Below are 115,343 nucleotides of genomic sequence, written 5' to 3'. Positions count from 1 at the left end.
CTGAAAAATTAGTTGAACAAACTGGTGTTATTGGAGAAAAAATTGACATTAACGCATTTGAGAAAATCGAAGCGCCATTTGTAGGATCTTACATCCATGCAGGAAACAAAATTGCAACATTAGTTGGTTTATCGGCTAACGTAGAAGGTGCCGATGTTGCTGCTAAAGATGTTGCTATGCAAGCTGCAGCAATGAACCCAATTGCACTTAACGAAGAAGGTGTTGATGCTTCAGTTATCGAAAAAGAAATTGAAATTGCTAAAGATCAATTACGTGCTGAAGGTAAGCCAGAAGAAATGTTAGACAACATTGCTAAAGGTAAAATTAAGCGTTTCTTTAAAGATAACACTTTAGTTAACCAAGCGTTTATTAAAGATAGCAAACAAAGTGTTGCACAATACGTTAAAACTTATGGCGATGTAACTGTAACATCATTTAAAAGAGTTGCTTTAGGATAAACCTAAGTTTTAAAACAATATACTTTAAAAGCCTTGGTATGATACCAAGGCTTTTTTTATAATTTAAAACCACAAAACACCATAAAGAAAAAACAAAATTTTATGTAGTTTTGCTAAACTTTCTATCAGAGTCATGAAATATAACAGAATTTTATTAAAACTATCTGGCGAAGCCCTAATGGGAAATCGCCAATATGGTATAGATCCAGAACGTTTAGCCGAATATGCTAAAGACATAAAAACTATTACCGATAAAGGTGTAGAAGTTGCCATTGTTATTGGTGGTGGAAATATATTTAGAGGGGTTGCTGGAGCTAGTAACGGTATGGATCGCGTACAAGGCGACCATATGGGCATGTTAGCCACAGTAATAAACGGCTTAGCCTTACAAAGTGCTTTAGAAGACGCTGGAGTACCTACACGCTTACAATCTGCCGTTAAAATTAACGAAGTAGCAGAACCCTTTATTAGAAGAAAAGCCATGCGTCATCTAGAAAAAGGGCGTGTTGTTATTTTTGGTGGCGGCACAGGAAATCCTTATTTTACAACAGATTCTGCTGCGGTATTACGTGCCATAGAAATTGAAGCAGATGTAATTTTAAAAGGAACTCGTGTAGATGGTATTTATAATGCCGATCCAGAGAAAGACGAAAAAGCTGTAAAGTTTGATCATATTTCTTTTGATGATGTGTTACGAAAAGGCTTAAAAGTTATGGATACCACAGCTTTTACACTAAGTCAAGAAAACCAATTACCTATAATTGTTTTTGATATGAATAAAAAAGGAAACTTACTAAAGGTGGTTTCTGGTGAAAAAATAGGAACAAAAGTTAACTTGTAATTAAAATTTAAAATATTTTTGGTTTACTTTTTGAGGTAACTTTTTTATTAAACTAAACTTTTTTGATTATGAACGAAGATATTGATTTTATATTAAGCTCCACCAAGGATTCCATGGCTCACGCGCTACAACACCTTGAAAAGCAATTATTAAATATTCGTGCTGGAAAAGCTAGCCCAAGCATGTTAGGTAGTGTTATGGTAGATTATTATGGCTCTCAAACACCATTAAACCAAGTAGCCAATGTTAACACACCAGATGGTAGAACTATTTCGGTGCAACCATGGGAAAAAAACATGCTACAAGAAATAGAAAAAGGTATTATGCTTGCCAACTTAGGGTTTAATCCTATGAATAATGGCGACATGATTATTATAAACGTTCCGCCACTTACCGAAGAACGCAGAAAAGACTTAGCTAAGCAAGCTAAATCTGAAGCAGAAGATGCTAAAGTAAGTATAAGAAACGCCAGAAAAGATGCCAATAACGAATTAAAAAAGTTAGATATCTCTGAAGACCTTCTTAAAAATGCTGAAATTGATGTTCAAGAAATGACAGATAATTATGTTAAAAGAACAGACGAGATTTTAAGCGTTAAAGAAAAAGAAATTATGACTGTATAAAATAAAGGCAACGAATTATCGTTGCCTTTTTTCATATAAAAACTTCATGCCTAAACACTGTGCCATTAGCTTATTTTTCGTGCTATGTTTCTATTATGCACAGTCTCAAAATCCTAAAAACGACTCTGTAACTGTTGCTAACGACTCCATTAAAAAAGCAGCTTTTATAAAAAGTCTTACTAATGGATATTTCCCTACTAAATATTTTAATTTCGATTTAAAATATTTAATAAAATACAACCAATATGAAAGCTTTAGACCTGGTTTAGGAGGCGAAACCAACAAAGCGTTTTCTAAAAAATATAAAATAGCAGCCTACGGAGCCTATGGCTTTAAAGACAAAGAATTTAAATACGGAATAAGCGGTGGCGTAAGGATTATTCCAAACACAAATACCTGGATAAATGTTTCTTACACCGATGATCTTTTAGAAACAGGGAGTTCTAACTTTTTAACCGATAAAAGGTTTTTTCAAATATTTCAACCTAGATTGCTTAATATCGATTTGTTCCATAGGCATGTAACAAGAGCTCTATCTTTTAGTCATCAAATATCACCTAAGTTTTTATCAGAAATACAATTTGCTTTAAGTGATATAGATCCAACTTATAACTACCAATACTTTTACAAAAATAAATTATATAGCAACTTTAATTTATCGACTACCACACTATCGTTTCAATGGAGTCCTTTTAGTGTTTACGAGTCTATTAACGATGCCATAAAAGAAACCAAAAACGGTTTTCCAAAGTTCACTTTACAGTTTACCCAAAGTTATCGTAACCTTTTTAATGGTGATTTTAGTTTCTCTAAGGTCGATTTTAGAACTATCCACCAAATAAATTACAACGATAGAGCATCAAAATCTGAAATTGTTTTAAGATCAGGCCTAGCATTAGGCGACACTCCTTTAACACATTTATATCATGCCTATCCTAACAACATCAATAAAGAAACTATCTTACAACGGTTTTCGGTAGCGGGACTCTACAGTTTTGAAACCATGTATTTTAATGAGTTTTTCTCCGACCGTTATGCTACCTTACAAGTAAAACACTTTTTTAAACCCTTTGCTATATCACAACGCTTCAAACCACAACTAGTGCTTATTACAAGATTTGCTTTAGGTAGTATGAATCATATCTCTAGACACCGAAATGTTAACTTTAATACATTAGACAAAGGCTATACCGAATCGAGTATTGAAATTAACAAATTATTATTTGGTTTTGGTTTAAGCGGCTCATATAGGTATGGCGCTTACCATCTTCCTAAGCTAGAAGATAACATTGCCATTAAGTTTACATTTAACATTACTTTATAGTTAAATTAATCTTTGTAATCATTAGGTTTTTCCTACCTTTGCGGCTCTTTTATTAGAATATGTTTAAACTACTTACTAGAGGGTTTTGGGATGGTATAGCTAGAGTTATTTTACGTAATAAAATAGTTATACTTACATTGGTTTTATTGGCAACTATTTTCTTTAGTTACCAATGGAAAAACATGCGTTTTACCTATACCGAAGCTAATTTACTTCCAGACGATCATCCTATAAACTTAGTTTATAACGATTTTCTTGATAAATTTGGGGAAGAAGGAAACCTTATAGTTCTTGGTGTAAAAGATTCTTCGCTATTTACGGTTGACAATTTAAACGCTTGGAATAAGTTATCTGATAACTTAAAAAACTTCAACGAAGTTACTTCTGTTATATCTATAAAAGATTTACAAAAGCTTAAAAAGAATACCGAAAAGCAAGAATTTGAATTAAAACCTTTTATTGCCGATAAAATTGCTTCAACAGCAGAAATCGATACATTAAAACATCAGTTATTTTCTCAATATCCGTTTTACGACAACTTTTTATTTAACAGTAATACGCAAACTGTAAGAACGGCTATTTATATAAAAAAGGATATTGTAAATACGCCAGCCAGAAAGGCTTTTGTATTTGATCATCTACAACCAGAAATTGATGCATTTGAAGCTAATACTAGTTTAGATGTACGCGTGTCTGGTATGCCTTATGTAAGAACACTTAATGCCCAAAATATTATCGATGAAATTGGAAAGTTTATTGGCCTTGCTTTAGCCGTAACATCCTTAATATTCTTTTTCTTTTTCAGGTCGTTTAGAGCCACTTTTATTTCTATGCTTGTGGTTTGTATTGGGGTTATGTGGACCTTTGGTATTATTGGGTTATTAAACTATGAAATTACCGTTCTTACAGCTTTAATCCCACCATTAATTATTGTTATTGGTATTCCTAACTGTATTTTCTTAATTAATAAATATCAGCACGAAGTAAAATTACATGGTAATAAAGTAAAATCGCTTCAACGTGTTATTACTAAAATTGGTAATGCCACATTAATGACCAATGTTACTACAGCTTCTGGTTTTGCCACCTTTATTTTAACCGAAAGCCAGCTGTTAAAAGAGTTTGGTATTGTTGCGTCTTTAAGTATTCTAGCCATTTTTATGCTCTGTTTACTTATTATTCCTATTATTTATACATTTTTACCACATCCAAAGGATAGACATTTAGAACACTTAAACAAACGTTGGATTGGTGGTTTTGTGGATTGGATGGAACGCATGGTAAAACACAAACGTATTACCATTTACATTACATCGTTAATTTTACTTGTAGCCAGTATTATTGGTATTTATCAAATACGAATTTCTGGAAGTTTAATTGAAGACATGTCTAAAGAAGCCCAATTCTTTAAAGACATACGCTTTTTCGAAAAAGAGTTTAATGGCATTATGCCAGTAGAAATTTTAGTTGATACAAAACGTAAAAAAGGGGTTATGAAACTAAGCACCTTAAAACGTATGAATGAACTAGAAGACGTTATAAACGAAATTCCAGAGCTTTCAAGACCTGTGTCGATAGTAAGTTTGGTTAAATACTCCAAACAAGCCTATTACAACGACAACCCTAAATATTACCAATTACCAACCTCGCAAGAGCGTAGTTTTATTTTAAGCTATGTTAAAAATTCTTCTTCCAATGTAGAGTTGTTACAAAACTTTGTAGATAGTACCGGGCAATATGCACGTATTACAACCTTTATGAAAGATATTGGAACCGATAGAATGGAGCGTATTGAAGAAACCCTTCAAGAAAAAATACATAAAGTATTTCCTAAAGAACGTTACAAGGTTACCATTACAGGAAAAGCGCTAGTGTTTCAAAAAGGCACAAAATATCTCGTTAAAAACTTAGCCATTTCATTATCATTAGCCATTTTGCTCATTTCATTGTTTATGGCGTATATGTTCCGTTCCTTTAGAATGATTATTATTTCGCTTGTTCCAAACATTTTACCCCTCGTTATTACGGCTGGATTAATGGGGGTTGTTGGTGTACCTATAAAACCTTCAACCATTTTAGTGTTTAGTATTGCGTTTGGTATTTCGGTAGACGACACCATTCACTTTTTAGCTAAGTATAGACAGGAACTACAATCCAATCACTGGAAAATACGTAAATCGGTTTACGGCGCCTTAAAAGAAACCGGCGTAAGTATGTTTTATACCTCTATTGTGTTGTTCTTTGGATTTTCGGTATTTACCGTTTCCGACTTTGGCGGAACAGTTGCTTTAGGCGCTTTAGTATCGGCTACACTATTGTTTGCTATGCTATCTAATTTACTTTTATTACCATCGTTACTATTATCATTAGAAAGAAATATTGCCAATAAAGAAGTATTAAGAAAGCCTGCCATTAACATTATCCCAGATGATGAAGATGACGATGAAAACCTACAACAAAAAGACACTTTATAAAAAACATTGAAAGACTTATCTTTGAACTTATAAAATATAACTATGACATCTTATACCGTTGCAGAATTATTAACACAAGAACCAAAGCTTCAACCTATAGAAGTTAAAGGTTGGGTTAGAACCTTTAGAGCAAAACGTTTTATTGCCTTAAATGACGGATCTACCCTAAAAAACATTCAATGTGTTGTTGATTTTGAAAACACCGATGAAATTTTATTAAAACGCATTACTACAGGTGCGGCTGTTCATATAAAAGGAGAGTTAGTAGAAAGTCAAGGAAAAGGTCAAAACGTAGAAATTACCGTTACTGAAATTGACATTTTAGGCGATTCTGATCCAGAAACCTACCCTATTCAACCTAAAAAACACTCTTTCGAATTCTTAAGAGATAACGCCCATTTACGCACAAGAACAAATACCTTTAGTGCTATTATGCGTTTACGATCGTCGTTATCGTTTGCCATTCATAAATATTTTAACGAGAATGGTTTTTATTATATGCACACGCCAATTATTACAGGAAGCGATGCCGAAGGTGCCGGAGAAATGTTTAGAGTAACAAATTTAGATGATAAAAACCCACCATTAAACGACCAAGGCGATGTAGATTACAAAGAAGATTTCTTTGGCAGAGAAACAAACCTTACTGTTTCAGGACAATTAGAAGCCGAAACGTATGCCATGTCTTTAGGAAAAGTATATACGTTTGGCCCTACATTTAGAGCAGAAAACTCTAACACATCACGCCACTTAGCAGAATTTTGGATGATTGAACCCGAAGTTGCTTTTATGGACTTAGATGGTAACATGGACTTAGCAGAAGATTTTATGAAAGCTGTTTTAGGTCATGTTTTAGAAAATAACATGGACGATCTTGAGTTTTTAGAAAAGCGTTTACAAGACGAGGAGAAAACAAAACCTCAAGCCGAACGTAGTCCAATGTCCTTAATTGAAAAATTAAAATTTGTTGTAGATAACAATTTTAAACGCGTAAGCTATACCGAAGCTATCGATATTTTACGCAACTCCAAACCCAATAAAAAGAAAAAATTCAACTATATAATAGAAGAATGGGGAGCAGATTTACAAAGTGAGCACGAACGCTATTTAGTAGAAAAACACTTTAAATGCCCTGTAATTTTATTTGATTACCCAGCCGATATTAAAGCCTTTTATATGCGCTTAAACGACGATGGTAAAACCGTTCGTGCTATGGATATTTTATTCCCTGGTATTGGCGAGATTGTTGGTGGCGCCCAACGTGAAGAACGTTTAGAGGTTTTAAAAGAAAAAATGAGTGCTTTAGATATTGATGAAAAAGAACTTTGGTGGTATCTCGATTTACGTAAATACGGTACCGCTGTTCACTCTGGATTTGGCCTAGGTTTCGAGCGTTTAGTCATGTTTGCTACGGGTATGACCAATATTAGAGATGTTATCCCGTTTCCAAGAACACCTCAAAATGCCGAATTCTAACAAAAACACACATAAAAATTCAATAAAACAATCTATGTTTACATATAAAATATAGATTGTTTTTTTTTAAATTTATTGAAACCTTTTATTACACATGCTCAAACAACATTTACAGTTTAAATTATCGCAAAAATTGTCGCCGCAACAAATTCAGTTAATGAAACTGATACAGTTGCCAACACAAGCCTTTGAGCAACGTCTTAAACAAGAACTTGAGGAGAATCCAGCTCTAGAAAGTGGTAAAGAACAAACCAAGGAAGAATTTGATGATGTTTTTGAAGACACTCAAGACGATTTTTCAGATAATGAAGAAATCAATGCTGAAGATATTAATGTAGATGAGTATTTAAGCGACGATGAAATTCCTGATTATAGAACACGCTCCAAAAACTACAGTAGCGACGATGAAGAAAAAAATGTACCTTATGCCGCTGGCACATCGTTTACACAGCATTTAAAAAATCAGCTCAACACCTTTAGGCTAAATGACGAAGAGCGTGGTATTGCCGAGTTTTTAGTAGGCAGTGTTGATGAAAGTGGTTATGTAAGACGTACTTTAAGCGATATCGTAGATGATTTAGCTTTTACGCAGAATATTTACACTGATGAAACCACCGTGGAAAGCGTCTTAAAAAAAGTACATCAATTAGATCCTGCTGGAGTTGGCGCAAGAGACTTACAAGAGTGTTTAAGTATTCAATTACATCGAAAAGAGAAAACGAAAGCTATTGAATTAGCTATTAATATTATTGATAATGCTTTTGAGCAATTCACAAAAAAGCACTACAAAAAATTATTGCAAAAATTTGATATTGATGAAGAACAACTTAAAGATGCTATTCATGAGATTGAGCGTTTAAACCCTAAACCAGGTGGTTCATATTCTGGAAATAACAGAATTGTAGAACATGTTGTACCCGATTTTGCTATAAAAATTGTTGATGGCGAACTAGAACTTACCCTAAATGGTAGAAATGCACCAGAGCTTCATATTTCTAATGAATATAGCAACATGCTTAAAGGCTATAAAGCCTCAAAAGATAAAACTAAATCACAAAAAGATGCTGTGTTATTCATAAAGCAAAAGCTAGACGCCGCCAAATGGTTTATCGAAGCTATTAAACAACGTCAACAAACACTATTTGTAACCATGAGTGCTATTATGCACTACCAAAAGGACTATTTTCTCACAGGCGATGAACGTAATTTAAAACCTATGATTTTAAAAGACATTGCCGATGAAATTGATATGGATGTTTCTACCGTATCGCGTGTGGCTAATAGTAAGTATGTAGACACTCCTTATGGCACAAAATTAATTAAGGAGTTCTTTTCTGAGTCTATGAAAAACGATCAAGGTGAGGATGTCTCTACCAGAGAAATCAAGAAAATTTTAGAAACCGTTATTGAGAAAGAAAATAAAAGAAAACCTTACACTGACGAAGCCTTATCTAAAATATTAAAAGAAAAAGGCTACCCAATTGCTAGGCGAACAGTTGCTAAATATAGAGAGCAACTAGATATTCCTGTAGCGCGATTGCGAAAAAAAATATGACACATCATATCTTAAAAAGCATATCGTTTATATTTCATCCTATTATTATGCCAATGATAGGGGTGCTTTTTTATTTCTCCAAAACGAGGCGGTTTATCCCTGATGAGATTATTTATGCCAAATTAGTATCGATTTCTATTTTAACAATTTTGCTTCCTATCTTGCTTTATTTTCTACTTAAAACACTAAATAAAGCCGAAAGTATTTACTTAAAAAATGTGAAGGAACGTATTATTCCGTTGTGCTTAAACTGTATTATTGTTCTTCTTATTATAAACCGCGTTCTCCCTATTTCTGAAATTATTGAACTCTATTATTTTTTCCTTGGCATTTTAATATCGACTATTACCTGTTTGGTTTTAGCTATTTTTCAATTTAAAGCCAGTATTCATATGATGGGGTTGGCAGGCGTAACCATGTTTTTCTTTGCTTTAAGCCTATATTTTAGTATTAATATAAATGGCACACTTGCTTTATTAGCTGTTATTACGGGAGCTGTGGCAACATCAAGATTACATTTAAAAGCACACACTTACCCAGAATTATTGGTGGGGCTTTTTATTGGTTTTATGCCGCAGTTATTGTTAATTAATTACTGGTTATAGCATATAAAATATTAACCCAATTCTAATTTCGTTAATATCAATCGTATTGCCATTTACTCTGGCATTATTTTCAAACAATGGCGTTAAGGCATAATAAATATGAAAGTTCCAGGTATTATAACCAAAGCCTAACGTTGCACCATATTGAAATTTATTAAACCCATCTATATTATCTAAAGTAATTTTTCCTAAACTTCCTTTATATTTAGCGGCATTATAGAGTGAATAACCAAACTTAACACCACTATATATACGCCAAAATTTGTAACTATCGGCCGTGGAACTTCGCCATCTAAACTCGAAAGGAACCTCTACTAGATAATTAATCAATCTGTTTTTTGTGTAGGTAACATTATCTAGACTGTTTAGTTTTTCAAATGTATAAGTACCTGATTCGTCTTTATTAATAAGTAAATTATGGTTAAAACTGCTTCTGGCTAGACCGAAACCTAAACCAATGGCAAGGTTTCTTCGTTTATTAATAGGCATATCTTTTATAAAGCCTAAATGAAATCCACTTGAAAAACCTGTTTGGGAGATGTTGCTTGGCTTATTGGCCATCAGGTTATACGTTATACTAAAATAAAACTGATCTTCTTTATAACGCTTATCTAAGGCTTTTGTAGAATCTGTAGCAACATTGCTCTCTTGTGAAAAACCAACACAAGTAATAAAACAACATAAAAAGAAGAAGGAAATAGGTTTCATAGACATTATAAGCTACATATAAATAAAGGCGTGATGATTTCTCAAAACGCCTTTAATTTATAAAATTAAGATTATCAACTAATCCTTTAAACCAGCTAAAGCATCGCCTTTTCTGGTTGTATAATTTATTTTTAGAGCATTTACTTTACGTAACTCTTGTTTAATATCGGTAACAATACCCATATTAGCATCGCTATCTACTTTTAAAGATGTGGTAAGAAAAGGAACTAATTCCTCTCTTTTTGATGCGCGTTCTGCTTGAATAAAAGCAGCGATATCGTCAACATCGGCGAATTTATCATTTAACTGAATTCTTGCCTCTGTACCATATTTACTTTGATAGTTGCTACTAGGTTTACCAACATATATATACATAACCAAATCTTTTTTATCTAGTTTTTCAACTTGGTCTGCTGCGGGTAAACTGTTTTGCACCTTTAAAGTATTTTGTCTCATTACTGTTGCCACCATAAAGAAGAACAATAGCATGAATACAATATCTGGTAAGGATGCTGTAGAAATCGCAGGTAAATCACCTGATTTTTTCTTTTTAAATTTAGACATATCTCTGTGTTATCTAATTAGACTTTTTAGGCTCTGCCTCAGAGAATTTTTGAGGAATTAATAGTTTTATTTTCTCTAATTTCTCTTTTAATTTATCCTTCTCGCTAGAACTTGTTCGTGGGTCGTTATATCGCTTTTCGGCTTCCACAAAACTCATATCTTCGCCAGGAAAATCTCTTTTAAATTCTCTATTTCTTAACTGGTTGTATGCCGCGATAACTTCATTTTGCACAGCAATATAAGTATCGTACTTAGTTGCTCTATCACTTTGTAAGGAAACTACTGCTTTTTGGAAATTATCTGAAGATTTAGGGTTTTTATTCCCTTTACATCTCTTACAGGCATCTTCACCAGTACCGCCACCATTATCAAGAAATTTTACTGCTTCGGCTCTTAAATCTTTTATATTTAAAAGCTTTTCTTCTCCTCCAGTTTTAAGTAACAGTTCGTTATTTCTGTTTACGTTTATCTGGAAAATATTTTTCTCTTTAATGATAACATCTTCTTCTTGCTCTTCCATAGGAGGTAGTTTTCTGCTTAATCCAGAATCTGTTTCTATGGTTGTTGTTACCAAGAAGAAAATTAATAGTAAGAAAGCAATGTCAGCCATTGAGCCTGCATTCACTTCTGGTGCTGATCTTTTTGCCATAATTAATTGTTATCTGTTTATCATTTTTTTAACTCCTGAAAATAACATGGCTCCACCTGCTATTAATACTAGGAAATAGAACATGTATAGTCCTGCTCCTATAAGCTTCGAACCGTTTTCAGAAAGCATTTCACCGTCACTTAATGGGGTTTCTACACCATTGGCAAAAGCGAAATAACAAATAAGCGCTAACAGCACAAAAGCTCCTAGACCTATTAACGTGTTTTTTAATGTTGCCGTATTCGTGAATAGATTTTTTAACACGAAAATAACAACTAAGCCTATTACTAATAACATAACAATGTAAGCAATATAGGCTATAGGATCGATAATAGCTGTATCTCCTGCTAAGGCATCTGCTTTAATAGTATCGTCCCCTGTCGCGATAAGGCTAATTAGGGCAACAATACCAGCAATACCTAATAGGCCAGCTAATATTTTTAAAATCTTATGTAAACTCATAATTGTATTTAGTTAAAAAATTATTACTTCTTATTTCTAATCAATAAGTCCATTAAAGTAATTGAAGCATCTTCCATATCGTTAACGATACTGTCGATTTTAGCAATAATGTAGTTGTAGAAAATTTGAAGAATAATTGCAACGATAAGACCAAATACCGTTGTTAAAAGTGCTACCTTAATACCACCTGCTACAAGTGATGGTTGCATATCTCCAGCAGCTTGAATTTTATCGAAGGCTTTAATCATACCAATTACAGTACCCATGAAACCTAACATTGGTGCTAAGGCGATAAATAAAGAAATCCAAGAAACGTTTTTCTCTAATTGTCCCATTTGCACACCACCGTATGCTACAACAGCTTTTTCGGCTGCTTCGATACCTTCGTCTGTTCTATCTAATCCTTGGTAGAAAATAGAAGCAACAGGGCCTTTTGTGTTACGACAAACTTCTTTAGCGGCATCTACACCACCAGATTGTAATGCGTCTTCAACTTCTTGAGTTAATTTTTTTGTGTTTGTTGTAGAAAGATTTAAAAAGATAATTCTCTCAATAGCGATTGCTAGACCAAGAATTAAACATAATAAAACGATCCCCATAAAAACTGGACCACCTTCTATAAAACGTTTTTTAAGTTCTTGGTGAAATCCTAAGGTTTCTTCTTCTGCTGCATCGTCTTGGGCAGCATCTTCTTGAATGGTTGCTGCAACTGCGTTCGCAGAGGTTGCATAAGTAGTTGCGTTAGCTGTTCCTAATGCCATAAAACACATGATGGCAAGGATAGAAAATAATCTTTTCATTGTTCTTGTTCTTAATTTTATTAGTTAAAGTGTTTAAAGATATAAAAAAAATGTGATTATAGAATAAATTATCAGCAGAGAGGAAGGGATTCGAACCCTCGATACGCTTTTGGCGTATACACACTTTCCAGGCGTGCGCCTTCGACCACTCGGCCACCTCTCTGTTTATTTTGGTATTATTCTATAATACGACCAAGCAAATAACAAAAAAACTTTTGAAAGGTAAAAATTTTCACAGTTAATTTTATGTCATTTCCCCTCTTAAAGAGGTTTCGAATATGGTTTTGAACGTTTTAGAGGAAACTTTTTCTCCTAACATATACATTAATTTTGTTACAGCGGCCTCTGTTGTGATGTCTTTTCCTGAAATTACACCTAACGATTTTAGCTGAGAACTCGTTTCGTAGCTTCCCATGTTAACACTTCCACCCGAACATTGGGTTACATTTATAACTTGAATATCGTTTTTTAAGGCTGTTTTAATTACATCAACAAACCAATCTTCGGTTGTAGCATTGCCAGCACCATATGTTTCTAAAATAATGCCTTTTAATTTAGGATTGTGTACCATGCAATCTAAAACGGCTTTTGATATTCCTGGGAATAACTTAATTAATGCAATATTATTGTCAAACTGCTTGTGTACAACTAGTTTTTTTCGCGCATTGGGTTTAAATAAATCCTCATAATTAACGTTTAAATGCACGCCAGATTCTGCTAAATGTGGGTAATTTAACGACTCGAAGGCTTCAAAATGTTCGGCATTTATTTTTGTTGTTCTGTTTCCTCTGTATAATTTATATTCAAAATATAGCCCCACTTCTCTAATTACAGGTCTGTTTCGCTTTTGTAGCGAGGCCATTTGTATAGAAGTGATTAAATTTTCTTTGGCATCTGTTCTTAAATCCCCAATAGGTAATTGCGACCCGGTTAAAATAACGGGTTTTGCCAAGTTTTCTAACATAAAACTTAATGCTGAAGCCGTGTAACTCATCGTATCGCTGCCATGTAACACGACAAAACCATCATAAGCATCGTAGTGTTCTTCTATTATTTCGGCAATGTGCACCCAATAACTAGGATTCATGTTTGAGGAATCGATAGGCTCATCAAAAGATACTGTTGAAATATTGCAGCTTATTAATTTTAACTCAGGAATACGCTTCAACAAGTTATCAAAATTAAAGGCCTTTAAAGCTCCTGTATTAGGGTTTTTTACCATACCTATGGTTCCACCCGTATAAATTAATAGTATATTAGGTTGCTTATCCATAGATTATATTTTAAAAATCTCTTTTGAGTTTTGAGTGGTAATTTTTGCGATGTCTTCTTGTGAAACACCATATAATTCCGATAGCTTTTCCAAAACTTTTACCACATAAGCACTTTCGTTACGTTTCCCACGATAAGGTTTTGGTGCTAAATATGGGGAATCGGTTTCTAGAACGATATGCTTTAAATCTATTTGATTTATAAATTGATCTATTTTCCCATTTTTAAAGGTTACCACACCACCAACACCTAATTTCATATTATAGGATATAGCTTTTTTGGCTTGTTCTAAGGTTCCAGTAAAGCAATGGAAAATGCCGTAGAGTTTATCATCATTTTCTGTTTCTAAAACGTCAAAAATTTCATCGAAAGCTTCGCGACAATGAATAACAATGGGCAAGTTATAGTGTTTAGCTAATTGTATTTGATGTTTAAACGCCTCTTTTTGTATTTCTAAGGTAGAGGTGTCCCAGTATAAATCGATACCAATTTCGCCAACAGCACAAAACTCACGTTTGGCTAATTGTTTTTCAACATGTGCTAATTCTGTTTTGTAATTTTCTTTTACAGATGTTGGGTGTAACCCCATCATTAAATGTACGTATTCTTTAAAATTAGCTTCTAACTCGTACATAGCTTTTGTATAAGTTGAGTCTATGGCAGGAATAAAGAATCGTTTTACACCAAGATTTAAAGCACGTTCTATCATTTCTGCTCTATCTTCATTGAAAGCGTCACTATATAAATGGGTATGGGTATCGGTTATAATCATAAGCACAAAAATATAAAAGTCGTTAGCATTGTCGTATATTTTCGCTTACTATTTCATCATGCTAGGCACATAAAGCATTTTACCTTAATTTATTATATTACAACCGTTTTCTTAATATGAAGCGTTGTATTTTTACGGTTCTATAAATTTAATGAAGTATGAAAGAGAAATCTCCTGAAGAATTAAAAGACTTTTTACTAAAAAAAGGATACGTTAGAAAAAAATTACATCTTACCAAAACCAATCATTTTGAAATTAGAGCCTCTATAAACGGTGTAAAAGGATCGTTTATTTTAGATACAGGTGCTTCGAGCTCTTGTTTAGATTTTGAAAGTATTGACCGATTTAAACTTAAAGCAAAAGATTCTGAAGTTAGAGCTGCAGGTGCTGGCGCTAGTAATATGATGACACAAATCTCCAAGAAAAATAAAGTAAAAATTGGTAAATGGAAAAAAGAAAAAGTCGCTTTAATTTTATTTAGTCTTACCCATGTTAATACGGCTCTTGTTAATCATAATGCAGATCCTGTTGATGGGATAATTGGTGCCGATATTTTAAAAAAGGGAAAAGCAGTTATAGATTACGAAAAAAAATACTTGTATTTAAAGCTGTAATACTTTTCTTCTAAAAAAAGAAAAGTTATTATCTTTACAGAGATTAGATTAATAGCCTCATCATGAAAACGCCCTCAATTATAATAGCAGACGACCATCCTCTTATACTTAAAGGGCTAGAAGATTTCCTAAAAGAACGTCATTATAATGTTTTAGATAGCGCTAAAAATGGCAAACAAGCTTATCAACTTATAGAAGATTTGCAACCAGATATTGCCATTTTAGATATACAAATGCCTTATTTAACAGGCTTACAAATTGCCGAGAAGTGTAAAAACAATGAATTTAACACCAAAATAATTATAATCACTTTCGAAAAAGATGAATCTATCTATAACCAAGCCAAGTCTTTAGGCATTTATGGTTATGTCCTTAAAGAATTTGCTCTTACCGAAATAGAAAACTGTATTGCTTCTATTTTAGAAAACACCTCTTATTTTAGCCCAGAACTTCTCTCTCACTTAGAAAAAGAACAAGTTCCAGAAGAACTTAAATTATTAACCCCTACCGAAAAAGAGGTTTTAAAGCTCACCGCAAAAAACAAAACAGCCAAAGAGATTGGTGATATTTTATTTGTGTCTAATAGAACCATAGAAAAACATAAAAGCAACATCTCCAAAAAACTAAAATTAGAGTGCAAACATACTAGCCTAGCACTTTTTGCTAAAGAAATTGAGCCTTATTTAGAGTAAAAATACGTAGTTCTACGTATTGTTTGATATCCTTTTATTTCCGAATTTTACAATGCTATTAATTACAAGGGGAATAAAAGGCTCTATACACAGCATATTTTGTGATAGAGCTTTTTTTTATGAAATCTCTGCCAAAAAATACGTATTTCTACGTATTGTTTGATATCTATTAAAGTAAGATATTTGAAGTGCTATTAATCAAAACACCCTTTTAATTATTTTATTAGAAGGATCATAAAAACTCTACGTCAAAGGGGGCGTAGAGTTTTCTCAAAAAACCCAACAAAGCTATGCCAAGTGAATACGAAAACCTTTATGTCATGAACAACAATTTAAAACCTATTGGTAAGTATTTTATAATTGGTATTATAGTGCTCGCTATAGCAGTAATTTCATTAAATATACTCGTTAATTTTTTTTAGTTAGTTAGTTGTATAAAAAAGCGCGATGAAACAAATTTCATCGCGCTTTTTTGATTTTAGAAAGTTATTTTTCTTAAAGCTCTAAAGCTTTTTTAACATCACCATTCATTAATAATTCTACTGGATTTTCTAAGGCTTCTTTAATAGACACCAAGAACCCAACAGACTCTTTACCATCAATAATTCTATGATCGTAAGATAATGCTAAATACATCATTGGGTGAATTTCTACTTTACCATCAACAGCAATAGGGCGCTCGATAATATTGTGCATTCCTAAAATACCACTTTGTGGTGGATTAATAATTGGTGTAGATAACATACTACCAAATACGCCTCCGTTAGAAATAGTAAATGTTCCTCCTGTCATTTCATCGACAGTAATTTGCCCATCACGAGCGCGAAGTGCTAAACGTTTCACTTCTGCTTCAACACCTCTAAAGGTTAAGTTTTCTGCATTTCTAATAACAGGTACCATTAATCCTTTTGGGCCTGAAACAGCAATACTTATATCACAAAAATCGTAAGATATCATTTCCTTACCATCTATCATAGAGTTTACTGCTGGATATTCTTGTAACGCTCTTACAACAGCTTTTGTAAAGAAACTCATAAACCCAAGGCTTACACCATGTTTTTCTTTAAACGCTTCCTTGTATTGTTTACGAAGCTCGAAAATAGGTGTCATGTTCGCTTCGTTAAACGTTGTTAACATAGCGGTTTCGTTTTTAGCAGATACCAAACGTTCTGCTACTTTACGACGAAGCATAGATAATTTTGAACGCGATTCACCTCTGTTCCCTCCTGTTGGGGTTCCCATAGATGGTTTTGCATTAACAGCGTCGTCTTTTGTTACGCGGCCATCTTTACCTGTCCCTTTTACTTGTGAAGCTTCTATGCCTTTTTCGGCTAATATTTTTTTAGCTGCTGGACTTGCTGTTCCTGTTGCATAAGTTTTAGTTTCTGCAACTGGCTCTGCTTTCTTTTCTTCGGCCTTTGGTGCTTCTTGTTTTTTCTCTTCTTTTGCTGGTGTTTCACCACCTTCTGGCTTTTCGGCACTTGTATCTATTAAACATACAACTTCTCCTACAGCTACAGCATCGCCTTCTTCGGCTTTTAGTGTAATGGTTCCGCTAGCTTCTGCTGGGAGTTCTAGTGTTGCTTTGTCACTATCAACTTCGGCAATAGCTTGGTCTTTTTCTACGTAGTCACCATCTTCTACTAGCCATTCTGCTATTTCTACTTCGGTAATAGATTCACCTGGTGAAGGCACTTTCATTTCTAAAATCATTGTGATATAATTTTATGTTTGGATATTTTATCGTTGATTATTTTTTGTTTTATCGAACACATAGTCGATAACTTCTTGATGACGTTTTTTAGAACGCGTAGCGCTACCTGCGGCTGGCGCTCCGTATGGTCGTCTGGATGCTACTCTAAAGGTTTTCACCTCATCTATATGCATTAACATATGTGCGTAAGCTCCCATATTTCTTGGTTCTTCTTGCGCCCAAACAACATCATCTACATGTTCGTATTTTTTAAGTATGTCTTTAATTTGCTTTTCTGGAAGCGGGAACAGTTGTTCTATTCTTATTAAAGCCACATCGTCTCTTTCTAGTTTTTCACGTTCTTCTAATAAATCGTAATAGAATTTACCTGTTAAGAAAACTAACGTTTTTACTTTTTTAGGTTCAATCAGCGTATCATCAATTAACATTTGGAAACTTCCATTTGCAAATTCTTCAACTGTTGACACACATTTTGGATGACGTAATAAACTTTTTGGTGTAAATACAATTAATGGTTTTCTAAACTTGGCTCTTACTTGTCTGCGCAATAAGTGAAACATGTTGGCAGGTGTAGTACAATCGGCTACGTACATATTATCTTTAGCACATAATTGCAAGTAACGTTCCATACGAGCCGATGAGTGCTCTGCTCCTTGCCCTTCGTATCCATGAGGCAATAACATAACCAACCCGTTTTGCAGTTTCCATTTATCTTCAGCTGCAGAAATATACTGGTCCAACATAATTTGAGCGCCATTACTAAAGTCGCCAAATTGTGCTTCCCAAATGGTTAAAGTTTTTGGACTTGCCATGGCATAACCATAATCAAACCCCACAACACCATACTCAGATAATAAGGAGTTATAGATAAAGAATTTTCCTTGATCGTCGCTAATATTATTTAACAAGATAACCTCTTCTTCGCTATCTTCTACTTTTACTACTGCATGACGATGTGAGAATGTTCCTCGTTCTACATCTTGCCCAGAAATACGTACATCGTGTCCTTGCTCTAACAAACTACCGTACGCTAAATGTTCGGCCATAGCCCAATCTAGTTTGTTTTCGTCAAACATTGTTTTTCTAGATTGTACTAAACGCTGAATTTTTCTAATGAATTTTTTGTCTTCTGGTAATGAAGAAATAACATCTGTAATGCGTTTTAAACTTTCAGCCGGGTATGTTGTATCGACTGGTTTTAGCATTTTATCTTCTTCAACCGTGACATAATTCTCCCATTCGTTTTGCATGAATGGTGTGATAACGGTTTTATCTTGCTTTCGAGAATCTTCTAAACTTTCTTCTAGTTTAGCTTTGTAATTTTTTTCAAGTTGTTTTACGTAGGCTTCGTCTATAACACCTTGTTCAATCAACTTTGAAGCATAAATATCTCTTGGGTTTTTATGTTTAGAAATTGCTTTATATAAAAGAGGTTGTGTAAACTTAGGTTCGTCGCCTTCGTTATGACCATACTTTCTGTAACCTAATAAATCGATAAACACATCGCGCTTAAACTGCATTCTAAAATCTAACGCAAATAACATGGCATGTACTACAGCTTCGGCGTCATCTGCATTAACGTGCATAACTGGCGATAGTGTTACTTTACCTACATCGGTACAATACGTACTGGAACGTCCGTCTAAATAATTGGTAGTAAATCCAACTTGGTTATTAACTACTATATGAATAGTTCCGTTGGTTTTATAACCATCTAATTTAGCCATTTGCACCACTTCGTATGCTAAACCTTGTCCAGATATAGCAGCATCACCATGTACTACAATAGGTAATACTTGCGATGGGTTTTCTGGATATTTATCGTCTTGTTTAGCTCTAGTAATACCTTCTACTACTGCTCCAACGGTTTCTAAATGCGACGGGTTTGGTGCAATATTTAAATTAATTTTTTTGCCGCTATCGGTCTCACGATCGCTAGTCCAACCTAAATGGTATTTTACATCGCCATCAAATACTTTTTGTTCGTAATCTTTACCATCAAACTCACTAAAAATATCTTTGGCAGATTTACCAAATATGTTAGTTAATGTACTTAAACGACCACGATGCGCCATACCCATTACAAACTCTTTCACATCGTATTGTGAAGCTTTTTCAATAACCGCATCTAATGCTGGAATTAAAGATTCTCCTCCTTCAAGTGAAAATCGTTTTTGACCGACATATTTTGTGTGTAAGAAGTTTTCAAAAGAAACTGCTTCATTAAGCTTTTTTAGAATATGCTTTTTTTGGTCGTTTGAAAAATTAGGTTGATTATCGTTTACATTAAGTTTTTTCTGAATCCAATCTATTTCTTCTGGATCTCTAATATACATGTATTCAACCCCTATAGAGTCGCAATAAATGCTATCAAGGTGTTTAAGAATTTCTCTTAAAGTTTTTGCGCCAATACCAAGAATTTCTCCAGCGTTAAAGACGGTATCTAAATCAGATTGTGATAATCCAAAATTTTCTATAGCTAGTTTCGGGCTATATTTTCTACGCTCACGAACGGGGTTTGTTTTGGTAAACAAATGCCCTCTGGTGCGGTAACCGTCTATAAGTTTTACAACCTGAAATTCTTTTTTTAGTTCTTCAGATACTGGTTGACACACCAATTCTGGATCGATTTCAGAGTTTATGTTTTCTCCATATTCGCTACCAAAATCGAAACCTTGAAAAAAGGCTCTCCAACTAGGTTCAACTGAATCTGGGTTTTTTAAGTATTGATCGTAAAGTTCAGCAAAGAATACTGTATGTGCTGCGTTTAAAAAGGAATATTTATCCATTATATTTTAAAAATGCTTTCTAGCGTTTTGCAAATTTATACAAAAGTACAATTTTTACTAAAATACACCTGCGTTTTATTATATTTATAACATCTCTTATTCAACGATATAACTTATGAAAAATCTTTCAAAAAAATTCTATTTAAAAAATATCGCTTTAAGCCTGCTATTTTGTTTTAGTTTATTTAGTGCTAATGCTCAAGAACATTCTAGTAATTTCTGGCAACACGTTAGGTTTGGTGGTGGCATTGGATTAAGTTTTGGTGATGGCTTTTTTAGCGGGACCTTAGCTCCAAGTGCTATTTATCAATTTAACCATCAGTTTTCTCTTGGTATTGGACTTAATGGCACCTATAATTCGAGAAAAGATTATTATAAATCGACAATTTTAGGCGGGAGCGTTATTGGCCTATATCATCCAATACAAGAATTGCAAATTTCTACCGAGTTTGAAGAGTTAAACGTAAGTCGTAATTGGGAAAACAATCTAAATATTAAAGATGAAAATTATTGGTATCCAGCATTGTTTGTTGGTGCGGGTTACCGCACAAGAAATGTTACCGTTGGCATTCGTTATGATGTTTTGTATGATGAAGACAAAAGTATTTATGCCGATCCTTGGATGCCTTTTGTTAGAGTTTATTTTTAAGAATATTGTTGCCTAAACCATACTTTTTGCCATTCGCGTAACAAGATTAAGAGCGCAACGTCTTCCGATAATTTTAAGGTATCGTCGCCATTAAGTTGTTTAATTTTATGCTCAGGAACATCTATTATGTAGAGTAAGTTAAGATAGTCGGCAAATTTTTCTTGAATAAGCTTATATACAATTTCGTGAAGTTGTAATTTTAGAGTCTCAGGTAAGATAGTGTCTTCAAAATCTAAATCAATATTAGCGTATAAAAAGTCTTTATTTAGTTGCCTAATCAATTTTACGTATAATGCTTTTTGATTGGCTTCGGCAATTAATTCCTCAAAAGTTTTAGGCAGTAACATTATACATTTCTATTCATTAATTGTTCTCCAAATGCTTTTAGCATTTCTTTATTGTCGTTTGACATGTTTAACGTTGTCAAAACGTCAAAGGCTTTTTGGGTATAGCTTTTTATTTCAGTTTTAGTCGCTTCGGCTGAGCCACTCGACACAAAAAACTGTTTAACAGTTTCTATTTTGTCACGATTATCAGTAGGATCGATACTAAACAAATGTTGTAATTGCAATTTATCATCTTCCGAAGAAAACTCTAAGGCCTTTAAATACAAATATGTTTTTTTGTTTTCAATAATATCTCCTCCAACTTGTTTCCCAAAGGTTTTTGGGTCGCCAAAAGCGTCTAAATAATCATCTTGCAACTGGAAAGCAATTCCTAAATTTTTTCCAAACTCGTAAATCCCTTTTTGATTTTCTTCTGATGTTTGTGCTACAATAGCTCCCATTTGCATAGCAGCACCAACTAAAACAGCTGTTTTGTACTCAATCATTTTTAAGTATTCGGGAATGGTCACATCATCTCGTGTTTCAAAATCTATATCATATTGTTGTCCTTCGCAAACCTCTAAGGCTGTTTTACTAAACAGTTTTGCTAATGCTTGAAATGTGTGAGCTTCATAATTTTCAAATAGCTGATATGCTAAAATTAGCATAGCATCTCCAGATAAAATTCCAGTATTGACATCCCATTTTTCATGAACAGTTTCTTGTCCACGTCGCAATGGCGCATCGTCCATAATATCGTCATGTACTAATGAGAAATTATGAAACACCTCTATACTTAATGCAGCATGCATGGCTTGTTCACTACTCCCTTGAAAAACATCGGCAGCCATTAATGTTAACACAGGACGCAAACGCTTACCCCCTAATTTTAAAATGTAATTTATTGGATTGTAAAGGTTTTCTGGTTGGCGTTCTTTAGAGAAGGCTTCTAAATACCCCATAAACTGCTCTTGATAGTACTGTACTTTTTGCATGTGGCAAAAATCGGTATTTGTCTTCATTATAACAAGTAAAACTACAATATTAAATAATCGTTAAAACTTAGGAAACTTTTTTTGTTTTTAAAGTTTCCTGCCGTAGATTTGCCAAGAATTATGAAACAGAATATTTTAAAAACGGCCGTTGATTTATTCTTAAACTATGGGTTTAAGAGCGTGACTATGGATGATATTGCCAATGCTCAAGGCATCTCTAAAAAAACCATTTATCAATACTTTTCTAATAAAACGGTATTGGTAGAAGAAACTGTACAGTATTTATTTCAAACTATTTCAAGCGGTATTGAAGATATTCGAGACCAAGAAAAAAATCCTATTGATGAGATTTATGAAATAAAACGGTTTTTAATGCAAAATTTAAAAGATGAAAAATCGTCTCCGCAATTTCAATTAGAAAAATATTACCCAAAAATATTTCATGACATTAAAGACAAACAATATTGTGTCATGCAGGATTGTGTAAGCTGCAATTTAGAACGCGGTAAAAACATGGGGCTATTTAGAGACGATTTAAATGTCGGGTTTATTTCAAAAATTTACTTTAACTGCATGATGGCCTTAAAAGATAAAACACTATTTCCTTTGGAACATTTTTCAATGCAAATGCTTATGGAGAATTATTTAGAATATCATTTACGAGGTATTTGCACATCTAAAGGTATTGCCTATTTAAACAACTATTTAGAAATCAATCAAAACAATAATTAATGACTAAATACCTAATCATATTTTTAGGAATTCTCTTATCCACATCATCTATTGCACAAGAGAAAGACAGCTATACTTTTAGCTTACAAGAAGCTATTAGTTTTGCTCTAGAAAACAACCGTGCCGTAAAAAATGCTGAACGCGACATAGAAGTTGCCGAAAAACAAAAGTGGGAAACTACAGCAACAGGATTGCCACAATTAAATGCAGGGATAGACTATCAAAACTGGCTAAAACAGCAAGTGCAATTACTTCCCGCTTCTGCCTTTGACAATACCCAAAGCACTATTGATATTGTAGACACCTATTTTGATGGCGTCGTTAGAAACAACACCGAAGTTAATTCGCCAAGTGGATTTATCCCTTTACGATTTGGCACCAAACAAAATGTAAATGCTACCGCAACGCTTTCTCAATTGCTGTTTGATGGTTCTTATTTAGTGGGATTACAATCGGCCAAAGTGTATTTACAAATATCAAAAAACGCTAAAAATAAAACCGATTTAGAAGTTAGAAAAGCAGTTATAGATGCTTACGGGAATGTGCTTCTAGCAGAAGAAAGTATTGTCATAGCTAACCGTAACATAGATGTCGTTTCCGAAAGCTTAAATGAAACCATAAAAATCTACGAAAATGGCCTGGAAGAAGAAGAAAGCGTCGAGCAATTAAAAATAACGTTATCTGGCTTGGAAAGTTATTTAAGCAATGCCAAACGACTTAAAACACTAGCCTATCAAATGCTAAACATTACTTTAGGTGTTGACTTAAATTCTGAAACCACTTTAACCGATAACTTAGAAACTCTAACAGCAGAAAACATTAATCTTGAATTATTAGAAGCCGACGATGCCGTAGAAAACACAATCGATTATCAAATTGCTGAAAACGATATGATTTCAAAAGAGTTATTGGTAAAATTAGAGAAAAGCAAATACTTACCAACGCTTAACGCCTTTATTAATGGTGGCTACGCCGCTTTTGGTGATGAGTTTTCGTTTTTAGAGAGCGATCAAGATTGGTTTGGATCATCCCTTTTTGGCGTAAGCCTTAACATTCCTATTTTTAGTTCTGGTATGCGAAGTGCCTCTACACAACGTGCTAAAATAAACCTAGAAAAAGCCAAGGCCGATTTAACCGAAACCGAACAGCAACTCAAACTTCAAATAGCCAATGCTAAAAGTGAATATCAATTTGCTATTGAAGAATACGACAATAAAAAAGAAAACCTAAACCTTGCCGAACGTATAGAACGTAAAAACCAAACCAAATTTTTTGAAGGTGTTGGTTCTAGTTTCGAACTACGTCAAGCACAAACACAATTATATACAGCGCAACAAGAGTTTTTACAAGCAATGCTTAATGTTATAAACTCTAAAGCCGAGCTAGAAACTGTTTTAAATACAGTACAATTAAACTAACTAAGTAACACCTCATCATGAAAAAAATACTCACCCTTACAATTACTGTTTTAATTTTAGCCTCTTGTGGTGGCGAAAAGAAGAAAAACTCCATGGAAAACGTTCTTAACTCAAACAACCTTGAGTTATTACGAAAAAAACGTACAGAAGTTGTTGCCGAGCAACATGCCGCTACAGATAAACTAAAACAACTAGATAAAGCCATCGCTAAATTAGATACTGTTAAAAAAGCGCCATTAATTACCACATTTATAGCTAAAGAAGAAGTGTTTAATCACTATTTTGAAGTTCAAGGAAATGTTACCACTAAAGACCTATTGGTAATAACACCAGAATACAATGGCATTTTAACGCATGTTTATGTTAAAGAAGGACAAAAAGTAAACAAGGGACAAACCTTAGCTAAAATAGACGATGGTGGCTTAAGCCAGCAATTATCACAGCTTGAAATACAAGCCGAATTAGCAAGAACAACTTACGAACGTCAAAAGCGACTTTGGGATCAAAACATAGGTAGCGAAATCCAATTTTTACAAGCAAAATCTAATTACGAAGCGCAACAAAAAGCTGTCGATCAACTTAAAAAACAAGTAGCAAAAACTACGGTAAAAGCTCCATTTTCTGGAACTATTGACGACGTTATTACAGAAAAAGGAAGCGTCGTTGCTGCTGGACAAACACCTCTTATGCGTATTGTAAACTTAAGTAACATGTATATTGAAACCAATGTTCCAGAACGTTATGTAAAAGATATAACCGAAGGTAAGCATGTTAATGTAGAGTTCCCAGTACTAGGACAATCAGTAGAAACTAAAGTGCGCCAAGCTGGCGATTTTATTAATCCTGCCAACAGAACATTTAAAGTAGAAGTTGGCTTACCTAATAAAGACAAAACCATAAAACCAAACCTTACAGCTAAATTAAAAATTAACGATTACACAAACGAAAACGCCTTTCTCGTGCCTCAAAGTGTTATTTCGGAAAATGCTGAAGGTGAACAATACCTTTACATTGTTGAAAACAAAAACAATAAAAATGAAGGCGTTACCAAAAAAGTTATTATAAAAACAGGAAGAACTCAGGGCGACATCATTGAAGTGCTTTCAGGTGTAAAAACAGGAACCGAAATTATAAAAGAAGGCGCCAGAAGTGTAAAAGACAAACAACCTGTTAAGGTAATTAATTTTAAAACCGATTCAATTAATTAACCACTGATTAAAGATTTATTATGACCGATAGACAAAAAAAAGTGGATAAAGAGTTTAAATTGTCCTCATGGGCAATTAATAACAAAACAACCATATATGTCCTTATTTTAGTATTCTTTTACCTTGGTGTTTCGGCATTTTTCGACATGCCGCGCGAGAATTTCCCCGAAGTAAACGAAACCAAAATTTATGTAAGTACCGTTTACCCAGGCAACACAGCCGAGGACATTGAAAAACTTATTACAGACCCTCTTGAAGACGAATTAAAAACCGTTAGTAATGTTGTAGAAATCACCTCTACCTCTGCCGAAGACTACGCAATGGTTATTGTAGAGTTTGATGAAAACATTACGGTTGAACAAGCCAAGCAAAAAGTAAAAGATAAAATAGAATCGGAAACCTCGGGCGAAGATTGGCCTACCTTCAACGGCGCCAAAGTGGAGCCTGATGTGTTCGAGTTGAGCCTTTCAGAAGAAATGCCTATTCTTAACATTAATATCTCTGGTGATTATCCTGTAGATAAACTTAAAGAATATGGTGAATACCTTGAAGATGAAATTGAAGACCTTCTAGAAATTAAAGAAGTCTCCATTCGTGGTGCTCAAGAAAAAGAGGTAGAAGTTGCTGTTGATATTTATAAAATGACAGCTGCAAAAGTAACTTTTAGCGATATTATAAATGCCATAAATGGCGGCAACGTAACCATGTCGGCTGGAAATATTAAAGCCAGCGGACAACGTAGAACCATTCGTATTTTAGGTGAAATAGAATCACCTTCAGAACTTGAAAACTTTGTTGTAAAATCTGAAAACGACAATCCTATCTACTTAAAAGATGTTGCTACTGTGCGTTTTCAGGAAGAAGATAAAACCACCTATGCTAGAGAGTATGGTCATCCCGTTGTTATGCTAGACGTTAAAAAGCGTGCTGGTAAAAACATGGTCCATGCTGCAGAGCAAATTCATACTATTGTAAAAGAAGCAATAGACAACGAATTCCCTCAAGACTTAGATGTTACCATTACAAACGACCAATCTTCAGTAACTATTGGTCAAGTAGACGACTTAGTAAACAACATCATTTTTGGTGTTATCCTAGTTGTTACCGTACTAATGTTCTTCTTAGGATTTAAAAACGCCATTTTTGTAGGATTTGCTATTCCCATGTCCATGTTTATGTCGCTTATGATTTTAAATATGTTTGGCATTACCTTAAATACCATGGTACTGTTTGGTTTAATTATGGGGCTAGGTATGTTAGTTGATAACGGTATTGTAGTTGTTGAAAACGTTTATCGCTTAATGGATGAAGAAGGTATGAGCCGCATTCAAGCCGCCAAAAAAGGAATTGGTGAAATTGCCTTTCCTATTATTATTTCAACTGCAACAACTGTAGCAGCATTTATTCCATTAGGGCTATGGCCAGGTATCATGGGAGAGTTTATGATGATTTTACCACAAACCTTATCCATTGTATTAGGGTCTTCTTTATTTGTTGCTATTTTCTTCAACTCGGTATTAGTCTCTCAATTTATGAGTGTTGAAGACAAAGATATGCCTCTAAAACGTATCATTATTACAACAAGCGTCATGGCTATTTTGGGGCTTATTGTTTACTTTATTGCAGGCAAATATCGTGCCCTTGGATCGTTAATGGTATTTACGGCTATTATGCTTTGGGTATACCGTTTATTTTTACGCAAATGGGCCAATATATTTCAAACCAAATTCTTAGTAATATTAGAAAATTGGTATGAAAGACAATTACGATTTGCATTAACAGGCTGGCGTCCCTACGCTTTTAGTATTGGAACCTTTGTTTTACTTATTGTATCATTCATAGCGTTTGGCGCCTCACTACAATCTCAACGTACCAAAGTAGAGTTTTTCCCAGATAACAACCCTAATCAAATTATTGTTTATATAGAATATCCTGAAGGTACTGCCATTGAAAAAACCAATGCCATTACTAAAGAAATTGAAAAGATTGTTTTTGATGTCTTGGATGACGAGCAATATAAAGATGGTAACTATAACGTTATGGTAGAAAGTGCTGTATCGCAAGTTGGTGAAGGTGCTGGCAACCCACAGACCGATATGGGATCGGCTGCCGAAATGCCTCACAAAGCCAAAATTACAGCATCCATGCGCGAGTACAAATATCGTCGTGGAGAAGATAGTAAAGACCTATTAAAGAAAGTACAAAAAGCACTTGTGGGGATTTACCCTGGTGTTTTAATTTCAGTTGAAAAAGATGCCGCTGGACCACCTGCAGGCTCTCCAATTAATATTGAGCTTGAAGGCGATGATTACAACGAGCTTATCAACACAGCCGAAAATATGCGGGAGTTTATCAACAGCAAAAACATTGCTGGCATTGATGAACTTAAAATAGATGTTAATAAAGACAAACCTGTTATGCGCGTTGTTGTTGATCGTGAAAAGGCTGGAGAACTTGGCGTTAGTGCTTCTCAAGTTGGGCAACAATTACGTAATTCTATTTTCGGATCGAAAGCTGGTATTTACAAAAAAGGTGGCGATGATTATGATATTTATGTAAGATTTAACGAAGATAACCGCTATAACAAAAGTGCTTTATTTAATCAAAAAATCACTTTTAGAGATATGGCTAGCGGGCAAATAAAAGAGATTCCTGTTTCTGCCATTGCTCATGCCGAAAACACTTCTGGTTTTAGTGCCATTAAACATAAAGATACCAAACGTGTTGTTACCGTATACTCTGCATTAGCTCCTGGTCATACCGATGCTGGTGCTGTGGTAAATCAAATTCAAAATGAAATGTTGGGTTATACCAATATGCCTAAAAACATAAAAGTTGACTATACAGGACAAATTGAAGAGCAAAACAAACAAATGGCTTTTTTAATGGGGGCATTTTTTACAGGATTAGGATTAATTTTCTTCATTTTAATCTTCCAATTCAATTCCATTTCTAAACCAGCTATTATTATGTTAGCCATTTTCTTAAGTTTAATAGGCGTATTTGGCGGTATTGTAATTACAGGAAGTGCCTTTGTTATTATGATGACTATGGTAGGTATTATTTCGCTTGCTGGCGTTGTGGTAAACAATGGTGTTGTCCTTCTAGATTATGCGCAATTACTAATTGATCGTAAAAAAGTCAATTTAAACTTAGAGGATAACGATTACCTAAAAGAAAGCGACCTATTTGAAAGTATTGTCCAAGCAGGTAAAGCACGTTTACGCCCAGTATTATTAACAGCCATTACAACAATTCTAGGATTAGTACCATTAGCTATTGGATTAAATATTAATTTCTTTACATTATTTAAAGAATTTGATGCCCATGTTTATATGGGTGGAGATAACGTTGTCTTTTGGGGACCATTAGCATGGACAGTAATCTACGGCTTATTAATTGCCACCTTCTTAACCTTAATAATTGTTCCCGTATTATTCTTCTTAGTTACTAAATTTAAAATGTGGTTAAGACGAAAAACAACTTCAGTTGTTGAAGAATTAGATGAAAGTACTTCTCTAAGTTAGTTTAGAGTAGTTTGATTAATAGCGAAAAAGCCTTGGTAATTGCCAAGGCTTTTTTATTTGATAATCATTTAACTTCCTTAAATTTGCACATCATAAAATAAAACTATGTACAGAAGTCATACCTGTGGTGAATTAAGAGCATCACATATAAATACAGAAGTTACCCTATCTGGTTGGGTACAAAAAGTTCGTGATAAAGGATTTATGGTTTGGGTAGATTTACGCGACCGCTACGGCATTACTCAACTTATTTTTGATGAAGAGCGCACGCCAAAAACCATTATGGCGCAAGCACAAAAACTAGGTCGTGAATTTGTTATTCAAGTTACGGGAACCGTTATTGAACGTGCTTCTAAAAACCCTAATATTCCAACAGGCGATATTGAAATTTTAGTTAAAGAACTTACTATTTTAAACGAAGCCAAACTACCACCTTTTACTATTGAAGATGATACCGATGGTGGTGACGAATTACGTATGAAGTATCGTTATTTAGATATTCGTCGTAATCCTGTAAAAAACAGTTTAGTTTTTAGACATAAAGTAGCCCAAGAAGTAAGACGTTACTTATCTTCAGAAGATTTTATTGAAGTAGAAACGCCTTACCTTATCAAATCTACACCAGAAGGCGCTAGAGATTTTGTGGTACCAAGCCGTATGAACGAAGGCCAGTTTTATGCGCTTCCACAATCGCCACAAACTTTTAAACAACTGCTTATGGTTGGTGGCATGGATAAATACTTCCAAATAGTAAAATGTTTTAGAGATGAAGATTTACGTGCCGACAGACAACCAGAATTCACACAAATAGACTGTGAAATGGCATTTGTAGAGCAAGAAGACATTTTAAATACTTTTGAAGGCTTAACACGCCATTTACTTAAAGAAATTAATGGGGTTGACGTTGCTGAATTTCCAAGAATGACTTATGACGACGCTATGCGCAAGTATGGTAACGACAAACCAGATATTCGTTTTGGGATGGAGTTTGGCGAATTGAATGCTGTGGCTCAACACAAAGACTTCAACGTATTTAATTCAGCCGAATTGGTTGTTGGAATCGCTGTTCCTGGAGGAAACTCTTATTCAAGAAAAGAAATAGACAAACTCATTAATTGGGTAAAACGCCCTCAAGTTGGTGCTTTAGGTATGGTTTATTGCCGTTGTAACGACGATGGCAGCTTTAAATCGTCGGTAGATAAATTTTACGACCAAGATGATTTAGCTAAATGGGCCGAAGCTACAGGAGCCAAAGCTGGCGATTTAATTTGTGTGCTTTCTGGCGATAAAAATAAAGTGAGAGCGCAATTAAGTGCGTTACGCATGGAGCTAGCAGAGCGTTTAGGCTTACGTAAAGCCAATGAGTTTGCACCACTTTGGGTTGTTGATTTCCCATTATTAGAATGGGACGAAGATACCCAACGCTACCATGCCATGCACCATCCATTTACATCTCCTAAACCAGGACAATTAGAATTGCTAAACACAACCCCTGGCGATGTTAAAGCCAATGCTTATGATTTGGTATTAAACGGAAACGAAATTGGTGGTGGTTCCATTAGAATTTTTGATAAAGACACACAAGCCATCATGTTCGACCACTTAGGATTTACTCCTGAAGAAGCCAAAGCACAATTTGGTTTCTTAATGGATGCTTTTGAGTATGGCGCGCCACCACATGGTGGAATTGCTTTTGGCTTGGATAGGTTAGTCGCTATTTTAGGTGGCCAAGAAACTATACGTGATTTTATTGCCTTCCCAAAAAACAATGCCGGAAGAGACATCATGATAGACGCTCCTGCTCCAATTGATGATGAGCAACTCAACGAGCTTCATCTAAAAGTAGATATACAATCATAAAGTATTAAAATCCTGCTAAATGCAGGATTTTTTAGTAGATTTAATCTATGCCAAAGAACAATTCATACTTAAAACGGTTTTTAATCTGGAGGTATAAATATATCTCTCAAAAAAACTTTGTCTTTTTACTAAGTATTCTTGTAGGGCTTTTGGCTGGTTTGGTTTCTGTGACCCTAAAAAACATCACCTTTAGTATTGAAGCGCTTTTAGAAAAAGGTATTGTTTTCTCGCAAAACCAGTTGTATTTTATATTACCAGTTATTGGGCTATTATTGGTTTTCTTATTTGTAAAATATATTTCGAAACGTCCTATTGAACATGCCATTCCTTCTGTGTTATTTTCACTATCAAAAAAAGGCGGCATTCTAAATTATAAGAAAATTTATTATCCATTAATTACAGCTCCTTTAACCGTTGGTTTTGGTGGATCTGTTGGATTACTTGGCCCAGCAATTGTGTCTGGTGCTTCGTTAAGTTCCAATTTATCACGCCTCTTCCATATAGACAAAAAAACACGTACATTGTTGATTGCTTGTGCTTCGGCTGGAGCCATTGCTTCTATTTTTAAATCGCCTATTGCAGCAATCGTATTTGCTGTCGAAGTGTTTAGTTTAGACCTTACATTTGCATCGTTACTTCCTTTATTAATTGCATCAGTGTCATCAGTATTAACATCATATTTCTTTTTAGGTAATGAGGTATTATTCAACTTTAAAGTTACCGATACATTTGCGCTAAAAGACACGGTATTTTATTTAATTTTAGGTGTTGGCACAGCATTTGGCTCCATATATTTTTCAAAAATATATTTTGCTGTTCTCAAGTTTTTCAATCGGTTTAAAACATCCAAACAGCGTTTGATTTTTGGTGGTTTGGCCATAGGGATCATGTTATATTTTATTCCGCCGCTATATGGTGAAGGTTTTGGATTCATAAACAACTTGCTTGCTGGCGATCATCTATCGGCATTGGGAAAAACGCCTTTTGATGACTATATTGACAATATTTGGGTTGTTATTACGCTACTTTTTGGTATTACTGTTTTTAAAGCGATAGCCATGACCACAACTTTTGCTGCTGGCGGGACAGGTGGAATTATTATTCCTACTTTGGTTATGGGAAGTGCTTTGGGTAATGTGGTTGCCAAAATAATAAACAACATAGGGTTTGGGTTTCATGTTTCAGAAGCTAATTTCACGCTAGTTGGCATGGCTGGATTAATCGCAGGTGTATTGCACGCCCCCTTAACGGCTATTTTTCTTATTGCTGAAGTTACTGGCGGTTATGCGCTTTTTGTTCCGTTAATGATTACTGTATCCATGTCCTTTATTCTCACTAAAAATGCCATGGAATATACTATTTACACTAGAGAATTGGCCGAAAAGGGCGCATTATTAACGCACGATAAAGACAAAAGTGTCCTTACATTAATGAACATTGATAATGTTATTGAAACCAGTTTTATAAAACTATCACCGGAAATGACTTTAGGAGATATGTTGCATAAAGGTGTGGCAAAATCTAGCAGAAATCTGTTTCCCGTTATTAATTCTGAAGAACAGCTAGTAGGTATTATTCTTTTAGATGATATTAGAAACGTGATGTTTGACCAAACCTTATACAATTGCACTTCGGTAGAAACGTTTATGCACAACCCACCAGATTACATTATTTACGAAAAAGATAACATGCATCGCGTTATGAAGAAATTTCAAAACTCTGGTGCATGGAATTTACCCGTTATAAAAGAAGGAAAATATCTTGGTTTTGTATCGAAATCTAAACTATTAACAGCTTATCGCAGAGAATTAATTAACTTTACATCATAAATGAAAGTCATTAAAATTATAACCGGAATAGTATTTTTAGTTTCCTTAACTGGAATAGTTACTGGCTATATTGTTGATAACCCAAAATATATTGGCTTAGGTGTAGCAGGCTTATTCTTTGTAGTTTTCCCTTTATTCTCTTACTATCGTTGGAAAGACAAAGACATTAAAGACTATATGATTACCAAGGAAAACATTGATAAAATGCGTGAAAATCAAAAACGTCATAAATACTGATTTTCAGAAAATTAAAATAAAACGATTTCTTTACATTACGTATTAATTAAAAGCCTACCTTTGGGCTTTAATTATTTATATTTTTTTTATTATGACTGGAACAGTTAAATTTTTTAATGAATCGAAAGGTTACGGATTCATTACCAACGACGAAACAGGAAAGGACATCTTTGTTCACGTTTCTAACCTTAATGGCGTAGAGTTACGTGAAGGAGATAACGTAGAGTACTCTGAAGAAGAAGGAAGAAAAGGAATGGTTGCTGCCAACGTGGAAGTAATCTAATCTATATATCTTATTACAGTTTCAACGCTCAACATTTTGTTGGGCGTTTTTTTATGGCTTTAATTTAAATTACGTTTTTCTATAAAAAACTGTTTCATAAGTTGAGATGCTTCACTTTCCAAGACTCCGCCTTCTATTGTAGTTTTCGGATGTAATTTTGTATTTAAGTTTATACAACCACGCTGTTCATCTCTTGCACCATAAACAATTTTACTTATTTGACTCCAATACAAAGCTCCTGCACACATTTGGCAAGGTTCTAAGGTGACATATAATGTGCAATCTTTTAAATATTTTCCGCCTAAAAAATTGGCTGCAGCTGTTATAGCTTGCATTTCAGCATGGGCAGTAACATCATTAAGCATTTCTGTTAAATTATGAGCTCTTGCTATAATACGATCTTTAACAACAATAACTGCTCCTACAGGGATTTCACCTTTATCAAAAGCAACTTCTGCCTCCTGAAGAGCTTTTTTCATAAAATATTCATCGTTAAACGGATTTTCCATAAATGTAAAAATAAAAAAGGCAGCTGAAAACAGCTGCCTTTTGAAACAAATTTTAAAGAAATAATTACTTAATAATTACCTTATGATTCATACTAATATTATTTCCTTCAATATTCAACACATAAATTCCTGTTTGAACATTGTTAACATTTAAAGTCATAATATTATTAAGTTCCCCTGATTGAGAAAGCACTTTTCTACCATTAATATCGAAAAGTGTCACCTTAACATTACCAAAGCTTTTATTAACTTTTATGTTAATATTATTATCTGTTGGGTTTGGATAAATTTTAAAATTGCTTTGGTTAAACTCACCAACACTTAAGGTTGTACAATTAGCTAATGATGGATCATTTTCATCTGGCATGGTAAAATCTTCCACTTGATCTGTCATGATAGTAGGAAACCCTTGAGAAGCATTAACACCTAGCCCTCTATTAGCAAAAACTTCCCAAATTAAACATTGGTCTTCTCCTCCAGTTAAAGCCATATCTGCCGCTAGAATAGCATCTCTACCTTGAACAAATCCAGGGCTGCATGGTTGCAACTTAAGACCATCTATTACTATTTGCATAACTTTATTGTTACCTCCTGTTCCGTTGTATAAATCTGAATCAAAACCATATTTATCTATGTAAGCCCATGTTAAATCCCATAATACAGTTCCCCAAACAAAACCTACGTTATGGACTATTTCATTCCAACCTACTGGTTCTCCTCCTATTGTTCCAATAACTGTATCGTCGTTTGTAGCACCATAAGTATAGTTATTTACAGACATATTTGTTGTATACTGTACTGGACGAATACCTATTCCCGAGGCCGTTTGACCATCGGCATATGTAGCAATACCTCTTAAATCTTCAGCCACATCATCTGATGTCATAGTTACCATTAAAGCAAACCAATCTGACCATCCTTCACCCATTTGTTCATCATTAGTTAAACACCCTGAATTATTAGCGCCACCTGTCAACCTATTAGAAATTCCATGGCCATATTCATGAGCTACAATACCATTATCAAAGCTGCCATCTCTTTCATATATACTAGTATTAACTATTGTTGCATTAATTACATCCCCATTTTGCAAAGCTGCTATAATAGGTTCGCCATTTGCATTATTAATAAAAATAGAAGGTATGGTAAATGCTGGAGTAGATTCTCCTGCCATATTTACATACTCTGTATAATTCGGGTCGTTGTCTGGGTTATTATGATTTACCATTATTACCCCTACAGCTCCAGCATTTTGAGCAAATTGAATTTTTTCAACAAATGAACAATTCCCTCTTTTAATAACAGCAATTTTACCACTAACTTGACCCCAATTAACAAGGGCACTACAGGCTTCTGTTGGTGCTGTTGAGCCATCATTAACTAAAACTAAATCAGCAGTCACAGGAGTTGTAGAAGGTCCAGTTATATTATTTCCTGCTCCTTCAGCTGGATAGGCTGCCAAATAACTTCCTGCTAAAGCTCCTGTATTAATTGTTAATGGTTCTGGGTCATAAGACGCACTCCATAAGAACATTTGCATGTAAGGATTAGTCCCATCTGGTGGTGTCCCAAAATTAGCATTATTTAAAGCGCTTCCATCTTGCCCATCAGCCAAAACTTGGTCATTTTCGGCGCCTTCATTACTATAATTTTTCTGTTGAAAGTTACCACTAACCTCATCAAAACCATAGTGATACCAGATATCATGCATCATATTATTAATATAAAATAAGTTTGTTAGAGAAGCATCTTGATATCCTATTGGTTCTTGGTTTAAATTTAGTGGAAAATCAAAATTTAAAGCACTTGTTCCATCAGATGAATACCCAGTACCATCGTTACCATTAACATCTTCTCTTGCCAATACATTGTTGCCTCTAGTAATTGTAAAATCTGCACCTGGAAAACCATTTACATCATGCCACCCATATGGAGATGCTACTGGGTCTGCCGGCTCAGAAACTATTGATCTATCACCGTGATTTGGGCTTTCAACAGGTAACGCAAAAACATTGTATTGAGATCCATCAACCATAAAGCTTTCTTCATTAAATAACTTAAATGTTGATGTTTTGTTTTCTAAATCATTCGTAGTATAATGCCTATGAGATGTATGATCTTCACCAAATTTGCATTTTATCATCCAATTTGTTTTATCAAGAATCTCTCCCGACAAAGCATCTACTCTAACACTCCACCAATCTTGCCCATCTAAAGTGTGTATACTTAAGTCCCAAGATAGCTTTAAATTATTATCTTCACTTAAGAAAAAAACTAATTTAACAGGAATATCATTTTTAGAAATACCTCCTTTAGAAAACAAATATTTAAAACCTTCTTTTTCTAGATTTTCTAAACCTGTAACACGTCCTAAGTTTAATTTAGATGCCACTTGAAAAATGGCTTCTTCTGCTGATAATTGTGTCGATGTTGAATTAATTTTACTAGCAACATTGGCCACAAAATTATTCGCATAATAAAAAACACTATTGTCCTTAATTGCTAAACTAGACGTAGCGTTGAATATTTCTATCCCTTGATATCGCTGATTTAAATATAAGTGGGTAAGCTTGGTACTCTTAGAAAAAACTTCTTTATCGATAATAATATCATTAAAATCGTTTTCCAAAAGATTGAATTCATTTTTATTTTGCTTTAAATAGTCTTCAACTATTGTTTGATATTTTGAGTTTGACAACAAATTTTGGGAAAACATAGTTGCTGACATTAAAAACATACTCAAAAAAACAAAGCTATAGAAGTAATGCTTTTTCATTTTTTTATCTTTAAATTTAGATTATATAATTAGTTTAGACGCAAATATATACAGTAACTTACTTTTTCCTACTTAAAAAGCACTAAATTTTAAATCTAGCCTTTCAAATTTTGGTAATTTTGTAAACTTTAACCATTTTTTTTAAAAAAACTATATTCTGTATGAAGAAACCTTCTTTAAATCTTATTAACTCACCAAAAGATTTAAAAAAACTTTGCATAAGTGATTTAAAAACTATTTCCAAAGACTTAAGACAGTTTATTATTGATGTAGTTGCCACAAAAGAAGGTCATTTAGGAGCTAGCTTAGGGGTTGTTGAACTTACCATTGCCTTACATTATGTGTTTGATACTCCAAACGATTTATTAATTTGGGATGTAGGCCACCAAGCTTATGGCCATAAAATACTTACAGGAAGACGTGATATCTTCCATACAAACAGACAACTTAATGGCATAAGTGGCTTCCCAAAACGTTCAGAAAGTGAATACGATGCTTTTGGTGTTGGGCATTCTTCCACATCCATTTCCGCTGCTTTAGGAATGGCTATTGCATCCAAATTAAAAGGTGAAAACAAACACCACATTGCAGTAATTGGTGACGCTTCTATCGCTAGCGGCATGGCCTTTGAAGGTTTAAACCATGCTGGTGTAACCAAAGCCAACCTATTAGTTATTTTAAACGATAATGCTATTGGTATAGACCCAAGCGTTGGTGCTTTAAAACAATACCTAACCAATGTTAAAAAAGGTACTCAAAAGCAAGACAATATTTTTGAAGCTCTTAATTTTAATTATTCAGGTCCAATTGATGGACATGATCTTCCTTTATTAATTAGTGAGTTAAATAGATTAAAATCTGTTGAAGGCCCAAAGCTACTTCACGTTATAACTACTAAAGGAAAAGGATTAAAACAAGCTGAGGAAAATCAAGTTAAGTATCATGCGCCTGGTAAATTTGATTCCAAAACAGGCGACCTTTTACCCCAAAAAACTAACGGCAATGAACCACCAAAATTTCAAGATGTTTTTGGAAGAACCATTGTAGAACTAGCCAAGAAAAACGACAAAATTGTTGGTATTACACCAGCCATGCCTACAGGAAGTTCTTTAAAATATATGATGGACGTCTTTCCTGATCGCGCTTTTGATGTTGGTATAGCCGAACAGCATGCTGTAACACTTTCAGCTGGCATGGCAACACAAGGTTTTATGGTGTTTTGTAATATTTATTCAACATTTCTTCAACGAGCCTACGACCAAGTTATACACGATGTTGCCTTACAAAAACTGCCCGTAATCTTTTGTTTGGATCGCGCTGGTTTAGTTGGAAATGACGGCGCCACACATCATGGTGTTTTTGATTTGGCTTATTTAAGGTGCATTCCTAATCTTATTATTTTTGCCCCAAGAAATGAAATTGAACTTCGCAATATTCTTTACACAGCTCAATTAGGTTTAAATAAACCTATTGCTATTCGTTATCCAAGAGGTAGAGGACAGATTACTGATTGGCAACAACCTTTTAAAGAAACACCTATTGGTAAAGGAGTTAAATTAAAATCTGGAAGCGACATAGCTGTTTTAAGCCTAGGAAGTATAGCACAAAACGTGACTAAAGCTATTGATAAAATAAAAAACAACGAAAAAGTTTCTCATTACGACTTGCGCTTTTTGGCTCCTTTAGACGAAAATTTACTTCATGACATCTTTTTAAAGTATCAAACTATTATTACAATTGAAGATAGTACTGTAATTGGTGGTTTTGGTAGTGCCATTTCTGAGTTCTGCACAAAACACAAGTATAAAAACACCATTAAAACATTGGGAGTCCCAAACCAATTTATAGAACACGGAACAACAGAAGAATTACATCACATTTGCAAAATTGATTCTAAAAATATTAAAACACTTTTAGACACATTAATCTAAATCAATATTTGAATCTACATAAAACTAACTATTTGAGAACTGTTATTTTTATATTAGCCTCTTTAACAGCTAAAATAATTATACATTTTGTCCCATTAGCTTTAAATAGGTTTCTTTTATCTTACCATCAGACAGTTTTGAAATGTAATTACAAATAGACATTAGGTTATTATACAAATCGTCATGATTTAAATTGACGGTTTCTGGCAAAGACCTAAGAATTAATTTATCAAAATTTGTTAAATCACCTTCAACTTTGTTTTGCACGGTTTTAGTGTAAACATGTAATAGTTTATTTATCACTTCGTAACCTACTATTTCTTTATCTATAACTTCTTTAGATTGATAAATATTTTTAATACTAATAGCTATAATATCGTTTATTTGAGCTTCATAAGCACATTTATCCAATAGTGCATGCGGAAAGTTATTTTTTAAAATAGAGGTTTCATTATCTAAAAACACTTCAACAGCTTCATTAATTAGTGTATTAATTGCTAGAGCTCTTAAATAACTTAGACGATCTTGTGTGTTGGATAGATTCTGATATTTCTTAGTATTAATATTGGTTTTCACCAATTTGATTAAATACTCTAACGCGTACTCTTCTTGAATTAACCCTAAATTAATTCCATCTTCAAAATCGATAATAGTATAGCAAATATCATCGGCAGCTTCCACCAGGTATGCTAATGGATGACGTGAAAAGCTTACATTATCATCTTTCCCTGTACTAATTAAACCAAGCTCTTTGGCAACATCTAGAAACACCTCTTTTTCAGACTGAAAAAAACCGTATTTTTTATCGGCAATATGAGCCGTAGGTTTTTTAGGTAGGGACTCTTTAGGATATTTTATAAAAGCGCCTAAAGTGGCATAACTTAATCGCAAGCCACCTTCTCTTCCTTGGCGACTTTCGGTTAAAATTTTAAAGCCATTGGCATTACCTTCAAAATCACATAAATCTTGATACTCTTTATCGGTTAAAAAAGACTTAAAGTTTGTTCCTTTTCCGTTTTTAAAGAACTCACCAATAGCTTTTTCGCCAGAATGTCCAAACGGCGGATTACCTATATCATGGGCCAAGGCAGCGGCAGCTACAATAGCACCAAAATCATTAGCTTGGTACCCGTGAACCGTATTTAAATGCGGATATTTCTCAAGTAACTTGGCGCCTACTTTTCTACCTAGCGTTCTTGCTACAACACTTACTTCTAAACTATGTGTTAATCTGGTATGCACAAAATCAATCTTCGATAATGGAATAACCTGTGTTTTATCTTGAAGGCTCCTAAACTCTGAAGAGAAAATAACACGATCATAATCTACTTCAAACCCTAATCTGGTTTCATCCTGCTCTTTTCGTAATCTTTTATTAGTGTCTCCAAAACGTTTTAACGATAGTAATTGTTCCCAGTTCATCTTAATAGTTTAAAGCGTGCAAGATAACCATTTCAATGTTAAATTAATGTTTGCTATTACACCTATATTAAGCTAGGTGTTAACACTAATTAAACATTATCATCATATAGTTTTAATTCTCAATTAACCTAGACTTTACAATGTAGCTGTTTCTTTGCGCCAATAAATCAATGCAACTTAAATAATTTAAAAAAAGTAAAATGAGAAAATTAACTTTAGCCGTAATAACACTATTATCATTAGTTTTAACAGGCTGCTTTAAAGATGACGATACACCAATCGTTATTGAAGAGACTACAATTAACAACAATAATACTGGTGGTGGTAGCGAAGACACATGTCCTACTATAGTTAAAGCTGGTGGTATTGCTTTAAATGAAACTTGGACTAACGACAATATTTATGTATTAGATAGAAAAGTTGTTGTTATGGATGGCGTTACACTAACTATCGAGCCAGGAACTATTATTAAAGGACGTGCTGGTCAAGGATCATTATCTTCTGCATTAATTGTTGCTAGAGGTGGAAACATCCAGGCTGTAGGTACGCCAGAAGAACCAATCATATTTACATCAGAAAGTGATAACATTTCTTGCGGGGAAACTGCTGGTACTAACTTAGATGAAACTAACCAAGGTCTTTGGGGTGGTCTTTTAGTAATGGGCTATGCACCTTGTTCTTTATCAGGAGATGTTGAAGAAGTGCAAATTGAAGGAATTCCTGCTGATGATACGTTTGGTCTTTATGGTGGTACAGATCCAGAAGATGGTTCAGGTATAATTAAACACGTATCTATAAGACACGGTGGTACTTTAATTGGTGAAGGTAACGAAATTAACGGATTAACACTAGGTGGTGTTGGTAGAGGTACTGAAATAGACCACGTTGAAGTAGTTGGTAACGTTGATGATGGTATCGAGTTCTTTGGTGGTACTGTAGATGCTTCTAACTTATTAGTTTGGGGACAAGGTGATGACGCTCTTGATATTGACCAAGCTTATTCTGGAACTATTGATAACGCTGTTATTATCTTAGGTGGAAACTCTGACCATGCCCTAGAAATTGACGGCCCTGAAGGTTCTGCTGTAGGATCTTACACGCTTCAAAATGTTACTATGAAAGGTAACTTAGATACTGCAGGTGGAGAATATGCAGACTTTAGAAGTAACGCTATGGGTGCAAACAACAATATCTACGCATTTAACTTTAAAGAAAGTTCAGATGTTGAAATAGATAACGACGGTGTTGCTAATAACTATAACAATGGTGACTTAACATTATCTAACTGGGAAGTTGCATTACCAACAGGTGTTGCTAACGTATCAGATATTTTCAATAACACTTCATCAGTAAGCGCACCTAACTTTGGTACCGAAGCAACTGCTGTTACTCAAGGAAGCCAAACTACAGGAGCTGACACGTCTGTTTTCATTTGGACATACGCAAGCGAAACTGGAGCTTTAGACTTCTAAACAAAACAATATTTAAGCACTAAAGCTCACCTAAAACAATTAGGGCTTTAGTGCTTTTTTTAAATCTTTCTTAAAGATTAGGAATAGCTATAAAAACTTAAACTCATACAAGTTTTTATAGTAACATCTGAAAGTTAAGAAATAACAAAAAAGCACAGATGGAAAAAAACAAAATATTACTCACGCTATCTTTGTTGTTTGTAACTTTATTAGGTTATGCACAAACAGGTAAAGTAGCTGGTACTATAATTGATGGTGAATTTGTTGACCCTATGCCTTTTGCCAACGTCATTATAAAAAATACCACTAAAGGAACGACTTCAGATTTCGATGGGAAATATGAATTAGAGCTTGAGGCAGGTACTTACACTTTAATTTTCTCTTTTGTAGGTTACGAAACCAAAGAAATAAGTGACGTGGTTATTAAGGCAAATGATGTTACCGTATTAGATGTTACGTTAACGACAAATTCATTAGATGAAGTTGTTATTACAACAAGCGTTAAAAGAAATACCGAAAATGCCGTTTTAAACATGCAGCGTAAATCTGCTGTGGTTATGGATGGTCTTTCGGCACAAAGCATAAAGAAAACTGGAGCTAGCAATATAGCAAGTGCTGTAAAAAGTGTTCCTGGAGTTTCTGTACAAGGCGGAAAATACGTGTATGTAAGAGGTCTTGGAGATCGTTACACAAAATCTATTTTAAATGGTGTTGATATCCCTGGATTAGATCCAGACAGAAACACCATTCCTATGGATATTTTTCCTACTAATATTATAGACAACGTTATTGTCCTTAAATCGGCTAATGCCGATCAGCCTGCCGATTTTACTGGTGGTATTGTAGATGTTATTACTAAAGATTTCCCTACAAAAGCTGAATATAGTATCTCTGCTGGTTTTGGTTATAACCCAACCATGCACTTTAACGATAAGTTTTTAACTTACGATGGCAGTGATACAGACTTTTTTGGTTACGACGATGGTACTAGAAACCGTCCAATAAACAGATACCAACCAATTCCTGGTACGTTTGAAAATAAAGTTTTACTGACTAGTTTAACCAATAGATTTCAAGAACAACTTAAAGCAGATAAAGCAACAAGTGCTCCTAATTTTAGCTTAGGATTAACCGCAGGAAATCAATACGAGGTAGGTAAAAATGGCAACAAATTAGGCTATTTAGCTTCTGCTTCATATAAAAACAACACCACATTTTATGAAGATAGAATTGATGGTGCTGCCATAAAAGATGCAGACAAAAGTGTATACCAGCCTCGCTATTCTTTATACAGTAAAGGTAGCGAAGGGATAAACGAAGTATTAGTTAATACGCTTGTAGGCTTAACTTTTAAAACCGATTTATCAAAATATAGATTTACGGCACTTCATATTCAAAATGGCGAATCGTCAGCAGGATTCTTCGATCAAGATTTATCTCAAGATAACGCCGGTGGAGCTTACGAAGATGTTGTAAAAGACGCCTTACTTTACACCGAACGTTCTATTACAAACTTTAACTTAAGCGGTAGCCATAAATTAGGTGCTAATTCTGGTTGGGATTTCGATTGGACCTTATCACCATCTTTTTCTAAAGTAGAAGATAAAGACCATAGAATTACACCTCTTGTTGTAACGCAAGAAAATCAATATATAATTGATCCTAGTACAACGACAAACCCTACCAGACTTTGGAGAAACTTATTAGAAGAAAGTTGGGTATTTAAAGCAGATTTTGATAAAAAGTATGAACTATTTAACAGACCTGCTAAATTTCAAGTTGGTGGTAATTATGTCTATAAGTTTAGAGACTTTAGTATAGATGAGTTTTTCATGACTTCTACAAACAACATTGTACCTAACGGAGATACAAACCTACTGCTAATGGATGAAAACTTATGGACACCAGAAAGCGGTGAAGGCACACACCTAGTTGCCACAGGTAATAATCAAACATTTAAACCATCTAATGCTTACGAAAGTGAACAAATGGTGTATTCTACATACATCTCTAACGAGTTTAACGTAAGTGAAAGTTTAAAAGCCATTGTAGGACTTAGAACAGAATTATATCAATTATTCTATACAGGAGAAAATGCTCAAGGAGATGAAGTTTACAATAGACAAAGTACTATTGACAACTACGATTTGTTCCCTTCGGCCAACTTAATTTATGCCTTAAACGACAACTCTAACTTAAGAGGTTCATATTCTAGAACAACTGCTAGACCATCGTTTAAAGAAGCGTCTAGAGTACAGATTTTCGATCCTATTACCAACAGAACGTTTATTGGTAATGGTTTTGGTATTGAAGATGCCAACGGCGATATAATATTTGATGCTGTTAGACCTACATACATTAATAACTTTGATCTAAGATATGAATTGTTTAGAGACAAAGGACAAATGATTGCCTTTAGTGGATTCTACAAAGATTTTAAAGATCCTTTAGAAGTAACCTTCTTCCCAACATCTGCAGAACAATTAACAATCGCCAACCTTGGTAATGCTACCGTAGTTGGTGCAGAAGTTGAATTAAGACAAAATTTTGGTTTTTTAACCAACAACTTAGAAAAACTAAGATTAAATGTTAATGCCTCATACATCTACTCAGAATTAAGCATGTCTGATAGTGAATATGACAGAAGAGTTTTAGCAGCTAGAGATGGTGAAACCATTGATAGAAAAAGAGAATTACAAGGGCAATCGCCGTACTTAATTAATGCTGGCTTCGATTACGATAATGACGATATGGGCTTACAAGCTGGTTTGTTCTACAACGTACAAGGTGAATCTTTAGAAGTGGTTGGTACGGGACAAATTCCAGATGTTTACACCAAGCCTTTCCATAGTTTAAACTTTACGTTTAGCAAAAAACTTGGCGAAAACAAAAAGTCTTCTATCGACTTAAAAATAAATAATATTCTTGGTGATGAAAGAGAAAGTTTATACGACTCTTACAAAGCTAGTCAAGAATTAATTTACACACAAAGAAAGATTGGAACCGAGTTTTCTATTGGTTATAGTTACTCTTTCTAAGAATAGTTACTTGTTAATACAAAAAAAGCTCTCAAGAAATTGAGAGCTTTTTTTTATCTTATTAAAAAAAACTTGTTTTTAGTCTCTTATTGCTATAGTTGAGCTGTTTTTCCATTCGTTAACTGTAGCCATTCTAGAATCTACAAAGTCTACCTCTTTTAAGGTATCTTCTGTCCAGAAAAACCATTTACCAACTTTCGTTCCGTTTTCATATTTTCCTACAGCTAGTTTATTTCCTTGTAAATCAAAACTAGACCAAGTGCCATGTAACTCACCCGCTTTATTAAAAAAACCATGTTGCTTAACAACACCGTTATCGTAATAATAAGTTGCTTCTGTTAAATTACCTTTTTTTTCGTATTTTGGTTTAATGGTATCACTATTTTGGGCAAAGGCTAACCCAAAACATAACATTAAAACTATTGATAATATATTTTTCATGATAAATTAGGTTTTATTAATACTTACATAACAAATATACGTCTTTATTTTACATTAAAAAAACATTTACGTAACATTAAATTAACATTAGAATTATAAAGTACTGATTTATAGCTCTTTACAAATTAAATAATTTAAAAATTTAACATTGGGAGCTTAAGTTTTCCTTTATTTAATTAAAACAAATACAATTAATTACTAAGGAAATATAAATAGAACATAACATTAGCTTAACATAACATTATGCATAATGTAAGAAATTTGCTGATTGATAATTTTGACTGATTTCAATGGAAAACATTTACATTTATATGCTTATCGCCTTGGCCGTATTAGCCATTGCCGATTTAGTGGTTGGCGTTAGTAACGATGCAGTTAACTTTTTAAATTCTGCTATTGGTTCCAAAGCCGTTTCTTTTAAAACATTAATGATTGTTGCCAGCTTAGGTGTTGCCATGGGTGCATTATCCTCTAGTGGTATGATGGAAGTCGCCAGAAAAGGTATTTTTAATCCCGGAGAGTTTATGTTTAACGAAATCATGATTATTTTCATGGCAGTTATGTTGACCGATATTCTCCTATTGGACTTTTTCAACACATTGGGTCTGCCAACATCGACTACTGTTTCTATTGTTTTTGAACTTTTAGGAGCTTCGGTTTGTATGGCATTAATTAAAATTTCTGCCGACGATTCGCAAACCTTATTAAACATTACAAACTACATTAACAATGAAAAAGCTATAGAAATCATACTCGGCATACTGCTCTCGGTAGTTGTAGCATTTTCTGTTGGAGCGTTTGTTCAGTTTATTTCACGTTTACTCTTATCGTTTAAATTTAACGAAAAACCGTATTGGTATGGGGCCTTATTTAGTGGCTTTGCCATTACATCTATCATGTATTTTATTTTAATAAAAGGACTTAAAAGCGCTGCTTTTATGAGTCCTGAATTTATGAGTTTAATACAAACCAATACAGTCATTTTTATTGCTATTAACTTTATTGTTTGGACTGTTTTATCTGTCTTAGTTATAAAACTATTAAAAACTAATATTTACACTATAATTATTATTGTTGGGACCTTTGCTTTAGCAATGGCTTTTGCAGGTAACGACTTAGTAAACTTTATAGGAGTTCCTATTGCTGCATACAATTCGTTTGAAGCTTGGTCTGTGAGTGGCCTTGCTCCTACCGAATTTAACATGAGTATTCTAGCTCAAAAAGTTCCTACACAACCATATTTACTTTTAGTTGCAGGGTTGGTTATGGTATTAACCCTATGGTTTTCTAGTAAAGCTAAAGCTGTTGTTAAAACATCGGTAGATTTATCTAGACAAGACGATGTGAAAGAGCGTTTTGAACCTAATTTCTTATCAAGAAATGTTGTTAGATTATCAATGGGACTATCTAATATGTTTAACGACTTATTACCCAAATCAAGTAAAACATTTATTGAAAAGCAGTTTTCTAAGCCCGTATTGTCTATTGCAAAAACCAAAGCATCTGATGAAGATTTACCGGCTTTCGATTTGGTTCGTGCAGCAGTAAATTTAATGGTGGCTAGTGTGTTAATTTCTATTGCAACTTCCATGAAATTACCCTTATCAACAACCTACGTAACGTTTATGGTAGCTATGGGTACATCTTTAGCCGATAAAGCTTGGGGTAGCGAAAGTGCCGTATATCGTGTGGCAGGTGTTTTTAATGTTATTGGCGGTTGGTTTTTTACTGCCATAAGTGCTTTTGTAGCAGCTGCTATAACAGCTTACTTATTAAATTGGAACGTAAAGGTTATGGTTCCTGTTCTATTGTTTTTTGCTATTTTACTGCTTGTTAGAAATTATGTTTCACATAGAAACAAGTCTAAAGAAAGTAAGGCAGAAGATCGTTTAGAACGTGCCGAAAGCAGTTCTGTACAGGGTGTAATTCATGAAAGTGCCGATAATATTTCTAATGTTATTAAACGTGGAAATAAAATTTACACCAATGCTATTGAGGGCTTAGCTAGGCAAGATTTAAACACTTTAAAGAAAAATAAAAAACAGGTTAATAAACTAACGAATGAAATTGAAGATTTAAGAGATAATATTTTCTATTTCATTAAAAACTTAGACGAAAAAAGTATTAATGCGAGTAACTTTTATATTAACATTCTTGACTATTTAACCGATATGGCACAATCTCTTGAGTACATTTCAAGAGCAAGCCACAAGCATGTTAATAACAACCATAAGAAACTTAAATTTAGCCAAATTAAAGAGCTAAAAGATCTCGATGATACTATGGCAAAATTATTTGCCGAAACGCGAGATGCATTTTCGTCTTACTCATTTGAAAAAATTGAAGAAGTCTTAAAACACAAACCCGAAGTATACAAACACATTACTTCAAAAATTCAATTACAAGTAGAACGCACAAGATCTGAAGAATCTAGTCCTAAAAACACCACACTATACTTTAGTGTGCTTTTAGAAACTAAAGATCTTTTAGATGCTACTTTCGATTTACTTGAAGAATACAACCAAGCTCACGATGCCTCTGTAACACCAGCTAAAGTTACTGGAGAAACCGAAGAGTAAAAACACATATTTAAACAAACAAAAAGCCATCAAAAAAATTTGATGGCTTTTTTATGGTTAATAGCATACATATAGTATAGAATCTATACCCCTTTAAATAATTAATAGCTTTGCTAAGATCTAATAAAAATATCACCTTGTAAAAAGAATTGTATAGTTGGTAGGAAATAATGTATAGTTGGCAAGTAGGAGATAGAAAACAACCGCAATACACGCTTTTTAAGACCTACTATACAAAAAACAGAACCAACAATACATATTCTAATTAACTAAAACGATATATGCTTATATTTGAATATGATAAAAGCTGTAATTGTAGACGACGAACCAAAAGCCATACAAAGTTTAACTTGGGAGTTAAACGGTTTTAAAAAGGATTTAACCATTATAAACTCCTTTACACAACCCGAACATGCTATCGCTTACCTACAACAAAATGACATTGATTGCTTATTTTTAGATATAAACATGCCTACCATGGATGGGTTTCAGTTTTTAGATAAACTAGGAAAACAAAATTTTGCAGTTGTTATTACAACAGCCTATAATGAGTTTGCCCTTAAAGCAATAAAAAACGAAGCTATTGATTACCTCCTTAAACCTATTGATTCTGATGATTTAAAGGAAACTATAAAAAAGATAAAAAAGCATTACACAAATAGTGTTGCCATATCTAAGGTTGAAGAAACCCTTATAAATTTTAACGCCAATACTCAAAAAAATAAGGTTACCATAAATGCCGATGGAAAATTAATTTTCTTAAATACAGACGACATTCTTTATGTAGAATCTGATGGCAATTATTCAACTATATTTTTAGAAAACAACCAAAAACTTGTGGTTACTAAAAAACTTAAAGAAATGAATGCCACATTGCCAGAAGATAGCTTTTTTAGAATTCACAACTCCTTTATTATTAACCTAAATAAAATAAAAGAATTTGTAAAAACAGATGGTTATGTTGTTATGACTTCCAACCAACAAATCCCTGTTGCTAGGCAACGAAAGTCTAAATTCCTCGACAAAATATAACCGCAATGTTACTTAAAACCCCTTCCATATTACAAATTAGGCTTTTAATGGTAATAGCTCTATGCTTTTTAAGCCACACTACAAAAGCGCAAACCATTAATACGGATTCTACTTTTATAAAAATTGTTAATTCAGTTCTTAAAAACAAGCCTACTCATTATCGGCACTTAGATTCAGTTTTTAAACAACATAAAAACGATTCTATAAAAATGTCCTTTTTACTTGATAAGGCAACAAAAGCCAATTACATAGAAGGTGAAGGCTTTGCACATAACATGCTAGGAATTATTTATAGAAACACCTCGCAGTACAACAAGTCTATTACACACCATGAACAAGCTAAAACAGCTGCAAAAAAAGCCAAAAATATAGAGCTTGAAATTGTAAGCCTAAACATGCTTGGTGTAAACTACAGAAGGCAAGATATTATTAGGCTGGCTCTCGACAATCATAAAGAAGCTTTAGATTTAGCTGAAACTATTGAAATCCCTTCAGAAGACTTAAAACGAAGCATTGCTGTTTCGCAAAATAGTATGGGTAATATTTTTTTAGCTTTAAAACAATACGACTTCGCTTTAGGGCATTTTAAAAAATCGCTCGCCATAGAAAAAGAGCTAAATAACAAATTAGGTTTAGCAATAAATTACCATAATATTGGTTATGCACAAGAAGCCAAAAACCAAATAGATAGCGCTTTAATAAACTATAAAACCTCTTTAAAGTATAATAACGACATAAACTCTGTTATTGGACGTATTATTTGCAATAACAGTATTGCTAAAATTGAAATAAAAAAAGGGCATTACAACAAAGCATTACCTCTAATCAATTCTGCTATTAAAAACGCTACTCAAGAAAAAGATCAGTTTTACATTGCTACTTCATACCTTAATTTAGGTTTGGTACAACTTAAGCTTAATCAACTAGAACAAGCCAACACCAGCCTAACAATTGCTCTAGACATTGCTGAAGAATACAATTTAAAATCCTCGGTTGTAACTGCCTACGATTACCTCTCGCAACTCTACGAGAAAACTCACGACTACAAAAAAGCTTTAAAATATAATAAGCTACACCAAGAATTAGACGAAACAATAACCAACGACCGAAATTTACAGTATGCTAATGGGCTAATTATTAAATATGAAACCGAAAAGAAAAACAACCAAATTCAAGCATTAGCCAGCGAAAACGAAATTGTAAAACTTAAACTAAAGCAAAATAAAAACTTTTTGTTGTTTAGTATAATTGGAGGCTGCTTGGCTTTAGCCATTATGGTTATTTTATATAGACAACACAAATTAAAAAACGAAAAAAAGATTATAACACTAGAGCAAGAAATGCTTAGAAATCAAATGAATCCGCATTTCATTTTCAACTCTTTAAACTCTATAAAATTATACATCATAAACAACGAAAAAGAAAACGCTGTTTACTACTTAAATAAATTCTCCAAGCTTATCAGGAAAATACTAATTGCTTCTACCGAAAAAGAGATCAGTCTTCACGACGAACTTGAAACTATGGCGCTTTACATGAATATTGAAAATATTCGGTTTTCTAATGAGATTGATTTTTCTATTACTATTAATGATAATGTAAATACGGATTTAATAAAAGTTCCTTCCCTCATTCTGCAACCGTTTTTAGAAAACGCGTTATGGCATGGGCTATCATCTAAATCTGGCGAAAAGAAAATTACTCTAAAGGTTTCTAAAAGTTCTCCAGAATTTGTAACTATAAGCATTACCGACAATGGTATTGGCAGAGAAGCTTCAAGAAAAATACGGGAACAAAAAAAGCTAAAAAGAAAATCGGTTGGATTAGATATTACAAAAGCACGTTTGGCAAACTTCTCCAAACATTACGCCAACGATTATAGCATAGAAATTATAGATCTTTATTCTGATAATAAAGCCTCTGGCACAAAGGTTATTGTAAATATTCCTGTAAGGGCAATAGCTTTAAAAACAGCTTAAGACCTAAGCTTTTTGGCTGTTTTTTCTAATTCCATATACCAATCTTCGCCAAATTTTCTAATTAAGGCTTCTTTTACAAACTTATAAATGGGTACTTGCAGCTCTGCACCTAATGCACAAGCATCGTCGCAAATAGGCCAACGATGGTAGTTAACCGCAGAAAACTCGCTATAATCCTTAACACGAACAGGATATAAATGGCAAGACACAGGCTTTTTCCAATCTATAACACCTTTATTATGGGCTTCTTCAATAGCACAAAGTGCCATACCGTTTTCGGCAAAGGTTACATAAGCACATTCGGCGTTGTTTACTAAAGGCGTTTCTAACTCGCCATCTTCTGTTGTAATAAAAGCACCTTGTTTTTCAATCGCCTCAATACCTTCTTTTCTTAAAAAAGGTTTTACTTTTTCATAAATATCGTCAAGAATATCGGCTTCTTCTTCATCAAGCGGTGCTCCGGCGTCGCCATCTACACAACAAGCGCCTTTACATGCCGAAAGATTACACACAAAATCCTTCTCTATAATATCTTCTGAAATGATTGTTTTTCCTAATTGAAACATGCTACAAAGGTAAGGCTTCTTCTATAAAATTATACTCAAAAAAATAATGGATTTTAGTAATGATTATTCAAACATAAATAACGAGATTTGCAAAAAATTTAAAACTAAAAATCATGCAACTTAATATAAAAGAAATAGTTACAGCTTTTATGGTATTATTTGCCGTAATTGATATTGTTGGTAATGTTCCTATTGTTATTGATTTAAGAAAAAAAGCGGGTCATATACAAAGTGAAAAAGCCTCGATTATTGCTGGGGTTATTATGATTGTTTTTCTTTTTATAGGACAAAACATTCTCTCGCTTATTGGTATTGGCGTAAATAGTTTTGCTGTTGCGGGTGCCTTTATACTATTTTTTATCGCACTTGAAATGATTTTGGGTATTACGCTCTATAAAGAAGACGAAAGCACCTCTATGACGGCTTCTGTATTTCCTTTAGCGTTTCCTTTAATTGCTGGTCCTGGTAGTTTAACGACTTTACTCTCTTTAAGGGCAGAATTTCGTTTGGAAAATATTATTGTAGCAGTTATTTTAAATGTTATTATTATTTATGTCGTGTTAAAAACATCCTCTAAAATTGAGCGTTTAATAGGCCAAAATGGGATTAACATTATTAGAAAAATATTTGGTGTTATTTTACTTGCCATTGCCGTAAAACTTTTTGCCCAAAATATTAAAGTACTCTTAGCATAAAATCTATATGAAAATATTTTCTATAATAATAACCGTTTTAGCTTTAGCATTAATTGTATTTAATGTTACAAAAATTAATTTTGACGCTCCTTTTCAAGGCGATAGTATTGTTGCATTAATTACTATTTTGTGTGCTTTATGTGCTATTATATTACTACAAATTTTAAGGGTTTCTAAAAAAATTGAAAACAAGTATAAAAAATAGGTTATGTACGATGTTTTAATTGTTGGTGGCGGTGCTTCTGGTATGTCTTGCGCACTTGTTTTAGGTTCTGCTAAGAATAAAGCATTTGCCAAAGACAAGTCTATTGGTATTGTTATGCATCAGCGTAGCTCACACCTTCAAGAAGCATTATTTAATAATGTTCTAGGAGTTACACCTGGCACTACAGGTATGGACATTTTAACTAACGGAAAGGAGCAATTGGATACATTATACCCTCATGTTGAACAAATTGAAAAAGAAAAAGTTCTAGAAATAATAGATAATAACGAGGGGTACACTATAATAACCAATAAGAATACTTACAGAAGTAACATCGTTGTGGTTGCTGTAGGTTACACAAACCTTATTAACATAAAAGGGTTAGAAGATTTTATTGAGCCACATCCAAGAGCTAAAGCTGAAAAAAATAGAATTTGGCTAAAGAATGATAACCATCTTGTTAAAAAAGGACTTTATGTTACTGGAACGCTTGCTGGATGGCGCAGTCAATTTGCTATTGCTTCTGGAAGTGGCGCACAAGTGGCTACCGATATTTTAACGCTATGGAATAATGGCGAGCATACTAAAGTACACGATAAAGTTTAAGGTATTTTGCTTAACGTAATAACCTCATCTATAACAATATCATTTCTGTTTATAACTTCTTCAAAAGCACCATTACCGTATAATTGATTGGCTAAAGTGGCTTTTATATAGTGTTTTATTTCTTCGTTGTAAGCTACAAATGTGATATTAGCTTCGGTTTTTTCGTTTAAATAATCTTGAAATTCCAGGACAATATCATCATTTAATTCGAAGTCGTTTATAAATTGCTCGCGCGAAATATTATTGTAAGCGTCTCTATCTTGATCGAGATACTCAAAAACAAAATTGCTTATAAAACCGCGTCTTTTAAGAAACATAATGGTTTCATTTTGCATGCCAGCATCTAATGGCACAAAAACATCGGGAATAATACCACCGCCGCCGTAAACAATTTTACCTTTTGGTGTCGTAAATTTTAAGGAATCGGCCACTTGTATTTTATGTTCGTCTAGTAATTCGCCACTTTCAATTCGTTCGTAATACTCATTATAATAATCTTCATTCCCATTTTCGTAAGACCGTTGAATGGATCTACCTGTTGGTGTGTAATACCTAGACACTGTAAGCCTTACGGCACTACCATCGCCTAACTCCATTTCGCGTTGCACCAAACCTTTTCCATAGGAACGTCGCCCTACTATGGTTCCTTTATCGTTATCTTGAAGAGCTCCAGCTACAATTTCGCTTGCTGAAGCTGAGTTTTCATCGATTAAAACATAAATTTTCCCATTTTCAAAATCGCCTTTGCTAGTAGCATAGCTTTTATTAATATTGCCACGTTTATTTTTAGTAAATAAAATAAGTTTACCGTCTTGTAAAAACTCGTCGACAATTTGTTCTGCTATTCCTAAAAACCCACCAGGATTACCGCGAAGATCTAAAGCTAATTCTGTTATTCCTTGGTCTTGAAGTTTATCTAATTCTTGTTTAAATTCTTTATAAGTCGATTCGGCAAAGCGATTAATTTTTATGTACCCTAAGTTATCGGTTAGTTTGTAAGCAGCATCCACACTTTTAATGGCTACATGATCTCGTTTAATTTTAAACGTTAAAAGATTGTCTTCTCCTTTACGAAGAACTTTAAGGTTAACTTCAGAGTTTATAGGGCCTTTTAGTCTTTTTACAACATCGTTGTTTTGTAATTTTTTTCCATAGATAGTATCGCCATTGGCAAATAATATACGGTCACCGCCTTTTATGCCTGCTTTTTCGCTTGGCCCACCCTCAACAGTTCTAATTACGGTAATGGTATCTTTATAGGTGTAAAAGTTAATTCCTATACCTACAAAATCGCCTTTCATATTATCTGATACTCGCTCCATATCTTCGCTTGGAATGTAAACAGAATGTGGATCTAGATTATCTAAAATGCCATTCACGGTAACATCAACTATACTGTCGGTATTTACATCGTCTACATATTCGTAGTCAATATAATCTATAAGTCTGTTGAGTTTGTCTTTTTTACTGTTAGATGTAAATAGCCTATCGGAAGTATCGGTAAAATTTAATTTTCCGCCAATAAAAATGCCTGCTGCTACAGCAATTCCTATAACTAAAGGCAAATATTTTTTATTGAAACGTTTCATGTTTTAAACCGTTGTATGTTCTATTAGTTTAAGTTCGATGCCTGCTTTTTTAAGAAACTCTAATCCAGAATTATCTTTATAGGCTTGATTATAAACCACTCTTACAATACCTGCTTGGTGTATTAATTTGCTACACTCTTTACATGGCGAAAGTGTTATATATAACGTAGCGCCTTTACAAGATTGTGTTGATGAAGCAACTTTTAAAATAGCATTAGCTTCGGCATGAAGCACATACCATTTGGTATAACCTTCATCATCTTCGCAAAAATTTTCAAATCCCGTTGGTGTACCATTGTATCCATCGGAAATAATCATTCTATCCTTTACAATAATTGCGCCAACTTGTTTTCTATTGCAATAAGATAATTTCCCCCATTCTTGGGCCATTCTTAAATAAGCTTTATCGTACTTAAGTTGCTTATCGTTTTTCATTTAAAAAGTATAATATAAACGAATATAATTGGTTGCTTACTGAAATACAACCTATTAAAGTATTTTCACAAAACTTTAGGTTTCGCGGTGTCTTTTTAGGCTATAAAATCGCTCTGTAAAATCATTGGTATAACTAATCCTACTACTATAGCCGAAATAACCATAATCCAATCGCGTTTAGAGAATCGGAAAATAGTTTGCATAATGTACCCTAAAAACAAGACTAAAAACACAACTATAACTTGCGCTATTTCTATACCTAAAGCAAACTCTACTAGTGTGATTAACTTGTTATCGGAGCCGCCTACTAGCATTCTAAATTCTCGGGCAAAACCTAACCCATGGATTAAGCCAAAAAATAGTGTTGAAAAAAACAATACACCAACGCGCTCCTTTTGAGCGCCTTTTCCTGCAGTAAATACGTTAAACAATGCTACAACTAAAATAGAAACTGGTATTAAAAACTCTACTAACTGCCCATTTACATTAACAACACCATAAGAGGCAAGTATAAGCGACAATGTATGACCAACAGTAAAGGTAGTTACCAACAACAGGACTCTTTTCCAGTTTTTAAATAAGTAAGGAACTGTTAAAACGATTAAAAATAAAACGTGATCGTACGCATTAATATCTAAAACATGATAAATACCATATTCCACATTAAACAAAAAATTGTCCCACATATAACTCTATTTTTGATTTGGATTGCTTCAAAAATACATTTAATAGCAGAAATAACATGATATAAAGGCGTTAAAAATAAGCACGAACAAAAATATTAGGTGTAATGCCTAAAGATTGTTGTGTCGATTCGCTTACTTGATTATTACTTACTCTGTAAAACCTGTTAAGCTCGTTACTTTTATTAAATAAATTCCATACCGAAAACCCTACTTTACCTCTTGCTTTTCTGTGTAATTTAAAATCATAAACGCCAGACACATCAACTCTTAAATAGTCTTTTAAAGACGTATTATTTGTATCTCCAAATACAACGGCACTCTCTTGAGGTGTGTTTTGTATAGGTGTTGAGATAGGTTTCCCAGAATGCCAATTAAATCCAGCAGAAAAAGAAAAGTCTTTGTAATTATATACCGTTCCTAAAGTCGTAGCATGGGTAATATTATAATTACTAGGAAAATCACTAGGCTCTAAAGATGGAAATGTATACGTATTATCCATGTATGAATAACTTAACCAAATATTAAAGTTGTTAAATTGTTTTCTTGTTAAAACATCTACCCCATAAACCTTGTAATGCCCGTTTGATTTTACAAACTCGTACTGATTTTGAAACCCTTGACTTTGGCTTGTTATGCCATCAACCTCTTTGTAATATCCTTCAGCACTTATTAAAACCCCTTTTCTATCATAATTTAACCCTAAAGAAACCTGTTGACTTTGAACAACAGGGACATCTTGATTGTTAGATAGTTGCCAACGTCTTTTTTCAACACCTAAAAAGTCGTTTTGAAAGTTGATAACCTGAGACATGCTCTGGTGCTTTAACTCCCCTAACAACTGCACTGAAAAATGCTTTAAAAATCGATGATTAAAATTAAATCTTGGCTCAAAAATGCTTTTCTCAAATTTTTCTAAGTAATCGTATCGTAGCCCAAACTGAATATTGGTTTTGTTGTTTAAACGATAGTGTATTTGCGAAAAACCACCGTAAGTTCTTAACACTTCAGATATTAATAGCCTATAAATTGGCGTATCCACATCGTCTAAATTAGTTACTTCTGTTTCTACATAATGATACCCAGCGGTAAGGTTTAATTTGGGGCTAAGCTTTTTATTTACTGTTAGCTTAACGCTAGTTTCCGAAACATTATTTTTTTGCAAATATCTTTGAGAGTCAATAATATTTGCGTTTGTAGACTTTAGCTGATAATCTGTTTCATATATATTTAAATTTGTCGAAAACGACTTGCTCCATTGTCTTGAATAATTTACAGCACCAGCTATGCTGTTTTGCGTTAGTTTACTTTCTCTAGATTGTAAAACATTATTTATTTGGGCGTTTTCATTGAACTTCAATTCATTTCGCACATAGATAAAGTTTACCCTAAGTTTATCTTTTTCACTTAAATGATATAACCAACGCAACGACGCATCGTGAAAATTAAATTCTTTGTTGGAATGCGAGATGGCACCTGATTCTTCAACCTCGGAGTCTTGAGATATTCTATCAAAAAATTCGTTATAGGTTGGTGTTTTTATTAAATCGCTAATCGATTTTCTTGCGGCTACTTGAATAGATGATTTTTTTCCTAGCGGAATATCGCCAAAAGCATTAGCGTCTATTAAACTTAGCCCAAAATTTGCTTTAAGCTCAGGATTAATTTCTGTATTAGATTTCATAGCTATGGTACCCGAAACACCATCGGTAAGCGCAGCATGAGTTCCGTTTTTTGTTAATGATACTTGTTCTGTTATTTGTGGATTGTATATAGAAATTAAACCAAAAAAATGACCAGATTGATACATTTTAATACCATCCCAAAGCATTAAATTTTGATCGTTGGTGCCTCCTCGAATGTTTATGTTCGACACCGTTTCGTTTATACTCATAATACCAGGAAATGCCTGTATGGACTGCAATACATCGGCATCTACTAAACCAGGTAAAATATCAAAATCAGAAAAATTTATATCAAAAGATCCATCACTAACTTTATTAACACCTTTAACCAAAAAGTTAGATACAACAACCTCGTTTAAGGTCTGTAAATTAGGATTTAAAAAAACCGTTTTACATTCTTGTAAAGCAAACTGATCGACAAACCTAATAACTGTACCATAACCTAAATGCCTAATAGCTACTCTAGAAAATTGATTTTTAACTTCTATTTTAAAATACCCAGATGTATCGGTTACTACATTATTATCTAAAGACTGTACTGTTGCATTTTCAATGGGTTCTTTAGTATTACTGTCTTTAAGGTAACCGCAAATTAGTATACTTTGTTTTGCTTGAACTAAAATGAACTTTTTATTCATTAAAATATAATTCAGGCCTGTTTGGGTTTCTAAAAAAGAAAGTGCTGCTTTTAAAGAAAGATTACTCGGCGGTTTTTGGGTTTTTATATCAGAAATAACATCTTGTGCATAATTAAACTGAACATCATACTGCTTTTCAAGCAAACTAAAGACTTGTAATATGGGGGTTTTGCCCTTATTTTCATCTTGAATTTGGGCATATGTTACGCATGAAAAAAGAAAAATAAGTACGTAAAAAACGCTTTTTTTGTTAGTTTTTATTGGCATGAATAACAACTAGTTTTTCTGAGCTAATTTTATAAGTCATATTCATTGGGGTTGTAATGGCTTTTAAGGCATCTTCTAAGTTATGGTGTGTAAAACCTCCTGTAAAAAGTCTATTAACATTAGTGTTTCTTAGGCTTACTTCAATACCATATTGCCGTTCAAGTTCTGATAAAACTTCTTTAATTGGAACGTTTTTAAAGGTGCTAATATTTTCTAACCATTGGGGTTTATTTTCTAGAATAACTCCTTGGGTAAATTTTCGGTCTATTAAACGGTATACATTTCCTTTGGTTAATGTTCTTGTAATAGTATCTGCAACAACATTTACAACACCTTCATAACAAACAACTTCAAAATAATTTGCTCGTTGTTTTACATTAAACTGCGTACCTACTACGGTTACTTTTCCTTGCGTAGTAATAACATCAAATTTTTGGCCTTTTTCTACTTTAAAAAAAGCTTCTCCTTTTAATAAAACTTCTCTTTCAGCATTCCAGTTTTTCTTATTAAATGTAATTTTAGACGACGCGTTTAAAGAGACTAAAGATTGGTCTGGTAAAGTAACTTGTGTTTTTTCTGCTACATTAGTTTTTACTACAGAAGATGTATCGTATAAAAATGTAAAATACAGCCCCAAAGCTATTACCAATACAGCTGCAACTTGCCATATAACAATACGCTTTAAAGATTTAGGCTTTGCTTTAGGCTTGTTAATTTCTTTAAATGTTTCAAAAGATGGTAGTGTATCTTTATTTGACTTAAAGTGCTGAGCTGTATCTATGATTTTTTGATAATCTTTAAAATTTGCAGATTGCTCGAAGGATTCTCTCTCATCCTTACTTAACTCATTATTTAGCCATTTTTTTAAAAGGTGTTCTTGATTCATATAGTTTAATCTTCAATAATATAACAACTAACTATGCTTTTCTCCTGATTATTTTATCTTAAAATTGTCCAATTCGTCTTTTAAAACTTTAAACGCACTATAAATACGGTACTCAACAACTTTTTGAGTTACGCCTAACATCTCGGCAATGTCTTTATGTTTTTTCCCTTCTACTTTATTTAATAGAAAGGCGACACGTTGTTCTTCTTTTAGATTTCCTAAAACTTGTTGATACTTTTTTAAGTACTCTTCCTCTTCTAAAAGAAATTGCGGCGTCTCATTTGTGTGAGATTTTGGCGCTCGTTTTTTATAGTTAAGGACTACTTTTTGGTGCTTAATTTCGTTTAGTATTAAGTTATTGGCAATTGTAAAAAGGTATGATTTAGCTTTACTAAACTTTACACTCTTACAATTGTTCCAAAGTGTTATAAAAGCATCCTGAACTTTATCTTCGGGATTAAAATGCGCGCCATATTTGTAGTATAAAAAATCGTAAAGGTCTTTTGCGTAGGTGTTATAAACCTTACCAAATACCGATTCCTCACAAACATGTTGTTTTAGTTCTTTTTTCAAGTTTTCACAATTAGTAATCTAAAGGTATAGAAATATTTTTAGATTTTTTTTCAGGAGTTTTTAATTCTCAATTGTTCTATTAACAAACAGCGCATAGACAGTTTTAGTTATGAAAACATATTATTTACTTTTTTGGTTAAGCTTTATTTTAATTTTAACCTCTTGTAGAAAAGAGGAGATAGAATTTGTAGAAGCTCCTAATGATGATACCTTAACACCATCATCACGCGTTACCAACACTATGTCTAGAGTTGCCATGAATGATGGCTCGAACGATAACATTATAGATAACGCAAACTGCATTTCTATACAATTACCCGTTACCGTTATTGTAAATGAAATAACCGTAACTGTAAATACAGAATCGGACTACGATACAATAGAAGCCATTCTTGACGATTCTTTAAGTAATGATGACACTTTAGAAATTATCTTTCCCATAAACATTACACTACCAGATTATTCTACAGTTACCGTTAACACACAAGCTGAACTTAATAATTATGCTGCTAATTGTAATGGCGAAAATGAAGTTGATGACGATATTGAATGTATAGACTTTCAATATCCTTTAGGTGTCTCTGTTTTTAATACAAGTAACGAACTTATTTACACAGTAGAATTTACCAACGATTATGAAATGTATACATTCTTAAGTACCCTAAGTACAGATGTTGTTGCGCAATTAGAGTTTCCTATCACCCTTATTCTTACCAATGATAGCACAACCATAACAGCAAATACACTCACAGAGTTAGAAAACACCATCCTAAATTATATAGATGATTGTGATGAAGATGATGATTACGATTATAATGACGACGACTGTATTGGTTGTTCTCCATCATATGTTACAACCATTTTAACAGGATGCTCAGATTGGACGGTTGATAAGCTAGAAAGAAATGGAAACGACTACGACGATCTTTATTCAGGATATACATTCAACTTTTTTAGCGACAATACACTATCTGCTTCTTATTCTGGTAACACCTATAATGGTTCGTGGTCTACAGTTGACAACAATGGTACTATAACTATATCTATAGATATCCCTTCTTTACCTTATTGTAATAACGACTGGATTTTATATGAAGTTGATAGCCCGCCAGGCGAAACTAAAATAGACCTTAGGGTAGGCGAAGATAGAATTAGATATGAAAATTATTGTAATTAATTAACAACAAATAAAACCTAAAATAAATCATTATGAAAAACAAACTTTTTTACGGCATCGCTATTTTATTAAGCTTTTCTTTAATGTCTTCCACCTGTTCATCTGACGACGACGATGGTGTACCAAACAATAATAACATTCAAGACGTTTCAAACATAGCCATGTCTGGTAATTGGACTGTAACAAGCTTTATAGATTCTGGTATAGATGAAACTAACCACTTTAATGGTTACACATTCACTTTTGCTAACAATGGCACCTTAACCGCAACCAATGGCTCCAATACTATTAGTGGAACTTGGTCGGTAACCAACAGCAATAGTAACGACGACAGCAGTAATGATATCGATTTTAACATCTTCTTTCCTGTAGATGACAATCACCCTTTTGAAGATTTAAACGACGATTGGGACATTACAACTTACAATAGTAATTTAATAGATCTTATTGACATAAGTGGAGGTAATGGTGGCACAGATACCTTGACTTTTGAAAAATCATAAAAAAGAAAAATTGCCACGCTCCAAATCACATTAAATTGGTTAATAACTGCTCTGGCTACATAACATACCAGAGCAGTTTACTAAAAACTTTTACAAATGAAAAAAATTGGAGTCATACTTATCATTCTTATTGTTGGGGCAGTTATTGGGTATAATTATGTTTTTAAAAATCATCGAAACATTGAAACCGAAAAAGCTCAACATACACTAACCTCCAAACAAGTTGCTAACGAGTTCTCTATCAACCCAAATTCTTCACAATCAAAATACCTCAATAAAACCATAGAGGTCTCTGGTGTTATCACAGAAATTAACCCCAACGAAATTGTTATCGATAATACTATTGTTTGTCTGTTTAAAAACCTTGAAAAACAACCTAAACTAACCCAAATCACTATTAAAGGACGCTTTATAGGCTATGATGATTTGCTAGAACAAGTCAAATTAGACCAATGTATAATAATTAACTATTAATCGAATAAACCATTTATTATGAAAACAAAATTACTTCTGCTGGCATGTATTTTTTCAGCAATGACATTAAGCGCACAAACAACTTATAACTTAAATTGGGAAACAGGTTTTAACAGCCCAGATTCCGATTTAACCATAGAAGTTGGAGATACTGTAATCTGGACTTGGACAGATGATTTACCACATACTGTTGAAAACGATCCAGACAATTCCGTTGAAAGTTTTGATAGCGGATTTTTAACTGGCGTAGGACAATCCTTTTCTTGGACATTTACCCAAGTAGGTGTAAACGACTATATATGTGGCGTACACTCTAATATGTACGGAACCATTACTGTAGTAGAAGATTTAAGCACAGAAAATTTTGGGTTAGAATCCTTCTCACTAAGTCCTAATCCCGCATCATCAGAGTTGAATATTTCATTTATAAAAAACTTTAATTCGGGGAATCTTGAAGTTTATAATGTTCTAGGAAAACAAATTTTAACGCAAAATTTAAATTCAAACAATCCAATATCTGTAAATGTTTCTAATTGGACAAAAGGCATTTACTTAGTTAAAATTTCATCGGATTTTAATACATCTATAAAACGTGTTGTTATACACTAAAAACCAAACTCACCTACTGCAAACACTTGTAGTAGGTGAATTAAAATAATCATGAAATTAACGTTTTCAATACTATTCTTTTTAGCACTTAGTTTTGGGAGTTTTTCGCAAGAAGACCTCTTAAATGAAATTGACTCTACAGTAACAACTAACCACGTTGTAGAAGCCACTTTTAAAGGCTTAAAAGTAGTTAATTTTGAGTCTACCAAGTTAGTTGACAAAAAAGAGTTCACACTTATTGTTGCACACCGGTTTGGAAGTATTAAATATGGTTTTGACACCTTTTTTGGATTAGACGATGCTGTAACCAGATTAAATTTTATTTACGGTATTTCTGATGCGTTTAACATTAGTATTTCTAGAAGTTCCTATCAAAAAATTTACGAAGGTGCTATAAAATACCGCTTAACACAACAATTTTCGCAAGGCTTCCCTTTCACTATTGTAGGTTATAACTCTATATACATTAATACAGCTTTGGAAAAAGATAACTTACCTAAATTAGAGTTTAAACATCGTTTAGGGTATACTTTTCAAGCACTAATTTCCAGAAAGTTTAACAAAAAACTTTCTTTAGAGTTAGCTCCTACGATTTTTCATGACAATTATGTGGTAATTAACGAACAGGACAACACCCAATTTGCCTTGGGGTTGGGCGGACGCTATAAATTAGGAAAACGATGGTCTTTAAACCTAGACTATGGCTGGCACTTTAACCGAACAAAACACGCCCCTTTTAACAATCCGTTATCTATTGGTATCGATTTAGAAACTGGTGGTCATGTGTTCCAAATGCACTTTACAAACGCGCAACCCATGAATACCAATATGTTTTTAAGTCAAGCCACTGGCGATTGGAGCGATGGTGATATTTATTTTGGATTTAATTTAAGCAGAGTCTTTTAAACAAAACATCATGAAGAATTTAGTTATACTACTTTTTACTATATCTGCTTTAAGTTGTACAAACACTAGCGAAGACGATCTTATAGATCAAATTCCTATTGAAGATGTTGTAACTTATACAAATCATGTAAAACCCATTATAGATACTAATTGCTTAACATGCCATTCCAATCCACCAACAAATGGCACATCGCTTTCCTTAACCACTTATAGTCAAGTAAAATCTGCTGTAGAAAACAATAACCTTATAGGTAGAATATCGTCTCAGGATCCCAGTTTTTTAATGCCTTTTGGCGGACAAAGATTACCACAAAACCTAATCGACCTTATTATTCAATGGGATGACGATGGATTAAACGAATAACTAAAAAAAAGAAAAATGAAAAAGATAATTTTATTTATAGCGCTTTTTGCGACATACATCACAGCGCATACTCAAACCAAATTTTTAACCAAAACAGGAACTATTCAATTTGAAGCTTCTGTCCCTTCTTTTGAGGAGGTTAAAGCTAAAAATAATGGTGTAACAGCCATTTTAAACACTAACAATGGAGAGTTTGCAGCTTTAGCACTTGTTAAAGGGTTTCGGTTTAAAAACGCCTTAATGGAAGAGCATTTTAATGAAAACTACGCCGAATCGGAAATCTATCCTAAAGCTACTTTTAAAGGAAAAATAACAAAGTTTTCAATGGCTAAAATTAAAACGCCACATACATTAACTATTTCTGGCGAACTAACATTTCATGGAAAAACAAAACAATTAAAGGATATTGCTGTACTTGTTTCAAAAAAAGGTGATAATATTTTACTTTCGGGGACTTTTAAAGTAACAGCATCAGATTTCAATATTGATATACCTAAAATAGTACGAAATAAAGTTTCAGAAACCGTTAAAGTTGATTTTAACTTTAATCTTTCTGCAAAATAGGCTCTGTCTGCTAAGGTTCTCTACCAAAGTTAACAACTAATATCGTCCTGGATTAAGGATATTGAATACTCTTCTTTTAGTGCTAACTTTCAATTTTTATGATTGAGCATTTATTATCTCTTGCCTCCCTAACCTGGCTCTAAATACTAATGTTACTATCGTATAAAACGTGAGACCGTTTATTTAATAAGTTTAGCCTAAAAAATAACGAGCATAAAAAATTTTATGCTCGTTTAAAGTACTCGAGGTGGGAATCGAACCCACACTCCCGAAAGAACCGGATTTTGAATCCGGCGCGTCTACCAATTCCGCCACTCGAGCAAAAGGACTGCAAAATTATAAAATAATTTATTACCAACTATTAAAATAGTGGCTTTTATCCTTTTACAAATAAAATAAATTCATAAATTTGCACCTCATTAAAAACAAGTAGATTTTTATTGACTCTATAACAGCACATTATCAATGACAAAGATTAAAACCAAAGCCAAAATTTTTGCGTGTTCGCAAAGTCAAGTTTTAGCCGAAAAAATTGCTAAAGCTTACGGTGAAGATCTTGGTAAAATAATAACATCTACTTACAGCGATGGTGAATTTCAGCCATCTTTCGAAGAATCTGTTAGAGGCGCTAGATTATTTATCATAGGGTCGACCAACCCTAGCTCAGAAAATTTAATGGAAATGTTGTTAATGCTAGATGCTGCAAAACGTGCCTCGGCAAGACACATTACTGCTGTTATGCCTTATTTTGGTTGGGCAAGACAAGATAGAAAAGACAAACCTAGAGTTCCAATAGCAGCAAAATTAGTCGCTAAAATGCTTGAAACAGCTGGAGCAACTAGAATAATAACCATGGATTTACATGCCGATCAAATTCAAGGGTTCTTTGAAAAACCTGTAGATCATCTATTTGCATCAACCATCTTCTTACCTTACATTCAAAAAATGGGGTTAGACAATTTAACAATTGCTTCGCCAGATATGGGTGGTTCTAAAAGAGCATATGCCTACTCTAAAGCTCTAGAAAGTGATGTTGTTATTTGTTATAAGCAACGTGCTAAAGCCAATGTTATTTCTCATATGGAATTAATTGGTGATGTTACAGGTAAAAATGTAGTTTTAGTAGATGACATGGTTGATACTGCTGGAACACTAACAAAAGCAGCCGATTTAATGATGGAACGTGGCGCAAAAAGTGTAAGAGCTATTTGTACACACCCTATTTTATCAGGAAATGCTTACGAAAAAATAGAAAACTCGCAACTCGAAGAATTAATTGTTACCGATTCTATTCCTTTAAGTCAAGAAAGTAACAAAATAACCGTTTTAAGTTGCGCCGAACTTTTTGCAAGTGTTATGTACAATGTACACCATAACCAATCAATAAGTTCTAAATTTGTAATGTAATTAATAATTAATAAATACGAATAATGAAATCAATTACGATCAACGGATCTAAAAGAGAAAGCGTAGGCAAGAAATCAACAAAAGCCTTACGTAATGCTGGACAGGTTCCTTGCGTATTATACGGAGGAGACACACCAGTACATTTTGCAGCTGACGAAGTAGCGTTTAACAAACTGGTTTACACTCCAAACGCACACACAGTTGTAATTGAACTAGATAATGGTGAAACTTACCAAGGTGTTATGCAAGACATCCAATTTCACCCTGTAACCGACGCTATACTACATATTGACTTTTACGAACTTCATGAAGGTAAACCAATTACTATGGAAGTTCCAGTTCATTTTGTAGGAAACTCTAAAGGTGTTAAAGCTGGTGGTGTATTACGTAAAAACTCACGTAGATTACGTGTAAAAGCGCTACCTAAAAACTTACCAGATTTTATAGAAGTAGATATTACTCCTTTAAAAATTGGAAACAAACTTTATGTAGGCGATTTACAACACGAACTATACCGCATCATGCAAACAGACAACACTGTAGTGTGTCAAATTAAACGTGCAAGATTAGCCATGGCTATTGCTGTTGATGATGAGGATGAAGATGAGTTAGAAGAAGGTGCAGAAGCAGCAGCTGAGGGTGATGCTCCAGCTGAAGGAGATGCTCAAGAATAAACATTCTTAACAACTTTTATAAAAAAAGCATTCTGAACTTTCAGGATGCTTTTTTACTTTTACAAAAAACTTATTTTGAAAATCTGTAACTACCTTTCCTATATTTTCAAAAAAATATCAAAAAAGGAAAACACAAACAACATGAAAAAATTCCTTATTGTTGGCCTTGGTAACATTGGCGAAAAATATCATAACACAAGACATAACATTGGATTTAAAATATTAGATTACCTAGCACAACAGGAAGATATCACTTTCGAGACCAAAAAATTAGGCGATTTAGCCACATACAAATTTAAAGGAAGACAATTTATTCTTTTAAAACCAAGTACCTTCATGAACCTAAGTGGCAAGTCTGTATTATATTGGTTAAATAAAGAAAAAATTCCTTTAGAAAACTTGCTTATAATAACAGACGATTTAAACTTACCCTTTGGCACAATTAGGTTAAAAACAAAAGGAAGCGATGGTGGACATAACGGTCTAAAAGATATTCAACAAAAACTAAACACCACTAAATATGCTCGATTTAGATTTGGAATTAGCGATAACTTTAGTAAAGGTAGACAAGTAGACTATGTTTTAGGTGAATGGTCCAACGAAGAGGAAGACAAACTTAACGAACGGTTAAAAACATCTATAGAGCTTATAAAATCATTTGGCACAGCAGGTTCAAGCATAACAATGAATACCTTTAATGGGAAATAACTATTAAACACACAATAAAACTAGTGTTTTTTCATATATTTGTTAAATTATTAACACATTAAACTAATTAACTAAAAAATGAAAGAAAAAATTACACTAAAATTACTTGTTTTACTCTTTTTTACAACAAGTTTTGTCAATGCACAAGAAAAAAGTTTAAACATTGACAAGTGCTTTACAGATACTTATAATGCTTCTCTTTTGGAAACCCATCCTAATATGATGGGCTCTGAAACCTTTAGACAACAATTAAATACTAAAATTGAAGCATTAAATAATAATGCAACTCACCGAAATCAAAACAGAGTTGTTATTACAATTCCTTTAGTTGTCCATGTATTACATAATGGAGAACCAATAGGTTCTGGACCTAACATTACTGATGCGCAAGTCATATCTCAAGTAACAGTACTAAACGAAGACTATAGAATGATGACTGGGACACCAGGCGAAAGCACTGTTGGCGGTGTTGATGTTGAAGTTGAATTTGTACTTGCACAACGTACTCCAGATGGCTGCCCAACAAATGGAATTAATCGGGTGAATATTTGTCAAGACGGTACTAACCAAAGTGATGTGCAGTATTGGAAAACACAAACATCTTGGGATCCTAGTTCTTACATGAATATGTGGTCTTCTAAATATGTAGGTGATTTAAATGGTATTTTAGGTTATGCTCAATTTCCTGGCGGTCCTGGAAATACTGATGGCGTAAGTTCTTCTTACAATTATTTTGGAAGTTCTGATTATGATGACGGAACTTTTCAATTGAGCCCTCCTTTTGATAAAGGGAGAACCATGACTCATGAAGTTGGTCACTATTTAGGACTATATCATACTTTCCAAGGAGGCTGCACCGTTCCTGGAGATGAAGTTGACGATACTCCTGCAGTAGACGAACCTAATTACGGGTGTCCAACAGGACACACTTCATGTGGTACTATTGACATGATAGAAAACTATATGGATTATACTGATGATGCATGTATGAATACCTTTACGCAAGGGCAAAAAGATCGAGTTCAAGCTGTTTTAGCAACATTCACTAATCGTTCTACTTTAGCTACTTCCAATGGTGCAGATCCATTGCCAGATGTTGCTACTGATGCAGCTGTAGAAATCGAAAACACTAACATTTCCTGTGGTACCGAAGTCAACCCTATTATTAAAATAACAAATTGGGGAACTAGTACCTTAACTAGTGCAACAATAACCTATGATATTGATGGCGGCACTTCATCTACTTATAACTGGACAGGGTCTCTAGCTGCTGGAGCATCTGAATTAGTATCGCTAGAAACATTAACCCCTACAACAGGTTCTCACGATTTAAATGTTTCTATCACTGCATCTGGTGATGCTCGTGCTTGCAATAATGATAGTACAACCTGCTTTACATTAACTGGCACTGCTGGACCTTGTACTTCAATTGGTAATGAAACTGATGGCTATTTTACAGGTGTAACTGGTGTGTCATTTAATACAATCAGTAATTTAAACAATCAACCATTTGGAGATGTTGGATATAGTGACTTTACTTCATTATCAACCGATGTTAATCAAGAAAGCTCTTATGACTTAACCGTTTATGTTGATACAGACGGAGATTACCCTGTAGGAACAATGGTATGGATAGACTGGAATCAGAATTGTAGTTTTAATGACCCTGGGGAAGAGTATAATTTAGGAGTAGCTCAAAACGTGTCTAATGGACAACCAGATGGTTCTCCATTAAGTATTACCATACCCAACAGTGCTGTATTAGGTAATACAATAATGCGTGTAGCTACACAATGGAATGCTTTCCCTACATCTTGTGCTAACGATCATGATGCAGAAGTTGAAGATTACACTATTAATGTTTTAAGTAGTTTAAGTGTTGAAGATTTCACACTAGATAATGTTAGCATTTACCCTAACCCAACAAGTAATGTTTTAAATATAAAAACTACCAATAGCAATTTACCTGATAACTATGCTATTTATAATATGTTAGGACAAGTAATTTCTAAAAAAGTTATTTCTAGCGAAAACGACTTAACTATTAACACATCTAACTTAAGCAATGGTATGTATTTTATAAAAATCTCTAAAGGAGCTAACGAAGCTACTTTAAGATTTATGAAAAAGTAAATACAACTTAATTATATATTATTAAAGAGGATTGAAAGTTATTCAATCCTCTTTTTTTATTTTTGTTCTTCATTTATACACTTTGGAAATAATTCATCAAAAACATATAACTTTTAACCAACCAACTGTTCTTACAATAGGAACTTTTGATGGCGTTCATATTGGGCATAAAAAAATCATTGAGCGATTAGTTAAATCGGCTAAAGACAATCAACTTTGTTCAACCGTTTTAACGTTTTTTCCTCACCCAAGAATGGTGCTTCAAAAAGACACTAATATTAAATTGCTAAATACTATTGATGAGAAAAGCAGCATATTACGCCAGCTAGGTTTAGATTATTTAGTGATAAAAGAATTTACTAAAGAGTTTTCCAGATTAACCGCCGAAGATTTTGTGTTAGATATATTAGTTAATAACCTCAATACAAAAAAAATAATTATCGGTTATGACCATCATTTTGGCAGAAATCGTACCGCTAATATTGATGACTTAAGAGTGTTTGGTAATAAATATAACTTTGATGTAGAAGAAATAAGCGCTCAAGATATTAACGAAGTAACTGTGAGTTCTACAAAAATTAGAAAAGCGTTAATAGATGGCGATATTATAACAGCTAACAAATACCTAGGGTATAACTATATGCTTTCTGGCGAAGTTATTAAAGGCAAGTCTCTGGGCACTAAAATAGGATTTCCTACGGCTAATCTGTTTATTAAAGAAACTTACAAACTTATTCCGAAAGACGGTGTTTATGTGGTAAAATCTTTAATTGATGATGAATGGATTTATGGTATGATGAATATTGGGTCTAACCCAACGGTAAACAATACAAACAGTCAATTTATAGAAATTCATTTTTTCAATTTTAAAAAAACGATTTATAGTCATAAATTAGTTGTTGAAATCCTTCAACGAATTAGAGATGAACAAAAATTTAATTCGGTTGATGATTTAAAACAACAACTACAGGAAGATCAAAAAACAGCTTTAAAGCTTATAGAAGATTTTGAATAACTTCTTATTTAAACATATAGATAATAGCCCTTTAATCGTCTTTAGAATTATCTTTGGGCTGCTTTGTTTTTTAGAATCGGTAGGCGCCATTGTTACGGGTTGGGTAAAAAGAACCCTAATCGAACCCGAATTTACCTTTTCTTTCATAGGATTTGAATGGCTACAACCTTTACCAGAACATATAATGTACGCCTATTATATAATTATGGGCATTTTTGGACTTTTCATTATGTTAGGTTATAAATATAGATTTAGTGCTATTATGTTTACCCTAATGTGGGCAGGAACATATTTTATGCAAAAATCGTCTTATAACAACCACTACTATCTTTTAATAATTTTAAGCGCTATAATGGCATTTCAACCTGCTAACAGGTATTTGTCTCTAGATGTAAAACAAAACCCAAGTCTAAAAAAAACAGCTATGCCACAGTGGTGTAGTTGGGTGTTTATTATTCAAATGTTTATTGTGTATACCTACGGTGCTATTGCCAAGTTATACCCAGATTGGTTAGACACCTCTGTCATGGAGCTCATGATGGCTTCCAAAAAGCATTACTACATTATTGGCGATTTACTTCAACAAAAATGGGCACATTATTTTCTTGCCTACGGCGGTATTTTATTTGACGGACTTGTAATTCCATTATTACTATTTAAACCAACACGAAAACTAGCTTTTTTCGCCTCTATTTTTTTCCATTTATTTAATTCTATCGTATTTCAAGTAGGCATTTTCCCTTATTTATCGTTAGCATTTGCTCTATTCTTTTTTTCACCAGAAACTATTAGAAACATTTTCTTAAAAAAGAAGCCTTTATATAACAAAGGAGAAGTCATTATACCATCATACAGTAAACCTCTAATAGCTTTATTTGCTATTCATTTTTTAGTTCAATTGGCATTACCATTAAGGCATCATTTTATTAAAGACAATGTCCTTTGGACAGAAGAAGGCCACCGTATGTCCTGGAGAATGATGTTACGTTCTAAACAAGGCGTTGCCAGTTATGTGGTTCAGGATAAAAAAACCTTAAAACGAGAAAACATCAATCTAAACGATTATCTAACCAAAAAGCAACAACGTCATGCCTCTAGTAAACCCGATGTTATTTGGCAATTTGCACAACATTTAAAACAAGATTACGCTAAAAGAGGAAAAGATGTTGCCGTATACGTTTCTTGCAGAATTAGCGTTAACGGTAAACCATACAAAAAGCTTATTAATTCCGATGTTGATATAGCATCGGTAAACTGGAAACCATTTAAACATAGTTCTTGGTTATTACCTTCAAAATAAACACACTTTTATTTAAAAACTTGTTACTTTTGCTTTTTAAATTTCCTCAAAAGAAACAGCATGTTACAAGTACCATACATTAGAGAAAATAAAGACAATGTTATTGAAGCTCTAAAAAAAAGAAACTTAGACGCTACAGAAACAATTAACAATGTCTTACAATTAGACGAAAACCGTAGAAAAACGCAAACACGTTTAGATAATATTTTAGCCGAATCTAACACCTTATCCAAAGAAATTGGTATGCTTTTTAAATCTGGAGAAGTAGAAAAAGCCAACGATATAAAAAGTAAAACATCTAACCTAAAAGAGGAATCTAAAATACTTTCTGATGAGTTAAATAACATTTCAAACCAATTGAACGATTTGTTATACACCATTCCAAACGTACCACACGAGTCTGTACCAAACGGAAAGTCTGATGAAGACAATGAAGAAATTTTTAGAGAAGGAGATATTCCAAAACTTCATGATAAAGCTTTACCACATTGGGAATTGGCCAAAAAATATAACATAATAGATTTTGAATTAGGCTCAAAAATTACAGGCGCCGGATTCCCTGTTTACAAAGGAAAAGGTGCTAGACTTCAACGTGCTTTAATACAGTATTTTTTAGATAAAAATGCTGATGCTGGCTACGAAGAAATTATCCCGCCTTTTTTAATTAATACAGCTTCAGGCTACGGAACTGGACAACTACCAGACAAAGAAGGCCAAATGTATGAGATTGCCAATAACGTATCAGAAGACACATTATACTTAATTCCAACCTCCGAAGTTCCTATTACCAATATCTATAGAGATGTATTATTAAACGAAACAGATCTTCCAATAAAACATACCGCTTATTCACCATGTTTTAGACGAGAAGCAGGAAGTTATGGGAAAGATGTAAGAGGTTTAAATAGATTACACCAATTTGAAAAAGTTGAAATTGTAAGAGTTGAAAAGCCTGAAAATTCTTATCAAGCCTTAGACGATATGGTGAAACATGTAAAAACCCTATTACAAGACTTAAAATTACCATACCGTATTTTACGATTATGTGGTGGCGATTTAGGGTTTACTGCTACTCTTACCTTCGATTTTGAAGTGTTCTCTACAGCTCAAAACCGTTGGTTAGAAATTTCGTCTGTATCAAACTTTGAAACCTATCAAGCAAATAGATTAAAACTACGCTTAAAAAACAATCAAGGTAAAAAAGAATTAGCACACACATTAAACGGTAGCTCGTTAGCATTACCAAGAGTTTTAGCTGGTATTCTAGAAAACTACCAAACCGAAAATGGTATAAAAATACCGGAAGTTTTAATTCCTTACACAGGTTTCGAAATGATTGACTAACCTGTAGGTTTTTTCATATTTTCAAGACAAAACGCAAAAAAACCGGGTCATTCACCGATTTTTTTGCGTTTTACTTGTATATCACAATTTTTTTACAGAAGTTAGTAAGGTTAAGAACTTAAACCTACTTACTGGTAATGAAGAATTTAAAACGTATTATTCTTTTAGCCGTACTCGCTTTTTTAGCTGGAAAACTTTTATTTTCAGATTTTGATTTTGGTAATCAATCAGAAAATAAAACCGTAACGGCTACTATTTTGGACGAATAAAACAAATCCTTTTTGTCCCAATCAAAATAATTGAATCATGTTTAGTGATTAATAGCACTTTTATATTGATTGGTCAATGCCTGAATTAAGCATTCGGGCATTTTTTATTAAAAAATTCACACAATAGCATATCTCATTTTATATCTTTACTCATTAGTTTTTATTATGAGAAATCTATTCACTTTATTCTTTACCTTAATCATAACCTTGAGTTTCGCTCAAGATGAAGATTTGGCTAACGAGTATTTTAAAAACGGAGAATTTGAAAAAGCTATTATTTCTTACCAAAAACTATTAGAAACGTCTCCTAACAATTACAAATACCTTTTTGCTTTAGTAGAATCGCATCAAAATCTGGAACAATTTAAAGAAGCTGAAGAATTACTTACAACACAAATTTCAAGAACCAAATATCCTGCACTACAAATAGAATTGGGGTATAATTTTCAATTACAAAAAAACCAATTAAAGGCAAATGAAAATTATGATGTAGCCCTAAGCTTTGTAGATAAAAACCCACGTTATGCTTATATAGTAGGTCGTGCTTTTGAAGATAAATCGCTACTAGATTATGCTATTTTGGCTTACCAAAAAGCGATGGAGCTTAACCCAGAGTTAAAGTTTAATGTTCAATTGGCTAGAATTTATGGAGAACAAGGAAAAATTGAAAAAATGTTTAATAGCTATTTAAACTTTTTAAACAACAACCTTAACGAGAGCTATTTAAACAATACCAAAAGAATTTTTAGCGATTTTATTAGCGAAAACCCAGAAAACGAAAACAATGTTTTATTAAGAAAAATTCTCTTAAAAAAATTACAAGAAACCCCCAATTTACTGTGGAATGAAATGTTGAGTTGGTTGTTTATTCAGCAAAAAGAATACAACAAAGCGTTTATGCAAGAAAAAGCCATTTTTGCCAGAAACCCTGTGAGTTTAAGCAGAATTATTGAGTTGGGGGACAACGCCCAAGAGGACAAACGCTATAACACAGCTATTAAAATTTTTACTCATATAACAGAAACAGCACAAGACACAGAAACTATTTTAGAAGCCGAAAACAAACTTATTAACCTTGAAACACAACTGGCTAATAAAGAAGGCTACAACAGCATACAAGAAAAGTACACCTCACTTTTTGATACTTATGGCAAGTTTACTACAACGCTTGATTTACAAATCTCTTACGCCAATTTTCTTGCTTTTAATTTAAACAAAACATCTCTAGCAATAACTAAGCTTCGAGAGACATTAAAACTCCCTCTAAGTAAATTTCAAGAGGCCAAAGTAAAATTAACCTTAGGTGATATTTTAGTGTTTGAAGAACGTTTTAACGAAGCACTTATTTACTTTTCTCAAATTCAAAGAAATCTAAAAAACAGCACCTTATCGCAAGAGGCAAGGTTTAAAGTAGCGCAAACCAGTTATTACAAAGGCGATTTTAAATGGGCAGAATCGCAACTAAAAATCTTAAAATCCTCAACAACGCAACTTATTGCTAACGATGCTTTGGACTTAATGTTACTAATCACAGATAACAAATACGAAGATTCTACACAAACCGCTTTAAAACTTTATGCAAAAGCCGATTTAATGGCATATCAAAACAAAACCGACGAAGCCATTACACTCTTAGGCACTATTCTAGAAGAACACAAAGGCAAAAGTATAGAAGATCAAGCATTATTAAAACAAGCACAACTTTTTGAGGATAAAAAACAATACAACAAAGCCATTGCCAATTACCAAAACATTATCACCAATTACAGCGATGATATTCTAGCAGACGATGCCTATTTTTCGCTAGCAGAAGTCTACAACAATATTTTAGCTGAACCCGAGAAAGCCAAACCTTTTTACGAAAAAATTATCTTCAACCACGAAGACAGTATCTACTACGTCGAAGCCAGAAAAAAATACCGAATGCTCCGTGGCGATACCATAAATTAAGTCATAACCGCATTAAGCTATTACATTCTGTTTATCTTTGCGCTTAAACTCATTAGTAATGATTATTTACAACGTAACCGTAAACATAGACGATAGCATTCACGACGAATGGCTTAATTGGATAAAAAACCATATTCCAGTAGTCCTTTCTACTGGGCTTTTTACCGAAGCTAAACTCACCAAAGTCCTTGTAGAAGAAGACATGGGAGGCATAACCTACTCCATTCAATATCGTGCAAAATCCAAAGAAGCATTACAGGAATATTATAAAAACCACGCCGAGGCTATGCGTCAAGACGGCATAAAACGCTTTGCCGATAAAATGCTAGCCTTTAGAACAGAGTTAGAAGTGATTGACGAATTTTCTGTAACATTCAATTAATATGTCTGTACGCGCTAAAAAACATCTCGGGCAACACTTTCTAACCGATGAAAATATTGCTAAAAAAATAGCCGATAGCTTATCTCTTGAAGGCTACAAAAATGTGTTGGAAATTGGTCCTGGAATGGGCGTACTTACAAAGTATCTTTTAAAAAAAGACGTCACAACCTACGTGATAGAAATTGATACTGAATCGGTTGAATATTTAAAAAATAATTACCTCAACCTGGCTGATAAAGTTATAGAGCAAGACTTTTTAAAATACAATTTAACAGAAGTCTTTAATAACGAGCCCTTTGCCATAATAGGCAATTACCCATATAATATTTCCTCACAAATTGTATTTAAAGCCCTGGAAATGCGCGATCAAGTTCCAGAGTTTTCAGGTATGTTTCAAAAGGAAGTTGCCAAACGTATTTGTGAAAAAGAAGGTAGTAAAACGTATGGTATTTTGTCTGTTTTAGTACAAGCATTTTACGATGCTAAGTACTTATTTACAGTACCACCATCGGTATTTAACCCGCCGCCAAAAGTCGATTCTGGTGTATTACTTTTAAAACGAAAAGACAACTACACCTTGCCTTGTAATGAAAAACTGTTTTTCAAAGTCGTAAAACAAGCTTTTCAACAACGCCGAAAAACATTACGTAATAGTTTAAAAACATTCAATTTGAATGATAATTTAAAAGCAAATGCTATATTTGGCAAACGACCCGAGCAATTAAGCGTTCAAGAATTTATCGAGCTTACACAAGCTATCGAAAACCAATAAAACCTATTTTGTTTGTCTGAAGAAAAAGAGCACATACAATTCGAACTTACCGAAGCCCTTGTAGAGCAAGTAGAGCAACTTATTGAACAACAAGATAATAAAGAATTAAAAATCTTGTTGAATGAATATCACTATGCCGATGTTGCCGAAATTCTAGACGAACTCAACTTAGACGAAGCCACGTATATTATCAAGCTTCTCGACTCCGAAACCACCTCGGATGTCTTAATGGAACTCGATGAGGACAATCGTGAAAAAATCCTTGAAAACCTCTCGATTAAAGAAATTGCCGAAGAAATTGAAGAGCTCGATACCGATGATGCTGCCGACATTATCAACGAACTTCCTGAAGATCGTCGTCAAGCTGTCATCTCCAATATCGAGGACGAAGAACACCAAGCCGAAATCCGAGAACTTCTCGCTTACGACGAAGATACTGCCGGTGGTTTAATGGCTAAAGAGTTGGTAAAAGTATACGAAACTTGGACCGTTGCAGGCTGCCTACGTCGTATTCGTGGGCAAGCTAAAGATGTTACAAGAGTACACTCCATTTACGTAGTAACCAAAGAAGAAAAACTTATTGGTAGACTATCGTTAAAAGATTTAATCACGGCAAAAAATGAACAAAAAATTGCCGATATAGCAAAAGACAATGTCGACTTTGTAAATGTAAACGACGATGTAGAAGACGTTGCCAGAGTAATGTCTAAATACGATTTGGAAGCCATTCCTGTGGTTGATGACAATCAAATATTATTAGGCCGTATTACCATAGATGACATTGTAGATGTCATGAAAGAAGAAGCCGAAAAGGACTATCAATTGGCAGCAGGTATCTCACAAGATGTTGAAGCAGATGATAGCATTTGGCAACTCACCCGCGCACGTATTCCTTGGTTGTTTCTTGGCCTTATTGGTGGTGTTGGCGCCTTTTTAATTATGGAAGGATTTCACGAAGCCTTTTCAAAATACGCTATCCTATTCTTTTTCACACCACTTATTGCCGCCATGGCAGGAAACGTAGGCGTACAATCTAGTGCAATCATTGTTCAAGGTTTAGCTAACGACGATATTAAAGGAAGCATAAACAGCCGCCTAATGAAAGAAATGCTCCTCGCAGCACTCAATGGTATTATCCTGGCCATATTCCTCTTTCTATTTGTTTGGGTTTCACAACAAGACGCTAAAACCGCATTTGCCATATCCATTTCCTTAGTTGTAGTTATTATTGTTGCTGGTTTAATAGGCACGTTTGTTCCCTTATTTTTAGACAAACGCGGCATCGATCCCGCCATTGCCACAGGCCCTTTTATTACCACCAGTAACGATATTTTTGGCATTCTTATTTACTTTACCATTGCCAAACTTATCTTAGGTATTTAATTGGGCGTTCCCCTGTAGGGTCGCGCTTTTGCCAGTCGCTTTTTTTTATAAAAAAAGAGCTCCAACAAAGGCGCAATCGCTAACGCAAAACTTCGTAATTTTACAACAAAATAACATCATGCGTATTCTACATCTCGATACTAATCATCCTTTACTCATACAACAACTAACCGATTTAGGTTTTACAAACGACGAAGATTATACCTCATCAAAAGCTGAAATTGAAGCCAAAATCCAGCAATACGATGGTTTGGTTATAAGAAGTCGTTTTACCATAGACAAGTCATTTCTGGATGCTGCAACAAACTTAAAATTTATTGGTCGTGTGGGCGCAGGATTAGAAAATATCGATTGTGATTATGCTAAACAGAAAGATGTGTATTTAATTTCGGCACCAGAAGGTAATCGCAATGCTGTTGGCGAGCACGCTTTGGGCATGTTATTATCACTGTTTAATAAACTTAATAAAGCTGATAACGACGTACGAAACGGCAAATGGCTACGAGAAGACAATCGCGGTGTAGAGCTTGATGGCAAAACCATAGGATTAATTGGTTATGGTAATATGGGTAAAGCCTTTGCCAAAAAATTACGTGGCTTTGATGTTGAGGTGCTTTGCTACGATATTAAACCCAATGTTGGCGATGCAAACTGTAAGCAAGTTACTCTTGAAGAATTACAACAAAAAGCAGATGTATTAAGTTTACATACACCACAAACACCGCAAACCATAAATATGATAAACAATACGTTTATAAATAACTTTGCAAAACCGTTTTGGCTAATTAACACGGCTCGTGGTAAAAGTGTGGTAACACAAGATTTGGTTACAGCCTTAAAATCTGGGAAAATCCTTGGCGCTGGATTGGATGTTCTGGAATACGAAAAAGCGTCTTTCGAAAGCTTGTTTTCTTCTAAAATACCCGAAGCGTTTCAATATCTTATTCAAGCTAAAAATGTATTACTAACACCTCACGTCGCTGGATGGACAGTTGAAAGCAAAGAGAAATTGGCACAAACTATAGTCGATAAAATAAAGGCTAAATTTACGCCTTAAAAACAGCATTACATTAAGTTTTATACAAATCCGTATCTTTATGAAAACCAATCCATTCTGTGAGATACTTTATCGTTTTCATTTGTCTGCTGTTTTGCGACTTATCTTTAGCGCAACAGGATTTAAGTAGTTTAGAGGCATTAAAAAAGTTTCGCGAGCTACGACATAAGATGAATAAAAACTTCCCCGAAGATGATATAAGAACTTATAGACGTGCGTCGTTTACAGAAAGTCAATTACAAAACTACTTATCACAGCATTTTCAATCAATGGATTTACTTCCATTAATAGAAGGTGAATACAAATTAAAAACAGATAGTTATTTACACTCAGGCAACTGGTTTTATAACATTGGTTTTGCAGAACAGTCTATTAATGCTTATAAAGATTTCTTTAAATATTACAAAACCCATAAAAAATATCTTCCTATAAATGAAAAGGATCACTATATAGAAATGCAAAATTTTGCCTATAGTATTATGGCTGAAAATTATGCCAAACTAGGTAAATTAGATAGTGCAGCAACTACGCATTTGGCAAATATTAATTTTTCCAAAATGTATGAAGGTATTTACTACCCATCGGCATTAAATAACTACGGACTCTTTTTTTATTGGGTTAAAAATGATTTCAATCAAGCGCTTTATTATTTTAATAAGGCCTATGAAATCACACAAATCAAAATGCCTAATCACAGTTTAAATGGTAGTATTAGGGATAATATTGCCGATATATATTACGATCAAAAAGAATATGAATTAGCATTACCGCTTTACCAAAAAAACTTTAGATTTTACGAAACAACACCAAATGTAAAAACCAAACGTATAGATGTTACGCGTCTTATTAGCGCAGGCAATCAATTAATAACGACAAATATTAAGCTTCATAATATTGATGATGCTAATAAAACATATAAAAAGTTGCTACAATTAATAGATACCCATAACCAAAATTTAGCAATTACATCAAAATTAGAGTTTCTTAAAACCAAAGAAATGTTACTAAATGCAAAAGGCGATATTAAGGAAGCCTACGCTATATCTAAAAACATTTTAAAATTATCTGACAGCCTTAATGATGTTGCCAATAAAACAGATAATAAATGGGTAACAGAACTAAACAATCGTATTATAGATCGTGTGTCATTAAGCTTTAAAATTGATCAAATACAAAAAGAAAATAAAATAAAAAGACAGCGCTTAAAGCTTTGGGTTTTTGCCTTAATTTTTTCTATTATAATAATTCTCTTAGCCTCTCTATTTATTAGGAGGAGACAACACATAATAAATGCTAAAAATAAACAATTACTGGCAGAAAAAACCTTAGAAAACACCACCCTTAAAGTAAAACAGTTAAATTCTGAAATTAAATCTAGAGAACGAGACTTATCTGATTTTGCTATTAATCTTAGCCAAAATCAGGAGTGGATTGAACTACTAGGACATAAAATTGAAGCCCTTAAAGAAGCTGGAAAAAAGGAAAAAAAACAATTACTAGAAGAACTTGAACAAGATATTCATAATAAAGTAAGTTTCGATACAAACACTAAAGACTTTTTTGAACGACTTGATAAATTAAGCGATTTGTTTTACAGTAAATTAGGTGAAAAGTTTCCTAACCTAAGTAAAAATGATATCAGACTCTGCTCTTTAATACGGTTAAAAATTGATAGTAGAAGCATTGCTACACTTCAAAATATTACTTTAGCTTCTTTAAATACGAGCCGTTACAGGCTAAGAAAAAAACTTAAACTCTCCGAAGACGACGATTTAGACACTTTTATTCAAAATCTCTAAAACCAATACAACATTCTAATAATCAACATATTAAACAAATTGTCTATTAAATGTCTATTGCTTGTTGATTAGGTGTCTATAACTCATTTACAGTTTCAACCATACTAGATTGTAAATTAGAGCATTGAAAAAAATCATCCCTTGATTAATAGCAACTATTGTCTAACTTAAATTCATAGTCATGAAGAGATTACTAATCGGTTTAATTATCTTTGGGTTAAGCTATCAAATTCAAGCCCAAAACAATGTTGCTTATTTAAATACTTCAAACGAAGTTAAAACTACTCCAACACGAAAAACAAATCCTAAAACATTAAAAAATGTACTTTACTTATCAAAAGTAAATAATAAACAATTGCCAATTGTGGTACAAAAAATGCGATCTAAGGTTGCAGCATTTAATGTAAGTGATTTAGCTATTTACACACCCAAAGAAAAGGCATTTTACAATGTTGTTTTTAACGAAGGGGACTATAAAATAATTGCCAACTTTAACCACAATGGTAATTTAACAGAAAGCACAGAAACATATAAAAATGTAAGGTTACCTGTAGAGATACATGCAAAGCTTGCTAAAAATAATCCCGAATGGATTATTAGCAATACACTTTGTAAAATTATCTATAAAAGTACTAGTGGTGCACAAATTACTTATAATGTGATATTAAAAAACGATACTAAAAAAAAGACTCTTAAAGTAATTATTTAGCAAACATATTACGCAGTTTTAAGCGACCTATTTTCAGGTCGCTTTTTTTATATATCAGGTTCTTATTTTGTGAGCAAAATTGTTACATTTATAACAATAGAAATAAATTAAAAATTTATGCAATACAAAGCATCATCGCCAGAAGACTATATAAATCAAGTTCCTGAAGAGCGTCAAGATGCCTTAAAAAAACTTCGACAAATCATAAAAAATAACTTGCCTAAAGGTTTTGAAGAAGGCATTCAATACGGAATGATTGGCTATTACGTGCCACACAGCAAATATCCCAATGGTTACCACTGCAATCCCAAAGAACCTTTACCCTTTATCAGTTTTGCCTCGCAAAAAAATTCCATAAACCTATACCATAGTGGCATTTATGCCGTACCTGAAATCCACAATTGGTTTGTAAGCGAATATCCAAAACACTGCAAACTAAAATTAGATATGGGCAAAAGCTGCGTTCGTTTTAAAAAGCTTGAGCAGATTCCTTATGAGTTGATTGCAGAACTTTGCACAAAACTCACCGCAGACGAATGGATAGACATTTACGAAACTAACATAAAATAAGAAATAACTATGAAAAAACGCGTAACTGGCATTGGCGGTTTATTTTTTAAAACCAAAGATCCCAAAGCCACAAAAGACTGGTATAAAAAACACTTAGGTTTTAATACCGATGATTACGGTTGTACCTTTTGGTGGAAGGATAAAGATGGTAATGACTGCTCTACACAATGGAGTCCGTTTTCCAAGGATACCGAATATTATAAGCCATCAAAAAAAGAGTTTATGTTTAATTATCGGGTGGAGAATCTTGAAGAATTATTAAAAACCCTAAAAGACGAAGGTGTTACCATTGTTGGCGAAATGGAAGAATACGATTATGGAAGATTTGGTTGGATTATGGACAACGACGGTAACAAAATTGAACTTTGGGAACCCGTAGACAATGCTTTTTTGTAATTCCATTTATTTTTTTTCTAACTTTAACCATTAACCATTAAATTTTAAAATATTATGTCTGAAGAAAACAAATCCAACGATAGATTTGATGATACCAAAGAAACCGCTAAAAACTTTAGTGAAGAAGCTAAAGAAACCGCCAAAGAATTTACAAAAGATGCCGAAGAAGTATTAAGCGACGGCAAAAACGTAGCCGTTATTGCTCACATTACATTAATAGGATGGGTTATTGCCATTGTAATGAATAACGGTGACAAGAAAACTGAATATGCCTCTTTTTACATTCGTCAAATGTTAGGTATTATGATTATTGGTTTCGTTTTAGGTATTATTCCTGTGGTAAACCTAGTTGGCTGGATTCTAGTATTAATCCTATGGATTATTAGTTTAGTAGGTGCTCTTAGTGGCAAGAAAAAAACTATTTTCTTACTTGGCAATCAATTTCAAGACTGGTTTAAGTCTATCTAAACAAAAAACTATTTCAAAAACCGCAAATACTTATTTGCGGTTTTTTTATGCTTTAAAGTATTTTTCACGAAGCCAAAAAGCTACTTTTACTAGTAAAATTAGTGCTGGGACCTCTACCAAAGGTCCAATAACACCAGCAAATGCTTGTCCAGAATTCAATCCAAAGACAGCAATAGCAACAGCAATTGCTAGTTCAAAATTATTACCTGCAGCCGTAAAAGCTACTGCTGTTGTTTTGTTATAATCGGCCCCCATTGCTTTAGTAACAAAAAAACCTAGGATAAACATGATGGTAAAGTACAGCAACAATGGTATGGCAATAATAACCACATCCATTGGGATTTCAACAATCAACTCCCCTTTTAAAGAAAACATCACCACAATGGTAAATAACAAAGCTATAAGTGTTAATGGTGAAATAGTAGGAATAAATGTTTCGTTATACCACGTTTCACCTTTCAGTTTCACTAAAATCAATCGGCTTAAAAAGCCTAAAACAAAAGGCAATCCAAGGTAGATAGCGACGCTTTCGGCAATGGTAGCAATAGATATATCGACAATAGCGCCTTCAAAACCAAAATAAGGTGGCAGCACAGTAATAAAAATCCAAGCATAAAAACTATACGCAAACACTTGGAAAATGCTGTTCAACGCCACCAATCCAGCACCATATTCGCTACTTCCTTCGGCTAAGTCGTTCCACACTAAAACCATCGCAATACAACGTGCTAAACCAATTAAAATTAATCCAACCATATATTCGGGGTAATCTTGTAAAAACGTAATGGCTAAAAGAAACATTAAAATAGGTCCAACAATCCAATTTAATACTAACGATACGGATAGAATCTTTACATTTTTAAACACTTTTGGCAATAGCGCATAATTTACTTTTGCCAAAGGCGGATACATCATTACAATTAACCCAATGGCAATGGGAATATTAGTAGTTCCACTACTTAATCCGTTTATTTTTTCGGGAATACTGGGTGCAAAATAGCCTAAGGCTACACCAAAAGCCATCGCTAAAAATATCCACAAGGTTAAATTCTTATCTAAAAAACTAAGTGATTTTTTGGAACTCATTTTTACTATTTAATGTTTGAAAATACATAATACATTTCTGCTGCAATTTGCAGACTGCGCTCTTTATATTTAGCCTCTTGCTCTGGTGTACCATCAAAAACTTTGGGGTCTTCAAAGGTGATTGGAATACGTTTTTCTGCACCTGGCACAAATGGGCAACCGGCATCAGCTTGCGAACATGTCATAACGGCTGCAAATCCTGATTTTGGGTTGAATTCACTATCCATACGTTTGGAAAACCCGATAATGGGATGACTGTTTTCAGCATATTTTATAGTATAAATAGGGTTGTTTTCATTGGAAAGCTTTTGAATTTGAAAACCAGATTGTTCCAACACCTTTGCAATCATTGGAAACATAGCCGTTTCTTCTGTTCCGCCTGAATAGCAATAAACGTTCGGCACATTAAAATACGATGCCAATGCTTGCGACCAAATTTGCGACAAATGGCTGCGTCTGGAATTATGAGTACAAATAAAGTTGATGTTTACTGATTGTTTACTATCAATTTTGTTTTGAATAAAATCTATAAGTGGTTGTAAGGTTGCTTTTCTATCGTCTGAAATTGAAATGGTTTGTAACTTTTCAATAGCCATTATTAGTTTTAAGAACATAATTTATGCATGGGTTTTGCCTTAACAACAATTACCGTCTGGAGAACAACAAGGCTCGTTAGATAAATCGGCTAGTTTAACTTTTGGTTTTTCAACAGGAATGCCACAATTATCTTTTGCCAAACAATCGGTTTGTTTTGTGGTTAATAAGAAATTTTCGCCATTAAAATCCAATCCAAATTTCTGAATGGTATCCCCTTGATATTCCACTTCAATATCTAAATCTTTTAACCCAAGTTTTTCTTCTGAAAGCTCTAAAATATGCACCAATTTTTCTGGGTGCAACCTATGGTCATAATCATTGGCATTCCATAATTGCAAACTAATCACGCTTTCGTCTCTTAACGTCCCACCACAATCGATAAATGTTTTGTTAATCTGGCCAACTTCGGTGACGTGAAAGTGACTTGGCACTAACTCGCTATTGGGTAGTTGAAAAGCGATGTTTTGTAAAGGTTTTAAAGCTGATTTTAATTCTGAGAGTGTCATCTTATTTTGTTTTTATTGTGATATTACGATTAATGTGTTCAAATTTTTTTAGCAACAATTTGAGGCGTTATTGACGTCTTGATCTAAAAACGCGTTGAGCAATTGTTTCATTTTTATCCAATTTGTTGTATTAATACAGTAGCAAACGCTAGTGCCCTCTATAGTACCTTGAATTAATCCTAAGTGTTTAAGTTCTTTTAAGTGTTGCGAAATTGTGGGCTGCGCCAATCCTATTTCGTTTACCAAATCGCCGCAAACACAGCTATTTATTTTAAACAAGTGCTCCAAAATAGCCACACGTGCTGGATGACCAAACACTTTGGCTAACTGTGCAATTTGGTTTTGTTTGTCTGTAAAAAGTTCTGATTTAGCTAATCCCACACCCCTTTATTGTTTCATTGCAATATTACGATAAAACTAAGTAATATCAAAAATATACATTGAATTTTAATTCTTTAGGAGTTATTAATTGTATCGTTTTGCTCGGATAGTTTACGCTCCAATTCGGCTTGAAACTCTTCCATCACAGGCTTTACGGTGCTTTCCGGAAGATCAGCAATTTTGATATACATCAATCCGTCAACCGAGTTGTTAAACAACGGATCGACATTAAACGCCACTAGTTTAGCATTTTGTTTTATATACTTTTTAAGCAAGACAGGTAAACGTAAAGCGCCAGGCTCCACCTCATCAATAATTTTATCGAACTTATTTAAATCAGCTTCGGTTTCATCAAACACAAATTCTTTGTCGGCATCATTCAATTTCACCTTAAATTCTTTTTTGGGGCGAACAAATTGTGCCAAATACGGATCGTAGTAATGCGATTTCATAAACTCGATCATTAACGATTTGGAAAAGTTTGAAAATTGATTACTTATACTTACGCCGCCAATTAAATATTTATGTTCTGGATAACGCAATGTAGTATGTACAATACCTTTCCATAGCAAAAACAACGGCATGGGTTTTTGCTGATATTCTTTGATAATAAAAGCACGTCCCATTTCTATGGATTTGCTCATCATAGGGTATACTTCTTGTTCAAAACGAAATAAATCCTGAAGATAAAAGCCGTCTATCCCATACTTTTCAAAAATTTGTGCACCTAAGCCCATGCGGTAAGCTCCAGCAATAACCTTAGCATCGTTATCCCATAAAAACATATGGTGATAATAGGTATCAAAACGGTCTAAATCTATAGCTTCATTGGTACCTTCTCCCACTTCACGGAAAGTTATTTCTCGTAATCGGCCAATCTCTTGTAAAATATTAGGCATTTCTTTAGCCGATGCCAAAAACACCTCATAATTCTTGCTTTCTAATAAACGTAAGTCTTTATCGCGAAGCTTATCAACCTCTTTTTGCATTACTTTCCTATCGACTGGTGTAATGATATTTTTTGGCGGTCTTGGAATTTTTAAAGTTGAAGGAATACTACTTAAGAACTTTCCTTTTTCATCGAAAGAATTGGATAGCATATATGTTTTCCGACGAATAAATTCTGAAAATCCTTTTAAATCTTTATACTCTTCTTGATCTTTTACCGAAATTGGCCGTCCAATTCTCACTTTAATAGTTCGACGTTTTTGGGTAAGTAATTCTGACGGTAATTTGGCTGTTCTAAAGGTGTCGTTAATTTTGGATAGCTTATAAAACAGTTTGCTGTTTTTTGCATGAAAATAAATAGGAACGATCGGCACTTCGGCCTTTTGTGCCAATTTCATGGCGGCTTCTTCCCAAGGGCGATCGACAACTAGTTTGCCATCGCGATAAGTTGATACTTCTCCTGCTGGAAAAATACCTAGAGGATGTCCTTCTTGTAAATGCTTTATAGCATTTTTAAATCCTAAAATGCTCGACTTGGCATCTTTTCGTTTTTCAAAAGGGTTAACTGGTAAAATGTAGGGTTTGATTGGCGCAATACGATGCAATAAAAAATTGGCAATTATTTTAAAATCATCACGCTGTTCCAACATTAACTTTAACAATAAAATACCATCTATTCCGCCTAATGGATGATTGGAAACAGTAATATAAGCGCCATCTTTTGGTAAACGCTTAAAATCTTCATCAGGGATTTCAAAGTTAATTTGAAATTCGCTTAAAATACTGTTTAAAAAATCTAGCTTTTGTAAATGTTTATTACGATTATAAATTTTGTTTAGGGTAGAAATTTTAAGCACCTTCATTAATAACCAACCAATAAATGTGCCCAAAAAACCATACTTATCCATTTGTATAGCTTGGGCAACTTCTTTGGCAGATACCAATCCTGAATTGGTTGATTTACTCATATTTCAAAAATAGTAAAACTTTATTTAGTAACGATTTGCATGGTTGTAGGCGTTAATTGTTTCAGCAACACCTGTTTATCTTTTTCTATTTGCTGAATCGCTACATCGTTATAATGCCTAATAGTATATAATGATACATTTTCGTAACATTCTACTTTAAATTTTGCTTTTAAATGCTGTAATAATTTATCTAGATTGTTATAAACGTTATCTACACAAACTGAAAAACTAATTGCCGAGTTTTGAATAACATCAACCTTCATTTTATATAAATGTAATAAGTTGAAAATATCACTTATATTTTCTTCTACAATGTAAGAAAAATCCAATGATGATAATGAAATAAGCACTTCGTTTTTCTTGACAATAAAACACGGGATTTCTGGTGAGATCCCTTTGCCTTTACAAACAGTAGTTCCGGGTTGTTCTGGGTTTAAAAACGATTTTACACACAACGGAATTTCCTTACGTTGCAAGGGCTGCAATGTTTTGGGGTGAATAACCGACGCGCCATAAAACGCTAACTCTATGGCCTCGCGATAAGAAATAGTATTGAGTAATTGGGCATTTTCAAAATACCGTGGATCGGCATTAAGTACGCCATCTACATCTTTCCAAATAGTGACCTTTTGGGCATTTAAACAATAAGCAAAAATGGCTGCGGTATAATCACTTCCTTCGCGACCAAGCGTTGTAGTAAAATTATTGAAATCGCTTGCTAAAAATCCTTGTGTTATATTTAGTGTGTTCCTTTGATATTGCTTTTGAATTTGCTGTTGTGTATCCTCCCATTTTACATGCGCATTTCTGTAATAACTATCTGTTTTAATACAATCACGAACGTCCAACCACCTGTTTTTTAAACCTATACTGTTTAAGTATTCGCTAATAATAGTTGTAGACACCAACTCGCCAAATCCCACGGTTTGGTCGTAAACAAAATTGTAATCGGGAGATTTATTTCTATCGAAAAACAATGATAAATCATCAAATAAAGTCGTTACTTTTTTAAATACCGAATGTTGTTCGTTTTCAAATAAATCTAATAAAATGGCATTATGAAATTTTTTTACATCTTGGATAGAGCTCTGTAGTTCATTTTTATTATTGAAATAATTAGACACCACTTTCTCCAATGCATTAGTAGTTTTACCCATTGCAGAAACCACCATTAATGTATTATCGTAACCCGTGGTTTGTAATACTTTTACTAAGTTTTTTACTCCATTAGCATCTTTTACCGAAGCGCCTCCAAATTTAAATACTTGCATTATAGTTTGGATAAATAGTTTTCTATACCACTTTCATCTAACTGAACAACATCCCAATCGCGCATAACATTCGCGCCATTTTTTTCGTAAAATGTAATAGCGGGTTCGTTCCAATCTAAAACCTCCCAACAAATACGTTTTACACCTAATTTTTTACCATATTTTACAACTTCGTCTAACAAAGCTTTACCTAAACCATTACCACGAGAGTTCTGTTTAACAATTAAATCTTCAAGATGTAAGGCTTGTCCTTTCCAAGTAGAAAATCGCTTGTAAACCAAAGCCATGCCAACAATGCTATTATTTATTTCGGCAACAAAACAGTGAAAAGCTGGTTGTAATCCAAAACCATAATGTTCTAAATCTGAAACCGCGATTTCAACAGCGTCGGGTTCTTTTTCATAAACAGCCAGTTCTTGGATAAGCTCCAAAACTTGTGGCATGTCTTTTTTTTGGGCAGTACGGATGGAAAATGTCATAGTTAATTTTAATCAACTCAAAGATAACCCAAACTTAAACATTAAATTGTATAATGTTAAACGAAAACGTTGTAGTTGCGTAAAAAACTTCGATATTTGCAGAACAATCATCTCAAACATATTATATGTCTATTAAAAAGCAAACGCTAGGTGAGTTTATTATAGAAAATCAAGCGTCCTTTAAATACACCTCAGGAGAACTTTCAAGACTTATTAATTCTATTCGGTTAGCTGCAAAAGTGGTAAATCACGAAGTAAACAAGGCTGGATTGGTAGATATTATTGGTGCTGCTGGTGAAACCAATGTTCAAGGGGAAGACCAACAAAAACTAGATGTGTATGCTAACGAAAAATTTATACACACTTTAACCAACAGAAATATTGTTTGTGGTATTGCCAGTGAGGAAGAAGATGATTTTGTGGCCATAAACAGCCAGGATGAAAACAACCAAAATAAATATGTCGTTTTAATTGATCCTTTAGATGGATCGTCTAATATTGATGTGAACGTTTCGGTAGGAACTATTTTTTCCATTTACAGACGTGTTACACCACTTGGAACACCTGTTACGATAGACGATTTTCTTCAAAAAGGAAATCAGCAAGTAGCGGCAGGATATGTGGTTTATGGCACCTCAACTATGTTGGTTTACACCACAGGCCACGGTGTAAATGGGTTTACGTTAAACCCTGCAATTGGTACATTTTATTTGTCTCACCCCGACATGCAATTTCCTGAAGACGGAAAAATCTATTCAGTAAACGAAGGAAACTACATTCACTTTCCTCAAGGGGTAAAAGACTATATTAAATATTGCCAAATGGAAGAAGGAGACAGACCTTATACCTCTCGTTACATTGGTTCTTTGGTATCCGATTTTCATAGAAATATGATTAAAGGCGGTATTTATATGTATCCTAAACACTCTAAAAACTCCAATGGAAAACTGCGCTTACTTTACGAATGCAACCCCATGGCATTTTTAGCTGAACAAGCCAACGGAAAAGCTAGTAATGGCCATACCCGAATTATGGATATTGAGCCTACCGAATTGCACCAACGTGTACCATTTTTCTGCGGCAGTAAAAATATGGTAGAAAAAGTAGAAGAGTTTATTAAAAAATACGAATAAAAAAAAGCGAACCAACTGGTTCGCTTTTTATTTATATACTATTTAAAACGGTTATTTGTTCATCGTTTTAATTTCTTCAATAAACGTGTCCAAATCTACACCTTGATGTACTAAGCTTAATGCTTTATCGGTAATATATTTTGCATTATCAGATCTAAACCCTAAGCCAATACTTAGTTTTTCTAGTAATTTAACTTGACCTTCCGTTTCTATTTGATCTGCCCAAACCATACGAGCCAAATCATATAAACGCTCTAAACGTATATCATAGGATGTTGGTGGGTTAATTGGATGTGTATTATAATCTTTCAAAATTTGTTTATAATCGTTTTGGCTTATATCTAAATTTCTAGCCAAACGATCTAAAAACTTGCGTTCTTCAACAGTAATAACGCCATCGCTCATTGCAACTCTAACAATAGCAGCAAAGTGGTCTTCGTTACGTTTTTTAAACCCACTATCGAATAAATCTGAAATTGACATATCTTCTTATTTTTAAAAGTCGTGCAAATATAGCATTTATTACTAGTAAATAAACACAAAGTACCTAACAAAAATTCTATATTTGCACAAAATATTTTGCTTTGAGTAAATCTACCCTCTCGCAAACCTTTGCACAGACTTTGCAAACGCAAAATCTGCAAACTGCTATTGCCCAATCCCAAACAAGAACACATTTAAAAGGTCTTGTAGGCTCGTCGCTATCTTTTGTACTTTCAGAATCTTTTAAAAATTCAGATAAGCCATTCTTACTTGTATTTAATGACAAAGAAGAAGCCGCTTTTTATTTAAACGATTTAGAATTGCTTCTTAACGACAAGGATGTCTTATTTTATCCGGGAAGTTATCGCAGGCCTTATCAAATTGAAGAAACCGATAACGCTAACGTACTTCTTCGTGCCGAGGTTTTAAACCGTATTAATTCTAGAAAAAAGCCAGCTATTATTGTTACTTATCCAGACGCTTTGTTTGAACAAGTAGTTACTAGACGTGAGTTAGAACGCAATACCTTAAAAATTTCTGTAAACGATAATTTATCTATCGATTTTGTAAACGAAGTCTTGTTCGATTATAAGTTTAAACGTGTAGATTTTGTAACCGAACCTGGAGAATTTTCGGTACGTGGTGGTATTGTAGATGTGTTTTCATTTTCTCACGATGAACCGTATCGTATTGAGTTTTTTGGAGATGAAGTCGATAGTATTCGTACGTTTGATGTTGAAACACAACTCTCCACAGATCAAGTTAAAAAAATTAGTATTATTCCTAATGTGGCCAATAAGCTTATGGAAGAAAGCCGCCAGAGTTTTCTAAAATATTTGGCACATAAAACGGTGGTGTTTTTAAACCATTCGGAGCTATTGTTTTCTAGGGTTGATAGTTTATTTCAAAAAGCAGAAGAAACATTTAAAACGCTTTCAAAAGATATTAAACATGCACAACCTGAAGAATTATTCTGCAATTCAACAATGTTGAAAAAGCAGTTATTAGACTTTACTTTAGTTGAATTTGGGCAACAAGCGCTTTTTAACCCAGAAGAGGTTATTACGTTTAACACCTCGCCACAACCAGCTTTCAACAAGCAATTTAATTTACTTATTGAAAACCTTAACCTACATCACAATAAAGGTTATACTAATTATATTGCTTGTGTAAGTGAGCAACAAGCCAAACGATTTCATGATATTTTTGACGATGTTGAAGACGATGTTCATTATCAAACCGTGGTGTTATCTTTATATCAAGGATTTATAGATCATGAAAACAAAATAACCTGTTACACCGATCATCAAATTTTTGAACGTTATCATAAATTTCACCTTAAAAATGGCTACGCTAAAAAACAAGCCATTACTCTTAAGGAGTTAACTAACTTAGATATTGGTGATTATGTTACTCATATAGATCATGGTATTGGGCGTTTTGGCGGACTTCAAAAAATAGATGTAGAAGGCAAAAAACAAGAAGCTATTAAACTGATTTACGGCGAACGGGACATTTTATATTTAAGCATCCACTCGCTACATAAAATCACCAAATTTAACGGCAAAGACGGCAAACCACCTAAAGTATACAAATTAGGCAGCAAAGCATGGAAAACCTTAAAACAAAAAACAAAGAAAAAGGTTAAAGAAATTGCCTTTAACTTAATTAAACTTTATGCCAAACGTAAACTAGAAAAAGGCTATCAATACAATCCAGACAGTTATATGCAGCATGAGTTAGAAGCCTCTTTTTTATACGAAGACACGCCAGACCAAAGCTCTGCTACTGCCGATATAAAAGCTGATATGGAAAGTGAACGCCCCATGGACAGATTAGTTTGTGGCGATGTAGGATTTGGTAAAACCGAAGTCGCTATTCGTGCAGCATTCAAAGCTGTTGACAATGGTAAACAAGTGGCTGTTTTAGTACCTACTACCATTTTGGCTTATCAACATTATCGTACCTTTAAAGAGCGTTTAAAAGATTTTCCTGTAACGGTAGATTATGTAAACCGGTTTAGAACTGCCAAAGAAAAACGTATTACCTTAGAAAATCTTGAAAATGGTGCTGTAGATATTATTATTGGAACCCATCAACTGGCCAATAAAACTGTCAAGTTTAAAGATCTTGGTTTACTAATTGTAGATGAAGAGCAAAAGTTTGGTGTTTCGGTAAAAGAAAAACTACGTACTTTAAAAGAAAATATCGATGTTTTAACACTAACCGCAACCCCTATTCCGCGTACATTACAGTTTAGTTTAATGGCTGCACGAGATTTATCAACAATCTCAACACCACCACCAAATCGTTATCCTATCGAGAGTCATGTTATTCGTTTTAGCGAAGAAACCATTCGCGATGCTGTAAGCTATGAAATACAACGTGGCGGACAAATTTTCTTTATTCATAATAGAATTGAAAACATTAAAGAAGTTGCTGGACTCTTACAACGTTTAGCCCCAGACGCCAAAATTGCTATTGGCCATGGGCAAATGGATGGAAAAAAACTAGAAAAATTAATGTTAGGATTCATGAATGGTGAATTCGACATCTTAGTTAGTACAACTATTGTAGAAAGCGGTCTTGATGTGCCTAATGCTAACACCATTTTCATAAACAATGCTAATAATTTTGGTCTGAGTGACTTACACCAAATGCGTGGTCGTGTTGGGCGTAGTAACAAAAAGGCATTTTGTTATTTTATCACTCCAGAATATTCTGCCATGACAGAAGATGCAAGAAAACGTATTACAGCTTTAGCACAATTTACAGAGCTTGGCAGTGGGTTTAATATAGCGATGAAAGATTTAGAAATTCGTGGTGCTGGCGATTTATTGGGAGGCGAACAAAGCGGATTTATTAACGATATTGGTTTTGATACGTATCAAAAAATCCTTAACGAAGCTATAGAAGAATTAAAAGAAAACGAATTTAAAGAGCTTTACAAAGACGATAATAAACCTAAACAATATGTTAAAGACGTTACCATAGATACCGACTTCGAAATTTTATTCCCAGACGACTATGTTAATAATATTACCGAACGTTTAAATTTATACACCAAACTAAACGAGCTTAAAACCGAAAAGGATTTAGAAAGCTTTGAAAAAGATATTGTTGATCGTTTTGGCGAACTTCCAAACCAAGTCATCGATTTATTTAATAGTGTACGTGTAAAATGGTTAGCAGAAAAAATAGGTCTGGAAAAAGTCGTTATGAAAAAAGGAAAACTTATCGGATATTTTATAACTAATCAACAAAGCGGATTTTACCAAAGCAACGCTTTTACTAACGTATTAAAGTTTGTTCAAACACATCCGCAAAGCTGTAAAATGAAAGAAAAACAAACCCGTAACGGGTTACGCCTATTACTTACTTTTGATAAGATATCGTCGGTAAATAAAGCTATGGAAGCTTTAAAACCTATTGTGGCTTAATAATTGTATAACTAAAGTAAAAATCACAAATGATAAAAAAACTCGTTGTTTTAGTTGTTTTTATATGTAATGTCTCTTGGGCTCAACACACCATAAATGGTACTTTTATGCCTCCTGAAGAGTTTAGCTATGTCTTTTTATATCAAGCCACACCTAAAGGTGCTAACTATGTTAGTCAAAGTGACGTTTCTCCAGAAGGTAAATTTAGTATTACCATCGATTCTACTTACAAAAAAGGCATTTACAAACTTGTTTATGCGCTTCCTCCTGAAGACAACAATTTTGATGTTCTTTACAACGGAAAAGACGACATTACCTTACATTTTAACTTAGATAAAGGTGTTGAATACTCGCAATCTAAAGACAATAAACTATGGGCTTCCTACCAAAATAGTATGGAAGCTGCCAACACAACCATCAATCATTTTTACAGCAATGATGGAAAATCGTCATCAACATTCATAAAAATATTCAACACATTAAAAGATGCGCAATTGGCTTTTGAAAATGCTGCGAAAGATAATCCTATGGCTTTAGAGTTTATTAAAGCAAATAAACCATATATTCCAACATCGTATGAAGATTATAACACCTACACAACGCATGTAAAAACACACTTTTTAGATTATTTAAACTTTGAGAGTCAACTTTTATTGAGTTCAGATTTTTTAACCAATAAAGTGTTTGCCTTTGTATTTGGCATGTCTAATACAAATAGCGACTACAAAACACAGATAGATCGTTTGACTAAAAAAATCACAACTGTTGAAACCAAAACAGCCTATTTAGAAATGCTTTGGCAAGAGTTTGTTAATCAAGGTAACGATGTTATGGCTAATTATATTACAGACACCTATTTGTTAGATTTTGCTAATGCGCAAAACAATACCAATTTAGCTACAATGATAACAACCTATAAAAGAACCTCAAAAGGTAGTTTAGCTCCTAATTTCGATGTGATTTTTAATTCAAAAAACACAACACTTCATAACCTAAATAACGCCAATAAATACCTTGTTGTATTTTGGAGTAGCACTTGCGGGCATTGCCTAAAAGAATTACCGCAACTGGAAACCTTTGTGAAAGACATTCCTAAAAACGAATTAATGGTTATTGCTTTAGGTATGGAAGATGATGATAAAAATTGGTTAGAAACCATTCCAAAATTCCCTGATTTCACACATGTTTTAGGGCTTCAAAAATGGAACAATCCTGTAGCGAAAAGTTATGGTGTTACCTCTACGCCTACTTACTTTTTGTTAGATAAAGACAAAACTATAATTGCTAAACCTTACGATGTAAACGCTGTAAAAGAAGCTTTAAAACAGTAATTTTTACAGAATTCTAGCAAAACGTTAACAACGTCTATCTTTTTATTAAAAATGAAAAAAAGCATCTTCGAGATGTTCTATTTCAAAAGTATTTTTTTGCTTTACAATAGCAATAATATCAAAACGCACCTCGACATCTAACCCATTTTCGGTCACGTATTCGTCAACAGCTTTTACGAGATTTTTAATTTGTTTGGGTTTTACAAAATCTTGCGGATTGCCAAAATCGGCCGTGGAGCGAGTTTTCACCTCAACTATTGCCAAAGTATCTTTTTGTTGTGCAATAATATCAACTTCGGCTTTATCAAAACGGTAGTTTCGTTCTACGATATCATAGCCTTTTTGTAAAAGAAAATCTACCGCCAACTGTTCACCTTTTTTGCCAAGTTCGTTGTGTTGTGCCATAATATCACTGCGAAAGCAGAAATCTCCTGCTTGTATTACTTTTTTACAAAATAGATTCTGAATCAAGTTCAGAATGACAAATAATTATTATTCAAATACTAGTATTGATTGCTCTTTGTTAACTGTTAGTTGTGCAGTTTTTCCCAAAATCATTGCGCGGTTATCATCTTCGTGCCCCGTTGGCATGTTGAACGCTACAGGGAAATCATATTCAGCAAGTACATCAAGGATAAGCTGTTCTATCGAGCTTCCCCAAGCTGTGGTATTCTTTCTCAACTTAGTCATATCGCCAACAATTACTCCTGCGCAATCATCAAAATATCCAGCGCGTTTTAGGCTTTGCAACATTCTATCTATATGATATTTGTACTCGCCTATTTCTTCAAAAAACAAAATTTTACCTTTGGTATTTATACTAGTATTAGATCCTAACATGGTATGCAAAATGGTTAAATTTCCCCCTACTATAGGCGCAGAAACTTTACCCCCTTTATTGTATTTAGAGCCTTTCAACGTATAGCTTAACGATTCGCCAAAAAGGGCTTTTTTAAACGTAGCAATAGTCTGCTCTAAATTGGTTTTATCTTTGGTCATACTTGTACACATCATGGCGTGTATGCTTTCAAAGCCCAAAACATTTAACTGATTATGCAATGCTGTAATATCGCTATAACCAATAACCCATTTAGGGTGTTTTCTAAATTTGGTATAATCCAATTTATCCAAAATTCGTACCGTTCCATAACCACCTCTTGCAGCCCAAATAGCACTAATACTTGGGTCGTCCATAGCGTGTTGTAAATCTTCGCAACGTTCATCGTCGGTTCCAGCAAAATGATCGTCTTGCTTAAAAACGTGTTCACCAATAATAACGTGCAACCCCCAGCTTTTTAATAACGCAACAGAGCGATTAACTTCATCTTGTCTATGTTTTAAAATCCCCGAAGGCGCCACAATAGCAACAGTATCGCCAACTTTTAAGTATGGTGGTTGTATCAATGTTTTTATGTCTTTTTGTATGGCTGCTTGTGCTTTCAATGTTGGATTTCCAAAGCAAGAGAACAACACACAAATGCCAATAATTAGTATGTTTTTAGTCATATGGGTAAATGTACATTTTTTTTCAGAAACGCTCTTAATTTACGTACTTTTGCCTTCATAAATTTAAGGTCTCAAACTACGACCGTCAACATATAAGATTTTTAAAATGAGTCAACCAAAACGATATACTATTACCGCAGCATTACCTTACACCAATGGCCCAATTCATATCGGGCATTTGGCTGGTGTATATGTGCCTGCCGATATTTATGCACGCTACCAACGTTTGCAGGGCAACGATGTAGCGTTTATTTGTGGTAGCGACGAACACGGTGTACCTATTACCATAAAAGCTAAAAAAGAAGGTGTCACACCTCAAGATATTGTTGATAAATATCACGCCATTATAAAAACGTCGTTTGAAGATTTTGGTATCTCGTTTGATAATTACTCACGTACTTCAGCGCCAATTCACCACGAAACGGCACAAGAATTTTTTAAAACCTTGTATGATAAAGGGGAATTTATAGAAGAGGTTACCGAGCAACTTTACGATGCTGAAGCCAATCAGTTTTTGGCCGACAGATTCGTTATAGGAACGTGTCCAAAATGTGGTTTTGAAGAAGCTTATGGCGACCAATGTGAAAAATGCGGTACCAGCCATAATGCTACCGATTTAATTAACCCTAAATCGGCCATCACAGGAAACACTCCAACTTTAAAAGAAACCAAACACTGGTTTTTACCGTTAGATAAACACGAAGCCTTTTTAAAAGAATGGATTTTAAAAGGCCATAAGAAAGATTGGAAACCTAACGTTTACGGACAAGTAAAATCGTGGATTGACGATGGACTTCGTCCACGTGCAGTTACCCGTGATTTGGATTGGGGTATCCCTGTTCCTGTGGAAGGTGGTGAAGGCAAAGTTCTTTATGTGTGGTTCGATGCGCCAATTGGGTATATTTCGGCCACCAAAGAATGGGCACAACGCGAAGGTAAAGATTGGCAATCCTATTGGAAAAATGAAGATACCAAACTGGTACACTTTATCGGGAAAGACAATATCGTTTTTCATTGTATTATTTTCCCGAGTATGTTAAAAGCCGAAGGGTCATATATTTTACCTGACAATGTACCTGCCAACGAGTTTTTAAACCTTGAAGGCAACAAATTATCTACCTCGAAAAACTGGGCCGTTTGGTTACCAGAATATTTAGAAGATTTCCCAGATAAACAAGATGTACTACGTTATGCCTTAACGGCCAATGCACCGGAAACCAAGGATAACGACTTTACATGGAAAGATTTTCAAGCAAGAAACAACAACGAGCTCGTCGCTATTTTCGGGAACTTTATAAACCGTGTTGTCGTACTAACCAACAAATACTATAATGGTATGGTTCCTGAAGCATCAGAGTTTACATCTGTAGATGAAGAAACTTTGGCCACTTTAAAAGCTTATCCTGCGGTTATTTCTAGTTCTATTGAGCGTTACCGTTTCCGAGAAGCTAGTCAGGAATTAATGAATTTAGCCCGATTAGGAAACAAATACTTAGCCGATGAAGAACCTTGGAAAGTGATTAAAGAAGATGAAGCGCGTACGAAAACTATTATGTACGTGGCTCTCCAAATAGCTTCTGCTTTAGCCACTTTAAGCGAACCGTTTTTACCGTTTACTTCTAAAAAATTAAAACACATTCTTTGTCATTCTGAACTTGATTCAGAATCTTCTTGGAACGATATTTCCACAAAAGAGGAATTACTTTCAGCAGGACATCACATAGGAAAAGCCGAGTTGTTATTCAGTAAAATTGAAGATACAGCCATCCAAACGCAGTTGGACAAATTAGAAGCCAGTAAAAAAGCTAACGAAGCAGCTAATAAATCTGTAGAACCACAAAAGGACGAAATCAATTTTGAGGATTTCACCAAACTAGATATGCGTGTGGGTACTATTATTGAAGCTGAAAAAATGCCAAAAACAAAAAAATTATTGGTATTAAAAGTTGATACAGGTATCGATATACGAACCGTAGTTTCTGGTATTGCTGAAAGCTATAAACCAGAAGATGTTATTGGTAAAAAAGTTACTGTATTGGTAAATTTAGCACCAAGAAAATTACGTGGTGTAGAAAGTCAAGGGATGATTTTAATGACCGAGACAGCCGAAGGCAAATTAGTGTTTGTTAACCCAGATGCTAAAGAAGAAGCAGCAAACGGATTGCAAATAAGTTAAATGGACCAAAAATTACATTGGAATACCGTTTATAATACCAAAACCGATGCTGAATTAGGTTGGTACGAAAAACAACCTCAGCAAACATTAGCATTGGTGGAAAGGTGTAACTTACCTAAAACCGCATCTATTTTAAATGTAGGTGCGGGAACCACAACGCTCGTAGATCACCTTTTAGAGCAAGGTTATCAAAACCTTATTGCTAACGATTTAAGCAACGTTGCTTTACAACAACTTAAAGAACGTATACACAAGTTATATAATCACGATTTAACCACAATTTGTGATGATTTAACACAATCCAAAAATCTTAACAACATCCAAGAAATCGATTTATGGATTGATCGTGCTGTATTGCATTTTTTCTTATCAGAAGAAGCCATTACCAACTATTTTAACCTCATAAAGCATACCGTAAAAATTGGTGGATTTGTCCTTATAGCTGTTTTTGCACTTAATGGTGCTGAAAAATGTAGCGGTTTACCCTTAAAACGCTACAATGTCAAAATGCTACAAGATCAATTAGGTGCTTCCTTTAAATTAATTACAGATGTAAATTACACCTATACAAACCCTTTTGGTGGAGAAAGACCTTACATTTATACACTGTTCCAAAGAATACCTTAAAATAGCTCATCAAGTATTTGAAAAAATACTACATTTATTAAAAAATCTCGATTATCGAGTAACGTTAAATTCGCGTTAAAAACAACATTCTAAACATCTTTGGAAAAGATTTTGAACGTAATTCAAACAAATAATAAACTTATAATGAAAGCACTTACTTTAACACTAACAGCCTTAGTTTTTAGTTTAGTTACAAGCTGTAACGACACTAAAAAAAATACCGAAAAAGAAGAAGTAACTAAAACAGAAAACATCACGGAAACATCTCAAGAAGACTCAAATACCATTGCTTTCACAGATACCAAGTGGCAACTTATTAGCTTAAACGGAACAGATATTGCCAATAGCAATGCCTTTATCTCTTTTGCCACACAAGATAACCGTGTATTTGGTAACGCTGGATGCAACAATTTTACGGGAACCTATAAACTAAAAGAAAACACCTATTTTGAGTTATCACCTTTGGCAGTAACCAAAAAAATGTGTGTAGATATGTCTATTGAAGAGTCCTTTTTAAACGCTCTCGAAACAGCAGACAACTACATACTTAACGACAACAAATTAATTATACAAAAGACTAAAACAGCGCCTTTAGCTGTTTTTATTGCGGTTGAATAAACCATTTCATATCCATTTTAAGAAACCTCGTAAAATTATTTTTCGAGGTTTTTTTTATTACTTTTCCCAACAAAATAAAGACTATGATTTCATATATCGCCCAACATACACAACTCCCTGAAAAAGCCATTACTAACACGGTGGCTTTATTAAACGAAGATTGTACCATTCCGTTTATTTCGAGATACCGAAAAGAACGCACAGGCAATTTAGATGAAGTTGAAGTTGGTTTAATTGTAAAGTTCAAGGAAGAATTTGAAACTCTAGAAAAGCGAAAAACTACTATATTAAAAGCCTTAGAAGAACAAGAGGTTTTAACTTCAGAATTAAAAGAAAAAATAGCACAAACTAAAGACTTAACCACTTTAGAAGACCTCTATCTACCCTACAAAAAAAACCGAAAAACCAAAGCCGATAAAGCCCGAGAACAAGGTTTAGAACCTTTAGCAAAAATTATTATGGCTCAAAATGCCAACGATATCGAATCTATTGCTTTCAAATACGTGAAAAATAATATTGATTCCCCTAAAACAGCTTTAGAAGGCGCTCGACATATCATTGCCGAATGGCTAAACGAGCGTCCCGATTTTAGAAACAACATTCGTTATCAACTAGAACGTTTCGCTACTATTTCTACCAAAGTTATTAAAACAAAAAAAGAAGACGAATCGGCACAAAAATTTCGTGATTATTTTGATTGGAGCGAAGCCTTAAACCGCATTCCTTCACATCGGTTATTGGCCATTTTACGTGCCGAAAACGAAGGGTTTATCCGTGTAAAAATTGAGATTGATGATGAACGTGCCATCCACAAGATGGAACAACGTACCATACGTTCACAAAACGATTGCGCTTTACACATTCAACTGGCCATAAAAGATGCTTACAAACGATTGCTCTTACCATCACTTTCCAACGAGGCACTTCAAAATGCTAAATCTAAAGCCGATGATGCTGCCATTACTGTATTTGCAAAAAACCTCAAACAATTATTATTGGGGTCGCCTTTAGGTGAAAAACGTGTTTTGGCCATCGACCCTGGTTTTAGGACTGGTTGTAAAATAGTGTGTTTAGATAAACAAGGAAATTTAAAGCATAACGAAACCATTTATCCGCATCCGCCAAAAAATGATAGTAAAGGCGCTATTAAAAAAATTAGCACTTTGGCCGAAGCATACAAAATTGAAGCCATTGCTATTGGTAACGGCACGGCTTCGCGAGAAACGGAAGCTTTAATTCGTCGTATTCGATTTAAAAATGAAATCCAAGTCTTTGTCGTTAGCGAAGCTGGCGCTAGTGTTTATTCGGCATCAAAAATTGCTCGAGACGAGTTTCCTAATTACGATGTTACCGTTCGTGGCGCGGTGTCTATAGGAAGGCGTTTACAAGACCCGTTGGCCGAATTGGTAAAAATTGACCCTAAAAGCATTGGTGTTGGCCAATACCAACACGATGTGGATCAAAGCAAGTTAAAAAACGAGCTAGATCGTGTGGTAGAAAGTTGTGTAAATGCTGTTGGTGTAAACCTTAATACCGCAAGTAAAAGCTTGTTAAGCTATGTTTCTGGTATTGGAGAAAAACTAGCCAAAAACATTGTTAAACACCGTGAAGACAACGGCGCTTTCTCTAGTAGAAAAGACCTTTTAAACGTTACGCGTTTAGGCCAAAAAGCCTTTGAACAAAGTGCTGCCTTTTTACGTATTAAGGCTGCTAAAAACCCTCTGGACGACTCGGCGGTGCATCCAGAAAGCTATGGTATTGTTAAACAAATGGCTTCTGATTTGAAGATTACAATAAATGAATTGATAGGGAATTCGGCAGCCATTAAAAAAATTCAACTTAAACAGTATGTTACAGAATTTGTAGGATTACCAACTTTAGAAGATATTGTAAAGGAATTGGAAAAACCAGGGTTGGACATTCGAGAGAAAGCCAAAGTCTTTACCTTTAATCAAAATCTAAAAACCATTGATGATGTGCAAGAAGGGCAATTACTTCCTGGGATTGTAAACAATGTAACTAATTTTGGTGCTTTTGTAGATATTGGTATTAAAGAAAGTGGCTTAATTCATATTTCTAATTTATCAGATGGGTTTGTAAGCGATGTAAACGCGCATATTAGCTTACACCAACAGGTTATTGTTAAAGTTTTAAGTGTTGATAAAACGCGAAAACGCATTCAATTAAAACTTCATAAATAAATCATGCTAAAAATAGCGTATCATCCTATTTATAAGCATCCTTTACCTGAGGGACATCGGTTTCCTATGGAAAAGTATGAGCTACTTCCTGAACAATTATTACACGAAGGTACTTGTATTAATGACAATTTTTTTGAACCAGAATATTTAGACAATCACAATCCTATATTGGCAGTACATGACGCAGCTTATTTTTATGATTTATTAAACCTTACTTTAAGCCAACGTGCTGCGCGTAAAATAGGTTTTCCTTTAAGCCGAACATTAATACAGCGAGAAATTATAATTACTAACGGGACCCTAATTGCTTCTGAGTACGCATTAAAATATGGCATTGCTATGAATATTGCTGGTGGCACGCATCATGCTTATTCTAATCGAGGGGAAGCCTTTTGTTTACTGAATGATCAAGCTATTGCAGCAATGCATTTATTAAATAAACAATATTGTAAAAAAGTTCTTATTGTTGATTTAGATGTACATCAAGGAAATGGAACTGCTGAAATTTTCGAACACAACTCCAAAGTATTTACATTTTCTATACATGGTAAAAATAACTATCCCTTTAAAAAAGAACAAAGTGATTTAGATATTGAACTAGAAAATTATACTGATGATAACACCTATCTCTCTATTTTAAAAAACAGTTTACCTAAAATTATAGAAGAGCAAGAACCAGATTTCGTTTATTATTTATCGGGAGTAGATATAATTACTACAGATAAATTAGGGAAGTTAGGAGTAACCATAGCTGGCTGCAAGGAACGGGATCGTTTTGTTTTAAACACATGTAAGCAAAACAAAATCCCTGTAATGTGTAGTATGGGCGGTGGCTATTCGCCCAATATTAAAACCATTATAAACGCCCATGCAAATACGTTTAGGTTAGCCCAGTCTATCTTTTTTTAACAGTAGTAATTTAAATTTATTCTATCCCTATTATTGACTAACTTTACGTAAAACAAAAAAGATTATGTTATCAAAAAAAATAGAAAAAGCCTTAAATGATCAAATAAGAGTTGAAGCCGAATCGTCTCAAATTTATTTAGCTATGGCTTGTTGGGCCGAAGTGAAAGGACTAGAAGGTGTAGCTGGTTTTATGTATTCGCAATCTGATGAAGAACGCGAACATATGCTTAAATTGGTAAAATTTGTAAACGAACGTGGCGGGCACGCCCATATTTCTGAACTTAAAGCGCCAAACGTAACCTTTAAGTCATTTAAAGAAATGTTTGAAACTTTGTTTGAACACGAAGTGTTTGTATCTGAAAGCATTAACAACTTAGTACATATTTCGTTAGAAGAAAAAGATTATGCCACACACAACTTTTTACAATGGTATGTTGCCGAACAAATTGAAGAAGAAGCTATGGCCAGAACCATTCTAGACAAAATAAATATGATAGGTAACGATAAAGGTGGTTTATATTTATTTGATCGCGATATTGAGCAAATAACAGTTAGCACTGCAGCTTCGGATACTTTGGAATAATCATCGTTTAAAAATAAACCAAAAAAACCTCTAGTGGTAACACATTAGAGGTTTTTATTTTTTAACACTTAATTTTATTTAGAATTAATTAAAATAATTTACTTTTGCCCAACAATCTACAACTTAGCACCTTGGGCAAGAAAAAGAAAGATAAGAAAAAACAAAAAAAGGCTTTAAAAACCTTACATAAAGCAGGTGTTATTAACGCTAACAAGGTTAAAAGCAAGTGCTGTAAAAAGTACAAAAAAGGCGAAAGCAAACGTTGTGGCAAATGCCCTTGTTTCGACTTGCTTAAAAAAGTAGCATAATAAGAACTCCTTTTAGTGTTTACTTTTGGCACATTTAGTGTTAAAACTGAATTTTGTCCATCTCACCCAAATATGTTTCACCAACAGGGATTTTTTCATCTTTAATAACTACAAAATTCTTTCCCTTGCTACTTACTTTATCTATCCTAATGATATAGGAACGGTGTACTCTTAAATATTCTAAAGCATCTGGTGTTGTGGCAATAAAACTACCTATTTTACAACGAATAGTATGCGTTTTGTTTGTAGTGACAATATCTAGATAGTTGCCTTGAGCATTAACATATAAAATGCTATGAGTTGGTATTTTAAAATCCTCACCATTGGATCGGAATTTGTAAAACAGCTCTTTACGTTTTAAACGTTTAACAGCTAATCGTATTAATTCTCTTATGATATCTTGATTATAGATAAGTACACGAATTTTAAAAAACCAATACAAAAGTCCAAATAATAGCAGTAAACAAATAGCATAAAACCACCAACTGTTCCAAAACGGTGGTAAAATCTTAAACGTGTAGGATGTTAACAGCGTGTTTGGATTGTTAAAAACTTTAGCCTTGGCTTCGAAGGTGTAATTTCCGGGAGACAACGATGGAAAACTAATCGTTCTAGATTTTGTTTTTGTCCAGACGCTGTCTGCTTCTTTTAAACGATAGTAATAGTCAATATTATTGGTGTTTTTTATAGAAATGGCTTGTAGCTTAAAATCAATATTATTTTGACTATAGTCAAGTTTGATCTTCTTGTCGTATACCCTTTCATTATTAACTATTATTTCTTTTAAGGATAAGGATTGGATGTTTAAAGCTTCCTTTTCATCTAAAACGTTTTCATTAAAATAGCAAAGGCCTTTTTTTGTAGCTACCCAAACAGTATCGTTGATAACTTCGACATCATCTATATCATTACTAACTAAACCATCTTGTTTGGTAATAGTGGTAATATTGAAAGTGTTATCAGCATTAAAATGTATTCTATTCAATCCAGAATTGGTACAAGCCCAAATAGTGGAATCGTTTTCAATATGTACTTCGCTTACAATATTGTTTGTTAGTCCGTTTTCTTTGGTAATGCTATAATTCTTATCGCTAAATACAACCACACCATTACCTTGTGTGGCCATATAAACTGTTTTTTTATTTACATCAAGATCGTCAATCCTGTATTTAAACAGTGTACTTGGTTGGTATTTGTATGTGCTATCGTTTTTGTGAGCATACAGTCCAGAAGACGTCCCTACTAATATCGTATTATCGTACATACAAACATCTTGGACTTTAGTGGTCAAGGGTATGCTTTTAAGACTGTCCTTGTCTTTTACAAAAAACGTATGTGCCATAGATGCCAAAAGTGGGTTTGTAACTTGTTCTGGCAGTTTACTTGCCGAGAGATAATAAGATAGGGCATTTGTTGTGTAATCAATAAGATAACCATCGCCATAGCCATAAATACGGTTATTATCAGCATCAAACTCTACCAATGCAGCAGTATTGTTTAAACCTTTGTAAAGTCTACTAATACTGTCTTTTGAAGTTTTACCAATATCACCATTATTAAAACCAGCAAATAGATTTCCGTTATTGTCTTTTACTAAAGATGATATGTGATCTTCTGTAAATACTTTTATTTTAGGATTTTTTATATAAAACACACCATTCTCTAAAGTACTAATCCAATACCCGCCTTCACTATCTATAAGAAAATTGGAAACCGATTTATTGGGCAAGTATCTTTCATAAATGTTACCGTGAACGTCTCTTATTTCAGCACCCAAGCTATAATACCCTACAAAAAACAAGTTGTTATTAATAGGTTTTATGCATATAGGGTATTGTTTTGTTTTTACGTATTGAATGCTATTATCTGTATTGATTATACCTAGTTTTTTACCAATGAATAGAGCATATTCATCGTTTAAAATTTTAAAATCCGTTCTAGAGTTTATACCATTATCCAAGTCAAAAATTCGGATGTTTTCACGTGATTTATAGTTGTGATAAACCGAAAAGAAGACTTTATTTTCGGGTTGAAAGCCCATTTTAAATGATCTTACTTCGTTTGGATTATTAAATATTGTGTTTTTGTCAAACTCTTTGTTTAAGATACCTTCCTTTGTAATTTCAATAAAACCTGGCAAATAATACCCCCCAACATACAGGGTGCCGTTAGCATTTACTGAAACACTTTTTATAACGGTTTGCGAATTCAGTTGTTCTTTAAGCAGATGATTGTATTTGTAATCTTTAAAACCATCAAATACTGTATTAAAATAAAAGAGGCTTTGGCTGTGATATTCATAACAAAATATTTGTCCGTTGTCTTGCGGATAAAAATCTAATATGGTATTTCCCGGCAAACCATCTTTGGTAGTAAAGTTCTCAAATTCGTAGCCATTGTAGCGTGATAAGCCCTTGTCGGTTGCGAACCAAATATACCCTAGTCGATCTTGGTACATATCATACACTTCTGAGCTAGGCAACCCTTCATCTACATCAAACTGTTGATAAATATATTCTTGGGCATAACTTAATTGCAGCCAAAAAAGGCAAACGAAAATATAACGCGTAAATTTCAATTAATCTGTTTTAAACAAATGTAATATTAATTAAAATAGCGTTTAAAAACAGGTTTTTGTGTTCGTCACTAATTTAAATGGTTTCGTCACAAACCCTTTAAAAACAATAGATTCAAAAGCATAAAAATAAAAAGACACCTTTTATACTTACTGCAAAATGCTTCATCACTATTTTTTTAGGTATTGGTCACAATCGCCATTTTTTGTTTTGATGTTGGTCTATTCAGGAATAGTTTAGATGATATTATTAATTTTTAAAACCCAAAAACAATGAAAAAAAATCTACTTTCTTTACTTACTCTTTTTATGGTGGCTATAGGCTATTCCCAAACCTTTACTGCTACAGATAGTTATGGCAATATTTTACAATATACCGTAACATCTGCAAATACCGTTACAGCGGTATCAGGAGGCACTTTAAATAATATAAATGTCGATATTCCCGTCACAGTTTCAAATGCAGGCACAACGTACAATGTTACAGCCATTGGTGATCATTTTTTTCAAGGAGCTGCTTCATTATCTAGTGTTAGTATTCCAAATGCTGTAACTAGTATAGGAAAGCAAGCATTTGGTAATACCAACCTTTCTAGTGTTGTTTTACCTAGCAGTTTAATTACAATAGATGAATATGCCTTTCAATACTGTCAGTTACAAGGCATTACAATCCCTAATAATGTAACCAGTATTGGTATTGGTGCATTTAGAGGGAATTATTCGTTGTCAACAGTAACTACACTGGCAACAACACCTCCTATAATAATTACAGAAGCAAACAATAACGATTCGTTTGCTCTATATGGAGATCGAAGCAATATAGACTTATACATACCAGCAGGTACAACAGCTGCTTATGTTACCGATGCAGGAGCGCTTTGGACAGGCTTTAATACTGTAACCGAAAATTTGAATGTAGGCGATACTTATGTAAATAACTATATTACTTATGAAGTGACATCAGTTGCAAATAGCACTGTTAAAGCTGTAGACTACAATACCGCTGGAGGAACTGTCGTTAATATTCCTGCAACAATACCAAATGGTTTAATAACATATAGTGTTACTGAAATTGGCGATTTTGCTTTTGATTATAAAAACTTAACTGACGTAACACTTCCAAACAGTATTGTAAATATTGGTGAGAATGCTTTTTTTAATAATGATTTATCCTCAGTAATTATACCAGATAGTGTCATTACTATTGATGATATTGCCTTTGCACAAAACAACAATATGACCAATCTTGTTTTAGGAAATAACGTAACTAGTATAGGTGATGCTGCTTTTCGTTTTAACGCTTTAAATAACATTACTATCCCAGCAAGTGTTACCAATATAGGTGTAGTTGCATTTGGAGGTATGGGTGGGACTAATGCTATTACAGACGTTTATTGCCAGGGTATGGTGCCGCCAACAATCGCTACAAGCAGTGCGCCCAACTCAGATACTTTTAATCAGGATCGTAGTACTATCCACCTACATATCCCTGGAGGTACAATGGGTGCTTACGTGACTGATGCAGGAGCGTTATGGACAGGTTTTAATCCTGTTACGGAAGATGCTTTGAGTGTTGATGAGTTTCAATTAAAAAATGCAGTTAAAGTAATTACTACTGCCGAAAGTATAGAAGTGGAAACCTCCAATAACATTCAGTTAGAGAGCTACAGTATGTATACCATTTCTGGTCAAAAAATAAAAACAGGGTCAGAATCAGAAATTGCAACTGGCTCAATGGCGTCGGGTATTTATATCTTAAAATTAGATTTTGATAGAGGTATGATCTCCAAAAAGGTACTTATTAAATAAAAAATTGGCTATTAATCAATTTGAAAAGCCCATTGTCATTTTTTTGAAGTTTAGCATTTCCTAAAACACACAATGGGTTTACTGTTTTTATATGATAGAGTATATCCAGAAACATAAGCTAGAAGTGTTTTTATTCATATTTTATGCATTGATAGCATTATCCGCTTTTGTTTGGTGGTTTTAGTAAGAATATCTTAAATTGAAGAAAATAAAAAGCATCGATGAAAAAAACATTTATTGCAATTCTATTTTTGATGATTTTAAGTTGTCAAACCAAAACTAAAAGCACACAAAGCTACTTACGGTGGGTTGGCGACATCCAGCAAAACAATGCTATTGACGATTCAGACTTTAGAGTATGTAAAGGCGATGATAACGTTCTACAATACTTCAATTTGAGTGAAGGCCCTGTATATAAAGGCGAGAAATCTTCAATTTTAGACTTATTTAAATCACAATACAAACCCTTTATCGACAATAAGCAAAATGGTTATATTAGGTTACGATTTATCATTAATTGTAAGGGGGAAGCTGGTCGGTTTAGGGTTTTACAATCCGATTACAATTATCAAGAAAAAACATTCGACAATCGCATTGTTAATCAACTTCTAACTATTACAAAAAACATCGAAAAATGGGAAATATTACATAGGGATGATATTTCAGTAGATTACTATATGTATCTTATTTTTAAAATCAAGGAAGGACAACTCATAGACATTTTACCATAATGAAAAAAATTAGCATCGTATTTCTGTTCTTCTCACTGTCTAATATTTTTGCACAGCCTAACTGTGAAGCCTTTAAACATTATGGAGACACCTTAAAATACAAGGCCTGTATAAAGGCCATGGAAATTAGCGGACATTATCAGTTTAGTAAGGAATATCAATCTATCCTTGATCGCGCTATAGAAATAGATTCTACATTTGATTACCCATATTGGGCAAAATCCATTGCCTATTTAAAAAGTGGCGATTTCATAACATGGAAAACACTTATTGATAAAGCTGTGGCTTTAAATCCCAAAACACATTTAGGATATAGAGGTTGGTGTCGCTATCAGTTTTTTCGAGATTATGAGGGGCTAATAGAAGATATTGAAAAACTAGATAGCTTAGTGGATTACGATATTGGTTACTCACAAAACGGCACCTATCACTTAAACATTGCCAAAGGTTTATGCTATAAAGCTATTGGTGAAAAAGAAAAAGCTATTGCTATTATAGAAAAACAAATACTACTTAACGAACAGGAAAATTTTGTTGGTGTATACGATTACCTGCATCTTGGTGTTCTGTATTGGGAAACAAATCAATTTGAAAAAGCTATAAACACATTTAAAAAACAGGCTGAAAGCAATCAGTTGGCCGAAAATTCATATTACATGGCATTAACATACCGAGAATTAGATAACCCCACCAAATATAAATCTTGTTTGGACAAAACAAAGGAGCTTTACATTTCAAGAAAGAGAATGTTTGATCCCTATTCAAATCCTATGGATAAAATTTATCTCGAAACCATCGAAAATGAAATAAAAAGTAGCTTATAATTTTAATACCGAATCACCTAACCACTCATAACCAAGCTTATGTAAATGTCCTTTAAAAGGATAACTTAACTATTAGATTTACGCTGAGTTTCTACTAGCATTAATATTTCCAAATAACGATCTGGTTACTAACTTTTCAAATACGTCTAATTGTGCTTTATCAGGGTTAGTTTCTTTCTGTAACGTCTGAATTCTTTTTAAAGCATATTGCTGAATAGTTAACAGCGGTAAAACAATAGATTCTCTTATAGCTATTGATGCTTTACCTGCTGGCTCTTCCTCCATGAGTTCGGTATAGTCTGTTAATTTTAAAATAAGACGTTTGGTGGTTTTATACTCTTCAAAAATAATAGTCCAAAAGTCACCAAACTCGGAATCCTCAGCCATGTACTTTGTTAAATCGAAAAAGGATTTAGACAACGACATCATACTATTCTCTATTAAGGTTTTAAAGAAACTCGATTCGTTATAGAGTTGTTTTACTTTATCGAACTCATTATTGTCTTCATAATGTTTTAGTGCCGTTCCTACTCCAAAGAAACCTGGCACATTTTGTTTTAATTGGCTCCAACTTCCCACAAATGGAATAGCTCTTAAATCTTCGAAAACAAGTTTACTAGATTTTCCGCGTTTAGAAGGGCGACTTCCAATATTAGTTTTTGCATAATATTTTAAGGTACTCATACGCTCTAAATAAGGTACAAACATAGGGTGCGCTTTAAAATTTGTGTACGTATTGTAACTTATTTGGGCTAAATCATCCATGACAGCAGTATTATCTTTGGACATGCCTGAGTTAGTCTCATGCAAACGATTATGAATTCCCGAGCTTATAAGCTGCTCTAAATTGTATTGCGAGGAATCTAGTGTTCCAAAATTAGAACTTATGGTTTGCCCTTGAATGGTAAGCTGCACCTCTTTATCTTCTATGGTTGGCCCTAGAGAAGCATAAAATTGATGTGTTTTTCCACCGCCACGTGCTGGTGGGCCACCACGACCATCAAAGAAAATAACCGTAACATCATATTTACGCGACACTTCCGTTAAACGTTCTTTGGCTTTAAAAATACCCCAATTCGCCATAAGGTAACCACCATCTTTGGTACCATCGGAAAAGCCTAACATAATGGTTTGCTTATTACCTCGTTTTTTTAAGTGAGCAGCATAGTTAGGATTGGTGTATAACTCTTCCATAACGGCCGGTGCATTTTCTAAATCCTCTATGGTTTCAAATAGCGGGCCAATATCAACGGTTAAATCATCTTCAAATGCCACAAGCTTTAACATGGCATAAAGCTGCATAACATTTAATGTGGTTTGATTATTACTAATTATGTATCGATTAGCTGCTTTCTCGCCATTGGTTTGCTGAATAGTTTTTATGGCTTGAATGGTTTTTAAGGTTTTTAACACCTCATCATCTTCAAAAAGGGATACATCAACGTGGCCTTTAATTTCTGAAAGCACTTTAACTTGTTCCTTTTCGGGCAACTCCTGATAATTACTTGGAAAAATACTGCTCCCGCTTTCAATAAGCTTATCTACCATGGCATTAAACACTTTGGCATGGGCACGACTATCTTGACGAATATCTAAATTAGCAAAATGAAAGCCGAATAAATGCACTTTGTTAATTAAGCTATTAACTAGCGACACGTATAACGACTGATGGTTAGTTACAAGACTATCACGAATGGTTTTTAGTGCTTTTATAAAAGCGTTAGCTGTTAATGTGTTGTCGTTTGGATTATCAGTCATTTGAAGTAGCTTAGATTCTAAATCTAACACATGTTCTTCAACACCTTTAAACGTTAATCTACGTTTTAGAGTTCTAATATCACGATAGTAGTTTTTTATAATGGTTTGTTTTAATCTATTAGCGACTTTTAGGGTTGTTTCTGGGGTAACAAAAGGGTTTCCATCTCTATCCCCTCCTGGCCAAAACCCAATATTAATAATGTCGTTTTGTACGGGCTGACCATCGAAAATATTTTCTTGAATATAATCGAAAATAGCTCCAAACGATTGGTAATATACATTCTCCAAATACCAAATTAGACTAACCGCTTCATCGTAAGGTGTTGGCTTTTCGTGTTTAAAGAACGGCGTTTTTCCTAACTGTGCTAAGAGGTCGTTAATTTCTAATAGATTATTGGTTTTTATGGCTTTGGAAAGGTCGGTAATAATACCTAAAACCTCCCCTGGATAAAACTGTGTAGGATGCGCTGTTAATACAATACGCACTTTAAATTCTTCTAAATAGGTTCTTAAAGTATCTAATTTATTATCGGATACAACCGATTCTTTTAAACTTCGTAACGTACCAATTCCATCCATGTTATTAACTACAGGAAAGGCGGCATCTTCTATAGCATCAAACAAAACCACTTGACGTTCTATGTATTGTATAAACCGAAATAACAAATTAATCTGACTTTCTTCGTTACGTCGCGCTTGATATTTTTTAAAAAATGTTTGCACAATGGTTGTGGGGTCATCGCCATTTTTAAACCCTTTCTCGCAAGTTTCATGAAACAATGGTAATAGCACGCCCGTTTTAGAAATGGTATTGAAAGGCAACGTCATGAAGATGCTGTTATAGATTTGATACTTTGATAAAACGTTTTGCTTAAATCGTGTTAATTTTGGTTGTGTGCCCATTACAATTGTTTTGGTTTTGTATAAAAATAGAAAACAAAGCGCAAGAACTCTAATATTATTTAAGATTTCCGTTTTATTTAATTCGAAATCGTTTTCAATAAAAAAAGAGGCTATAAAAAGCCTCTTTTGTTGTTTATTTTTAATGTTATTATTTCCCTAACATTAAAAGTTCGTTACAAACTATTTCGGTCGTGTAACGTTTATTGCCTTCTTTATCTTCCCAAGAGCGGTTAGTTAACTTACCCTCTATAGCAATTTCTTGCCCCTTGGTTATATAATTTTCTACTACTTTTACTAACCCATTACGTACTATAATGTTGTGCCAATAAGTACGTTCTATTTTTTGACCATCTTTGTTTTTGTAGCTATCATCAGTAGCTATTGAAAACTTGGCCATTTTATTACCGTTTTCAAAAGTCACGAATTCTGGGTCTTGCCCTAATCTACCAATCAACTGTACTTTGTTTCTAAGCGTGTTCATAATTTAAATTTTAATGCCTGACAGACGCAGGCTGGTTAAACAGTTAATACTATCGAGTTCTTATGTTTCGACAAGGCAAATATGATGTGAGTCGTTAAAAATAATCGGTTATTACTTATTTATATCCGTTTGTAATTGTTTACAGTCGTTTGTTAATCAATTAATATCGTATAACCTTGAGGTAATTCTATGGCAGCATACTTTTTTCATCTATATTTATACTGTATTGATTATGAAACACATTACACTTACACCTTTACATCATAACAACGCGACTAATATTGCTATTGGTTTTAAATACGATAGTAGTGTTAAAGAATATATTCGTGAGTTTCCGCATGTATATTGGTCTAAAACACACAGAACGTTTTATGTGGCATATACAGAAAAAACACTTCATCTTTTATTTACCTATTTACGTGATAAAGGCTACTATGTAAATTATTCTGCTATGACCAAACAGCCTAAAAAGGCTTTTAAGCCAGCTAAAAAAAAACCTGTTAAGTTTAATAAAAAGCAACTATTTAATAGACTTCCTAAGAGTCATAAAATTTTACTTAATGAGTATGCCTCTTTTTTACGTGGCAAACGCTTAAGTGAACAAACGGTAAGTACGTATGGGTATTTTATTTTAAGGTTTGCATACTACCATAGGTTATTGGCTATTGATAAATGGGATAATTCGTGCTTAGATAAGTTTATGAGCGATGTTATGTATAAAGAAAATTATAGTATAAGTAGCCATAGACAATGTGTGAGTGCTATAAAATATTTAACGACATTTTGCGACATGGATACTTTTGATGCGAGTGAATTTGAACGCCCTAAACGCGATAAGAATTTACCTAAAGTAATCTCTAAAGAAGCTGTTATACGCTTAATACAGGTCACTAAAAATCTTAAACATCGTGTTATTATTTCGTTGTTGTATTCTGGTGGATTACGTATTGGTGAACTGCTAGCATTACACCCTAGAGATATAAATTTTGAACGACTACAAGTTTTTGTAAGGCGTGGTAAAGGCAGAAAAGATCGTATGGTTACTTTGGCCGAGGTACTTAAACCAATGTTGGTTAATTATATACAAACCTATAGGCCAAACCATTTCCTTATTGAAGGGCGTGATGGTGGACCGTATCATGCCAGTTCGGTTAGACATATGCTAAAACGATCTTGTAATATGGCTCATATAACACCTGCTATTTCACCACATGCGTTACGCCATAGCTATGCCACACATATGCTGGAAAACGGGGTTGATTTGCGTCATATACAAAGTTTATTAGGGCATACAAAACCTGAAACTACTATGATATATACTCATGTGGCTAAGGAAGATTTAATGCGTATAAGTAATCCTTTGGATGCTACTGTTAAGGGTTTAAAGAATTATGGTTATCCAGACAAAAAAGTCACGATATCCGGAAAATAGACTGTTTAAATGTGTATATTAGTGCACATATAACGAGTTACAAAACATTTATGAAAAAAATATTGCTCTTTTTAATAATTCTGACATTCTCAACAAACTTTTTTGGTCAAAAGAGTGAAAAATTGATTGAAAGAACTGCAAAAAAAATTGAAATTAAAGAATCTGATATTTTTTACAAACTTGCGATTACACAAGAATTTGAAAACGGTATCTTAGTTATTATTCCAGAAGTTGACGAAGAGGGAGAAGGCTATATTTTATTTAATAGTCACGTAATTTTTATTGACAAGAATACCTTTAAAATAAAAGCAAAATTTTCGCAAAAAAAAGATTGGTACAGTGATGCTATGGGAATTGACAAAATATCAATTGAAAAGAAAACCCATCATTTGAATAAATCAACCATTACATTTGGTTTGATTTTTGAATATTCTGGTGGTGGCAGAGCCAATCCATTTTACGGAACCGAATGGTCTCTTTATGATTTAAAAGATGATAAATTAAATCGACTATTAAAACGGTTTACTATTAAATCAGTTTTTGGAGAAACAGATACAACCTGTAAAGGAAGCTTTGAAAAGCATTCTAAAAAAATAGAGATTCAAAATAATGAGAGTAATGGTTACGCTGACATAAAAATAACTGATACCATTAGTCAGTATTTAATTAACAAAAATTGCGAAAAAGCTTCCAAAGAAATAAAACTAAAAACCGAAACATTAAAATACAAAAACGGAGAGTATAAAAACGTTTTGTAACACCGTGTATAGCTCATTGCGGCTGAATTCCTAATCGGAATTCATTGCAATTTGCTATCTTTGGTCATACAGCGGAAAATCCTCTGCGGATTTCCCGCAACAAGCCATACACAAACCCGTTGGCA

Annotated in this window: 102 protein-coding genes and 2 tRNA genes (1 of these 104 running past the window's edge); 67 read left to right on the top strand and 37 right to left on the bottom strand. The window is 33.7% G+C overall.

Annotated elements, in window-relative coordinates:
* From tsf to EJA19_RS07630, 8 genes are all read left to right on the top strand, one after another.
* On the top strand, window positions 1–458 hold the 3' portion of the coding sequence (gene tsf / locus EJA19_RS07665; RefSeq protein WP_125467777.1) for a translation elongation factor Ts. Its footprint begins 364 nt before the window's first position; 458 of the gene's 822 nt are visible here — the last part of the coding sequence; the start codon falls outside the window, past its left edge; the stop codon is at window positions 456–458.
* 133 nt (window positions 459–591) lie between these two features.
* Entirely contained in the window at window positions 592–1,299 is a 708-nt protein-coding gene (pyrH, locus tag EJA19_RS07660; RefSeq protein ID WP_125467776.1) for a UMP kinase, read from the top strand.
* Window positions 1,300–1,367: 68 nt separating this feature from the next.
* Complete coding sequence (frr, locus tag EJA19_RS07655; protein WP_125467775.1) at window positions 1,368–1,922, top strand: ribosome recycling factor; 555 nt, start codon at window positions 1,368–1,370, stop codon at window positions 1,920–1,922.
* Window positions 1,923–1,968: 46 nt separating this feature from the next.
* A complete protein-coding gene (locus EJA19_RS07650; RefSeq protein WP_125467774.1) occupies window positions 1,969–3,246 on the top strand; it encodes a hypothetical protein in 1,278 nt (425 codons plus the stop codon).
* A gap of 59 nt (window positions 3,247–3,305) precedes the next feature.
* Entirely contained in the window at window positions 3,306–5,720 is a 2,415-nt protein-coding gene (locus tag EJA19_RS07645) for an efflux RND transporter permease subunit (RefSeq protein WP_125467773.1), read from the top strand.
* A gap of 42 nt (window positions 5,721–5,762) precedes the next feature.
* Window positions 5,763–7,196, top strand: coding sequence for an asparagine--tRNA ligase (asnS, locus tag EJA19_RS07640; protein WP_125467772.1), 1,434 nt, complete (start codon window positions 5,763–5,765; stop codon window positions 7,194–7,196).
* A gap of 94 nt (window positions 7,197–7,290) precedes the next feature.
* Window positions 7,291–8,751 carry an RNA polymerase factor sigma-54 gene (rpoN, locus tag EJA19_RS07635; protein ID WP_125467771.1) on the top strand — a complete coding sequence of 487 codons (1,461 nt, stop codon included), beginning with the start codon at window positions 7,291–7,293 and terminating at the stop codon, window positions 8,749–8,751.
* Window positions 8,748–9,356, top strand: coding sequence for a hypothetical protein (locus EJA19_RS07630; RefSeq protein ID WP_125467770.1), 609 nt, complete (start codon window positions 8,748–8,750; stop codon window positions 9,354–9,356). Before rpoN ends, EJA19_RS07630 begins: the two co-directional genes overlap by 4 nt.
* Here EJA19_RS07630 and EJA19_RS07625 read toward each other — a convergent pair.
* The 8 genes from EJA19_RS07625 to EJA19_RS07590 all read right to left on the bottom strand — a co-directional run bounded on the left by EJA19_RS07625 (window position 9,351) and on the right by EJA19_RS07590 (window position 14,583).
* A complete protein-coding gene (locus EJA19_RS07625) occupies window positions 9,351–10,064 on the bottom strand; it encodes a porin family protein (RefSeq protein WP_125467769.1) in 714 nt (237 codons plus the stop codon). The two genes, EJA19_RS07630 and EJA19_RS07625, sit on opposite strands and share 6 nt — an antisense overlap.
* 78 nt (window positions 10,065–10,142) lie before the next feature.
* Window positions 10,143–10,628, bottom strand: a complete 486-nt coding sequence (locus tag EJA19_RS07620; protein ID WP_125467768.1) for an ExbD/TolR family protein — start codon at window positions 10,626–10,628, stop codon at window positions 10,143–10,145.
* Window positions 10,629–10,641: 13 nt separating this feature from the next.
* Window positions 10,642–11,277, bottom strand: coding sequence for an ExbD/TolR family protein (locus EJA19_RS07615; protein ID WP_125467767.1), 636 nt, complete (start codon window positions 11,275–11,277; stop codon window positions 10,642–10,644).
* Window positions 11,278–11,286: 9 nt separating this feature from the next.
* Entirely contained in the window at window positions 11,287–11,739 is a 453-nt protein-coding gene (locus EJA19_RS07610; RefSeq protein WP_125467766.1) for a hypothetical protein, read from the bottom strand.
* Window positions 11,740–11,762: 23 nt separating this feature from the next.
* Window positions 11,763–12,539 (bottom strand): MotA/TolQ/ExbB proton channel family protein, encoded by a 777-nt coding sequence (locus EJA19_RS07605; protein WP_125467765.1) that lies wholly within the window; start codon window positions 12,537–12,539, stop codon window positions 11,763–11,765.
* Between the two features lie 75 nt (window positions 12,540–12,614).
* A tRNA-Ser gene (locus EJA19_RS07600) sits at window positions 12,615–12,702 on the bottom strand.
* An 81-nt stretch (window positions 12,703–12,783) separates the two neighbouring features.
* Complete coding sequence (locus EJA19_RS07595) at window positions 12,784–13,812, bottom strand: asparaginase (RefSeq protein ID WP_125467764.1); 1,029 nt, start codon at window positions 13,810–13,812, stop codon at window positions 12,784–12,786.
* Window positions 13,813–13,815: 3 nt separating this feature from the next.
* A complete protein-coding gene (locus EJA19_RS07590; RefSeq protein ID WP_125467763.1) occupies window positions 13,816–14,583 on the bottom strand; it encodes a TatD family hydrolase in 768 nt (255 codons plus the stop codon).
* A 158-nt stretch (window positions 14,584–14,741) separates the two neighbouring features.
* Here EJA19_RS07590 and EJA19_RS07585 point away from each other — a divergent pair, with 158 nt between their 5' ends.
* Window positions 14,742–15,197: a retropepsin-like aspartic protease gene (locus tag EJA19_RS07585; RefSeq protein ID WP_125467762.1), complete on the top strand. Its 456-nt coding sequence runs from the start codon at window positions 14,742–14,744 to the stop codon at window positions 15,195–15,197.
* A 62-nt stretch (window positions 15,198–15,259) separates the two neighbouring features.
* Window positions 15,260–15,889, top strand: a complete 630-nt coding sequence (locus tag EJA19_RS07580; protein WP_125467761.1) for a response regulator transcription factor — start codon at window positions 15,260–15,262, stop codon at window positions 15,887–15,889.
* 495 nt (window positions 15,890–16,384) lie between these two features.
* Here the strand turns inward: EJA19_RS07580 and odhB are convergent, their stop codons facing one another.
* Together odhB and EJA19_RS07570 are read right to left on the bottom strand one after the other, a co-directional pair.
* Window positions 16,385–17,602: a 2-oxoglutarate dehydrogenase complex dihydrolipoyllysine-residue succinyltransferase gene (gene odhB, locus EJA19_RS07575; RefSeq protein WP_125467760.1), complete on the bottom strand. Its 1,218-nt coding sequence runs from the start codon at window positions 17,600–17,602 to the stop codon at window positions 16,385–16,387.
* A 27-nt stretch (window positions 17,603–17,629) separates the two neighbouring features.
* Window positions 17,630–20,392 (bottom strand): 2-oxoglutarate dehydrogenase E1 component, encoded by a 2,763-nt coding sequence (locus tag EJA19_RS07570; protein WP_125467759.1) that lies wholly within the window; start codon window positions 20,390–20,392, stop codon window positions 17,630–17,632.
* A 115-nt stretch (window positions 20,393–20,507) separates the two neighbouring features.
* On the opposite strand from EJA19_RS07570, the gene EJA19_RS07565 reads away from it, so the two are divergent.
* Complete coding sequence (locus EJA19_RS07565; protein ID WP_240640244.1) at window positions 20,508–21,041, top strand: alpha-ketoglutarate decarboxylase; 534 nt, start codon at window positions 20,508–20,510, stop codon at window positions 21,039–21,041.
* On the opposite strand, the gene EJA19_RS07560 is transcribed toward EJA19_RS07565, so the two are convergent.
* Together EJA19_RS07560 and EJA19_RS07555 are read right to left on the bottom strand one after the other, a co-directional pair.
* Window positions 21,038–21,388 (bottom strand): hypothetical protein, encoded by a 351-nt coding sequence (locus tag EJA19_RS07560; protein WP_125467758.1) that lies wholly within the window; start codon window positions 21,386–21,388, stop codon window positions 21,038–21,040. The genes EJA19_RS07565 and EJA19_RS07560 overlap by 4 nt on opposite strands.
* Window positions 21,388–22,362: a polyprenyl synthetase family protein gene (locus EJA19_RS07555; RefSeq protein WP_125467757.1), complete on the bottom strand. Its 975-nt coding sequence runs from the start codon at window positions 22,360–22,362 to the stop codon at window positions 21,388–21,390. The genes EJA19_RS07560 and EJA19_RS07555 overlap by 1 nt, the downstream gene beginning before the upstream one ends.
* A 120-nt stretch (window positions 22,363–22,482) precedes the next feature.
* On the opposite strand from EJA19_RS07555, the gene EJA19_RS07550 reads away from it, so the two are divergent.
* From EJA19_RS07550 to EJA19_RS07515, 8 genes are all read left to right on the top strand, one after another.
* A complete protein-coding gene (locus tag EJA19_RS07550; protein ID WP_125467756.1) occupies window positions 22,483–23,094 on the top strand; it encodes a TetR/AcrR family transcriptional regulator in 612 nt (203 codons plus the stop codon).
* Window positions 23,094–24,512 (top strand): TolC family protein, encoded by a 1,419-nt coding sequence (locus EJA19_RS07545; RefSeq protein WP_125467755.1) that lies wholly within the window; start codon window positions 23,094–23,096, stop codon window positions 24,510–24,512. The genes EJA19_RS07550 and EJA19_RS07545 overlap by 1 nt, the downstream gene beginning before the upstream one ends.
* Window positions 24,513–24,529: 17 nt before the next feature.
* A complete protein-coding gene (locus EJA19_RS07540; RefSeq protein ID WP_125467754.1) occupies window positions 24,530–25,720 on the top strand; it encodes an efflux RND transporter periplasmic adaptor subunit in 1,191 nt (396 codons plus the stop codon).
* Window positions 25,721–25,740: 20 nt separating this feature from the next.
* Window positions 25,741–29,247 (top strand): efflux RND transporter permease subunit, encoded by a 3,507-nt coding sequence (locus EJA19_RS07535; RefSeq protein WP_125467753.1) that lies wholly within the window; start codon window positions 25,741–25,743, stop codon window positions 29,245–29,247.
* Window positions 29,248–29,352: 105 nt separating this feature from the next.
* Window positions 29,353–31,107, top strand: a complete 1,755-nt coding sequence (aspS, locus tag EJA19_RS07530; RefSeq protein WP_125467752.1) for an aspartate--tRNA ligase — start codon at window positions 29,353–29,355, stop codon at window positions 31,105–31,107.
* A 47-nt stretch (window positions 31,108–31,154) separates the two neighbouring features.
* Window positions 31,155–32,936 carry a chloride channel protein gene (locus EJA19_RS07525; protein WP_125467751.1) on the top strand — a complete coding sequence of 594 codons (1,782 nt, stop codon included), beginning with the start codon at window positions 31,155–31,157 and terminating at the stop codon, window positions 32,934–32,936.
* The gene (locus tag EJA19_RS07520) at window positions 32,937–33,173 is read left to right on the top strand and encodes a hypothetical protein (protein ID WP_125467750.1); all 237 of its coding nucleotides are present in this window, start codon (window positions 32,937–32,939) and stop codon (window positions 33,171–33,173) included.
* 91 nt (window positions 33,174–33,264) lie between these two features.
* On the top strand, window positions 33,265–33,456 hold the full coding sequence (locus EJA19_RS07515; RefSeq protein WP_125467749.1) for a cold-shock protein: 192 nt from the start codon (window positions 33,265–33,267) through the stop codon (window positions 33,454–33,456).
* A gap of 59 nt (window positions 33,457–33,515) precedes the next feature.
* Here the strand turns inward: EJA19_RS07515 and EJA19_RS07510 are convergent, their stop codons facing one another.
* Together EJA19_RS07510 and EJA19_RS07505 are read right to left on the bottom strand one after the other, a co-directional pair.
* The gene (locus EJA19_RS07510; protein ID WP_125467748.1) at window positions 33,516–33,965 is read right to left on the bottom strand and encodes a nucleoside deaminase; all 450 of its coding nucleotides are present in this window, start codon (window positions 33,963–33,965) and stop codon (window positions 33,516–33,518) included.
* Window positions 33,966–34,029: 64 nt separating this feature from the next.
* The gene (locus tag EJA19_RS07505; RefSeq protein WP_262706695.1) at window positions 34,030–36,702 is read right to left on the bottom strand and encodes a T9SS-dependent M36 family metallopeptidase; all 2,673 of its coding nucleotides are present in this window, start codon (window positions 36,700–36,702) and stop codon (window positions 34,030–34,032) included.
* Between the two features lie 200 nt (window positions 36,703–36,902).
* Between EJA19_RS07505 and EJA19_RS07500 the strand changes: the two genes are divergently transcribed.
* Window positions 36,903–38,672, top strand: a complete 1,770-nt coding sequence (locus tag EJA19_RS07500; RefSeq protein ID WP_125467746.1) for a 1-deoxy-D-xylulose-5-phosphate synthase — start codon at window positions 36,903–36,905, stop codon at window positions 38,670–38,672.
* Between the two features lie 78 nt (window positions 38,673–38,750).
* On the opposite strand, the gene EJA19_RS07495 is transcribed toward EJA19_RS07500, so the two are convergent.
* Complete coding sequence (locus EJA19_RS07495; RefSeq protein ID WP_125467745.1) at window positions 38,751–40,094, bottom strand: deoxyguanosinetriphosphate triphosphohydrolase; 1,344 nt, start codon at window positions 40,092–40,094, stop codon at window positions 38,751–38,753.
* Between the two features lie 200 nt (window positions 40,095–40,294).
* Here EJA19_RS07495 and EJA19_RS07490 point away from each other — a divergent pair, with 200 nt between their 5' ends.
* Together EJA19_RS07490 and EJA19_RS07485 are read left to right on the top strand one after the other, a co-directional pair.
* The gene (locus EJA19_RS07490) at window positions 40,295–41,566 is read left to right on the top strand and encodes a hypothetical protein (protein ID WP_125467744.1); all 1,272 of its coding nucleotides are present in this window, start codon (window positions 40,295–40,297) and stop codon (window positions 41,564–41,566) included.
* A 158-nt stretch (window positions 41,567–41,724) separates the two neighbouring features.
* The gene (locus tag EJA19_RS07485; RefSeq protein ID WP_125467743.1) at window positions 41,725–44,604 is read left to right on the top strand and encodes a TonB-dependent receptor; all 2,880 of its coding nucleotides are present in this window, start codon (window positions 41,725–41,727) and stop codon (window positions 44,602–44,604) included.
* A 78-nt stretch (window positions 44,605–44,682) separates the two neighbouring features.
* Here the strand turns inward: EJA19_RS07485 and EJA19_RS07480 are convergent, their stop codons facing one another.
* Entirely contained in the window at window positions 44,683–45,045 is a 363-nt protein-coding gene (locus EJA19_RS07480; RefSeq protein ID WP_125467742.1) for a toxin-antitoxin system YwqK family antitoxin, read from the bottom strand.
* 290 nt (window positions 45,046–45,335) lie between these two features.
* Here EJA19_RS07480 and EJA19_RS07475 point away from each other — a divergent pair, with 290 nt between their 5' ends.
* The 3 genes from EJA19_RS07475 to EJA19_RS07465 all read left to right on the top strand — a co-directional run bounded on the left by EJA19_RS07475 (window position 45,336) and on the right by EJA19_RS07465 (window position 50,635).
* Window positions 45,336–47,624, top strand: a complete 2,289-nt coding sequence (locus EJA19_RS07475) for an inorganic phosphate transporter (RefSeq protein WP_125467741.1) — start codon at window positions 45,336–45,338, stop codon at window positions 47,622–47,624.
* A 297-nt stretch (window positions 47,625–47,921) separates the two neighbouring features.
* On the top strand, window positions 47,922–48,656 hold the full coding sequence (locus EJA19_RS07470; RefSeq protein ID WP_125467740.1) for a LytR/AlgR family response regulator transcription factor: 735 nt from the start codon (window positions 47,922–47,924) through the stop codon (window positions 48,654–48,656).
* 209 nt (window positions 48,657–48,865) lie between these two features.
* The gene (locus tag EJA19_RS07465; protein ID WP_240640240.1) at window positions 48,866–50,635 is read left to right on the top strand and encodes a tetratricopeptide repeat protein; all 1,770 of its coding nucleotides are present in this window, start codon (window positions 48,866–48,868) and stop codon (window positions 50,633–50,635) included.
* Here EJA19_RS07465 and EJA19_RS07460 read toward each other — a convergent pair.
* The gene (locus tag EJA19_RS07460) at window positions 50,632–51,201 is read right to left on the bottom strand and encodes a DUF3109 family protein (RefSeq protein ID WP_125467739.1); all 570 of its coding nucleotides are present in this window, start codon (window positions 51,199–51,201) and stop codon (window positions 50,632–50,634) included. The genes EJA19_RS07465 and EJA19_RS07460 overlap by 4 nt on opposite strands.
* A 113-nt stretch (window positions 51,202–51,314) precedes the next feature.
* Between EJA19_RS07460 and EJA19_RS07455 the strand changes: the two genes are divergently transcribed.
* The 3 genes from EJA19_RS07455 to EJA19_RS07445 are packed head-to-tail and all read left to right on the top strand — an operon-like array spanning window position 51,315 to window position 52,707.
* Window positions 51,315–51,896 (top strand): MarC family protein, encoded by a 582-nt coding sequence (locus EJA19_RS07455; RefSeq protein WP_125467738.1) that lies wholly within the window; start codon window positions 51,315–51,317, stop codon window positions 51,894–51,896.
* A 7-nt stretch (window positions 51,897–51,903) separates the two neighbouring features.
* Window positions 51,904–52,101, top strand: a complete 198-nt coding sequence (locus EJA19_RS07450) for a hypothetical protein (protein WP_125467737.1) — start codon at window positions 51,904–51,906, stop codon at window positions 52,099–52,101.
* 3 nt (window positions 52,102–52,104) lie between these two features.
* Window positions 52,105–52,707 (top strand): FAD-dependent oxidoreductase, encoded by a 603-nt coding sequence (locus EJA19_RS07445; RefSeq protein WP_125467736.1) that lies wholly within the window; start codon window positions 52,105–52,107, stop codon window positions 52,705–52,707.
* Here the strand turns inward: EJA19_RS07445 and EJA19_RS07440 are convergent.
* From EJA19_RS07440 to EJA19_RS07415, 6 genes are all read right to left on the bottom strand, one after another.
* Window positions 52,704–54,296 carry a S41 family peptidase gene (locus EJA19_RS07440; RefSeq protein WP_125467735.1) on the bottom strand — a complete coding sequence of 531 codons (1,593 nt, stop codon included), beginning with the start codon at window positions 54,294–54,296 and terminating at the stop codon, window positions 52,704–52,706. The two genes, EJA19_RS07445 and EJA19_RS07440, sit on opposite strands and share 4 nt — an antisense overlap.
* A 3-nt stretch (window positions 54,297–54,299) precedes the next feature.
* Window positions 54,300–54,731, bottom strand: coding sequence for a deoxycytidylate deaminase (locus EJA19_RS07435; RefSeq protein WP_125467734.1), 432 nt, complete (start codon window positions 54,729–54,731; stop codon window positions 54,300–54,302).
* A 95-nt stretch (window positions 54,732–54,826) separates the two neighbouring features.
* Window positions 54,827–55,417, bottom strand: coding sequence for a HupE/UreJ family protein (locus EJA19_RS07430; RefSeq protein ID WP_125467733.1), 591 nt, complete (start codon window positions 55,415–55,417; stop codon window positions 54,827–54,829).
* Between the two features lie 70 nt (window positions 55,418–55,487).
* The gene (locus tag EJA19_RS07425; RefSeq protein WP_125467732.1) at window positions 55,488–58,004 is read right to left on the bottom strand and encodes a TonB-dependent receptor; all 2,517 of its coding nucleotides are present in this window, start codon (window positions 58,002–58,004) and stop codon (window positions 55,488–55,490) included.
* Window positions 57,988–58,890, bottom strand: coding sequence for a FecR family protein (locus EJA19_RS07420; protein WP_125467731.1), 903 nt, complete (start codon window positions 58,888–58,890; stop codon window positions 57,988–57,990). Before EJA19_RS07420 ends, EJA19_RS07425 begins: the two co-directional genes overlap by 17 nt.
* Window positions 58,891–58,938: 48 nt before the next feature.
* Window positions 58,939–59,463, bottom strand: coding sequence for an RNA polymerase sigma factor (locus EJA19_RS07415; protein ID WP_125467730.1), 525 nt, complete (start codon window positions 59,461–59,463; stop codon window positions 58,939–58,941).
* Between the two features lie 109 nt (window positions 59,464–59,572).
* On the opposite strand from EJA19_RS07415, the gene EJA19_RS07410 reads away from it, so the two are divergent.
* The 7 genes from EJA19_RS07410 to EJA19_RS07380 all read left to right on the top strand — a co-directional run bounded on the left by EJA19_RS07410 (window position 59,573) and on the right by EJA19_RS07380 (window position 64,060).
* On the top strand, window positions 59,573–60,640 hold the full coding sequence (locus tag EJA19_RS07410) for a hypothetical protein (RefSeq protein ID WP_125467729.1): 1,068 nt from the start codon (window positions 59,573–59,575) through the stop codon (window positions 60,638–60,640).
* Window positions 60,641–60,672: 32 nt separating this feature from the next.
* Entirely contained in the window at window positions 60,673–61,143 is a 471-nt protein-coding gene (locus tag EJA19_RS07405; RefSeq protein WP_240640239.1) for an META domain-containing protein, read from the top strand.
* 96 nt (window positions 61,144–61,239) lie between these two features.
* Complete coding sequence (locus EJA19_RS07400) at window positions 61,240–61,617, top strand: OB-fold protein (RefSeq protein ID WP_125467728.1); 378 nt, start codon at window positions 61,240–61,242, stop codon at window positions 61,615–61,617.
* 18 nt (window positions 61,618–61,635) lie between these two features.
* The gene (locus tag EJA19_RS07395; protein WP_125467727.1) at window positions 61,636–62,226 is read left to right on the top strand and encodes a T9SS type A sorting domain-containing protein; all 591 of its coding nucleotides are present in this window, start codon (window positions 61,636–61,638) and stop codon (window positions 62,224–62,226) included.
* A gap of 51 nt (window positions 62,227–62,277) precedes the next feature.
* Window positions 62,278–63,132 carry a DUF5777 family beta-barrel protein gene (locus tag EJA19_RS07390; RefSeq protein WP_125467726.1) on the top strand — a complete coding sequence of 285 codons (855 nt, stop codon included), beginning with the start codon at window positions 62,278–62,280 and terminating at the stop codon, window positions 63,130–63,132.
* 10 nt (window positions 63,133–63,142) lie between these two features.
* On the top strand, window positions 63,143–63,496 hold the full coding sequence (locus tag EJA19_RS07385; RefSeq protein WP_125467725.1) for a hypothetical protein: 354 nt from the start codon (window positions 63,143–63,145) through the stop codon (window positions 63,494–63,496).
* A 15-nt stretch (window positions 63,497–63,511) separates the two neighbouring features.
* Entirely contained in the window at window positions 63,512–64,060 is a 549-nt protein-coding gene (locus tag EJA19_RS07380) for a YceI family protein (RefSeq protein ID WP_125467724.1), read from the top strand.
* Window positions 64,061–64,299: 239 nt separating this feature from the next.
* Here EJA19_RS07380 and EJA19_RS07375 read toward each other — a convergent pair.
* Window positions 64,300–64,381, bottom strand: a tRNA-Leu gene (locus EJA19_RS07375).
* A 144-nt stretch (window positions 64,382–64,525) separates the two neighbouring features.
* Here EJA19_RS07375 and EJA19_RS07370 point away from each other — a divergent pair.
* The 18 genes from EJA19_RS07370 (at window position 64,526) to EJA19_RS07290 (ending at window position 82,396) form a co-directional block, all read left to right on the top strand.
* Entirely contained in the window at window positions 64,526–65,467 is a 942-nt protein-coding gene (locus EJA19_RS07370; protein WP_125467723.1) for a ribose-phosphate pyrophosphokinase, read from the top strand.
* Window positions 65,468–65,490: 23 nt separating this feature from the next.
* Window positions 65,491–66,141, top strand: a complete 651-nt coding sequence (locus tag EJA19_RS07365) for a 50S ribosomal protein L25/general stress protein Ctc (protein ID WP_125467722.1) — start codon at window positions 65,491–65,493, stop codon at window positions 66,139–66,141.
* 141 nt (window positions 66,142–66,282) lie between these two features.
* The gene (gene pth / locus EJA19_RS07360) at window positions 66,283–66,849 is read left to right on the top strand and encodes an aminoacyl-tRNA hydrolase (RefSeq protein ID WP_125467721.1); all 567 of its coding nucleotides are present in this window, start codon (window positions 66,283–66,285) and stop codon (window positions 66,847–66,849) included.
* Window positions 66,850–66,927: 78 nt separating this feature from the next.
* Window positions 66,928–68,982 (top strand): M43 family zinc metalloprotease, encoded by a 2,055-nt coding sequence (locus EJA19_RS07355; protein ID WP_125467720.1) that lies wholly within the window; start codon window positions 66,928–66,930, stop codon window positions 68,980–68,982.
* A gap of 82 nt (window positions 68,983–69,064) precedes the next feature.
* Window positions 69,065–69,997: a bifunctional riboflavin kinase/FAD synthetase gene (locus EJA19_RS07350; RefSeq protein ID WP_394342049.1), complete on the top strand. Its 933-nt coding sequence runs from the start codon at window positions 69,065–69,067 to the stop codon at window positions 69,995–69,997.
* Entirely contained in the window at window positions 69,987–71,297 is a 1,311-nt protein-coding gene (locus EJA19_RS07345; RefSeq protein ID WP_125467719.1) for an HTTM domain-containing protein, read from the top strand. Before EJA19_RS07350 ends, EJA19_RS07345 begins: the two co-directional genes overlap by 11 nt.
* Before the next feature lie 60 nt (window positions 71,298–71,357).
* On the top strand, window positions 71,358–72,641 hold the full coding sequence (gene serS / locus EJA19_RS07340) for a serine--tRNA ligase (RefSeq protein ID WP_125467718.1): 1,284 nt from the start codon (window positions 71,358–71,360) through the stop codon (window positions 72,639–72,641).
* A gap of 137 nt (window positions 72,642–72,778) precedes the next feature.
* Entirely contained in the window at window positions 72,779–72,910 is a 132-nt protein-coding gene (locus EJA19_RS12785) for a hypothetical protein (RefSeq protein ID WP_262706692.1), read from the top strand.
* Between the two features lie 207 nt (window positions 72,911–73,117).
* Window positions 73,118–74,860, top strand: a complete 1,743-nt coding sequence (locus tag EJA19_RS07335) for a tetratricopeptide repeat protein (protein ID WP_317124823.1) — start codon at window positions 73,118–73,120, stop codon at window positions 74,858–74,860.
* A 58-nt stretch (window positions 74,861–74,918) separates the two neighbouring features.
* The gene (locus EJA19_RS07330; RefSeq protein WP_125467716.1) at window positions 74,919–75,242 is read left to right on the top strand and encodes a DUF4286 family protein; all 324 of its coding nucleotides are present in this window, start codon (window positions 74,919–74,921) and stop codon (window positions 75,240–75,242) included.
* Window position 75,243: 1 nt separating this feature from the next.
* Window positions 75,244–76,014, top strand: coding sequence for a 16S rRNA (adenine(1518)-N(6)/adenine(1519)-N(6))-dimethyltransferase RsmA (rsmA, locus tag EJA19_RS07325; RefSeq protein WP_125467715.1), 771 nt, complete (start codon window positions 75,244–75,246; stop codon window positions 76,012–76,014).
* A gap of 12 nt (window positions 76,015–76,026) precedes the next feature.
* On the top strand, window positions 76,027–77,397 hold the full coding sequence (gene mgtE, locus EJA19_RS07320) for a magnesium transporter (protein ID WP_240640238.1): 1,371 nt from the start codon (window positions 76,027–76,029) through the stop codon (window positions 77,395–77,397).
* Window positions 77,398–77,515: 118 nt separating this feature from the next.
* Entirely contained in the window at window positions 77,516–78,454 is a 939-nt protein-coding gene (locus EJA19_RS07315) for a 2-hydroxyacid dehydrogenase (RefSeq protein WP_125467714.1), read from the top strand.
* Window positions 78,455–78,513: 59 nt separating this feature from the next.
* The gene (locus tag EJA19_RS07310) at window positions 78,514–80,253 is read left to right on the top strand and encodes a tetratricopeptide repeat protein (RefSeq protein WP_125467713.1); all 1,740 of its coding nucleotides are present in this window, start codon (window positions 78,514–78,516) and stop codon (window positions 80,251–80,253) included.
* 181 nt (window positions 80,254–80,434) lie between these two features.
* On the top strand, window positions 80,435–80,962 hold the full coding sequence (locus tag EJA19_RS07305; RefSeq protein ID WP_125467712.1) for a hypothetical protein: 528 nt from the start codon (window positions 80,435–80,437) through the stop codon (window positions 80,960–80,962).
* A 117-nt stretch (window positions 80,963–81,079) separates the two neighbouring features.
* On the top strand, window positions 81,080–81,532 hold the full coding sequence (locus tag EJA19_RS07300) for a DUF1801 domain-containing protein (protein WP_125467711.1): 453 nt from the start codon (window positions 81,080–81,082) through the stop codon (window positions 81,530–81,532).
* A gap of 9 nt (window positions 81,533–81,541) precedes the next feature.
* Entirely contained in the window at window positions 81,542–81,928 is a 387-nt protein-coding gene (locus tag EJA19_RS07295) for a VOC family protein (RefSeq protein WP_125467710.1), read from the top strand.
* 54 nt (window positions 81,929–81,982) lie between these two features.
* The gene (locus tag EJA19_RS07290) at window positions 81,983–82,396 is read left to right on the top strand and encodes a YtxH domain-containing protein (RefSeq protein ID WP_125467709.1); all 414 of its coding nucleotides are present in this window, start codon (window positions 81,983–81,985) and stop codon (window positions 82,394–82,396) included.
* 45 nt (window positions 82,397–82,441) lie between these two features.
* Here the strand turns inward: EJA19_RS07290 and arsB are convergent, their stop codons facing one another.
* The 7 genes from arsB to EJA19_RS07255 form a co-directional block, all read right to left on the bottom strand.
* Window positions 82,442–83,482 carry an ACR3 family arsenite efflux transporter gene (gene arsB / locus EJA19_RS07285; RefSeq protein WP_125467708.1) on the bottom strand — a complete coding sequence of 347 codons (1,041 nt, stop codon included), beginning with the start codon at window positions 83,480–83,482 and terminating at the stop codon, window positions 82,442–82,444.
* Window positions 83,483–83,487: 5 nt separating this feature from the next.
* Entirely contained in the window at window positions 83,488–84,096 is a 609-nt protein-coding gene (locus EJA19_RS07280) for an arsenate-mycothiol transferase ArsC (RefSeq protein ID WP_125467707.1), read from the bottom strand.
* 21 nt (window positions 84,097–84,117) lie between these two features.
* Window positions 84,118–84,585 (bottom strand): DUF6428 family protein, encoded by a 468-nt coding sequence (locus tag EJA19_RS07275; protein WP_125467706.1) that lies wholly within the window; start codon window positions 84,583–84,585, stop codon window positions 84,118–84,120.
* 48 nt (window positions 84,586–84,633) lie between these two features.
* Entirely contained in the window at window positions 84,634–84,966 is a 333-nt protein-coding gene (locus EJA19_RS07270) for an ArsR/SmtB family transcription factor (RefSeq protein ID WP_125467705.1), read from the bottom strand.
* Between the two features lie 74 nt (window positions 84,967–85,040).
* Window positions 85,041–86,882 (bottom strand): GNAT family N-acyltransferase, encoded by a 1,842-nt coding sequence (locus tag EJA19_RS07265; RefSeq protein WP_125467704.1) that lies wholly within the window; start codon window positions 86,880–86,882, stop codon window positions 85,041–85,043.
* Between the two features lie 20 nt (window positions 86,883–86,902).
* Window positions 86,903–88,153 (bottom strand): aspartate kinase, encoded by a 1,251-nt coding sequence (locus EJA19_RS07260; protein ID WP_125467703.1) that lies wholly within the window; start codon window positions 88,151–88,153, stop codon window positions 86,903–86,905.
* Window positions 88,153–88,632: a GNAT family N-acetyltransferase gene (locus EJA19_RS07255; RefSeq protein ID WP_125467702.1), complete on the bottom strand. Its 480-nt coding sequence runs from the start codon at window positions 88,630–88,632 to the stop codon at window positions 88,153–88,155. Before EJA19_RS07255 ends, EJA19_RS07260 begins: the two co-directional genes overlap by 1 nt.
* Before the next feature lie 125 nt (window positions 88,633–88,757).
* On the opposite strand from EJA19_RS07255, the gene fbp reads away from it, so the two are divergent.
* Window positions 88,758–89,765 carry a class 1 fructose-bisphosphatase gene (fbp, locus tag EJA19_RS07250; protein ID WP_125467701.1) on the top strand — a complete coding sequence of 336 codons (1,008 nt, stop codon included), beginning with the start codon at window positions 88,758–88,760 and terminating at the stop codon, window positions 89,763–89,765.
* A 51-nt stretch (window positions 89,766–89,816) separates the two neighbouring features.
* Here fbp and EJA19_RS07245 read toward each other — a convergent pair whose 3' ends face one another.
* The gene (locus EJA19_RS07245) at window positions 89,817–90,248 is read right to left on the bottom strand and encodes a tellurite resistance TerB family protein (RefSeq protein ID WP_125467700.1); all 432 of its coding nucleotides are present in this window, start codon (window positions 90,246–90,248) and stop codon (window positions 89,817–89,819) included.
* Window positions 90,249–90,349: 101 nt separating this feature from the next.
* On the opposite strand from EJA19_RS07245, the gene mfd reads away from it, so the two are divergent.
* Together mfd and EJA19_RS07235 are read left to right on the top strand one after the other, a co-directional pair.
* The gene (gene mfd, locus EJA19_RS07240) at window positions 90,350–93,688 is read left to right on the top strand and encodes a transcription-repair coupling factor (RefSeq protein WP_125467699.1); all 3,339 of its coding nucleotides are present in this window, start codon (window positions 90,350–90,352) and stop codon (window positions 93,686–93,688) included.
* A gap of 29 nt (window positions 93,689–93,717) precedes the next feature.
* Window positions 93,718–95,019 carry a TlpA family protein disulfide reductase gene (locus tag EJA19_RS07235; protein WP_125467698.1) on the top strand — a complete coding sequence of 434 codons (1,302 nt, stop codon included), beginning with the start codon at window positions 93,718–93,720 and terminating at the stop codon, window positions 95,017–95,019.
* Between the two features lie 45 nt (window positions 95,020–95,064).
* Here the strand turns inward: EJA19_RS07235 and EJA19_RS07230 are convergent, their stop codons facing one another.
* Window positions 95,065–95,424, bottom strand: coding sequence for a YraN family protein (locus tag EJA19_RS07230; protein ID WP_125467697.1), 360 nt, complete (start codon window positions 95,422–95,424; stop codon window positions 95,065–95,067).
* Between the two features lie 87 nt (window positions 95,425–95,511).
* Window positions 95,512–96,525, bottom strand: coding sequence for a S66 peptidase family protein (locus EJA19_RS07225; RefSeq protein WP_125467696.1), 1,014 nt, complete (start codon window positions 96,523–96,525; stop codon window positions 95,512–95,514).
* A gap of 106 nt (window positions 96,526–96,631) precedes the next feature.
* On the opposite strand from EJA19_RS07225, the gene metG reads away from it, so the two are divergent.
* The 6 genes from metG (at window position 96,632) to EJA19_RS07195 (ending at window position 103,639) form a co-directional block, all read left to right on the top strand.
* Window positions 96,632–98,701 carry a methionine--tRNA ligase gene (metG, locus tag EJA19_RS07220; RefSeq protein WP_125467695.1) on the top strand — a complete coding sequence of 690 codons (2,070 nt, stop codon included), beginning with the start codon at window positions 96,632–96,634 and terminating at the stop codon, window positions 98,699–98,701.
* Complete coding sequence (locus tag EJA19_RS07215) at window positions 98,702–99,328, top strand: class I SAM-dependent methyltransferase (protein ID WP_125467694.1); 627 nt, start codon at window positions 98,702–98,704, stop codon at window positions 99,326–99,328. It begins immediately after the preceding gene.
* Between the two features lie 144 nt (window positions 99,329–99,472).
* Window positions 99,473–99,946, top strand: a complete 474-nt coding sequence (locus tag EJA19_RS07210; RefSeq protein ID WP_125467693.1) for an META domain-containing protein — start codon at window positions 99,473–99,475, stop codon at window positions 99,944–99,946.
* An 83-nt stretch (window positions 99,947–100,029) separates the two neighbouring features.
* A complete protein-coding gene (locus EJA19_RS07205) occupies window positions 100,030–102,147 on the top strand; it encodes a Tex family protein (RefSeq protein ID WP_125467692.1) in 2,118 nt (705 codons plus the stop codon).
* A 3-nt stretch (window positions 102,148–102,150) separates the two neighbouring features.
* Entirely contained in the window at window positions 102,151–103,056 is a 906-nt protein-coding gene (locus EJA19_RS07200) for a histone deacetylase family protein (protein WP_125467691.1), read from the top strand.
* A 64-nt stretch (window positions 103,057–103,120) separates the two neighbouring features.
* On the top strand, window positions 103,121–103,639 hold the full coding sequence (locus EJA19_RS07195) for a ferritin (RefSeq protein WP_125467690.1): 519 nt from the start codon (window positions 103,121–103,123) through the stop codon (window positions 103,637–103,639).
* A 348-nt stretch (window positions 103,640–103,987) separates the two neighbouring features.
* Here EJA19_RS07195 and EJA19_RS07185 read toward each other — a convergent pair whose 3' ends face one another.
* Entirely contained in the window at window positions 103,988–106,525 is a 2,538-nt protein-coding gene (locus EJA19_RS07185) for a ligand-binding sensor domain-containing protein (RefSeq protein WP_125467688.1), read from the bottom strand.
* A gap of 270 nt (window positions 106,526–106,795) precedes the next feature.
* On the opposite strand from EJA19_RS07185, the gene EJA19_RS07180 reads away from it, so the two are divergent.
* The 3 genes from EJA19_RS07180 (at window position 106,796) to EJA19_RS07170 (ending at window position 109,886) form a co-directional block, all read left to right on the top strand.
* The gene (locus EJA19_RS07180; protein WP_125467687.1) at window positions 106,796–108,331 is read left to right on the top strand and encodes a leucine-rich repeat domain-containing protein; all 1,536 of its coding nucleotides are present in this window, start codon (window positions 106,796–106,798) and stop codon (window positions 108,329–108,331) included.
* A 221-nt stretch (window positions 108,332–108,552) separates the two neighbouring features.
* The gene (locus EJA19_RS07175; protein ID WP_125467686.1) at window positions 108,553–109,062 is read left to right on the top strand and encodes a hypothetical protein; all 510 of its coding nucleotides are present in this window, start codon (window positions 108,553–108,555) and stop codon (window positions 109,060–109,062) included.
* A complete protein-coding gene (locus tag EJA19_RS07170) occupies window positions 109,062–109,886 on the top strand; it encodes a tetratricopeptide repeat protein (protein ID WP_125467685.1) in 825 nt (274 codons plus the stop codon). The genes EJA19_RS07175 and EJA19_RS07170 overlap by 1 nt, the downstream gene beginning before the upstream one ends.
* A gap of 78 nt (window positions 109,887–109,964) precedes the next feature.
* Here EJA19_RS07170 and EJA19_RS07165 read toward each other — a convergent pair whose 3' ends face one another.
* A complete protein-coding gene (locus tag EJA19_RS07165) occupies window positions 109,965–112,547 on the bottom strand; it encodes a phosphoenolpyruvate carboxylase (RefSeq protein ID WP_125467684.1) in 2,583 nt (860 codons plus the stop codon).
* Window positions 112,548–112,695: 148 nt separating this feature from the next.
* Window positions 112,696–113,028: a single-stranded DNA-binding protein gene (locus EJA19_RS07160; RefSeq protein ID WP_125467683.1), complete on the bottom strand. Its 333-nt coding sequence runs from the start codon at window positions 113,026–113,028 to the stop codon at window positions 112,696–112,698.
* A gap of 232 nt (window positions 113,029–113,260) precedes the next feature.
* Here EJA19_RS07160 and EJA19_RS07155 point away from each other — a divergent pair, with 232 nt between their 5' ends.
* A complete protein-coding gene (locus EJA19_RS07155; RefSeq protein WP_125467682.1) occupies window positions 113,261–114,460 on the top strand; it encodes a tyrosine-type recombinase/integrase in 1,200 nt (399 codons plus the stop codon).
* Window positions 114,461–114,510: 50 nt separating this feature from the next.
* Window positions 114,511–115,218: a PA3715 family protein gene (locus tag EJA19_RS07150; protein WP_125467681.1), complete on the top strand. Its 708-nt coding sequence runs from the start codon at window positions 114,511–114,513 to the stop codon at window positions 115,216–115,218.
* Window positions 115,219–115,343 lie beyond the last annotated feature (125 nt).

The sequence above is a fragment of the Mangrovimonas spongiae genome (assembly GCF_003944795.1).
In the GTDB taxonomy this organism is placed as follows: domain Bacteria; phylum Bacteroidota; class Bacteroidia; order Flavobacteriales; family Flavobacteriaceae; genus Mangrovimonas; species Mangrovimonas spongiae.
The sequence above is the reverse complement of the archived record's forward strand: the minus strand, read 5'-3'. Positions and strand labels throughout refer to the sequence as shown.

Bases quoted from the DNA above. Each gene is read 5' to 3' on its own strand.
- EJA19_RS07545 (WP_125467755.1), top strand. From the start codon at position 23,094: ATGACTAAATACCTAATCATATTTTTAGGAATTCTCTTATCCACATCA.
- EJA19_RS07540 (WP_125467754.1), top strand. From the start codon at position 24,530: ATGAAAAAAATACTCACCCTTACAATTACTGTTTTAATTTTAGCCTCT.
- EJA19_RS07395 (WP_125467727.1), top strand. From the start codon at position 61,636: ATGAAAACAAAATTACTTCTGCTGGCATGTATTTTTTCAGCAATGACA.
- EJA19_RS07365 (WP_125467722.1), top strand. From the start codon at position 65,491: ATGAAATCAATTACGATCAACGGATCTAAAAGAGAAAGCGTAGGCAAG.
- EJA19_RS07330 (WP_125467716.1), top strand. From the start codon at position 74,919: ATGATTATTTACAACGTAACCGTAAACATAGACGATAGCATTCACGAC.
- EJA19_RS07305 (WP_125467712.1), top strand. From the start codon at position 80,435: ATGAAGAGATTACTAATCGGTTTAATTATCTTTGGGTTAAGCTATCAA.
- EJA19_RS07295 (WP_125467710.1), top strand. From the start codon at position 81,542: ATGAAAAAACGCGTAACTGGCATTGGCGGTTTATTTTTTAAAACCAAA.
- EJA19_RS07410 (WP_125467729.1), top strand. From the start codon at position 59,573: ATGAAAACATATTATTTACTTTTTTGGTTAAGCTTTATTTTAATTTTA.
- EJA19_RS07570 (WP_125467759.1), bottom strand. From the start codon at position 20,392: ATGGATAAATATTCCTTTTTAAACGCAGCACATACAGTATTCTTTGCT.
- serS (WP_125467718.1), top strand. From the start codon at position 71,358: ATGTTACAAGTACCATACATTAGAGAAAATAAAGACAATGTTATTGAA.
- EJA19_RS07380 (WP_125467724.1), top strand. From the start codon at position 63,512: ATGAAAAAGATAATTTTATTTATAGCGCTTTTTGCGACATACATCACA.
- EJA19_RS07615 (WP_125467767.1), bottom strand. From the start codon at position 11,277: ATGGCAAAAAGATCAGCACCAGAAGTGAATGCAGGCTCAATGGCTGAC.
- EJA19_RS07455 (WP_125467738.1), top strand. From the start codon at position 51,315: ATGCAACTTAATATAAAAGAAATAGTTACAGCTTTTATGGTATTATTT.
- EJA19_RS07610 (WP_125467766.1), bottom strand. From the start codon at position 11,739: ATGAGTTTACATAAGATTTTAAAAATATTAGCTGGCCTATTAGGTATT.
- EJA19_RS07650 (WP_125467774.1), top strand. From the start codon at position 1,969: ATGCCTAAACACTGTGCCATTAGCTTATTTTTCGTGCTATGTTTCTAT.
- EJA19_RS07460 (WP_125467739.1), bottom strand. From the start codon at position 51,201: ATGTTTCAATTAGGAAAAACAATCATTTCAGAAGATATTATAGAGAAG.
- EJA19_RS07440 (WP_125467735.1), bottom strand. From the start codon at position 54,296: ATGAAACGTTTCAATAAAAAATATTTGCCTTTAGTTATAGGAATTGCT.
- rsmA (WP_125467715.1), top strand. From the start codon at position 75,244: ATGTCTGTACGCGCTAAAAAACATCTCGGGCAACACTTTCTAACCGAT.
- EJA19_RS07520 (WP_125467750.1), top strand. From the start codon at position 32,937: ATGAAAGTCATTAAAATTATAACCGGAATAGTATTTTTAGTTTCCTTA.
- rpoN (WP_125467771.1), top strand. From the start codon at position 7,291: ATGCTCAAACAACATTTACAGTTTAAATTATCGCAAAAATTGTCGCCG.
- EJA19_RS07215 (WP_125467694.1), top strand. From the start codon at position 98,702: ATGGACCAAAAATTACATTGGAATACCGTTTATAATACCAAAACCGAT.
- odhB (WP_125467760.1), bottom strand. From the start codon at position 17,602: ATGATTTTAGAAATGAAAGTGCCTTCACCAGGTGAATCTATTACCGAA.
- EJA19_RS07495 (WP_125467745.1), bottom strand. From the start codon at position 40,094: ATGAACTGGGAACAATTACTATCGTTAAAACGTTTTGGAGACACTAAT.
- EJA19_RS07510 (WP_125467748.1), bottom strand. From the start codon at position 33,965: ATGGAAAATCCGTTTAACGATGAATATTTTATGAAAAAAGCTCTTCAG.
- frr (WP_125467775.1), top strand. From the start codon at position 1,368: ATGAACGAAGATATTGATTTTATATTAAGCTCCACCAAGGATTCCATG.
- EJA19_RS07390 (WP_125467726.1), top strand. From the start codon at position 62,278: ATGAAATTAACGTTTTCAATACTATTCTTTTTAGCACTTAGTTTTGGG.
- EJA19_RS07170 (WP_125467685.1), top strand. From the start codon at position 109,062: ATGAAAAAAATTAGCATCGTATTTCTGTTCTTCTCACTGTCTAATATT.
- EJA19_RS07200 (WP_125467691.1), top strand. From the start codon at position 102,151: ATGCTAAAAATAGCGTATCATCCTATTTATAAGCATCCTTTACCTGAG.
- EJA19_RS07225 (WP_125467696.1), bottom strand. From the start codon at position 96,525: ATGACTAAAAACATACTAATTATTGGCATTTGTGTGTTGTTCTCTTGC.
- EJA19_RS07315 (WP_125467714.1), top strand. From the start codon at position 77,516: ATGCGTATTCTACATCTCGATACTAATCATCCTTTACTCATACAACAA.
- EJA19_RS07290 (WP_125467709.1), top strand. From the start codon at position 81,983: ATGTCTGAAGAAAACAAATCCAACGATAGATTTGATGATACCAAAGAA.
- EJA19_RS07180 (WP_125467687.1), top strand. From the start codon at position 106,796: ATGAAAAAAAATCTACTTTCTTTACTTACTCTTTTTATGGTGGCTATA.
- EJA19_RS07485 (WP_125467743.1), top strand. From the start codon at position 41,725: ATGGAAAAAAACAAAATATTACTCACGCTATCTTTGTTGTTTGTAACT.
- EJA19_RS07500 (WP_125467746.1), top strand. From the start codon at position 36,903: ATGAAGAAACCTTCTTTAAATCTTATTAACTCACCAAAAGATTTAAAA.
- pth (WP_125467721.1), top strand. From the start codon at position 66,283: ATGAAAAAATTCCTTATTGTTGGCCTTGGTAACATTGGCGAAAAATAT.
- EJA19_RS07525 (WP_125467751.1), top strand. From the start codon at position 31,155: ATGCCAAAGAACAATTCATACTTAAAACGGTTTTTAATCTGGAGGTAT.
- EJA19_RS07470 (WP_125467740.1), top strand. From the start codon at position 47,922: ATGATAAAAGCTGTAATTGTAGACGACGAACCAAAAGCCATACAAAGT.
- EJA19_RS07355 (WP_125467720.1), top strand. From the start codon at position 66,928: ATGAAAGAAAAAATTACACTAAAATTACTTGTTTTACTCTTTTTTACA.
- EJA19_RS07235 (WP_125467698.1), top strand. From the start codon at position 93,718: ATGATAAAAAAACTCGTTGTTTTAGTTGTTTTTATATGTAATGTCTCT.
- arsB (WP_125467708.1), bottom strand. From the start codon at position 83,482: ATGAGTTCCAAAAAATCACTTAGTTTTTTAGATAAGAATTTAACCTTG.
- EJA19_RS07385 (WP_125467725.1), top strand. From the start codon at position 63,143: ATGAAGAATTTAGTTATACTACTTTTTACTATATCTGCTTTAAGTTGT.
- pyrH (WP_125467776.1), top strand. From the start codon at position 592: ATGAAATATAACAGAATTTTATTAAAACTATCTGGCGAAGCCCTAATG.
- EJA19_RS07475 (WP_125467741.1), top strand. From the start codon at position 45,336: ATGGAAAACATTTACATTTATATGCTTATCGCCTTGGCCGTATTAGCC.
- EJA19_RS07605 (WP_125467765.1), bottom strand. From the start codon at position 12,539: ATGAAAAGATTATTTTCTATCCTTGCCATCATGTGTTTTATGGCATTA.
- EJA19_RS07230 (WP_125467697.1), bottom strand. From the start codon at position 95,424: ATGGCACAACACAACGAACTTGGCAAAAAAGGTGAACAGTTGGCGGTA.
- EJA19_RS07265 (WP_125467704.1), bottom strand. From the start codon at position 86,882: ATGAGTAAATCAACCAATTCAGGATTGGTATCTGCCAAAGAAGTTGCC.
- aspS (WP_125467752.1), top strand. From the start codon at position 29,353: ATGTACAGAAGTCATACCTGTGGTGAATTAAGAGCATCACATATAAAT.
- EJA19_RS07195 (WP_125467690.1), top strand. From the start codon at position 103,121: ATGTTATCAAAAAAAATAGAAAAAGCCTTAAATGATCAAATAAGAGTT.
- EJA19_RS07555 (WP_125467757.1), bottom strand. From the start codon at position 22,362: ATGCAAAAAGTACAGTACTATCAAGAGCAGTTTATGGGGTATTTAGAA.
- fbp (WP_125467701.1), top strand. From the start codon at position 88,758: ATGTCTATTAAAAAGCAAACGCTAGGTGAGTTTATTATAGAAAATCAA.
- EJA19_RS07420 (WP_125467731.1), bottom strand. From the start codon at position 58,890: ATGAATCAAGAACACCTTTTAAAAAAATGGCTAAATAATGAGTTAAGT.
- EJA19_RS07535 (WP_125467753.1), top strand. From the start codon at position 25,741: ATGACCGATAGACAAAAAAAAGTGGATAAAGAGTTTAAATTGTCCTCA.
- EJA19_RS07210 (WP_125467693.1), top strand. From the start codon at position 99,473: ATGAAAGCACTTACTTTAACACTAACAGCCTTAGTTTTTAGTTTAGTT.
- EJA19_RS07160 (WP_125467683.1), bottom strand. From the start codon at position 113,028: ATGAACACGCTTAGAAACAAAGTACAGTTGATTGGTAGATTAGGGCAA.
- EJA19_RS07595 (WP_125467764.1), bottom strand. From the start codon at position 13,812: ATGGATAAGCAACCTAATATACTATTAATTTATACGGGTGGAACCATA.
- EJA19_RS07445 (WP_125467736.1), top strand. From the start codon at position 52,105: ATGTACGATGTTTTAATTGTTGGTGGCGGTGCTTCTGGTATGTCTTGC.
- EJA19_RS07590 (WP_125467763.1), bottom strand. From the start codon at position 14,583: ATGATTATAACCGATACCCATACCCATTTATATAGTGACGCTTTCAAT.
- EJA19_RS07275 (WP_125467706.1), bottom strand. From the start codon at position 84,585: ATGACACTCTCAGAATTAAAATCAGCTTTAAAACCTTTACAAAACATC.
- EJA19_RS07245 (WP_125467700.1), bottom strand. From the start codon at position 90,248: ATGTCAATTTCAGATTTATTCGATAGTGGGTTTAAAAAACGTAACGAA.
- EJA19_RS07480 (WP_125467742.1), bottom strand. From the start codon at position 45,045: ATGAAAAATATATTATCAATAGTTTTAATGTTATGTTTTGGGTTAGCC.
- EJA19_RS07565 (WP_240640244.1), top strand. From the start codon at position 20,508: ATGAAAAATCTTTCAAAAAAATTCTATTTAAAAAATATCGCTTTAAGC.
- EJA19_RS07405 (WP_240640239.1), top strand. From the start codon at position 60,673: ATGAAAAACAAACTTTTTTACGGCATCGCTATTTTATTAAGCTTTTCT.
- EJA19_RS07430 (WP_125467733.1), bottom strand. From the start codon at position 55,417: ATGTGGGACAATTTTTTGTTTAATGTGGAATATGGTATTTATCATGTT.
- EJA19_RS07585 (WP_125467762.1), top strand. From the start codon at position 14,742: ATGAAAGAGAAATCTCCTGAAGAATTAAAAGACTTTTTACTAAAAAAA.
- metG (WP_125467695.1), top strand. From the start codon at position 96,632: ATGAGTCAACCAAAACGATATACTATTACCGCAGCATTACCTTACACC.
- EJA19_RS07150 (WP_125467681.1), top strand. From the start codon at position 114,511: ATGAAAAAAATATTGCTCTTTTTAATAATTCTGACATTCTCAACAAAC.
- EJA19_RS07435 (WP_125467734.1), bottom strand. From the start codon at position 54,731: ATGAAAAACGATAAGCAACTTAAGTACGATAAAGCTTATTTAAGAATG.
- EJA19_RS07155 (WP_125467682.1), top strand. From the start codon at position 113,261: ATGAAACACATTACACTTACACCTTTACATCATAACAACGCGACTAAT.
- EJA19_RS07280 (WP_125467707.1), bottom strand. From the start codon at position 84,096: ATGTTCTTAAAACTAATAATGGCTATTGAAAAGTTACAAACCATTTCA.
- EJA19_RS07515 (WP_125467749.1), top strand. From the start codon at position 33,265: ATGACTGGAACAGTTAAATTTTTTAATGAATCGAAAGGTTACGGATTC.
- EJA19_RS12785 (WP_262706692.1), top strand. From the start codon at position 72,779: ATGAAGAATTTAAAACGTATTATTCTTTTAGCCGTACTCGCTTTTTTA.
- EJA19_RS07465 (WP_240640240.1), top strand. From the start codon at position 48,866: ATGTCCTTTTTACTTGATAAGGCAACAAAAGCCAATTACATAGAAGGT.
- EJA19_RS07370 (WP_125467723.1), top strand. From the start codon at position 64,526: ATGACAAAGATTAAAACCAAAGCCAAAATTTTTGCGTGTTCGCAAAGT.
- EJA19_RS07620 (WP_125467768.1), bottom strand. From the start codon at position 10,628: ATGTCTAAATTTAAAAAGAAAAAATCAGGTGATTTACCTGCGATTTCT.
- EJA19_RS07505 (WP_262706695.1), bottom strand. From the start codon at position 36,702: ATGTTTTTAATGTCAGCAACTATGTTTTCCCAAAATTTGTTGTCAAAC.
- asnS (WP_125467772.1), top strand. From the start codon at position 5,763: ATGACATCTTATACCGTTGCAGAATTATTAACACAAGAACCAAAGCTT.
- EJA19_RS07450 (WP_125467737.1), top strand. From the start codon at position 51,904: ATGAAAATATTTTCTATAATAATAACCGTTTTAGCTTTAGCATTAATT.
- EJA19_RS07580 (WP_125467761.1), top strand. From the start codon at position 15,260: ATGAAAACGCCCTCAATTATAATAGCAGACGACCATCCTCTTATACTT.
- EJA19_RS07625 (WP_125467769.1), bottom strand. From the start codon at position 10,064: ATGAAACCTATTTCCTTCTTCTTTTTATGTTGTTTTATTACTTGTGTT.
- EJA19_RS07205 (WP_125467692.1), top strand. From the start codon at position 100,030: ATGATTTCATATATCGCCCAACATACACAACTCCCTGAAAAAGCCATT.
- EJA19_RS07165 (WP_125467684.1), bottom strand. From the start codon at position 112,547: ATGGGCACACAACCAAAATTAACACGATTTAAGCAAAACGTTTTATCA.
- EJA19_RS07175 (WP_125467686.1), top strand. From the start codon at position 108,553: ATGAAAAAAACATTTATTGCAATTCTATTTTTGATGATTTTAAGTTGT.
- EJA19_RS07425 (WP_125467732.1), bottom strand. From the start codon at position 58,004: ATGCCAATAAAAACTAACAAAAAAAGCGTTTTTTACGTACTTATTTTT.
- EJA19_RS07255 (WP_125467702.1), bottom strand. From the start codon at position 88,632: ATGACATTTTCCATCCGTACTGCCCAAAAAAAAGACATGCCACAAGTT.
- EJA19_RS07490 (WP_125467744.1), top strand. From the start codon at position 40,295: ATGAGAAAATTAACTTTAGCCGTAATAACACTATTATCATTAGTTTTA.
- EJA19_RS07560 (WP_125467758.1), bottom strand. From the start codon at position 21,388: ATGTTACTGCCTAAAACTTTTGAGGAATTAATTGCCGAAGCCAATCAA.
- EJA19_RS07645 (WP_125467773.1), top strand. From the start codon at position 3,306: ATGTTTAAACTACTTACTAGAGGGTTTTGGGATGGTATAGCTAGAGTT.
- EJA19_RS07630 (WP_125467770.1), top strand. From the start codon at position 8,748: ATGACACATCATATCTTAAAAAGCATATCGTTTATATTTCATCCTATT.
- EJA19_RS07550 (WP_125467756.1), top strand. From the start codon at position 22,483: ATGAAACAGAATATTTTAAAAACGGCCGTTGATTTATTCTTAAACTAT.
- EJA19_RS07260 (WP_125467703.1), bottom strand. From the start codon at position 88,153: ATGCAAGTATTTAAATTTGGAGGCGCTTCGGTAAAAGATGCTAATGGA.
- EJA19_RS07400 (WP_125467728.1), top strand. From the start codon at position 61,240: ATGAAAAAAATTGGAGTCATACTTATCATTCTTATTGTTGGGGCAGTT.
- EJA19_RS07300 (WP_125467711.1), top strand. From the start codon at position 81,080: ATGCAATACAAAGCATCATCGCCAGAAGACTATATAAATCAAGTTCCT.